Origin of the sequence: Myroides odoratimimus, assembly GCF_001485415.1 — a bacterium.
Taxonomy (GTDB): Bacteria; Bacteroidota; Bacteroidia; order Flavobacteriales; family Flavobacteriaceae; genus Flavobacterium; species Flavobacterium odoratimimum.
Genome location: NZ_BCMQ01000001.1, coordinates 346,029 through 461,371, shown reverse-complemented (window position 1 = coordinate 461,371; position 115,343 = coordinate 346,029). Strand labels below are relative to the sequence as shown.

Genomic DNA, 115,343 nt, shown 5'->3' with positions numbered 1-115,343 from the left:
TGTTGCGATATCAACTTCAGAGAACTCATTTGGTTGAGGCACTACACCTTCGTAATATTTATTAGTCAATACTACCACACGGTTAATAAAGTTACCGAAGATAGCTACTAACTCATTGTTATTTCTAGCTTGGAAGTCTTTCCAAGTAAAGTCGTTGTCTTTTGTCTCAGGAGCGTTAGAAGTCAAAGCATAACGCAATACATCTTGTTTACCAGGGAAATCTTCTAAGTACTCGTGTAACCATACTGCCCAGTTTTTAGACGTAGATAGTTTATTACCTTCTAAGTTTAAGAACTCATTAGCAGGTACGTTATCAGGTAAGATATAGCTTCCTTCTGCTTTTAACATCGCAGGGAATATCACACAGTGGAATACAATATTATCCTTACCGATGAAGTGTACTAACTTAGTATCATCAGACTTCCAATATGGTTCCCAGTCTTTACCTTCTCTCTGAGCCCATTCTTTAGTAGATGAGATGTATCCGATAGGAGCATCAAACCATACATACAGAACTTTTCCTTCAGCACCTTCTACAGGTACAGGGATACCCCAGTCTAAGTCACGCGTTACAGCACGAGGCTTTAGCCCATCCTCTAGCCAAGACTTAACTTGTCCATATACATTAGGTTTCCAGTCATTTTTATGACCTTCTAAGATCCACTCACGTAAGAATGTATCATATTGGTCTAATGGTAAGAACCAATGTTTAGTTGACTTTAAGATTGGTTTAGTCCCAGTGATAGTAGACTTAGGATTGATTAAATCTGTTGCGTTTAATGAAGTACCACATTTTTCACATTGGTCTCCATAGGCTTCTTCATTACCACATTTAGGACAAGTACCTGTTACGAAACGGTCAGCTAAGAACTGATCAGCTTTCTCATCGTATAATTGTTCTGTAACTTCTTCTATAAATTTACCTTCGTTGTATAACTTCTTGAAGAATTCAGAAGCTGTCTGATGGTGAATAGAAGATGAAGTACGAGAGTAATTGTCTAAAGAGATACCGAAGTCCATAAAAGATTGCTTGATAATACCATTGTATTTATCAATTACTTGTTGAGGAGTAATTCCCTCTTTTTTAGCTTTCATAGAAATAGCTACTCCGTGCTCATCACTTCCACATATAAACGCTACGTCCTTTCCTTGCAAACGCAAGAATCTTGCATAAATATCAGCAGGTACATATACACCAGCTAAGTGCCCGATATGGATAGGTCCATTCGTATAAGGCAATGCTGCTGTAATAGTATATCTTTTAGGTTCTTGTATCATATATCAATTACTGTTAATATCAAACGAATTTAATAAGAATGCAAAAATAAACAATAGTAACGGATTACGACTATTTATTTTTGAGCTTAATTCGCGATAGGTTATCTATTGTTGAATTTAAATTAAAAAGACCTTAGAACTAGTCAAATAATTCTAAGGCCTTACTAATTTATCAAATGAAGAAAGCTTTTTACTCCTGAGCTTTCTGTTCTTGAATATTTTTTTTCATACTCTCATCCATTTTGAAACTTCCATTAGTAGCAGAAGAACTATTCTCTCCAGTGCCGTGCATAGGTATAGCCATTGTACCATTGTCATCATTTGTTTTCGTAGTAGAAGACTTTATTGATGTTGATTCGGCAGGAGTAGTGGCTTTGTTTTCTTTGCAGCCTACAGTCATGATTGCCATAGCAGCCATTAGTATAATGTGTTTATTCATGGTGTGAGTAGTATTGTTGTTTTTATATAATCTAATCTATTTTGGGTTGAATGTCAGATTGATCTAATTCAGTTGTTGATAAAGGTAAAGCTTTTCTTTTACCTTTTAAACAAAAGAAGAATAGACAACTGAAGATCCAGTTAAACCAAAACATATAACCTCCTAGATGGAAGTAAAACTTCATGTGCTTGTGCGAAGTTCTCGTAAAGTCGATATACGTATAGTAAGCGCCTATAACTCCTATGATAAGTAAAACTACTGTAACGATATTAGCAATTGGTCTTGAAGAGAAATACTTAAATAGAGCTAAGATAATAATTAGCGCTACCTGAATACCAAATATAATTAATGCAGTCTTCCAAGGTGTTTTAAATACAGTGTATTGTTTATACATTAGCGAAATACCTACTCTTCCTAAGAAAGACATCTTAGAGATAAGTACAGCAGATATTATCGCTAGACTAAGTTGTATAAATACTAAAATAGTAATATTCTTTCCCATTATTTCTAGTTAATAGACCATCCGTTTTCTTCACTATAGCGAAGCTTGTACTTCTTAGTAATAAACTTGGTATTCGGGTTTTTATCTTTTGAGAACACGATAAAAGGAGTATACTGTTTTGATAGCATGACAGAGGCAGTAGCAGATTTCTTACTTCTGTTATTCAGTTGTAGATTATTGCTTTTATCTAATGTATATTCTATTGTTTTGACAGTTATCTTATCACTTTTTTGATTGATCACATAAGGGTGTGCTTTCTCAGTTAGCTTCACCGTTACATTCCAGATAGAGTCTTTAGACAACCATTTTTTCTTAGCAGACTCATTCTCAAATTCTATATAACCTTCTTTTTCCAATACTTTGTATTGATTGATCTGAAGGCTGTCTTTTTTCTTTCTAAATTTCTTAGTTCCTAGTTGAATTGTTGTACTCTCAAACTCAGGTTTGTCTTCTAAGTGAGCTTCTATAGTATCAAGAGCTTTAGAAGAAGTAATATCCTTATTGTTACAACTACTCAATAATATCACTAAAAATAGTGATAATGAAGTAAGTATTGTTCTTGTTTTCATAGCTTAAATTTTAACCAAAAGTACAAAAAAAGAGATTATATGGATAACTATTTTAAAAATGTTTGTCGTTTGAATATTAGGTGTTTAGGTGTAATGAAAGAGGTCGCTGTATAGCGACCTCTAGTTTATTTATGCTTAAGTAATATTTAGTTTCTTACCCAGATTTCAACATCTTTTTGAAGTTTCTTTCCATTAGAACTAACCTTCATATTCATTGATGTTTTTCCTGTTTTTTCATTTGTTTTGATGACTAATTCATCTCCTTCTATAGTAGCATAGCCAAACTCATTTTCTAAGTTCTTTACAGACTTTTCGATTAAGTTATATGGGCTATCTTGATCTACTACGATATCTTTAAGCGCTACTCTGAATTCTTTGTTTGGTTTTAATACTATTTGGTTCACTAAGATTTCTGGAGCATTATTATCTTGGAAGAAAGGTACAGAAGGGAACCAAAAATAACCATTAACGTCATTATAAGAAGAAGATTCTTGATTTCCACCTTCCATGAAGGCTTGACCTTTTAGAGCACCTGTATTAGATACTATTCTAGTCCAGTTATAACTTCCATTACTCCCCCATCCTGGTCTTTTTATTAATAATACTAAATCATCTTTGATAGGGTCTACTCTAAGTCCAGCAGCATAGAACTCTAGATTATTCCCCATATCATCTTGACCTAGTTCATAGAATTCACTGTTTAACTCGCCTGTTTTGGTATCGAATTTAGCTATCTTGTTTCCACCATTCCAAGCTCCGTCATTTGCTATCCAATAGATAGCATCTTCTTTCATACTTGGAGACATAGAACCAGGATTCCATGCCCCCCATTTACCTTGGATTGGAGCAGCTGCAATATTATAAGCTTTAGTGTCCTGTGTGTCTTTAGGGTTGATACGTTCTATTTCACTGCCTTTACCTGCCCATACGATACCATTTTTGTCTAAGGTTACTTGTGTATATCCACCTGCCTTTGTATCGATTACAGTATCCGTATCCGTATTGATGATTGTTAAGCCTTTACCTTGTACTACCGCATATACTTTACCATCTACATAGACCATATTACCCGTCATTGAGGTAACACCTGCTACATTACCACTAATCACCTTGTCATTGGTATTTAGAATAACGATTCCGTTAGTCGTAGCGATGTATGCTTTATGATCTGAAATTCCTACGAAAGAGTTCGCTTCAACACCAGGTATCTCTTTTATAGTTTTTACTTCCTTAAAGTCCTTATCTGTGATTACTAATTTATTTTCTTGTTTAGAGATAATGTAATAATTCTCACCGAACGCTACCCCCATTGTAGTTGTTGCTCCTAAAGTACTGCCATTATTAGCCTCTCTATATATTCTATATTTTCTATTTAAACCATAGTCTAAGAAATTCACACTTCCCTTATCTGTTCCAAACCAGTCTTCATTAGCGATATAGAAACCACTAGGTTGTATCAGAGGAGTAGGTACAGAAGGCGGGATGATTCTAAAGCCATCTTCATTTTGATTATTATCGTCAGAGCTACAAGCAAAGGTTAATGCCAGAAGCGAAAAAACTAGTGAGCGAGTCAAAATTTTTTTAGTCATAGTAGTTTAATTGTTTTTTATGTTATCTACAAAAATAAGGCTTCATCCATGCGAACAAAGACTTTTTGTTTTCTTTTTTTAAAGAACACCTATAAATAGGAGTATTTTACTATTTTAGAGGAATAAAGAATAGAGTAATATGAGAAAAATAGGAAGTTTGTTATTTGCGAGTGTATTGTTGTTTTCGTGTACAGAGAAACAACAGTCATCAAATAATCCAATCAATACAGAAGACCAACCAGCATTAACACTTACAGTAGCTGAGGCGAAGAAGATTATAGAGTTGCCTTTACATTGTATAGAATTAGAATATCCTAACCGATTAGGACAAACACTTGGCAGTAATGATGACCTAAAGAATCCTAAGGCATTGCGTCCTATATTTTATGGATGTTTTGACTGGCATTCTTCAGTACACGGCTTTTGGTCTATTGTTACTTTATTGCAGAAGTTTCCTGAGTTAGATGCAGATGGACAGATACGCACTAGATTAAATAATCTGATTACAGATGAGAATGTAGCAGTGGAGTTAGCTTTTTTCCATGACCCTAATAATAAGAACTTTGAACGTACGTATGGTTGGGCATGGCTGTTTCAGCTTCATGGAGCTTTAACCCAATGGCAAGATGCTGATGCGCAACGCTGGGCGAAGACGATAGAGCCATTAGCGAAGATTATGGAAGAGCGTTATGCGGAGTACTTACCTAAGCTATTATACCCAATACGCACAGGTACACATGACAATACTGCTTTCGGGCTATCACTATCACTAGATTATGCACGTCAGATGGGTAATAAAGCATTTGAACAATTAATAGTAGCCAATGCTAAACGCCTGTATGGTGAGGATAAGGGGTGTAATATTGCCTTCGAACCTAGTGGACATGACTTTTTATCACCATGTTTAGAGGAAGCTCGCCTGATGAGTAAAGTAATGAATCAAGATGAGTATCGCACTTGGACTAAGGCGTTCTTACCACAACTATTTGATCAGAATTTTACCATAGAAGTAGCTAAGGTATCTGATCGATCAGACGGACATTTAGTACATTTAGATGGATTGAACTTTAGTAGAGCCACTTGTTTTAAAGAAATAGGGAAGGCATTACCAGAGTTAGCGCCTAATCTGAATGCGTTGTCAGTTCAACACTTTAATAATTCGTTTGGCAATATTACAGGAGACGATTATATGGGTAGCCACTGGTTAGGTACTTTTGCCTTGTACACATTAATACACCAGTAACCTTAATAGTAGATAAATAAGAAAACACAATAGAAGTAGTATGACATTAAGAGAAATGTTTAGCATCGAGGATAAGGATAGAGACCTATCCGTAGAGGCAGTAAGGAATATATTCAGCTTATCTATTGTACAGAGTTTATATTATAATAGATGGCTTTTATTAAGAGATGATGAGAATGTAGAAGATTTTTTAGAAGCTTTTGATGTGATAGGTAAGGATAAGGAAACGAGTAATCAGTTTGCTATATATTTTCAAGAAGATGAGTTCAATACTCGTATCGTTATCTCTCGAGATTATATTAATGGGGAAGGAGAAAAGGATGCAGAGATGTATCACTACTTTATACGCAGAGTAGGGATGGATGTAAGTGATGTACTTGTATTCTACCAAGAGCACAATGCTTATAATGATCAGTTATCATTGCTTACTCCTAAAGATGAGATGCATAAGAGTAGAGCAGTAGATTGGTTTAGTAGTGTATGTGATCTATTGTATTCTGTTAATCACTTTTTTGAGTTCGATGACAAGATTGCTAATATGGTGGAGCACGCACAGATGTTTAGCATAGAGGCTATTAATCAAGAGCCAGAGATAGACTCCATATTCTACAATGGGATTATGTATCGCGTAGTCAGTATACGCAATGGACTAGATCTACTTAAAGGGCTAAAAGGAGTAAATGATCAAAACGAAGAGTTATTTACACTAGACAATTTAGTGTACGACTTAAGTGATGAGAACTCTTTCTTCTTAGTAGTGGATAATGATGCAGAACTAGAAGAACTAGAAGTACTTAACTTCATAGAAGACTATGAGATAGATATACAGGGATATATATTCTTAGGTGATCTAAAGGTAACAGATTCTTTGTTTTGTCAGGAACTAGACTTTTCTCCGATGTTGATTGTGATGGGAGATTTGGTTGTGAAGAACGCTTATTTCTGTGGGAACACACACTATATAGGAGGAAGTGTCTATGGTGAGGTAGTATATGCTAAGTATAACCATGGTGAACTGCATGTGAAGGGAACTTTAGACGTGAGATGTATTGTCTCTATAGATATGCCATGTTATATTAATAAGATTCGCATTACTAGTATTATTTCAGACAACTCTGTACATGCTCTAGATCAAGTAAAGGGCGAAGACGGATTACCCTTCTTTATGCTTAATATATATCCGACTACACACCGTACACGAGATGTGTTTATAGACGAGATCAAAGAAGAACATGCTTGGGGTGAATACTTTCCGGATGACGATGACATCATAGAAGCGATGCGCATGGGCAAAACGTTACTAAAAGAGAGTGTCTTCTCTGTCTATAAAGACTTCAACGATACTGTAGCAGAGCGCTTTAATAGACTATTTATAGAATTAATAGGGAGTAATGGGATGGCCTCAGAGCGTATAGATGGTGGATACGTAAGTGATTACTTCTTTAATGTATATATGTATAATGATCAGAAGTATAGAGAACTCGGTAGAAAAGATAAGACGAGTAACTATCAAGCACGTATTCTACATAATATAGATACAGGAGAATATACGGCTATAGTTGATTTTTTTAAAGAAGATGGTAAGACACAGTATAGCGCTTTTAGATCAAAGCTGACGGATAACTTTACCTCTACTCACTCAGCTATGTATGCTTTTAATCAAGCAGAAGAAGCCTTTTTAAAGAAATTAGGGATTTAGTTAATAGTTTACGGTTTACAGTTCACAGACTGTAAACCGTTATTTTTTATTGTTATAGGATTGAGGGATGCAAAACATTGATATCTCTGAAAAACCGCCAACTACCCATATTCAATATATGATATATCATAGGCAAACACTGTCAACAGCTAATCGTTAACCATAAACTGTCAACTATTTATCATCAATGTATTGTATGCAAATACTGTAAACTGTAAACGGTCAACCGTTAACTAAATCACCCTATTCTTAAGCCATTTTTAGTAGGCTTATCCATAGTCATTAACGTAACCTCTTTTCCTTCTACAGCTCCCATTACTAGGCATTCACTCATTAGAGTAGCTATCTGTTTAGGAGGGAAGTTTACTACAGCTACTACTTGTTTACCGATCAGCTCTTCAGGCGTATATAGTTTAGTAATCTGAGCAGAAGATTTTCTCTTTCCGATTTCTTCTCCGAAGTCCACTACTAATTTATAAGCAGGGTTTCTCACTTCAGCGAATACTTCCGCTTCAACGATAGTACCTACTCTCATTTCTACTTTAGAAAACTCATCCCAAGTCAATGTATTGTTGTTATTTTCCATGTTTTAGGTTTGTGATTAATTCCAAAAATAGGGAAAATAAAATAAAAACGATGAGCTCATTTGCTTTTAACAGGAATAGCTTTAAAACAACGACAACTGCTCTGGTTCATTAGAAGGCAAGCCTAAGAAAGGGAAAGTCGCTATGATATCGTATTGTCTTCTGTCAGGATTAAACTGGCGTAAGGCGATATGATTACACAGACAAGAGATAGCAGGTTTCTGAAAATAAACTAATGCACGCTCTAATCGCTCAGGGTCTAGCTTGCGCGCGATAGACATATGAGGTTCGTTACTCTTATAGATTTCGGGCAAAACGACTTTGCGCATTACCTTTTTTGCATAATCTTGAAGAATAGGTTTAGAGAACTCATCTACTGCTAAGAAGAACGCTCCGTTAGGATATTGTCCATAGTCGTTAAATAGTACTTGTACAGGAGTGAATGTACTACACTGTGCTCTGACTAATTCGGCTATTTTTTTGATACCATTCAGGTCAGTTTTAAACTTAGAGATAGTGATATGTGCTAAGGAATTCTTACTGTTATACCACCCTATCTCATCGGCTAGTTGTAGCTTCATTTGCTTTACCAGTTCGAGTGTAGCTTCATCAGGTTGAAAACAAAGGGAGTATTTAGAAATCATAGCATAAGTTTAAAAGAGTAAAAATAAACAATATCAAGCGTATTTATCTCTTTTTATGCTATGAATACTGCGTTATTTCACTGTTCATATTGCCTTATTCTGCCTCTATTTGGAGATATTGATCAGATATGCTTCTTTTGATTTAATATGGAGTGTCTTTTTGATTGTAAGTAATTGTGATCTAATTTATTGTGTTTTTTTGATTTGATTTTGTTCGGAAGCTATTCGGAAATAAGCTGTGTTTACTTGGGATTAGAGGTTGTTTTGCAAACGAGATTCAGATTGTATCCGAAGGATCTCTAATGAAGGATTGTATTGAGGGAGTAAGATGTATCTAATAAAATAAGGAGACCTTCTCTCGATAGGTCTCCTTGCTTTATAGAAGTATAAATAACATTCTAATTATCGTATAACCACTCTTCCTCTAAATGGGACATCAGTCGCTATATCTATATTATGAGCTTTAGAGATAAATATCTTACAAGGCTTTACTTGATAGACAAATTCATCTATAATCTCAGATACCTGTACAATAGGGTTCTCTATTTGGTGGTCTTTAAAGTCAACAACTAGTATGTCATTGTCAAAATCTAAGGCTGAAAATTCTTTTACGTATTTCATGATTGTGTTGTTTTTGAAATTATATATTAAGTTACGGATAATAAAGTAGATAGAAAAATAGAGTTGATAAAATATTTTATATCAGTGCTTTATTACTTTTAAGAAAACTATATTTGTTAAAATTTTCATTAACATTTAACGTTATTTAGAGGAGTAGAAAGTAAAGTTGCAATTGCAGTAAGTGTTTAGTAAAGTAGTTTGAGGATTTAGAAAAAGAATATGAGTATAGTCTTGCGTTATTTGTTTTTAACAGGTGCAGTCTTGATACTATTTTTTGGTATTGAAGGAGTTTAAGTTTAGAAGTTAAGTTGATAGAAATGTTAGTACTGATAGGTATTGTGATAATAGGATGGTTAATGTATAGAGTACCAACTATACATAAAAACAAAGGAGTATATGTTAAAGAAGGCGCCAGCGGGACACGTCTGTTTATTTTGTCTATTACCGTTATAGCACTTGGAATGATTAATTATGCTACTAAACAGTGGCAAATAAAAAGTGAAGAGTTCAGAAGTATGGATAGGTATACTGCTGTACTTACTGGATATAATACAGTGACAGAAGGGAGTGGTAAGATGAAAACTATAGCATATATTCCTGTTTATAAATTTGTGACTAAGTCAGGTGATAGTATTGAATATAAAGCCAAAAATTCATCAATAGGGAAACCTATTGAAGGAAGTCATTTTAGAATTTATTATAATCAAGTAGAAAAAGTAGCTTATGTAATAGATGTACAGATGATGATTAGTATAGCTTTGATAGCTATAATTTTAATAGGTGCTGTATACTTTCTTATAGGGTTACTTGCATATAGTGTATTGCCTAATCATATAAAGTATAAGTGGGTAGGAGTTGAGTTAGCTTATGCGGTTCTTACTATAGTATTCTTTAGTATTATACAGTTGTGTATATGTTTGATGTTTTTTAGTGGATATCGTTATTCTTGGGTGATGATTGTAGTGTATCTGATTATATCAACATATTTGACAATAAGAGCATTAAGGTCAACTATAAAACAGAGAATAGAAGAGTTTAAGTTGAGGTGATTAATATCTAGATAACAGAAAAATAGTTATGATAGAAGATGTGATTTATAATCAGTGGTCTATAATACTAGGATTATTATATACAGGCTGGTTAACGTCTAGAATAGTGAAACGTACTACGAAAGGGCGAAAAGAAAAAGCGGGTTGTGTAGATGTAATACGCGTATTCTTAATTATCGGAGGTTTGTTTGGATTGACTGTTTTCGGGAGTGTTGCTTTTGGAAGTATGTTTATTCGTACACTATCTAGCTTAATTAACGGAACTCTAGTATTCAGTATTGAGTTGTTTGCAGAGTTGATTTGTTATGGGACGATGGTAGCGGTGCTAGTATTCGCATTTATAGGTGTTATGCTCTATGGTATGGGAAGAGATATGCGCCGATATAATAGATTGGCTAGATTATTAGGACTAGGAGTATTAGTTCCTTTGATTATGCTTGTATTCGAAGGGGCTTTGATCTACGCACTTGTTATTAATATATACAATATTCCCCTTTCTGTATTATTAATGGTATTTATCTTGATCTTGTTAATCGGGATTATACTGTATGTGAAGATTATCAGGGAAGAGATAACAGACTTAATAGAAAAAGAAAAGAACGCTAGTAAAAGTAAGGAGAATAAGACAAAAGGAATAACACAAGATAAATCTGTGACAAGGTCTCAGACTGCTAATCACTCTAGACAAGAAAGCAATAGAAGTACTCAACGTACTAACAAGCCTGATCCTCATAATGACGAGTGGAAGCGCAGAAGTAATAGACGTAAAAAAAGATAGTAATGGACGAAATCAGAATTAATCAGTTGGCATTTGGGTTAGGGATATTGTATACAATATGGCTGACTTATAAAATAATAAAGCGTTCTTCTCATAATGGAACCAAAACAGGATGTCTGGGAATTGGGTATATCTATCTTATCGTGGCGTCTATTTCTTCATTGGCAATAGGTGGGACTGTAGCCTTGACGATGATGATCATTACGAAGACACAGACTGTATATAACGGGGATAAATATGAGGCGCGTGTGGTATCCTATACTAGCTATGAGAGTCGTAACTCTGATGATAATGGCTATACCACGATGTATACACCTACAGTACACTTCACTACCAGAGGAGGTGAAGTGGTAGAATATGAGCTTGACTATTCTAGTAGTGGTATGCCTACCGTAGGCGATCAGCACACAGTATATTATGATGAGACTAATGAGCGTGTAACTACCTTTGGGCTAGGGACAGTAGCGTTGATACTCGCTTTTGGGGTGATGATCGTTATACTTGTATATCTTTTTGTCGGTATGGTGATATATGCGATGAACTGGTCTATGGATAGATATAAAGAGATAGGGGCATTCTTAGGACTGGCTATAGTATTGCCATTGATTATGATTTTGTTTGATGGAGCTATGATATGGGCATTATTTGATGGTAAGGATAAACCGCTTTGGGTTAATATCATCTTAGTGTTTTTTAGTTTGGTACTGACATTGGCTATTTGGGGTTATCTCAAAAATATCTATGGAGATGGTCTAAAGAATATGGGGATGAATAGAAAGGGAATAAGAAGAGTAGATAACACTAGGTTTGGGAATACAACGAGAAGGGGATAAATACGGGAAGTATGGATATAATTAAGAGAGAATTAATGTTTTTATTACCTGTGATAATAGGGATAGTCATTAGTATAATATTAGGTAAATTAATTAATAGACGATGTCAGAGATATAACTCACTTCCTATGTTAAAGGACCTAGGTAAGGGGACTTATTTTATATTGTTGGGTATTATGTGGGTTACTTATAGTACTGGCTCATTATTGTACAATGTAGTGTCTAATAAAGTTAATATTATTAGTAATGGTGATAAGTACATGGCTAAGGTAGTGTCTTATACAACATATAAGACTGAGGGGAGTCGAAGTAAAAGAGGGAGTCGAAGTGGAAGTATCAATTATAAACCAATAGTTACATTTAAAACTAAGGATAAAGTGAGTATAACTCATACCCTTGATTCTTCTGTAGGGGATATGCCTATTAAAGGACAAGGCTATGTAATCTATTATAATCCTAAGACAGAAAAGATAACAACGTTAAATACAAGTGATGTGATTGTGATTACTGGATTTAGTATAGTATTTATTCTTATCGCTTTTGTATTTGTGACAATGTTTAGTTTTGCGATTGGTGCCCCTATGATGAAGTATAAAAAGGTAGGAACTTATCTTCTGTTTCTGTTTGTCATTCCTATAAGTATGTTGTCTTTAATGTTTGCTTTTATCTATACACTATTGTATAGTAATGCTGTATCAGCAGGAATGTCATTAGTATTAATCTTCGTTATTTTGCTTATGATCGCGGGAATATATGGTGTATTAAAAACTGTTATGTCTGAGAATGGTATTATTCAGAAGATAATAGCATGGAAACCAAATTAGTTGAATGATATAAACTGTCTTAGGAAATACTAAGACGGTTTTTTATTTCTTTTAGATTCAAAAATATAGTATATACCTAATATCAAAAACATAAATAGACTATACAACAAAGAACTAATAAAGTCTTTTCTGTCAATTAGCAAAGACCAAAGTAGGTTAATAACTAGTAAAACCCATAAAAAGTAATATATCTTTTTATTCATAATTATTTGTTTGTTACTAAGTTATGTTTTTTGTGCTATATAGAGTTATTAATTTCAAAGAGAATATAGGAATAAGTATAATTATCAAATAAATAGATTTACAACACCTTCTCAAAACACAGGCTACTCTCCACACCTTCATACTGACCATAGTTAGGGATAACAGTATAGTTATTCTTTCTGTATAATATCTCTGCTTGTGTCTGTAGCTTACCCATCTCTAAGATACAGCGTGTATAACCTAGCTCTAGACTCCACTTTTCTAGTTCAGCTAGTACAATAGAAGCGACACCCTTACCTCTAGCGATAGGAGCAGTGTACATACGCTTAACTTCCATAGTATGTGAGTCATATTCTTTGATAGCTCCACAGGCTATAGCCTGACTATCTTCATAGATAACAATAACATGGTTGATATGATCTACTTTATTGTACTGATCAAAGAAGTCATGTTCATCACCATCAGTTGTTTTGAGGTATTTATCTAGTTCTGTGATGAGGTTTAGAAAGTCTTTATTGTCAGAGTTAGTTCTTGTAATGGTTAGCATAGCTTGATGTTTTGTGGGTTAAAAATACTGTTTTTTAAAGTGCTATTTATTTCATTAGAGAAAAACTATTCGTTAAAGTTGCGTATCTTTATAGAACGTGATTATTAAAAGCAAGTGTAGATATGGACTTAGATTATGAAAGTAGATTTTATATGGTATGGATACTATCGAGTATTGTGATAGGTGTCTTCGGTGCTATATTGTATAAAGTAATACAGGATATTAAAAAGAAAGAAGTGACTAAAGTGCAGTATATCATTGCTTTTATAGGTAGCTTTATCATCGCATTAGCCTTTGAGTGGGTGCTGTTTTATCTTGCTTTATAGCTAATATTTGGTTTTAATGAATAGCTTATGAAGAAAGTCTTAATGGGTATAGTCTATATACACGGGTTGCTATTATGGGGAATCTATATCCTGATATATGCAGTGGCTAAGTTCTTTTTACACACCTGTAGATTAGGTAAAAAGAAGATTAGACAATGAGTCTTATAACTATGGTCAATGTATGGTTATTTAGTATAGTATATTAAAAAGGCCGTCTTCGTGAGACAGCCTTTGTGATATTATTCTTTAGTGACAATCTGCATTGTCTCTCTATTCACTTGTTTTAATAATAATGTTTTATCACCAAGTATCTTCTGTGCAGAGTGATCGTCGAAGTGTCTTATGGTATATAGAGACACATTCTCATTATAACTCACCTTAAACTTATCTGTAAGCAATAGTCTTACATCTTCGAAGTGATTAAACTTATCTTCTACACATACAGAGAAGCTAATAGCAGAGTTCTGTATTACATTCACCTTAATATTATACTCTCCGAAGAGTTTAAAAATATCACTGATATTCTGCTCCATGATAAAAGAGAAATCCTTAGAGGATAGTGATATTAATAATTGGTTCTTTTTCACAATAAAACAAGGAACATGAGGAGTCAATGGCGCTCCTTTAGATACATTCGTTCCTGGTAATAATGGATTTAAGAAGGACTTTACATATAATGGTATTTCTTTTTGACGCAATGGTTGTAAGGTCTTCGGATGGATGACTGACGCACCGTAGAACGCTAGTTCTATTGCTTCTTGATAAGAAATATGTTGTAGTAGAGTCGTATCTTCAAAATAACGTGGATCAGCATTCAGTACTCCTGGTACATCTTTCCATATCGTTACACTCTCAGCGTCTAAGGCATAAGCAAATATAGCTGCAGAGTAGTCAGACCCCTCTCTCCCTAATGTAGTAGAGAAACCGTTATAGTCAGATCCAATAAATCCTTGTACGATGAATAATTGTTTTGTACAAATCTCTTTTTTGATATTCTCTATCGTGATATCCCAGTTTACATCAGCGTCTCTATAGACTGTATCAGTTTTGATTAAGTTTCTTGAGTCTAGCCAAGTGTTGTCTATACCTGATTCTAGTAGGTAATAGTGTAAGATAGTCGTAGAGATAATCTCTCCATAGCTTACGATTTGATCATAAACGAAATTGTAATTAGGAGATTTATTGTTCAGTAAGAAGTAAGTAATAGAATCAAATAACTCTTTTAGCGATGCATAGATATCGTGATCTTCATTAGGGAATAATTCTCTAACGATCGTGTAGTGATAATCTTTAACTACATCAACAGACTCTGCTAAGTCAAATCTATTCTGAAAATAGTTGTGTACGACTACTTCTAAGGCATTCGTCGTTTTACCCATTGCAGAAGCAATGATTAGGCTATCTTCATAGCCCACTGTTTTTAATACGTTACAAACGTTTCTTACATTTTCTGCGTCTCTTACTGAGGCTCCTCCAAATTTGAATACTCTCATTTACTTAGATTGACTAAATTGTTCTATTCCGTTTTGATCCATTTGTACAGTATACCAATCTTCTAATACTGTCGCTCCGGATTTTTTATAAAAGTTAATAGCCGGTTCATTCCAGTTCAGAACTACCCATTCTACTCTTCGTACACCTTCTTTCTTCGCGATATTCATTATTTCTGCATACAGTGCATATCCCGCTCCTGTACCTCTAGCAGCTTCTGTGACGATAAGATCTTCTAAGTGAATCGTCTTACCCTTCCAGGTAGAATATCTATTGTAGAATAAAGCCATGCCGATGATTTTAGTGTCTAGCTCAGCAACAATAACATTAAATAAAGGATTTGCTCCAAAACCATCTCTGATTAGGTCTTCAGCAGTAACTACGACAGCATCAGGTTCTTTTTCAAAAGTTGCTAGTTCTTGTATTAATGCTAACACATCAGGCATGTCTTGAGGGGTTGCAGGTCTAATATTCATTTTAGTTATTGATTTAATGGTTAATGTCTTCGGTTAGACAACAAAATTAACGATATTTGCACTGTAAAATACACAACTTAAGAATCATTTTTGAAAATGACAACAGAAAGATCTCAAACTTTAGGAGAGTTTATCATTGAAAAACAAGAAGATTTTAAATATTCTTCTGGTGAGTTATCAAGATTAATTAACTCTCTTAGACTAGCTGCTAAAGTAGTAAGTCACCAAGTTAACCAAGCAGGTTTAGTTGACATCGTAGGTGCTTTTGGAAAACAAAATGTACAAGGTGAGCAACAGCAGAAACTTGATGTTTTTGCAAACGAAGTATTCATTAAAACACTTATCAATAGAGAAATCGTATGTGGTATCGCTTCTGAAGAAGAGGATGATTTTATTTCTATCCACGGTAGAGATAATAGCAACGAGAACAAGTATGTAGTGCTAATGGATCCACTAGACGGTTCGTCTAATATCGATGTGAATGTATCAGTAGGTACTATTTTCTCTATTTATAGACGTGTGACTCCTATCGGAACTCCTGTAACAAAAGAAGACTTCTTACAAAAAGGAGAGAATCAAGTAGCAGCAGGATATATTGTATACGGTTCTTCTACGATGTTAGTTTATACTACAGGTAATGGAGTACACGGGTTTACATTAAATCCAGCGATCGGTACATTCTTCTTGTCTCACCCGAATATGAAGATTAATGAGGATGGGCATATCTACTCTATCAATGAGGGGAACTATGTACACTTCCCACAAGGGGTAAAAGATTACTTAAAGTACTGTCAAGCAGAAGAGAATGATAGACCATATACTTCTAGATACATCGGTAGTTTAGTATCTGATATTCACCGTAATATTCTAAAAGGAGGTATCTACATTTACCCTACTAGTACTAAAGCTCCTAAAGGGAAACTAAGATTGTTATATGAGTGTAATCCTATTGCATTCATCATTGAGCAAGCTGGTGGTAGAGCATCTGATGGTTATACTCGTATCATGGAGATAGAGCCAACGGAGTTACACCAACGTGTTCCTTTCTTCTGTGGTAGTAAAAACATGGTAGAAAAAGCTGAAGAGTTTATGAAGAAATAAGAAGTATTTCTATAAAATAACAAGTGAGCTAATCTTTAGGATTAGCTCACTTTTTTTATTTTTTAAGGTTGTGAATTTCTTCTATGAAGGTATCTATATCCACATTTAAGACTAATAACGATAGAGATTTATCTACTAAGAAATCTATATTGTTAGTGAAACCTAAGGCAACAGCAAATTTCTTTAATATCTCTTTTTGTTTTGGTCCTAATACGTGATTTACATATACCATTCTTGCCAAATCGTATAATCTTTCGATACGATTGGTCTCTAGATAGGGAGGGTTGACAGGATAGCTCTCTGGGTTCTTTAATATATTCGCATAGTCCTCGTCGCTGATTTCTAGTCGAATAGCTAGTTCATCTAAGAAAGCTTTTTCCTCTGTACTACAATGTCCATTCGCTAACGCCACACGTACTATCGAAGCAAAGTGGCCTTTGTTTCTCTCTCTAAATCCTAAATCAAATAATTCTGAGTATGACATTTTTGTTTGTTTTTTGGTTAGTAAATTGGTTCAGTTTATTATATCTAATATAATGATAAATTATGGAGTCCATAGTTTTTTTATGATATTTTTATGCTTATCATAATTATGTATGTTTTTAGTAGTGAGTTTATAATAGATTGTTCGTTTGGATAGTAAATTAGATAAACGAAGTAAGTTCCTATTCTAAGATTGGTGAATTAACAAAAAGGTTTGTGTATTTTTGTTAGATCAAAGGGATAGAGAACTTTGTAAATATTTCTGATATGAATGAATCAAAAATAACTAAATATGATAAGGCTTATTTGCGTATGGCTCGCGAATGGGGACAACTATCGTATTGTAAACGAAAAAAGGTAGGAGCGATTATTGTAAAAGATAGAATGATTATTTCTGACGGATACAATGGGACACCTACTGGTTTTGAGAATTGTTGTGAAGACGAAAACGATACTACGCACTGGTATGTGCTACATGCTGAGGCTAACGCTATCTTGAAGGTAGCTAGTTCTACACAGAGTTGTCAAGGGGCTACACTTTATATCACGATGTCTCCATGTAGAGACTGTAGTAAACTTATCCATCAGGCAGGGATTACTAGAGTGGTGTACAGTGAAGGTTACCGTGATACAGAAGGGGTAGACTTTTTAGAAAAAGCAGGGGTGGATGTCGTATTTCTTCCTGACCTTGATTAATATCCACTGTAGATGAAAAAGTTTTTTTGGCCTCTGATTATATCGATTTCTTTATCCTTAGGTATTTTACTAGGAGGCTTTCTTGTATCTGCTTCTTATCGTGGAAAAACAGGTTTTTATACCAATCACAATAAGCTTAAATTAAATCGGCTAATTGATTTTATAGAGAAGGAGTATGTAGATAATGTAGATACTGACTCTATCGTCGATAGAACGGTGACTACTATTCTAGAACAACTAGATCCACACTCTATCTATATCGGCAAGAGTGAGCTACAGTCTGTGACAGAGTCTATGCAAGGTAGTTTCGTAGGGATAGGGGTGAACTACTATTACTATAAAGATAGTGTCGCTGTAATCAAAGATATCGTAGATGGCCCCGCTTTTAAATCTGGTATACAGCCGGGTGACCGTATCATAAGTGCTGACGGACAGCATCTGTATGGAAAGGAGATGACCTCTGATAGTATCGCTAAATACTTAAGAGGGGAAAGGGATACTGATGTAAAATTAGAAGTCTATCGTAAGACTGTAGGTAAGAAGCTAGACATTGTGGTCAATAGACAGCCTATTCCTATCAAGAGTGTAGATGCTGCATTTAAGTTATCAGACGGTAGAGGATATATTAAGCTCAATAGATTCTCTAGTACAACTTACGAGGAGTTTAAAAAGGCGCTAGAGGATCTGATTACGCAAGATATTTCTAGCCTAGTCCTAGATTTGAGAGATAATGGAGGAGGGTATATGGATCAAGCAGTGAATATGCTAAATGATTTATTAAAGAAAGATCAGGTAATCGTAAAGACTGTAAATAAAGGTGGTCAAGAGAGAGTCACAAAGTCTAAAGGAAGTGGTCTCTTTACAGATAAGCCTCTTTATGTATTGATTAATGAGAATTCTGCTTCTGCTAGTGAAATTATAGCTGGAGCGATACAGGATAATGATAGAGGTACTATCGTAGGGCGTAGAAGCTTCGGTAAAGGACTTGTACAACGAGAATTGATGCTCGGGGATGGTTCTGCTATTAGATTGACTACAGCTCGTTACTTCACTCCTTCTGGACGATCTATACAGAAGCCTTATACGATGGGGGTAGAAGAGTATAATAACGATTTTAGAACGAGATATGCACATGGAGAGTTATATGCTGCTGATAGTATAAAAGTAGCCGATAGCCTACAGTATAAAACCTTAAAAGGACGTGTAGTCTATGGAGGTGGTGGTATAGTACCAGATATCTTTGTTCCGATAGGTAATAAGCATGGAGATGACACTGTGGTACTTCTGATGAAATCGGGTATTGTAAGCTTCTTTGTATTCCAAGAGATCGATAAAGAAAGAGCGAAGTTTACTAATATGTCTAAAGAAGAGGTGATAGACTATGTGATGTCTTCTGATAAAGTATTTAAAGCTTATATTAAACATCTAGAAGGCAATAAACTATTCTTCAAATTAGATAAGCGAAAACAGATTGTGAAGCGATTCTTAGTCGGAGAGTTTTTAAGTCAATTATACACTAGTGAGGATTACTATCTATGGATGTTAGAAGTAGACCCTATGATTAAAAAGATAGACGAGAAAACCTTATAGTTAGGAAGAACTCAATATAATAATACTAAAGCATTGTGATTATCACAATGCTTTTTTGTTGGATAAAGTGTTACTTGTTTATTTCTTGTTGTCTATGATAGAACAGTCAAAGGATAACGATAACATAGTGGTCGCATACTTTTAGCTCTTTTTTATGCGAGCAGTATCCCATAACTATGCGACCACTATGCGATAAGTCCAATTAGGGTTGATATAGTGAAGCGCTGTTTTTGTATGTATGGTGTTGAAGTTGAGGTTGTTGTTTGGATTTTGTGTAGGCTTAGCCTTGTCGTATGTATAAAACAATAAAGGAGCCTCATTGAGACTCCTTTATCCTTATTTATTCTGTTCTGATTACCAGATTTTAACTCTTTCCTCAGGTTTGATGTATAATTTATCACCTTCTTTAATATCAAATGCTTTGTAGAAAGCATCTACGTTTTGAAGAGGTACATACGCTCTGTAGTGTCCAGGAGCGTGAGGGTCAGTTTTCACTTGGTTTTTAATTGCCTCATCACGAGCTTTAGTTCTCCAGATAGTTCCCCAAGAGATAAAGAAACGTTGCTCAGGTGTGAATCCGTCGATTAGACCTGGATCACCATTTTCTTTTAAATAGATTTGTAATCCGTCATAAGCAGCATTAACACCACCTAAGTCTCCGATATTCTCACCTAAAGTGAATTTACCGTCTACGAATACACCTGGTAGAGGCTCTAATGCGCTGTACTGAGCAGCTAAAGCATCACCTAATTTAGTAAAACTAGCTAAGTCAGCGTCAGTCCACCAGTTGTTTAAGTTTCCGTTTTTATCATAACGAGCTCCTGAGTCATCAAAACTGTGAGAGATCTCGTGTCCGATTACAGCTCCGATACCACCATAGTTAATCGCTTCGTCAGCTTTATAATCATAGAATGGAGGTTGTAAGATAGCAGCAGGGAATACTATTTCGTTATAGATAGGGTTGAAGTAAGCGTTCACTGTCTGTGGAGCCATTCCCCAACGAGATTTATCTACAGGTTTACCGAAGTCTTCCATGTTTTTAGCAAAATCCCATTTAGTAGCATTCTTCATGTTTTCGAAGTGATTACCACCGTCTTTAGGAGCTTTAATATCCATAGCAGAGTAATCTTCCCATTTGTCAGGGTAACCGATTTTCACTGTTGTAGTTGCTAATTTTTCTAAAGCACCTTTTTTAGTTTCTTCAGCCATCCATGGTAATGCTTTGATACGATCACCGAAAGCTGTAAGTACGTTTTTAATCATTGCTTGAGCTTTTGCTTTCGCTTCAGCAGGGAATTTTTTAGCAACGTATAATTGTCCTAAAGCTTCTCCTACAGTACCGTTAACTACAGCTAATGCTCTTTCGTCAACAGGTCTTTGTTCTTTAGCACCTTCTAATGTTTTAGAGTAGAACTCCCAGTTCGCTTTCTCCATCTCAGTAGATAAGAAGCTAGCATTTTTGTTCACTAAAGTCCATTTCATATACGCTTTGATATCTTCGATATTCTTAGCAGAAAGGATTTCGTTAAGTGCTTTCATGTATTTCGGTTGAGATACAATTAGCTTTTCAACGTTCTTTAATCCTGTAGCAGCGATATAAGCATTCCAATCAACAGCAGGTGTTAATTTTTGAAGCTCAGCTACTGTCATAGGGTTATAAGTAAGACGGCTATCTCTACGCTCTACTCTAGTAAGGCGAGGTTCAGCCATTTTAGTTTCGATCGCTAATACACGTTTAGAATCTGTAGTAGCCTCTTCTTTAGGTTCACCAGCTAATTCTAACATACGTGCTACGTGTGCTACGTATTGGTCACGTTTTTCAGTGATGTCTTTATCTTTTAATACATAATAATCACGATCAGGTAAACCTAAAGAACCTAAACTGATGTATACTGTATTTTCTTGAGAGCTTTTTGCATCTGCATATACGTAGATAGAATATAATCCTAACCCTCCTTCAGCTACTAATTCGTTGATTAGTTTAGTCGCATCTTCTGGAGTTTTGATTGCATTGATTTTATCTAAGTAAGGTTTAAGAGGAGCTACTCCTAACTCATTTCTTTTAGCTTCATCTAAGTAAGTTTGGAATACAGCTACAGCTTTAGCTTGATCAGATTTAGGATCAAGTTTAGAGTCTTCAGCAGCCTCTCTAAGGATAGCAAGGGCATCCTTATCTGTGTTTTGTCTTAATTCATCAAAACTTCCCCAACGTGTTCTGTCATTTGGAATTTCAGTTTTGTCATACCAAGCACCGTTTACATAACGGAAAAAGTCATCACCAGGCTTTACATTTTTATCCATGTATTCTAGGTTGATTCCATGAGCTACTTGATCTTCTTGCTCTGTCGTATTCTTAGCATCTTTACAAGCTACTAATGATACTACAGCGAAGGCAGAGGTTAATAAAACTCTTTTGTTCATAGTATATAATTAATTTTGTTCCTATTGATATTCTAACAAAAATAGAAAATATCTTTTATAATCGTATTTTTCTCTACTTTAAATAAGACATCTTGTATTTATCATGTCTTTAACCTTCAGGTTAAAAGGGATTTTGTAAGTTTGTCGAAACTCTATTTAAAATGTTACACTTTTTCAAGAAATATAAATACTTTTTTATTTTCTTCTTCCTTTTATGTGCAGGGATCATGGTGATGTTCTACAATGCACTGAAGTATAGAAAATCACTACCAGTATATACACCTGCTATGGTGAATCCTGAGATGGTAGATAGTTTAATCCAACATGAGGCCAATAAACAGAAGCACAAGATAGCTGCTTTTAAGTTCTTAAACCAGAATGGTGATACAATTACAAATAAAGATTATGAAGGACATATCTATGTAGCTGATTTCTTCTTTACCACTTGTACTACGATTTGTCCTATCATGAGTGATAATATGGTTTGGCTTCAAGATAAGATTAAGACTCTGCCAGGCGTTAAATTATTATCACACTCAGTAACTCCTGATATCGATAGTGTACCTGTGCTAAAAGAATATGCATTACACAAAGGCGCTGATGATAAGATATGGAACTTAGTAACAGGGGATAAAAGAGATATCTATTATATCGCTCGTAACTCTTACTTAGCTGTGAAGACGGGGTCTCCAGAAGAGATGTATGATATGGTACACACCGAAAACTTTATTCTAGTAGATGGCAATGGCCGTATCCGTGGGTTCTATGACGGTACTAATCTAGATACTCCTGATAAAGAAGCTAAGAATATGCAGCAGCTATGGGAAGACATCCAATGGCTGTATGAGCATGAAAATAGTAAGTCAAAGTAATTAAATAATTATACAGTATAATCCCTCTACATTTATTAGTTGATGTAGGGGGATTTTTTATATATGAATATTTCTGTTTCTAAGTTATGAATCAAAATAAGCTAATAATGAAAAGGTTGTGCGGTAATTATAGTAGTATTAATACTGATAATTATTAGGAATATAGTTCTATAATCTTTTTTATTGACTAAATTTGCAATATGAATTAAATCTAAATAAGGTGAGTACAACTTTAGACTTATTAAAAAGAAATGAAAAAGGAGTGATAGCAGACTTCGATATGCACAAGGTTCCTTTAAAACTATTAGAGATGGGATGTCTACCAGGTAATGCTGTGGAACTTCTAGAGGTAGCTCCTCTAGGTGACCCAATATATCTGTGTATTAATGATACGCATTTATCTATTCGAAAAGAATTAGCTAAGGAGATACAAGTAGAATTAATTGGCTAATTAGATTAAGATATTACATATAGTTGATGAAAAAAGATATAAAAGTTGCCCTAATAGGTAATCCTAATGTAGGGAAAACCTCTGTATTCAATGCCCTGACGGGTCTTAACCATAAGATAGGAAATTATCCTGGTATTACTGTAGATAAAAAATCTGGAGTAGCGAAGTTAGATGATAAAGTAAATGCTACTATTATCGACTTACCAGGAACATATAGTATTAATGCGAGTTCTGAAGATGAACGCATTGTATTAGACTTATTATTTGATCCTACTAATGATGACTTTCCAGATGTTACTGTTGTAGTAGCTGATATAGAAAATCTAAAGCGTAACTTATTACTATTTACTCAGGTTAAAGAACTTGGTGTTCCTACGATATTAGCTGTTAATATGGCTGATCATATGGACGAGAAGGGGATTAGTCTGAAGATAGCGGAGTTAGAAAAGAAATTAAATACAAAGATTGTTTTAATCAGTGCGAAGAAAAAACTTGGTATTCAAGAGTTAAAACAAGCAATATTAAATTATAGAACGTATTCTATAGAACCATGTGTGAATGCTACAGCAGTAGACACAGAGTTCTTTAGTAAACTTGCTTTGACATTCCCTAACCTTTCTGTATTCAAATTGTGGATGATCTATTCACAAGACATCAAGATCGGGAATATAGGGAAGAAAGAGATAGAGGCGAAGGGAGTTCAGTTGTCAGAAAGTGAAATCAAAAAGCTTCAACACAAAAAGACAATCAAGAGATATCAGTTTATCAACGACGTTTTAAAAGAAACGTATTCACGTGATGTCAATAAAGCTACAGATCTTCGTTCTAAAGTAGATAGAATACTTACCCATAAAGTGTATGGATACCTAATCTTCTTTGCGATTATGATGTTGGTCTTCCAGGCTATCTTTGAGTGGTCAAGTATTCCGATGGATTGGATTGATGAGCAGTTTGCTAATCTTAGTTCTTGGGTACACGATACGATGGAGCCAGGTAAGCTTACAGATTTGATAGCGGATGGTATCGTACCAGGTATCGGAGGGGTAATGCCTTTCATTCCTCAGATTGCTATTCTATTTATGTTTATTTCTATCTTAGAAGAGACAGGGTATATGAGTAGAGTGGTGTTCTTAATGGATAGATTAATGCGTCCATTCGGATTAAGTGGTAAATCAGTAGTGCCACTTATCTCTGGTAATGCATGTGCTATTCCAGCGATTATGTCAGCTCGTAATATCGAGAACCCTAAAGAAAGATTGATTACAATACTTGTAACACCGTTTACTACGTGTTCTGCTCGTATTCCAGTATATATTATCATTATTGCCTTAGTAATTCCTGATACACGTGTATTTGGATTCTTAAGTATACAAGGATTGACATTGACGTTATTCTATCTAGTAGGATTCTTAGCAGCTTTGTTATCATCTTGGGCATTGAGTAAATACATCAAAAGCGAGCGCAAGTCATACTTCGTAATCGAGATGCCAAACTACCGTACTCCGATTATTAAGAACGTAGTGGTGAATATGTATGAGAAGACTAAAGCATTCGTAGTAGGTGCGGGTAAGATTATATTCGTATTATCGATCATCATTTGGTTCTTAGGTGCTCATGGACCAGGAGAACGCTTTGAGAATGCTGAGAAACATATTACAGAAGTATATCAAGATAAAGAGGTAAGCGAAGAAGAATTAAGCGAGCATATCGCTAGTTATAGATTAGAGAATTCTTATATCGGTATTCTAGGTAAAACAATAGAGCCTGTAATCAAACCTCTAGGATATGACTGGAAAGTAGGTATCGCAGTATTGTCTTCTTTCGTAGGACGTGAAATCTTCGTAGGAGTACTTGGAACTATTTATAATGTAGGATCTGGGGATGAGAACGATGAAGATGGACGTATTAAACAAAAAATGGCAGCAGAGATATGGCCTGATACAGGACAACCAGTCTTCACGCTAGCCAGTGGGGTGTCACTAATGTTCTTTTATGCTTTTGCGATGCAGTGTACAGCTACAGTAGCAATCGTGAAAAGAGAGACTAAGTCTTGGAAATGGACTATCTACCAATTAGTGTTTATGACTGTTTTTGCGTATGTCGCAGCTTTAATAGCATATCAACTTTTAAAATAAAGTAATTATGGGTTACCAAGAAATAATTGCCTATGCAATTGTAATTATTGCATTGGGGTACATCATTAAAAAAGGCTTTTGGAAGAATAAAACGAATAAGAAAGGTTCTTGTGGCGGAGGTAGCTGCGGATGTTCTTAATCACCATTCTTTAAAATAACAAAATAGGCAACTCGCATGAGTTGCCTATTTTGTTTAGTATATATCGTTAAATCTTAAATGTGGCGAATTCGCCATAATTAGGGCTATACTTACCTAATGCTTTTGATGAAGTTATGGATACTCTCCTCACTAATGCCATGTTCATTAATATGCTTCATAAAGGCTGTTCCTATAATCGCCCCTGAGCTATATTGATTGGTCAGGTTATAGGTGTGTTTATCTCTTACTCCAAAGCCGATAAGAGCAGGATTTTTAAGCTTTAAATCTTGAATGTATTTATAGTATGCTTGTTGCTCTTCTAAAGACTTGTTAGAGCCTGTGGTTCCATTAGAAGAAACTAAATAGATAAAACCATTTGTCTGTTCATCTATATGGCGTACACGTTCTATCGAAGTATCATTACTTATCAACATGATATTACTGACGTTGTGTTGATCACAGTGTGTCTTGAAATGGGATAAGTAGTAGTCCATAGGTAAGTCTGGAAGGATAATACCATCTACACCTACTTCTGCGCATTTCGCTATGAATGCCTCTACACCATATCTTAGTACTGGATTTAGATACCCCATTAAGACAACAGGTATAGTAATGTGCTGTCTCATTTCTTTTAATTGTTCGAATAGCTTAGAGACTGTAATACCGTTTAGTAAAGCCTGCTCACTACTGTGCTGTATAACTGGCCCGTCTGCTAGTGGATCTGAGAAAGGCATGCCTATTTCTACTAAATCTACACCAGCGTTATCTAGATTCTTTAAGATGGTCATGGTGTCTTCTATAGCAGGATAACCAGCTGTGAAGTAGATCGAAAGTATATTGGATTTCTTCTCGGTGAAGAGTGTGTTGATTCTGTTATTCATGGTTAAAGTATTTAGAGTAAGTAATCATGTCTTTATCGCCTCGTCCTGATAAGTTTACCACTACGATATCGCTTTCTTTTAGCTCCATCTTATTTAGGTAAGCCAAGGCGTGTGCTGATTCTAGTGCAGGTATAATCCCATCTATACGCGTTAATTCAAAAGCAGCTTTGATCGCTTCATCATCTGTGATACTACCTACAGTGATCTTACCTGTATCACTCAGATAGGCATGTGCAGGTCCTATACCAGGATAATCTAATCCGGCTGAGATAGAATAAGGCTCTATAATCTGTCCATCCTCTGTCTGTATAAGGTAAGTCTTACTACCGTGGATAATACCTTGTTTTCCTAAGGCGATAGTAGCCGCAGTCTGTCCTGTTTCTACTCCTAGACCTGCCGCTTCTACTGCGATTAATTTTGTATGACCATTGTCTATAAAGTGGTAGAAAGCGCCCATCGCATTACTTCCCCCACCTACACATGCTACTACATAGTCTGGGTTAGGAGTATTCTCTTGCTCTATTAGCTGTGCTTTTATTTCTTTACTGATGATAGATTGGAACTTCGCTACCATATCAGGATAAGGATGAGGTCCTACTACAGAACCGATCACATAATAGGTCTCTTGTGGATTATTGATCCATTCGCGTATAGCTTCATTTGTAGCGTCTTTTAAAGTCTTGCTCCCACTCTCAGCAGCTACTACTTTTGCCCCTAGCATACGCATGCGTTCTACATTAGGCTTTTGACGTTCGATATCATGTGCCCCCATAAATACAGTGCACTCTAGATTTAACAGTGCGCAAGTAGTAGCAGTAGCTACACCGTGCTGTCCTGCACCTGTCTCAGCTATAATCCTCTTTTTGCCTAAGCGTTTAGCTAAGAGCACTTGTCCTATTGTATTATTGATTTTATGAGCTCCTGTGTGGTTTAAATCTTCTCTCTTTAGATAGATCTTCGCTTTATATTTAGCAGATAAGTTAGCAGAATAGAATAGAGGAGTAGGTCTCCCCACATAATCTTTAAGTAGCTTGTTTAGTTCTTGTTGAAAATCTTCTGTCTGTATGATATCTAGGTATCTCTCTTGTAAGTCTGATACATTCTTATACAGCATCTCAGGGATAAATGAACCTCCGTACTCTCCGTAATATCCTTGTTCGTTTGGGTTAAATTCTTTCATAGTCTCTTATTTCTTTTACTAGTTTTCTCACTAGTGTTATGTCTTTATGATGTTGATCGTTTTCTAATTTACTGTTGAGGTCAAAGCCCACTAATCTAGTATCTCGTAATAGCAAAGCGGACTGTATGTTGTGTAATCCTAATCCTCCGCTTAGTAGATAAGGGGTGCTAGCTTGATAATGCTGTAATACATCCCAATCAAATGATAATCCACTACCTCCATGCTGTGGAGTAGGCGTGTCAAATACAAATAAGTCACAATAGGATTCGTATTGTTCTAATTGACTTAAGTCCTCTGCTGTTCCTATAGAGAAAGCCTTGATTACTTTTACTCCTTGCTCTATATAATAAGCACAATCTTCTGGGCTTTCGTTACCGTGTAGCTGTACATAGTCAAGCTTATACTGCTTTATACGTTGTGCTATTTCTTGTCTTGTAGCATTGACGAATACACCTACTTTCTGAATATGATGAGGTAGGTTATCAACAGCCTTGTTAATATCTGTACTTACATATCGCTTTGATTTCGGATAAAAGATAAATCCCATCATATCAATGTGCTCTTGCCCAACAGAATTAATATTGTCTATATCAAACATCCCACAGATCTTTATCTTCTTCATCGCTGTTTATACTTTAATCTCTTGTTGTAATAGCCTTAATTGTTCAGTAGGATTAGCCATCTTCATAAAGTATTCTCCCATTAAGAACCCTGAGAATCCATTGTCAGCTAATTCTAATAACGTAGCGGCATTCTGTATACCACTTTCTGCTATCTTCACTGCCTGCTGAGGTAATAGATTAGCTAGAGCGATACTGTGCTGAATATTTACTTCAAAGGTGTTCAGATCTCTATTGTTTATCCCGATGAGGTCAAACTCAGTATGTAAATGGTCTCGTATTTCTTGTTCAGTATGTGTCTCTAATAATACTTGTAAACCAAGCTGATGTGCATAATCAGTCAATACTTTGACACGTTCGATAGGAAGCATTTTAGCGATCAATAGAATGGCGTCTGCACCTATCGCTTTAGCTTCTTCTATCTGGTACTCGTCTAGGATAAAGTCTTTCTGTAATAGAGGCAAGTCTACTGAAGCACGTGCGTTAGCAAAGTCAGTGGGTAGAGCACCGAAGAATTGACTGTCATTTAGAATAGATAAAGCCGCTGCTTCATTCGCTTCATATCCTTTTACTATCTCAGTGATATTCGCGTTGGGATGAATGATTCCTTTAGAAGGAGACTGTCTTTTAAACTCTGCGATGATGGCTCTGTTGTTTTTAGCCGTGATACAAGCTTTAAAATCAATCGGTGTTCTGTTGTATAATGGAGTATTTCTTAGTTCAGCAATACTCTTTATAGTCTTGCGTTGGGCTACTTCTATCCGTTTATGTGCCTTTATTTGTTCTAATATCTTCATCTCAATTCTTTTAGTATTTCAAACTTATCTTTTGCTTTTCCTCCTAGTAGAGACTCTTCTGCTCTTGCTTTTGCCTCTAAGATGCTTAGTTCAGGATAGTAGGTATTAATAGCTAAAGCGCTATTAGCAAGGACTACATTATTCTGAGCAGGAGTACCTTTACCTTTAAGTATTTGCCAGAAGATATACGCCGACTCTTCTACTGTTTTTCCTCCTTTGATATCTTCTTCACGGATGACAGGACTATTAAAGTAAGAAGCGTCTATTAGTTTCTCTTCTTTGTTATTGACTAGCTTAGCTGATTTAGTCAAGCTACATTCATCATAGCCGTCTAAGGCATGTATAATGCTGTACTGTGTATTCTCTGCCTGCAAGAAGTATTTATACATTCTCAACAGCTCAAGGTTAAACAGACCTACTAGTTGTACCTTAGGCTGAGCAGGATTAGTCAATGGGCCAAGCATATTAAAGAACGTCTTCACTCCAAGTGCTTTTCTCACAGGAGCGATTCTCTTCATGGCAGGGTGAAATAAAGGCGCGTGTAGAAAACAGATATTTGCTTCAGCTAATTGTTCTTTTAGCTCTGCTTCTGTGCTTTTAAAATGAATACCTAAGTTCTCCATCACACTAGAAGACCCTGAGATAGATGATACTCCATAGTTACCATGTTTAGCTACAGGTACACCTGCTCCAGCTGTCACAAAGGATGACAGTGTAGATATATTAAAAGTGTCTTTTCCGTCTCCTCCTGTACCACATAAGTCCATAGGGTTATAAGCTGACAGATCAACTTTATTAGCAAGCTGTAACATTCCTTCTCGGAAGCCTCTTAGCTCATCTAATATGATGGGTCTCATGATAAATGTAGTCAGTAGAGAAGCCATCTGAGCGTCTGTGTACTTATCATTAGCCATGTTGATAACTATCTCTTTGGCTTGTTCTGTAGTAAGTGTTTTATGTTGTATTAAGTGATTTAATATCTCTTTCATAGCATTAGTTTTTAATCCAATTTTTAATTATCTCTTTCCCATAAGTAGTCAATATCGATTCTGGGTGAAATTGTACTCCTCTAACATTAAGTGTTCGATGCTTCACCGCCATGATATTTTGTTGCTCGTCATAGGCTGTTATCGCTAGTTCACTATTACTTTCTTCTATTACCCATGAGTGATAGTGTGCGATAGGGGAGTGATCTGGCATAGACTGGAATATATCATCAGGTGCAGCTAGCTGTATAGGTGATGATATTCCGTGTAGTGGAGTCTCTAATCTCTTTAGTTGGTGACCATAGTACTCACCTATAGCCTGATGTCCTAAGCAGATACCTAATATGTCTTTATGGTCAGCAGCGTAGGCTATCACGTCCATTAGTTTTCCTGCTTCTGATGGAATACCTGGCCCTGGCGAAAGGATAATCTTATCGTACTGATCTATTTGCTCAAGTTCGATCTTATCATTCTTGATGATATCTATTGTTTCTACTCCTAGTTCTTTTAAGATGTGTATCACATTGTAGATAAAGGAATCATAGTTGTCGATTACTAATACTTTCATAACTTATATGTTTTGGGCTTCACGGATAGCTAGAGTGATAGCACTTAGTTTGTTTTCTATTTCTTTTAATTCTGATAAGTCATCTGACTTGGTCACAATACCACATCCTGCCTGATAGTGTAACTCATTCTGATAACTCAGAGCTGATCGGATAAAGATGGCATGGTTAATTTCTCCATCTAAGGTGATAAAGCCTATCGTACCTCCATAGAACCCTCGACTCTCTGGTTCGTATTGATCTATTAGTTCCATGGCTCTGTGCTTAGGCGCTCCTGATAGTGTCCCTGTAGGGAAGGTGTTGGCGAATACATTAAGGCTATCTTTTTGCATATCTATAGTAGCACTGACTTTAGACACTAGATGGATGACATGAGAGTATTGTTCTACCGTTTTATACTCTTCTACTGTGACCTCTGTTCCTGTGATACTTAGGTCATTTCTAGCCAAGTCTACTAGCATGATATGTTCTGCATTCTCTTTAGGGTCATTAAGTAACTGCTGTGTTAGTATCTCGTTCTGAGCCTTGTCTTCTGTTTTTCTAAATGTGCCTGCTATTGGATTGACATACGCTTTATTCTCCTTAACTACTACCTGGGCTTCAGGAGATGAACCGAATATCTTAAATGCTCCATAGTCAAAGTAGAATAGGTAAGGAGAAGGGTTAATAGAACGAAGAGCTCTATATACATTAAACTCATCTCCCGTAAACTGCTGCTTATACTTACGTGAGAGTACTAGCTGGAATACATCTCCTCTATAGCAGTGCTCTTTTCCTTTTTTTATAATCTCTAGAAACTCTTCATCTGTGTAAGGTGTCTTTGGAGCATCTACCGTTTTGAAAGGGTAGGGAGTAATGCTATTGGTGTTTAGATAGGCATGTATTTTATTCAATTGACTTTCTTCTCCTGTACGAGTGTATTCTACTAAGTGCATTTCATTTTTATAGTGATCATATACTATGACATATTTAAAGAAATGGTATTGCATTAAAGGAATGCTTGTATCAGTAGCCTTAAACTGTATATCATGTACTAATGGGATACTGTCATAGCTCGTATATCCATAGATACCTGCCTTTAAGTAATCATAGTGATTAGCGTTTTCTACCTTGATCTCTTTGATAAATAATTGTAACTGATCTAGTACATTGATATCAGCTGTAGTATGTGTAGTCGTGTTCTCTAAGGTCTGTACTGTAGTCGTATCTGCAGTAACGATATAAGACATCATCGGGTCAAAACAGATGTATGAACAACTGTTCTCTCTAGAGTGGTTACTAGAGTTTTCTAATAAGAAGCTATTAGAGAATTTATCTCTTAGTTTGAGGTATATTTCGATAGGAGTGTATAGGTCTCCAAGTATTTTTTTGTGATTGATGTGAAGTTTCATTTCTTGTAATTATTTGAGTTTAAAGCAAAAAAAAGCCTGCTAGGGGTTCCTAGCAGGCTTTATCTATATAATATGTGTATATAATTCTATCTATAACTAATCACAACTTAAATACATAGTACGACCAACCGAACCCTGATAGGATTTAGCTAGCCACCACCAATTAGTATTTAAAAATTGTGTATTCATTTTCGTCTTTTGTTATAGGTGCTAAATTATACTTTTTTTTAATATCAAAGTGTTTTTTTTCAAAAAAGCTCTTATTCTTTTATTTTTCAGGTGTTTTCAGGGCTTCTAAGATGTTTTTACTCGTAATTAATTCATCTTTAAAGATCGTTTCATAATAAAAAATGTCAAAATCTTCTCTTTCGTACTCCGGATTAGCACCTGTATGTGATGTAACAAAAGCACCTAGTGATGCTGCTGTTTTAATAATCTGAATAGGATCATGCCCGTTCAACTTAGCTGCTAAGAAACCTGCAAGATATGAATCTCCACTACCTACCGTATCTCTAATAACGATATCTACTGCAGGATAGCTATAAAGCATCTCTTTGTTTAAATAAAGTCCTCCCTTATCTCCTTTAGAAATGATAATCTCATCACAGTCAAAGTGTTTTTGAACAAACTTAATAGCATCTTCTTCTGATGTATAAGGTTCTTCTAAGTATTCTAAGATTTCTTTTAGTTCAAACTTATTCATCTTTAGTAGATCTGCTTTATGCATGAGCTCTACTACGAACTCTAATTCATAATGAGGAGGTCTAAGATTGACATCGTACACTTTATACTTCGCTACATCTAGCAGTTTATGCAGTGTCTCTCTAGTATGAGGAGTTCTACTCGCTAAAGTACCGAATACAAAGGCATCTGACTGCGCTACTAGATCACTATCTTCTTGCTTAAAGTCGATAAAGTCCCAAGCACTATCCTTTAAAAATTCATAACTCGCTTCATTGTGGTCATCGAATGTAGCGAATACTGTACCTGTCTTTTTGGTAGTATCTGTCTGTATGTAGGATGTGCATGCACCTACTTCTTTTAGTCTAGAAATAATTTTTTGACCAGCGTCATCTGTACCTAATTTGGTAATAATGTGTGAGTTTATTCCCATCTTATGTAGGTGATAAGCTACATTTAAGGGCGCTCCGCCGATCTTCTTATACGTTGGGAAGATGTCCCAAAGTATTTCACCAAAACAAACTACTATAGGAGAATGTGTATTATCTGACATAAAGGATAGTTCTTATATATAATTAGACTTTACTAAGGTACAAAAATCTTTGTTGAAGATAAATAACGCTATAAATATTCCGTTTAGTATTTGTTTAATATGGATGTTGTTGGACTTAAGTGAAAACAGTTGTTTTTAGAAGTTCTATTGATGAGGTTTTAGATAGTAGATGCTTCGGGTAGAGATAGGGTGTGCTTTTGAAAACAAGGATTGAACCCGTGTATATACTGGTTGTTTCCGAATGGCTTCCGAAGGATTTGTCTTGTTATTGTTTTAATAATCTGATAAGTAGTTGTTTAAGTGTTTTTAGATGGTGCATTTTTGGGCAAAAAGAGCAAAGGAGAGCAATAAGGGCATAAGGAGGCATTATAAGGCAAGTAATAGCGTAAGGGATATAAAAAAACACCTCTAGACGATGCTGAGGTGTTTTAAATGCTATTGATAATACATTTTCTTTACTTTGTTCTTAATGGCTTTCTTTTTATAAAACCTGTATTGAAACTTGATAGTCTCTAACCAAAGTTTTATAAACACATCACGTGAGCTCTTACCAATAAGCTCAGCATAATGGGTAGCCATCTTCTCGATATCTTGAATGTTTGTAGTCAAGTGTGACAAGTTTTTCATTCGATGTGAGAAACTCATTTCTTGATCAAACTTCATTCTGTTGATATCTACTAGATAAAATTCATGCGAACCATCTTCTCTTACTTTTATCAAAGTGTTACCTGGTGAATGGTCTAAGAAATTAATACCATTCTCGTGTAATTTAAAAGAGAATTCAACGAACTCCTCAAGGACTCTCTCCCTGTTAGGACAATCTTGGTTTTGTGCTAGATCTCTATAAGTGATATCTGTATCAATAAATTCTGATATGTAGTATGAGTTTCTTAATGCGCCTTTAGAGACGTATTCAAAATAAGCAATCGAATGTGGAGCATTGATTCCTAGATTGTGTAATCTTTCAGCGTTTTCAAATGATCTCAGACCTTTAGACTTACGTATATTTCGGTATACATATCTATTGATAAGATTAGGTTTCTTAAAGGATTTAATAGCAACCTTCTGACCAGTAGATAGCTCTCAAGCTTGATACTATTTCTAGTTCCTTTAGCGATATAAGTATCTATTTCGTCATAGGCTTCAATGATTTCCGTTAGTTCCTTTTTAAGGTTTTGATATTGAGTGTGTATTATCGCATTTACTTTCAACTTCTTCATATAAAAAGTAATTACAATTAAGCACTAAAGATAAAGAATGCTTAGGAAACGAAATTATTAAACTAAAGGAGTTAAATTGTTGTATTTCAGTGTGTTGATTTGTATTTATGTTTGTTTTATGAAGGATTTAGCATTTGTTTTTTTTGTGCTTTTTAACTATTTTAATGCTTATAATGAGATATTGCTAGTGATAAGTTTTATTAAGTCTAGATAATTGTCACAAGTGCTGATTTAGAATAAAATAAACGTGATAAAATGCGAGTTTTTTTAGTTTTTTGAAGTTATACGGAATTAGATAGAAATGTCTTAAAAAGATATGCTTTTTAAAATTAAATGTCTTTTAAATGAAAATTAAACAAAATAATGATCACTTATATTTTAGAGGTTTTCGGTTGTATCACACTGATTGTGATGTGGGTTATAAAAAAAGGTGGCGTTTTATTAATAAAACGCCACCTTTAGGGTAATCTATCGAGTTGTTATTTATTTTGTTCTAATTGAATAGGTTTAAAAGTATCGATGGACATAGACCAATAACGATGTTAATAACGATGGCTGTAACCCCAACGATCTTATAAGTTAACGGTACTTGGATGTGCTCTGTATCTTCTTCTGTAGAAGCGTACATACCAATGATTACTTTTAGATAGTAATAGATACTGATAAATGAGTTAATCACCCCGAAGATAACTAATGCTATAAATCCATTACTTATCGCCTGTGAGAATAAGAAGAACTTACCAAAGAATCCTGCAAAAATAGGTATACCTCCCATAGATAATAACGCTACAGAAAGGATAATAGCAAGAAGAGGATTCTTCTTCGCTAACCCATTGAAGTTAGATATTTGTTCGTTTTCTTTATTCTTTGTCACGATGATTAATACTGTGAATGCTGCTATACCTGCTACAGCATACGCTGATGCATAGTAGAATAGGTTAGCTGATGCTGTACCTAATGCTGTAAGTGCCATCATCATAAATCCAGCATGTGATATACCAGAGTATGCTAATAGACGCTTCATATTATCTTGACGGATAGCCATGATATTACCTACCGTCATCGTTAGAATAGCGATTACTACGATTACGTTGATATATTGACTTGGCATATCTACTAATAAGTACATGCTTAGTCTGTATAGCGTAGCTACAGCAGCTACTTTAACTAATGTACTCATCAGTGCTGTCGTAAGACTAGGTGCTCCTTGGTACACGTCTGGTGCCCAGAAGTGGAATGGAACAGCTGCTATCTTAAATAACATACCTATGATAATCATCGTAGTTCCTAGTGCATACCATATCGGTAATGATCCTGCTAGTGCTACTTCTTTTATTCTAACTACATCAAACGACCCTGTAGCCCCATAGATTAAAGCAATACCGAATAATACTACTCCTGAAGCGAATGATCCTAAAAGGAAATACTTCATCGCAGCTTCGTTACTCTTAATGTTCTTGCGATCTGTACCACATAAGATGTATAATGTGATAGAAAGGATCTCAAGTCCTAGGAAGAACATAGCCATATTACCAAAGCTTACCATACATATCGCTCCCATTAAAAGGAAAAGTTTTAATGAGATATAGTCTGATATCTTTGAGAATTCTGTTTTATAAAAATCTTTACTTAATGCTACTAAGAAAATAGTTAAGGCTATAAATAAAGATGAAAATGCGGTAGAAAATTTAGTGCTCACAAACATATTGTTATAATATGCTTGTACCACATCAATATTGCATACAGTATATCCCAAGATACCTAGTAATCCTAAAAGTGTCGCAGGAATGACTACTTTGCGCAAATTGATGATTTCTAGTACAAGTACTAAAACCGCTAATACTCCAATTGCTATTAATGTATTCATTTGTTTTATTTTGGAATTAAATTCATCAGTTATGTACTGACTCCTTACTATTTATTACTTAATATAAGACATTATTTCAACCAAACTAGGTGTGATCAAGTCAGATAATGGCTGTGGGAATATTCCGAAGAATATAACAGCTACTGCTAATACGCCTAAGATCACTACTTCTTTAGTATTTACATCAGCGAATACTTTAGTATTAGTTTCTCCTAACATCGACTTTTGGAACATTCTAAGCATATAGAATGCACCTAAGATAATAGAGGTACCCCCAATGATAGCATACCATATATTCACTTGTGATAATCCTAAAAGCAGGTTGAATTCTCCGATGAAACTGAATGTTCCTGGTAATCCTATTGAAGCAAACATTAAGATCATGAATAATGAAGCGAATTTAGGAGCTTGTTGTCTAATACCTCCCATTTCACCAATCATTCTAGTCTGGTAACGTTTGTAAATAATCTCTGCTACGTAGAATAAACCTACGATAACGAATCCGTGTGCTATCATTTGTAAAACAGCTCCTCTTAATCCGTCTAATGTCAATGAATATGCTCCTGCTGCAATAAGACCTACGTGAGCTAATGAAGAATATGCAAAGAATCTTTTGATATTCGACTGTTTTAATGCTACGATAGAACCATATACTACACCAATGATACAAAGTACTAAGATAGTAGGCATTACTTCTTTTGCTGCTATTGGAGAGATTGGTAATTGCCAACGGATGATAGAGTATAACCCCATCTTAAGCATGATACCAGCTAATAACATTGTTCCTACTGTAGGGGCTTTCTCATAAGTAGAAGCCTGCCATGTGTGGAATGGGAATACAGGAATCTTAATCGCATAAGCAATGAAGAATGCTAAGAAGATCCAGTACTGTTCTGTAGCTGATAGTTTAGCATTATACAGGTCAATTAGCATAAAGCTACCAGCACGTTGGTATAGATAGATAAAACCAACTAACATGAATAATGAACCTGCAAATGTGTAAATAAAGAACTTAAAGATTGCTTTCTTACGTGCTTCGAAACTGTCATTACCCCATAATAAAGCAATGAAGTAAATAGGTAGTAATGATAACTCCCAGAAGATGTAATATAAGAATCCATCAGATGCTAAGAATGTTCCTGTCATAGCGAATGACATAAACATTACTAATGCATAGAATGCATTAGATTTCTCTATGTGATCTCCTAATGATGATAATATAATCACAGGAGTTAATGCTGTCGTTAATAAAACTAAAGCTAATCCTAAACCATCTGCTTTAAAGGCTAAATGAATATTAGGGTTAGTCATCCATTGCGTTACATATCCTGTGTCAACCCCAGAATTATGTGAACAGATTAGAACTAAAGTTTCTACAAAAGCAACTAGTCCGAATAACAAGGCTACTTTAGCAGCTGATTGTTTACCTACGAAGTAGGTCGCTATAGCTCCGACTAATAACGTTAATAATAATATAGTTACGTTCATCTCTCTAAGTTATCTTGCAATGAATAAATAATATAAAATCAAACAGATTCCGAATACAAAAGCAAATAAGTACAATCCGATATTACCGTTTTGAGCTTTTTTACCTTGTAGAGATAATCCGTCTGCTATCTTTCCTAAACCAAATATAGTTCCTGATAAAGCTACTTCTACTACATCTCTTAAGAATGTAGCTAGTGTGTAGATAGGGTTTACAATTACTTTTTGATAGATTTCATCAATGTAGTATTTGTTGTAAAGTACTTTATGGAAACCAACGATTTGTTCGTCTTCTTGAGGTACTTCATTTTTACTAATATACTTAGAGTAAGCAAGACCTAGTCCGATTAAGAAACCAATAGTAGCAACTCCCATTAGGATGTATTCTAATGTACCTAATTCATGACTGTGTTTAGTCACTGTATTTACGATAACAGGTTTAAGATATTCGTTTAACCAAGAGTTTCCATTACCTGGTAAGCTGATAAGTCCTCCAACTACAGAAAGTATAGCTAATACTACTAATGGTGTAGTCATAGCAGCAGGGCTTTCGTGTAAATGATTCTTTTGTTCTTGAGTTCCTCTAAAGTTCTTTTTGAACGTCAAGAAGAATAGACGGAACATATAGAAAGCTGTCATAATAGACGCTAATGAACCAATAATGTATAATACAGTATTGTGTTTAAACGCTGTTAATAAGATCTCATCTTTAGAGAAGAAACCTGAGAAGAATGGAAATCCTGAGATAGCTAATGTAGCGATTAAGAACGTTAAGTAAGTCACTTTCATGAATGGTTGTAGACCACCCATTTTACGCATATCTTGTTCTCCACCCATAGCGTGTATAACTGATCCTGATCCAAGGAATAAACAAGCTTTAAAGAAAGCGTGTGTGATCACGTGGAATACTGCAATCTCATAAGCTCCAAAACCAATAGCCATAAACATTAATCCTAACTGAGATACTGTAGAGTAAGCAAGTACTTTTTTGATATCATTTTGTACAAGACCAATAGTTGCTGCGAATAAAGCAGTAAATGCTCCAACGATAGCGATTATGTTTTGAATATGAGGTACAAGATCAAATACAAAGTTTAATCTAGTGATTAAGAATATACCTGCAGTTACCATCGTAGCAGCGTGGATTAATGCTGATACAGGAGTTGGTCCTGCCATTGCATCTGGTAACCAAGTGTACAAAGGTATCTGTGCACTCTTACCAACTGCTCCAATGAAAAGAGCTAAAGCAGCATATCCAATCCAAGTATTTACTTGATGGTTAGTTCCGCTTAGAATAGCTTCTTTAATTGTCATATAATCTAACGACTGGAATAAGAATGCTAAAATGAATACCCCTACTAGGAAACCTAAATCTCCTATACGGTTCATGATAAATGCTTTCTTAGCTGCGTCGTTATATGATTGGTTCTTATGCCAGAATCCGATAAGTAAGTATGAACAAAGTCCTACACCTTCCCAACCAATAAATGTGATTAGTAAGTTGCTACCTGTAACTAATAAAATCATGAAGAAGATAAATAAGTTAAGGTAAGCAAAGAACTTTCCATAGTTCTCATCACCTTTCATATAGCTAGTAGAGTACCAGTGTATCAGTGTACCAATACCTGTAACAAATAATAACCATAACAATGAAAGCTGATCTAATAAGAATCCGAAAGAGATATCAAATCTCGTTGTTGACATCCAATTAAATAAGTCAACTTGTATTGGTTCACCTGTACCGTTTACTTGTACAAATGCTATTACTGTAATAATGAATGAAATTAAAACTGCAAGGGTAGCAATCATTCCAGCACTATTACCTAATTTCTTTCCGAAGAAAATATTAACTAGTGACCCTAATAAAGGAGCCAGTAATAAAAGTAAAATTACGTTCGTATCCATGCGGAATTATCCTTTTAAGTTTTTTAATTTATCAATATCAATTGATCCAATATTTCTGTATATCGTTACTAATATGGCTAACCCAACAGCAACTTCTGCTGCCGCTACCGCCATCGTAAAGAATACGAATACCTGTCCCTGTGCATCTTGATGATATGTAGAAAACGCTACTAATAGCATATTAGCAGAGTTCAACATAATCTCGATACACATAAACATTACAATTGCGTTACGTCTATATAGAATACCAAATACTCCGATGCAGAATAATATGATCGATAAGTAAATGTATCTGTCTATACCAATTATTTCAATTACATTCTCCATAATTATGCTTCTTTATCGGTTTTGTCCTTTTTAGAGATTAGTACTGCACCTATCATAGATAATAATAATAGAACAGCTACCATTTCGAAAGGCATTACGTATTCATTTAATAATACTTTACCTAGTACTTGTACTGATTGGAAGTCTTGTCCATGAGTTGCGTATTGCAATTCATAAGTTTGAGCTCCACGCATAGTAATAGAAAGCAATAATAAACCTACTAAACAGAAAGCTATTGTAGCAACAACTTTAGTGATAAAAGGTTTAGAGACTTCATGGCTTATATTTAAGTTCATTAACATGATTGTAAATAGCATTAAAATCATGATAGCACCAGAGTAAACCATAATATGTACCATTCCTAAGAACTGAGAGTTTAATAGGATGTAGTGACCAGCTATTGAAAAGAAACTTACCACTAACCACAAAGCACTATGGATAGGGTTTTTGCTCAATAGGGTAAGTACTGCACTTCCGAGTGTTATAGTCGAAAGAATATAAAATAATATTTCTACCATGATTAAGCTTGATTCTGTTGTTTAGTATTTTCGATTGCTACATCTAGTGGCATAACTAATTTGTCTTTTCCAAAGATGAAGTTCTCACGAGTAACATCTGCTTTAGCAATTTGTTTAGATGTAGTCAAGTAAATTGCTTGTTTTGGGCAAGCCTCTTCACATAAACCACAAAATATACAACGAAGCATATTAATCTCGTATATCTCAGCGTATTTCTCCTCGCGATAAAGATGTGCTTCTTCAGGTTTGCGTTCTGCTGCTTTCATTGAAATTGCTTCTGCAGGACATGATAATGCACATAAACCACAAGCTGTACAACGTTCTCTACCTTCGTCATCACGCATTAGCATATGTCTTCCGCGATATACATCACTGAAAGGTCGTTGTTGTTCTGGATAAGCGATAGTCACTTTTTTCTTAAACATGTGTTTTAAGGTAACCATCATTCCTTTGAAGATAGCTACTAAGTAGATCTTCTCTGTCCAAGTCAGCTTCTTATTAGAAACTTCCTTTTTTCTTCCTGATAATGAATAAGTATTTGTCGACATGCTTAACTTTTTACTAGTAAGATTACAATAGCTGTAATCACTAAATTCAACAATGCTAATGGAATTAATGATTTCCATCCTAAGTTCATCAATTGATCATAACGGAAACGTGGTAAAGTCCAACGAACCCACATATAAACAAATATGAAGAAACATATTTTAACGAATAGAGCGAAAATACCTATTACGTTTGCAATATTTACTCCCCAGTTTTCTACAGCCCATGACATACCTGGATAGTTATACGCTCCAAAGTATAGTACAGAGATGATAGCTGATGAGATAAATAAGTTTGCATATTCAGCGAAAAGGAAGAATCCCATCTTCATAGAAGAATATTCTGTGTGGAATCCTCCAATTAGTTCTTGTTCACATTCTGCTAAGTCAAAAGGCGCACGATTAGTTTCAGCAAATGAACAAATCAAGAAGATTAAAAAACCAACTGGTTGGTAGAATACGTTCCAGTTCATTCCTTGTTGTTGTAATGCTATTTCTCGCATGCTTAATGACTGAGTCATTAATAGTAATGATATTAGTGAAAGTCCCATTGCGATTTCATACGAAATCATTTGAGAAGCAGCACGAATACCACTCATTAAAGAGTATTTATTATTTGATGCCCAAGCTCCAATCATGATACCGTATACTCCTACAGAAAGTACTGCGATGATATATAGTAAGCCAACATTTAAGTCAGCAGCTTGTAATATAATATCTCTTCCAAATAAATGAAACTTATCTCCCCAAGGAATAACAGCACTAGTCATTAATGCTAATGTCATCGCCAGGAAAGGTCCAAACTTAAATAAGAATTTATTTGGTGTGTTTGGTTGTGTTTCTTCTTTAGCGAATAGTTTTAAACCATCTGCTAGGGGCTGTAATATACCTCCTTTACCAGCACGGTTAGGACCTAGACGGTCTTGTATCCAGGCAGCAATTTTACGTTCTGCTAACGTGGCATACATCGCCATAAGCATCGTAACTGCAAACACAACTACAATGATAACTGCCTTATCTATAATAATAGTTTTATCCATACTTATGCCGATTTATTCTTTTGATTCATTATCTGTAAAAGGAATTTCCTTCATACTAATTTTAACGCGGTCTTGGTCACGTCCTTCTAAGATATGTTTTTCTGTTTTCATTACTACTTTATCTAATTTCTTAGTGTAGTTGTTTTGATTGATAACAGAGAATTTCTCAAACTTACGTGGTCCTTCAATAACCCAGTCTTTTGTGTCTTTGTGGTCAAAACGACAACTGTTACAGATAAATTCTTCTACTTCGTGGAATTCATCTTTACGAGCTGTTACTCTTTGGATTTCTTCTCCGAACATCCATACTGTTACTTTACCAGAACATGTAGGACAATCTCTATGTGCGTTATAAGGTTTGTTAAACCAAACACGTGATTTAAAGCGGAATGTTTTATCTGTTAATGCTCCTACAGGGCATACATCTATCATGTTTCCAGAGAACTCATTATCAATTGCAGCTGATATATAAGTTGATATTTGTGCGTGATCACCACGTCCACATACACCGTGTACTCTTGCGTCTGTTAGTTGTTCTGCTGTCTTTACACATCTATAGCAAAGGATACAACGATTCATGTGAAGTTGAATATTGTCTCCTATATTTTCAGGAGCGAATGTTCTTTTTTCTTCTTTGAAGCGTTTCTGACCTTTACCATGGTCGAAAGCTAGGTTTTGTAAATCACATTCACCTGCTTGGTCACATACAGGACAGTCAAGAGGGTGGTTGATTAATAAGAATTCAGTAACTGCTTTACGTGCTTCTAGTACTCTTGGAGAAGAAATACTTTTTACCTCCATACCGTCCATAACTCCTGTTTTACAAGAAGCCATTAACTTAGGCATAGGACGTGGATCTGCTTCACTACCTTTAGATACTTCCACTAAACATGCTCTACATTTTCCTCCTGTACCTTCTAGTTTTGAATAATAGCACATTGCAGGAGGTACTGATTCGCCTCCTATCATTCTTGCTGCTTGTAGAATGGATGTCCCTGGTTCTACTTCTATTTCATGTCCGTCTATAGTAACTTTCATAAACTGTGCTTTGTTTAAGCTGAATATTTAGTCAGCGTATATTATTTATTGATCAAGTGTTTTACTGTTGAGAAAGGCTCATTCACATAGTGATTTCTATCTTTAACTTTCTCTGGATATAAAACGTGATATTCAAACTCTTCTCTAAAATGTCTTATGGCTGCAGCTACTGGCCATGCAGCAGCATCTCCTAAAGGACAAATAGTGTTTCCTTCAATATTGCTCTGGATGCTCCATAATAAATCGATGTCATCCATAGTTCCGTTACCCGTCTCTATACGGTGTAATACTTTTTCAAGCCACCCTGTACCTTCACGACATGGAGAACATTGTCCACAACTTTCATGAGCATAGAAACGAGCGAAGTTCCAGGTGTTTCTAACGATACAAGCTGTATCATTATAAACGATGAATCCTCCAGAACCCAACATAGATCCTGTTTCGAATCCTCCATCAGATAACGATTCATACGTCATTAGACGATCTTCACCATTAGCTGTTTTATAGATTAAATGCGCTGGTAAGATTGGTACTGAAGATCCCCCAGGGACTAATGCCTTGATAGGACGATCATCTATCATACCACCACAGTATTCTTCTGAGTTAATAAATTCATGAACAGTGATACCCATTTCGATTTCGTATACTCCAGGTTTTTTGATGTGTCCTGAAGCAGAAATAAGTTTTGTACCAGCTGATCTCCCTAATCCTAATTTAGAATACGCTTCTCCAGAGTTGTTTACAATCCATGGAACGTTAGCAATAGATTCTACGTTATTTACCACTGTAGGATTACCCCATAGTCCACTTACAGCAGGGAATGGTGGTTTGATACGAGGATTACCTCTTTTACCTTCTAGTGATTCGATAAGAGCAGTTTCTTCTCCACAGATATAGGCTCCTGCACCACAGTGTACGTGTAGATCTAATGAATAGTCTGACCCTAAGATATTTTTACCAAGCCATCCAGCAGCATAAGCTTCTTTTATAGCTCTTTCTAGTATTTTAAAAACCCACATATATTCTCCACGAATATAGATGTAAGATAGGTTAGCCCCTAAAGCGAAACTTGATGTAATCATTCCTTCTATTAATAAGTGAGGAATATGTTCCATTAAGTAACGGTCTTTAAAAGTACCTGGTTCAGATTCATCCGCATTACAAACTAAGTGTCTTGGTTTGCCTGACTTTTTATCGATGAAACTCCATTTTAATCCTACTGGGAATCCAGCACCTCCACGACCTCTTAAACCAGAAGCTTTTACTTCTTCCGTGATTTCATCAGGAGTCATAGATTTTATAGCTTTCTCTACAGAAGCATAACCACCATTTTGACGGTATACTTCATAAGACTTAATCCCTGGGATATTGATTTTATCTAATAATATTTTTGTTGCCATATTACTATTTGTCGTGAAGAATTACTTTACCAGCTTTACAATCTTCTATGATTTGATCTATTTTTTCTTTTGTCAAGTGCTCTTTATAGAAATCTCCTAATTGCATCATTGGAGCATATCCACAAGCACCTAAACATTGAACACCTGCTATAGAGAACATTCCATCAGGAGTTGTTTCTCCTGGTTTTATGCCTAGCTTTTCACAAGCGTATTCCATCATATCATCAGCACCTCTAATTCCACAACAAGATGTTAAGCAGAATTCGAACATATACTTACCTACTGGTTTTTGGTTGTACATTGTATAGAATGTAACTACCTCGTATACTTCGATAGGAGTTATGTTTAGCATTTCAGCGACTTTGTCCATTAGTTCTGCACTTAACCAGTTGTCATGAGCATCTTGTACCTCATGTAAGACTGGTAATAGCGCTGACTTTCTTTTATCAGCAGGGTAGTGGCTAATCAACTCATCAATGCGTTGTTGCAACTCTGGTGTGATATTTATGTTTTGTTTGTATTTTTTAACTTCCATAATCTTAAGCGTCTAATTCTCCTGCGATAATATTTAAACTTGACAGTGTAATAATAGCATCTGATAGCATACCACCTCTTACGATGTCATTATATGCTTGATAGATGATAAAACAAGGTCTTCTAAAGTGTAAACGATAAGGAGTTCTACTACCATCAGTGATTAAGTAGAAACCTAATTCTCCATTACCACCTTCTACAGGATTGTATAGTTCTGTAACTGGCACAGGTACTTCTCCCATGATTATTTTAAAGTGGTAGATAAGTGCTTCCATATTAGTATAAACATCTTCTTTTGGAGGAAGGTAATAATCTGGTACATCTGCATGGTATGGACCTTCAGGCATTTTGTCTAATGCTTGTCTGATGATTTTTAAACTTTCCCATACTTCAGCATTACGAACGCAGAATCTGTCGTAACAGTCACCACTTGTACCAACTGGAATATCAAAGTCAAAGTCTTCGTAAGAGCAATATGGTGAAGCAATACGTACGTCATAGTCAACTCCTGCCGCTCTTAAGTTAGGACCTGTGAATCCGAAGTTAATAGCTTCTTCAGCAGAGATTCCACCTACACCTATTGTTCTGTCCATAAAGATTCTGTTACGCGTAAGTAACCCTTCAAATTCAGACCAGATTGCAGGGAATTCTCTTAAGAATTCTTCGATTAGTTGGAATACCTTTGGAGACCACTCTCTCTCAAATCCTCCGATTCTTCCCATATTAGTAGTTAAACGTGCACCACTAATTTCTTCGAATATTTCGTATATTTTTTCTCTGTACTGGAATACATATAAGAACCCTGTAAGAGCTCCTGTATCTACCCCCATTACTGAGCTACAGATAATGTGGTCAGCTATACGAGCCAATTCCATTACGATAACTCTTAAATATTGAACTCTTTTAGGGATTTCAATACCTAATGCCTTTTCTACAGTTAACCACCAAGCAGTATTGTTGATTGGTGAAGAACAATAGTTTAGACGATCTGTTAATACGTTGATTTGATAAAAAGGTCTGTTCTCAGCTATTTTCTCAAATGCTCTATGTATATATCCTACTGTTCCTTCTCCATCTAGTACTTTCTCTCCATCTAGTAAGATGATATTCTGAAAGATACCGTGTGTAGCAGGGTGTGTAGGTCCTAAGTTTAATATCTGTAATTCTGTCCCGTCTTCTTGAAATTTCTCTTCAATAAGTTTAGCATATCGTTGCTCAGGAGGTAATAATAAATCTGACATAGTCTCGTTCCTTTAAGTATTAAGAATTATGAACCGTTCTACCAAAGAATCTATCATCTTTGTCTGTTCTACCTGCATCTTCCATTGGGAACTCTTTTCTTAATGGGAAAGATTCCATCTGGTCCATATTTAATATTCTCTTCAATTGAGGATGATTCTTAAAGATAATCCCATAAAAATCATATGTTTCTCTTTCTTGCCAGTTTGCACTTTTAAACAAATCTGTAGCAGACTCTACAACTGGGTTTTTGATATCTAAGAAGGTTTTAAAACGAACTCTAATATTATCTGTCCAGTTGTGCATGTGGTATACCACCGCTAATTGACGTTCCGAAGGTAAGTCAGCATAATGAACTCCGCAAATATCTGTAAGGAAGTTAAAGTTCATCTCACTATCTTCTTTTAAAAACTTAAGAACATCGTGCGAAGCATTAGTTGCAACTTCAAAAGACAACATTCCATGTTGTTCATGAAATTCACTAACTGACATACCAAATGTTTCAATTAGCCTTTTTTGTAATGTAGTATTATCTAATGCCATACTATTTGTTTATGTTGTAAGAATTTAATAATTCATCATATTCTTTCGTACCTCTGCGATTAACAGATTCAGATTTTACAATTTCTTGTAGTCTTAGTACACCATCTAGAATTTGTTCTGGTCTAGGAGGGCACCCTGGTACATAAACGTCTACTGGGATTACTTTATCTATTCCCTGTAGTACAGAGTAAGTATCAAAAATCCCGCCAGAACAAGCACAAGCTCCAACAGCAATAACCCATTTTGGTTCAGCCATCTGTTCATATACTTGTCTTAAGATAGGAGCCATTTTTTTAGAAATAGTTCCCATAACCATTAGCATATCTGCTTGTCTAGGAGAGAAACTCATACGCTCAGAACCAAAACGAGCTACGTCATACGTAGCTGCCATTGTTGCCATGAATTCAATTCCACAACAAGAAGTTGCGAAAGGTAGAGGCCACATTGAATTAGCACGTGCTAATCCAACTACTGAACTTAATTTAGTAGCAAAGAATCCTTCTCCTACATATCCTTCCGGAGCTTCTACTGTATTATATTTTTTATCGCTCATCTCTATCTATTTTATTAATCCCACTCTAGTCCTTTTTTCTTGAATTCATATAGTAATCCGATTATGATTAGGAATAAGAAAATTCCCATTTTCATTAAACCGTCCCAACCGAACTCTTGGAAGTTAACTGCCCAAGGGTATAAGAAGATTACCTCTACATCAAATAATACGAATAGTATTGCTACAAGGAAGTATTTTACATTGAATGGGATACGTGCACTACCTAGTGACTCTAATCCACATTCCCATGTACTGTCTTTAATTTTAGAAGATTTTTTGGGACCTAATTTACTAGAAACCCAAATTGTCATGGATACAAACCCAGCAGCTAGTGCTATTTGCATTAAGATTGGGATGAAATCAAGTTGACTTGCCTGCATATCTAAAGTATTTATATTAATACAACATACAAATATACATTTGAGTTCTCGTTTTACAAAGCTTTGGTACTCTAGGTGTTGCCTAGTTTGACTCTAATGGCTTAATATGTATTTGGATTAATTATAAATAGAATGCTAGGTAATAAAAAAAGCTATCCATTTTTGAAATGAATAGCTTCTTCGTAATTGAAAATTTATATTGTAAAAAATTAATTTCCTATCACTTCTACATCTACAGCGATTAAACCTTTTTTACCTTTTTCTTCAGTATAAGAAACGCGGTCACCTTGGTTAATGCTTTTAGTTTTTAAACCTGTGATGTGAACAAAAATGTCTTGTTTAGTAGCTTCATTTGTGATAAAGCCAAATCCTTTGTCTTCATTGAAGAACTTAATTACGCCTGTATGCATTGTATTGAAATAAATAAAATTATGTTCAAATATAATGTTTGTTTCGAACTAAGTTTAGTTTTTTTTGATTTTTTTTTAAAAATTAATGTTTATTTAATTGATGAGGAGATTTTTATTTTCAATTCTATAATATATTTCGAATAGTTTGTGTTACTTCTTGTAGTATTTGCTTTTTGTGGTGATGCGATAGGGCATAATTAAAAACAAAAAGGGCTATTCAGTTAAGAATAGCCCTTTGAGATATCTGATGTAGATTAATCCTCTAATGGTTTCATTGTGAAACTTTCCATAAATGCTGTTGTATAATTACCAGCGATATAGTTTGGATCATCCATTAATTGTCTATGGAATGGAATAGTCGTTTTGATTCCTTCGATTACGAACTCGTCTAATGCTCTTCTCATCTTGTTAATTGCTTCTTCTCTTGTTTGAGCAGTTGTAATTAACTTAGCAATCATTGAGTCATAATTAGGAGGAATAGAGTATCCAGAGTACACGTGAGTGTCTAGACGTACACCGTGTCCACCAGGTGTGTGAAGAGTTGTAATCTTCCCTGGAGATGGGCGGAAGTCATTGAATGGATCCTCTGCATTGATACGACATTCTATTGAGTGCATTTTAGGCAAGTAGTTTTTACCAGAAATTGGTGTACCTGCTGCAACTAAAATTTGCTCTCTGATTAAGTCATAATCGATTACTTGTTCAGTGATAGGGTGTTCTACTTGGATACGAGTATTCATTTCCATGAAGTAGAAGTTTCTGTCTCTGTCTACTAAGAATTCGATAGTACCAGCACCTTCGTATTTAATGAATTCAGCAGCTTTTACAGCAGCTTCACCCATTTTGTGTCTCAATTCATCTGTCATGAATGGAGAAGGTGTTTCTTCTGTTAGTTTTTGGTGACGTCTTTGGATAGAACAGTCACGCTCAGAAAGGTGACATGCTTTACCATAAGAGTCTCCTACTACTTGGATCTCGATGTGGCGTGGGTCAAGGATTAGTTTCTCCATGTACATACCATCGTTACCGAAAGCTGCAGAAGCTTCTTGACGAGCACTTTCCCATGCTCTGTCTAGCTCTTCTTCTTTGAAGATTTCACGCATACCTTTACCACCACCACCAGCAGTAGCTTTCATCATTACTGGGTAACCGATAGCTTTAGCTGTTTTTTTAGCGTGTTCTAATGATTCTAGTAATCCGTCAGAACCTGGTACAGTAGGTACTCCAGCTAATTTCATTGTTTCCTTAGCTGTAGCTTTATCTCCCATTTTTTCAATCATCTCTGGTCCAGCACCGATGAACTTCACACCGTGCTCTTGACAGATTTTAGAAAATTTAGCGTTTTCTGATAAGAAACCGTAACCAGGGTGTATAGCATCTGCGTTTGTAATTTCAGCAGCAGCTATTATGTTTGAAATCTTTAAATACGATAAGTTACTTGGAGCAGGTCCAATACAAACAGCTTCATCCGCAAAACGAACGTGTAAACTATCTGCATCCGCAGTAGAGTAAACTGCTACAGTTTTAATGCCCATTTCTTTACATGTTCTGATAACACGTAAGGCAATTTCACCTCTATTAGCGATTAATATTTTTTTAAACATCTCTTGAAACTTTAATTTAACTTTAGTGAGTTTACTTCGTTAGAAAGTAAAAATTGGTGTGTTATAAATTTCTTAAGATGGATCAACTAAGAATAATGGTTGATCAAATTCTACTGGAGAAGCATCGTCAACTAATACTTTAACGATTTTACCAGAAATTTCAGATTCGATTTCGTTGAATAATTTCATTGCTTCAATTACACATACTACATCTCCTGCTTTAATAGTTTTTCCTACTTCAGCAAATGGTTCTTTGTCTGGAGCTGGTTTTCTATAGAATGTTCCAATGATTGGAGATTTTACAGTGATGTATTTAGAATCTTCGTTAGCTGCAGTTTCAGTTGCAGCAGCAGCTGGTGCAGCTGGAGTTGCAGCTTGTTGAGCAACAGGAGTTTGAGATAAAGCAGAAGCTACTGGTACTTGTTGGATGTAAGTAGTTTCAGTATTACCTGTTTCAGTTGTTTTAATGGTGATTTTAAAATCATCCATTTCTAATTTTACTTCTGTAGCTCCTGATTTTGCTACAAATTTAATTAAGTTTTGAATCTCTTTAATGTCCATACCTAATGTATTGGTTAGTTGTTTTTATTTCGCTGTGTACGCCCACTTTAAGTACATTGCACCCCACGTGAAACCACCTCCAAAAGTAGCAAAAATAATATTATCACCCTTTTTAAGTTGTTTTTCATAATCGCAAAGTAGTAATGGTAAAGTGGCAGACGTTGTATTTCCGTATCTTTCGATATTCATTAATACCTTTGAGTCATCTAAGCCCATTCTGTGAGCTGTAGCATCAATGATTCGTTTGTTCGCTTGGTGTGCAGCTAACCAAGTCACATCTTCATGAGAAAGATTGTTTCGTTGCATAACTTTTTCACTTACATCAGCCATGTTTGATACAGCATATTTAAATACTGTTTTTCCATCTTGGAATACATAGTGTTGTTTGTTTGCAACAGTTTCTGCACTTGCAGGTAAGATAGATCCACCTGCTTCGATTTTTAAGAACTCACGGCCAACACCGTCGCTTCTTAAGTATTCATCTTGTACTCCATAGCCTTCTGTGTTAGGCTCGAATAATACTGCTCCAGCAGCATCTCCGAAGATAATACAAGTTGCACGATCTGTATAATCGATGATTGAAGACATCTTGTCTGATCCGATCAACAATACTTTTTTATATCTACCTGATTCGATATATGCAGAAGCTACTGACATACCATATAAAAAGCTAGAACAAGCTGCTTGTAAATCAAATGAAAATGCATTCGTTGCTCCAATTTTTGTTGCAACATAAACTCCTGTAGAAGCTACAGGCATATCAGGTGTCGCTGTTGATAAGATTATACAATCGATATCTTTAGGATCTGTGCCTGATTTGCGTAATAAATCTTCTGCGGCTTTGATAGCCATATAAGAAGCTCCTTCACCAGGTTCTTTAAGAATTCTTCTTTCTTTAATTCCTGTACGGCTAGTTATCCATTCGTCGTTTGTATCTACCATCGTCTCTAAGTCTGTATTGGTTAACTTAGTCTCTGGTAGGTAGCATCCGATCGCTGTAATGGCTGCGTGTATTTTTGTCATATGGTGTTGCTTTACTTTATAAAAACATTCCAAAAAGAAGCGAAAATTACAAAAAAAAAACGAATTAACGGTTCTTTGGAGGCGTAAAGTACGTTTTTTGGGCTATATACCAAAAAAAAACTCTCACACATTGTGAGAGTTAATTTGTACTTTGTCTAAAGTTATGCCTCTACTTCAGCTGTTTTGTCGATTACAACTTGCCCTCTGTAGTACATTTTTCCTTCATGCCAGTAAGCTCTGTGATATAAGTGAGCTTCTCCTGTTACAGGACATGTAGCGATTGTTGGAGCTACAGCTTTGTAATGAGTTCTTCTCTTATCTCTTCTTGTTTTCGAGGTTTTTCTCTTAGGATGTGCCATTTTACTATATTATTTATCCGTTAATAGTTTCTTTAATTCTGCCCATCTAGGGTCAATATCTTTATTTGTATTTTCTTCTTCCTCTTCTACATCATCATATTCTAGGTCGTCTATTAAGTCGAAGATTTCGTCATCTTCATCATCGAATAGACTGTCAAATTCGTCTTCATCCTCTTCATTAACGTAACCTAAGTAATCTAATGCTGCAGAATCTAATGTTCCATCTTTTACTCCAGGATGAACCCTTTTTTGTGGTATAGCTAGAACGATCATTTCATATATATATTGAGCTACATTTATTTGATGTTCAGTATATGGGATGATTAATATCTCGTCGTGATCATCATTAAATGAATCTCCAAATTTAACTACCAAATCAATTTCACTCTCTACTGGCATGTCAAAATCTTGGTTTGTCACATCACAAGGTACATTTGCTATACCTTTTGCAGTGAAGTGTAACTCAAATAGATTAATTTTCTTGTCTAAAAGAACGTTTATATCAGCATTAATATGATTGAAATCACTGTAGTTGTAGTTTTCGAAAAAACGGTCATCTACCTTAAAATCAAACGAATGCTTTCCGTTTTTTAATCCTGTAAAAGGTATTAAAAAGTCTTTTTCAATATTCATGGAATACATGATTTGAGCGTGCAAAGATAAAAAATTATTATAATTACAAGCTAGTTATCAAATTTTTTTGTGCTAAAATCTTTTTCTTGAGGCTGTAAAGGGTTTGCTGCTGCTTCGATATTTCTACTTCTATTGTTATAAATATCAATAGCTAGATATAGTGCTTCTTTAAAAGAAGTTTCGTCTGCAATGCCTTTTCCAGCTATTTCATAAGCAGTTCCGTGGTCAGGAGAAGTTCTAATCTTATCTAGACCAGCAGTATAGTTCACACCATGACCGAAAGAAAGTGCTTTGAAAGGGGCTAAACCTTGATCGTGGTAGCACGCTATCACTGCATCAAAGTGTTTGTGTGTTCCTGATCCGAAAAAACCATCTGCAGGAAATGGGCCTGAAATTAGAATACCTTCATCATTAAGTTTTTCTACTGTCGGTTTTATGATTGTTAATTCTTCATTACCTATAACACCGCCGTCACCAGCGTGTGGGTTTAATCCTAAGATAGCAATGCGTGGTTTAAATATATTGAAATCTTGAATTAAAGTATCGTTTATCGTTTTTACTTTTTGTTCGATTAATTCAGGAGTGATTGCTTTCGCTACATCTTGTATTGGTAAATGATCTGTTAGTAATCCTATTTTTAGATCTTCACTTACTAGTAGCATAAGAGCCTGACCTTCTAATTGCTCGTTTAGATAATCAGTGTGTCCAGGGTACTTAAACTCTTCGTCTACGCTATTATATTTATTGATAGGAGCTGTTATAAGTACATCTATCTCTCCATTTTTTAGAGCTTCAGTTGCTGCAACAAATGATTTGATAGCATATTTTCCAACGATGGGGTCATTTTTACCAAATGAAATATTAACGTTTTCTTTCCATAGATTTAGTACGTTTAATCTATTTGGGACAATTTGATTTAGATTGTCTATTCCTTGTATTGGTGTATTATTATCAATCGTTTTTTTTATATATGATAGAGGCTTTGAATTTCCGAATATAACAGGAGTGCAGATTTCTAGCATTCTACTGTCTTCGAAACATTTGAGTATAACTTCACTACCTATCCCATTTAGATCTCCGATAGAGATCCCTACTTTTATAATTTCTTCTTTGTGGCTCATAGTTTCGTCTAAATTATTCCTACTTTTGAAAGCAAATTTAATAAAATAAATGGAGTTATGTTTACAGGGATAGTTGAAAACATCGGAAATATCAAAAGAATAGAAAAAGAGCAAGAAAACTTACATATCACAGTAGAATCTGCATTTGCTAGTGAGTTACAGATCGATCAGAGCGTTTTACATAACGGTATCTGTTTGACAGTAGTAGCACTGGCAGATGTTGAATATACTGTTACTGCTATTAAAGAAACGATAGATGTGACAAGTATAGGACAGTGGCAAGTAGGGCAGGAGCTAAATCTAGAAAGAGCTATGCTGATGAATGGTCGCTTAGATGGGCATATCGTACAGGGACACGTAGATCATATCGCTACCTGTGTGAGTATTGAAGAAGTGGGAGGTAGTACATATTTTGGGTTTGAATATAAAAAGACGTCACAGCATGTGACGATAGAGAAAGGGTCTATTACTATAGATGGCACGAGTCTGACTGTTGTAGACTCTGGTATCAATACTTTTAAAGTTGCGATTATTCCATATACTTTAGAGCATACTATTTTTAAACATTATCAAGTCGGAACCGTGGTTAATCTTGAGTTTGATGTTGTTGGGAAGTATGTTGCTAAGTTGGTGCAATTGAGAAGTTTGTAGTAAATATTTAGTATTTTTATGGGACTATTGGTGTAAAAGACTTTACTTTGCACCTGAAAAAAAAGTATATGAAGTTTAATTCGCAAAATAGTAATTTTGCTGCGATGACGGATGAAGAGTTAGTACAATTCATTGTTCATAGTAGCAATACTAACTTATTTGGGATACTTTATGATCGGTACGCACAGAAAGTTTATGCGAAGTGTATTGGTTTTGCTGAGTCTAGGGATGTGGCAGAAGATCTTACACAAGATATTTTTGTGAAGTTGTATTTAAACCTAAAGAACTTTAGAGGTGATTCTAAATTTTCTACATGGTTGTATTCTTTTGCGTATAATCATTGTGTCAATTATTCTAGGTTAGTTCTTAAGAAGAAGAGAAATGAAGAAACATTGGATGATGAGAATCAATACGCATTATCTGTAGAAGACGAGATTTCGGATGAGGAGATATTCTCATTGAGTGTCGATAGGTTACAAGAGTCATTAGTAAGGTTGGATCCGGAGGACAAGATTGTTTTGTTGATGAAATATCAGGATGACAAGTCTATTAAGGAGATTTCCACCCTGTTGGATTTAGGAGAGAGTGCGGTGAAAATGCGACTCCACAGGGCTAAGAAAAAAATTGTTGAAATTTATAACTCGTTGTAATTATGGATAATCCGTTTAAAAAAATTCTTCAGGACGAAAAATTACCAGATTACTTAAAAGATAGGGTAATAGATAATCTCAACTTTATTAAGTTATCACTAGATGTGTCAGAACTTTATACTGTTAAGGTTCCTCAGGCATTAGGTAGCCTGATAGGAGAAAAAGATGTGAAAAAAGAAAATGAAATAATCAATAAAATTAAAAATAGTAAGGATGATGGAACGTTATAACTTTGAGTATCCTAGTCAAATGATTAACTCTGTAATGAGCTCGTTATTACAAGGATTGATAGGATTTGTTTTTTTAGTAGGCTATATTTTAATTTCTTGGTTAATAATTAAGGTATGTTCTTATGTCTTAAAGAAGCTGTTTAAGGTTATTCGCTTAGAGAAAATACAAAATCTATTAAGCGAAAATGACTTTTTGAATAAGGTGAATATCAAGATCAGTGTGTCTGATATCTTAATCTTCTTTGTAAAGGTGTTTTTAATCTTCTTAATGGTAGTAGTAGGAGCTGAGTTATTTGGTCTAGCTATTGTCTCTCGTGAGATTGGAAACCTGATGTTGTATATTCCTAAAGTGTTTGTAGCACTACTGATCTTCGTAGGAGGATTGTATTTTGCTACATGGGTAAAGAAAGCTATTGTGGAAGTGTTAAAGGCTGTTGACTTCAGTGGAGCACGTATGATAGGTAATATCTTATTCTATCTAATCTTGGTTTTTGTGTTTATTACTACATTGAATCAGATGGGTATAAACACAGATATTATTACTAATAATATCTCTATTATCGTAGGGGCTATCCTATTGACTGTAGCTTTATCATTAGGATTAGGGGCTAAAGATGTTGTGACTAGACTATTGTTCTCTTTTTACGCTCGTAAGAATCTAGAGTTAGGACAGCTAGTGCGTATCGATGGTCTAGAAGGATATGTGATCTCTATAGATAATATCTACCTATGTCTGTTAGTAGAAGGGAAGAAACACTATCTACCGATAGCTAAAGTATCAGAAAGTCATATCGAGATAATAAAATAGATTATTTATATAGCAGTAGCTATTAGCATATAATAAAAGGCGAATGTTCTCATGATATTCGCCTTTTTTAGTATTAGTATCTTGGATTAAGAGTTGTTCTCTAAGGTTACAGTTCTTGAATAAGGCTGTTTTTTTATTTTCTTTCCGCTCTTTTTGACTAGATATGGAGTTTATGACTTTGGTTGCTCTTTTTGTTTTATTATGAAGGACTGAGTTTTTTACAGAGTATTGATTTATAGAGGTATATTGTGTTTGGGCTTGGGGTTCTTCGGGTATTCTAGGGGTTTTCTTCGAGTTTGCTTGCCCAGAGAGGGGTTTTCTCGAAGAAATGTGCAAGGATAGTCGAAGGAATCTGCTAGGAACTAAAAGCAAAGAAGAGAGTAAATGAATAGAATAGGAGAAATAAAAAAGCTGATTGCGAATAGCAATCAGCTTTTTATATTATATAAGGATAGTACTTAGTCTATCTTGATAGTCAATACTGAGATAGGTGAGTGATTTACTAAATCTTCACTGATACTTCCGTTGAAGAAATGAGCTAACCCTGTACGTCCATGTGTAGCGATCGTGATTAGGTCTGCATTCGTTTTCTTAGAGAAGTTAAGGATTCCTTTTTCTACTGTTAGATCATTATAGATAGATAAGTCGTATTCTGTATCTGTGATGTCTTCTAAGAAGTCTTCTAATACTTGTTCTGCTACATGAGTAGGTTTAAAGCTATTAGGGGTGTTTACCATCAGTAGGTGTAATTTCGTGTCGAACATCTGGTGTAGACGTAGAATCTTTTTAAAAGGTTCTTTCATATTATCAGTAAAGTCAGAAGCGAATACAAGATCATTCACGTTGAAGTCATCCCCTTCTCCTTTAATTACTAATACAGGTGCGTCAGATGTTCTTACTACTTTCTGAGTATTAGAACCTACGAAGTATTCTTTCGCTCCGCTCGCTCCATGAGATCCCATTACGATAAGGTCTGCTTTATTCGTCTCTGCTGTCTTAGTCACGCCATAAGCCGTTCTGTCTAGGATAAGACTAGTAGATACCTTAATGCCTTCGAATAGGTCAGATAGGGCTAATTCTCTAAGTTTCTCTTCAGCAGCGTTCTTGAAGAACATTACTTCAGGAGCAGGAGTACCTTTATTGATACTATCATTTCCTTGTTGTGGCAAGTCCAAGATGTGTAATAGTAGTATTTCTGCATCTCCTTTTTTAGCTATACAAGCAGCTACCTTGATAGCGTTATAAGCTTGCGTAGAAAAATCTGTTGGGACTAGTATTTTTTTCATAGTGATATTTGTTGTTTAATTTCGATTTAATTACATGATTTAAAGTTAAGAATATAATTATCAATAGGCAAAAGTTTTATTTGTAATAAAAAAATTAATATCTTTGCACAGTTATTTATTAAAAAAGTTAAATAATGAGGGGACAAAGTAGTCCCCTCTTTTTATAGCATATGACATTAAAAAGTAAAGTACAAGAATTAATAGATAAGGCTTTAGAAGAGCATACATCTATATTTATTATAGATTTTACGGTGTCTGCTGACAATAAAATCACTCTAACTATAGATGGTGATGAAGGTGTGACATTACAAGATTGTATAAATTTTAGTAGAGCTATAGAGCATAATTTAGATAGAGAAGAGCAGGATTTCTCACTAGAGGTAGCATCAGCAGGTGCAACAGCACCTTTAAAATTACTTCGTCAATACCATAAGAACATTGGTAGAAAGCTAAAAGTGGTGACGCTAGATCAAGAGAAATACGAGGCTACTCTAGATAATGTGATCGATAATCAGATTGTCCTAAAGTGGAAGGCTAGAGAGCCTAAACCTGTAGGAAAAGGGAAGGTGACAGTAGAGAAAGAAGCTGTGATTCCTTTTGAGAATATTAAAGAAGCGAATGTTATAATTTCATTTTAAAATAAAAAAAGCACATGGAGAATAGAGATTTAGTAGATTCATTCTCAGAATTTAAAGACGAAAAAGATATTGAGCGTGTAACGCTGATGGCCATCTTAGAAGATGTATTTAGAAATGCATTGAAAAAAAGATTTGGTAATGATGATAACTTTGATATCATTGTTAACCCAGATAAAGGAGATTGCCAGATATTCAGAAACCGTGTAGTAGTAAATGATGGGGAAGTAGAGAATGATAACTATGAAATTTCATTATCTCAAGCACGCAAGATCGAACCAGATTTTGAAGTAGGAGAAGAAGTTTCAGAAGAGGTTAAATTAGAGGAGTTAGGAAGACGTGCTATTTTAGCATTGCGCCAAAACTTAAACTCTAAAGTGACTGAGCACGATAATACTACTTTATACAAACAGTTCAAAGATATTATTGGAGAAGTTTATTCAGCAGAAGTGCACCACATCCGCCCAAAAGTTGTAATTTTGATGGATGAGGAAGGAAATGAAATCGTTTTACCAAAAGATAAACAGATTCCATCTGACTTCTTTAGAAAAGGTGATACTGTAAAAGGAATCATCGAAGCAGTAGAATTAAAAGGATCTAAACCTCAAATCATCATGTCTAGAACTGCTACTGAGTTCTTAGAAAGATTATTCGAGCAAGAAATTCCTGAGATCGCTGATGGACATATCACGATTAAGAAAGTGGTACGTATCCCTGGAGAAAAAGCAAAAGTGGCAGTAGATACTTTTGATGATCGTATCGATCCAGTAGGAGCGTGTGTAGGTATGAAAGGATCTCGTATCCATGGTATCGTTCGCGAATTAGGAAATGAGAATATAGATGTAATTAATTTTACTAATAATACAGAATTATTCGTTAAGCGTGCTTTAGCACCTGCTAACGTAAATAAGGTAGTTCTGAATGAAGAGACTAAAAAAGCAAATGTTTATTTAGCTCTAGAAGAGGTATCACGTGCGATAGGACGTGGTGGACAAAACATCAAATTAGCTGGTATGTTGACTGGATATGATATTGATGTTATGCGTGAATTAAACCCAGAAGACGATGACGTAGAATTAAAAGAGTTCAAAGACGAAATCGACGAGTGGGTAATTGAAGAATTTGCAAGAATCGGTTTAGATACGGCTAAGAGCGTTTTAAGCCTAAGTGTTGAAGAGTTAATGAAACGTACTGATCTTGAAGATGAAACAATTGAGAATGTACTTAGAATCTTGAAAGAAGAATTCGAGGATTAATTACAAGTTAACAACACAACACATTTAATACACTAAAAGGATAATATGTCTGAAGAAAGAGCAATAAGAATTAATAAAGTTTTAAGGGAATTGAATATTTCTCTCGATAGAGCCGTTGACTTTTTAAAAGGAAAAGGTTTCGATATCGACGCAACACCTAATGCTAAAATTTCTGATCAAGAATATAGTGTTTTGTGTAAACAATTTTCTGCTGATAAAGGTAAGAAAGAGGCATCTATTGAAGTAAGTGAAGAGAAAAAGAAAGAGAAAGAGGCCTTGAAAATTGAGCGTGATAAAGAATTAGAGGAGAAGAAAAAACAAGAGGAAGCACGTATTAAGCGTGAACAAGAAATTATCCGAGCTAAAGCTGAAGAAATTGCAGCTATCAAAACTGTGGGTAAAATCGATCTTGAGCCTAAAAAAACTAAAGCTTCTTCAGACGATTCTAATAAAGAAAATAAATCTTTTGAAAAAGATGCCAAAGCTCCTGCTAAAGAGAGTAAGCAAAAACAAGCTAATGAGGTTATAGAGGATAAGAAAGAGACTGTCGCTAAACCTGTAGTTGATAAGGAAGCATCTAAAGTAACGAACTCAAATAAACAAGTGGAAGCTAAAAAAGAGGTGGAAAAACCAAAACAGAAAGAATCTGTAGCAGGAAGTAAGGATGCTTCATCTAACAAAGTGGATTCTAAAAAAGCAGAGTCTAACAAAGCGGAAGAGGCTGCTAAGACAGAAGAAAACGCAGGAGAGGAGATGATTAAAACTAATTATCAAAAACTTTCTGGTACTACTTTTACTGGACAGACTATCGATTTATCTCAATTCGATAAGCCTAAAAAGAAAAAAGAAGAGCCTAAAAAAGGTGGTAACAACGCTGGTAACAATGCGAAACCAGGTGCTGGTAATGCCGCTAATAAGAATAAGAGAAAACGTATAGCTAAACCAGGTACTGCTGAAGGTGGTAATACTACTAATAACAATAGCAATAATGCTAATGGTGGTAATAACAACAACAATAACAGAAACCAAGGTGGCGGGCAAAGAAATAACAACAATAATAACAATGCTGGTGGAAACAAATTTGGTAATAGAAACCAAAGACGTAACCAACAAGCTCCTGTAGTTAAGGCTGAGCCAACAGAAGAAGAAGTTAAAAACCAAATCAAGGAGACGCTAGAACGTCTTCAAGGTAAAGGTAATAAGTCTAAATCTGCTAAATACCGTCGTGATAAACGTGATGTACACCGTAAGAAAACGGATGACGAACAAAAAGCATTAGAAGCTGGAAGTAAAATATTAAAAGTTACTGAGTTCGTTACTGTAGGTGAGATCGCTACTATGATGGATGTGCCTATTACTAAAGTTATCGGTACATGTATGTCATTAGGTATCATGGTAACAATGAATCAACGTCTAGATGCTGAGACATTGACTATCGTGGCTGATGAGTTCGGATACGAAGTAGACTTTACTACTGCAGCTATTGAAGAGGCTATCGAAGAGGCTCCAGATAGACCAGAAGATTTAAAATCTCGTGCTCCTATCGTTACTGTAATGGGACACGTTGACCACGGTAAGACATCGTTACTTGACTACGTTCGTAAAGCTAACGTTATCGCTGGTGAGTCAGGAGGTATTACGCAGCACATCGGTGCGTATGGGGTAACTTTAGAAAATGGTCAAAAGATTACTTTCTTAGATACACCAGGTCACGAGGCGTTTACTGCGATGCGTGCACGTGGTGCGCAAGTAACGGATATCGTTATTATCGTAATCGCTGCGGATGATGACATCATGCCACAAACGAAAGAGGCTATTAGCCACGCTCAGGCGGCAGGTGTACCTATTATCTTCGCGATCAATAAGGTAGATAAGCCAACGGCTAACCCTGATAAGATTAAAGAAAAGTTAGCATCAATGAACTTGCTAGTAGAAGAATGGGGTGGTACTTACCAATCTCAAGATATCTCTGCTAAACAAGGTATTGGTATGACTGAATTACTTGAAAAAGTATTATTAGAAGCTGAAATGTTAGAACTGAAAGCTAACCCAGATAAGTTAGCAGTAGGTACTGTAGTAGAGGCATTCTTAGATAAAGGTAGAGGATATGTATCTACTGTATTAGTACAAGCTGGTACTCTTCGTGTAGGAGATTATTTATTAGCAGGATGTAACCATGGTAAAGTACGTGCTATGCACGATGAACGTGGTAAGTCTATTAAAGTAGCTGGTCCTTCAACTCCAATCTCTGTATTAGGTCTTGATGGTGCGCCAACTGCGGGTGATAAATTCAACGTATTCGAAGAAGAAAAAGAAGCAAAACAAATTGCATCTAAACGTACTCAGCTGATCCGTGAACAATCTGTACGTGCTCAACGTCACATTACGTTAGCAGAGATTGGACGTCGTATCGCATTAGGAGATTTCAAAGAATTGAACATTATCTTAAAAGGGGACGTGGATGGTTCTGTTGAGGCATTATCTGATTCATTCTCTAAATTATCTACAGAAGAAATTCAAATCAACATTATCCATAAAGGAGTTGGTGCGATTACAGAATCTGACGTATTGTTAGCATCTGCTTCTGACGCGATCATTATCGGATTTAACGTTCGTCCTATGGCATCTGCTAAAGTATTAGCTGATAAAGAAGAGATTGATATCCGTAACTACTCTATCATCTATGCTGCTATCGATGACCTTAAAGATGCAATGGAAGGTATGTTATCTCCAGAGCTTAAAGAAGAGGTTACTGGTACTGCTGAGATCCGTGAGTTGTTCAAAATTTCTAAAGTGGGAACTATCGCTGGATGTATGGTTACAGATGGTAAGATATTCCGTAGCTCTAGAATCCGCTTAATCCGTGAAGGTGTAGTAATCTACACTGGAGAGTTAACTGCTCTTAAACGTTTCAAAGATGACGTTAAAGAAGTTTCTAAAGGATATGATTGTGGTATTCAGATTAAAAACTACAACGACATTAAGGAGTATGACGTAATCGAAGCTTTCCAAGAAGTAGAGGTTAAAAAGAAACTTAAATAGTATAAAATATAGTTAATAAGAGAGGGTTACAGTGATGTAACCCTTTTTTTATGTCAAAATGTCTTATTTTTAGTTTGGCTTATAATTTGTAGATTTAATTAAAAAAGAAAAACGTCTAAGTATGATTTGGATTTTTATGATTGCGATAATGGGTGCTAGTTGGTTAGTAGGTTATCGCTTAAAAAGTAAATTTGAGAAATATTCTAAAGTACAACTTCAGAATGGGATGAGTGGTGCGGAGATAGCACAGAAGATGTTGTTTGATCATGGGATCAGAGACGTAAGAGTTATTTCTACTCCAGGTAGGCTAACCGATCACTATAACCCAATGGATAAAACAGTCAACTTAAGTGAGGCTGTGTATAATGAGCGCAATGCTGCTGCGGCTGCTGTTGCTGCCCATGAGGTAGGACACGCTGTACAGCATGCTGAGGCATATCACTGGCTGACTATGCGCTCTAAGTTAGTTCCTATTGTTAGCTTTTCGTCTAATATAGTGACGTGGGTATTATTAGGAGGTGTGTTAATGATTAATACATTTCCGCAGTTGTTATTAATCGGGATTATTTTGTTTGCGATGACGACGATATTCTCTTTTGTAACGTTACCTGTAGAGTACGATGCGAGTAATCGTGCGTTAAAGTGGTTACAAGCGAAGAATATAGTGACTCAAGGAGAATATGCAGGAGCTAAAGATTCGTTGAAATGGGCAGCTCGTACGTATGTAGTGGCTGCGATAAGTTCACTAGGTACGCTACTGTACTATGTAATGATCTATATGAATAGAAGATAATAAAAAAGACCTCTGCTAAAGAGGTCTTTTGGGTTATAATATATTCAACGTGATGAGTAATGGGATGTGATCAGATACTTTTCTTGCTATGCTAATTTCTTCAAAGTCTTCAAAGAAGTAGATAGGCTTAGCACTGATAAGTTCATTCTTATCAGGGTGATAAAAGATATTATCATACTCTGATGCTAGACAGTCACCTTTAAGGCATTTCTGTCTAAGGCTCGTCTTCTGTGTAGAGAAGCTAGGTAGATACCCTTGTTTCTTTAAGGGATTAAATACGCTGTGGCTTTCACTTAAGTTAAAATCACCTAAGAAGATAAGGTTGTGTTCAGGATAGTGTTCGGGAAAGAATTTGAGGTACTTGATTTCTTTCTCAGGCTGATGTTTAGTTGGTAGTGCGTGTAAACTACTTATCGTTATTTCTTTTCCTTTATAAATAAATGTAGCCATATAAGGCTCTCTTTCTATTTCCTCTTGATAAGTAGGTTCAAGAAAAGGTTTGCCTTTCAGCTTGACTTTACTAGTTCTCCATAGGTAAGCATAGCGTTCTGAGCGATATGGTGAACTAACAGTAGGATCGCTTATCGCATAGTCCCATTTGGCTCCTGATGATCTGTTTAGTTCTTCGTGTATCTTAGCAATAGCCTGTGCGCCTGTAGGGTTAGTAACAACCTCTTGTATAGCTATGATGTCTGTTTGTTTAATCGTTTTGGCGATGTATTCTATATTCTCTTGTGATTTACTCTTTCCTACATTAAGTAAATTCCAAGTCATTATTTTCACTTGGGCATTAACCGAAAAAGAAACAATAAGAGTGATAATAAATAAAGTTAAGGCTTTTAAAAATCTAGTGTTAGGCATATTGAATTTTGTTAAAAGGCGTTAGATTATAGTCATTTTATAAAGAGGCATTTATAAAAATGACGTATTTTTACGCAGTTTTGTTCTCTACCCAGTCATTGGGAATAAAGGGGCACAAAAATAGTAATGTAACTGATATAAACTTTAAAAATTGAAAACATTTTCTTCTATAGCTGATTTTAATTGCGATAAAAAAGTAGTTGCTACATTAGGTACTTTTGATGGAGTACACGTAGGACATCAGATGATTATCAAAAAGCTTGTTGATTCTGCTAAAGCTAATGGTGGCGAGAGTTTGGTGTTGACCTTCTTTCCTCATCCTCGCATGGTTTTAAAGCAGGATAACAGTATTCGATTACTGAATACTATAGAAGAGAAGAAAGAGCTTTTAAAAGGATTAGAATTAGATAATCTAGTCATTCAAAAGTTTGACTTAGAGTTCGCTCAGTTATCAGCAGAAGAGTTCGTAAAGCTGGTATTAGTAGATAAATTTAATATCTCTAAAATAATTATAGGCTATGATCATCGCTTCGGAAAAAATAGAACTGCTGATATTCATGATTTAAAGGCATTCGGTGAGAAATATGGCTTTGAAGTAGAGGAGATCTCTGCTCAAGAAATAGATCATGTCTCTATTAGTTCTACTAAGATACGCGTTGCTCTAGAAGAAGACGGTAATATGATGTTGGCGAATGAGTTCTTAGGGTATGAGTACTATTTCTCTGGTACAGTAGTACACGGTAAGAAATTAGGCCGTAAGTTAGGTTTTCCTACAGCGAATATTGTTGTGGACGAAGATTATAAATTGATTCCTGAGAACGGTGTGTATGTGGTAGAATCTGAGTTAAATGGAGCGAAAGTGATGGGAATGATGAGTGTGGGTATTAACCCTACCTTTGCAGACCATCCTTATACGATAGAAGTAAATTATTTAGATTGGGATGGTGATTTATACGACCAAAAGTTAAAAGTTCGTATCTTAGACAGAATAAGAGATGAATTAAAATTTAGTGGACTTGATGAGTTAATCGCGAAGTTAAAAGATGACGAACGCGTGACTCGAGAGTTCTTCAGTCGTTATGAAGGAAAAACTGTACCGTCAGATAGATAATTCTCCGTTAATTATCTTTCGAATATTCTTTGGTTTCTTATTCGCTTGTGAGTCATTCGGTGCGATTGCTACAGGTTGGGTAAGAGATAACCTAGTCGATGTAAAGATTACATTCTCCCATATCTATATGGACTTTCTGCAGGTGCTAGTAGGACCTCAGATGTATGCCTACTTTTTTGTGATGGGCTGTGTGTCAGTGGCTGTTATGCTTGGGTATCGATATAAGTGGACTATGCCACTACTAACGATATTATGGGCAGGTGCTTATTTTATACAGAAGACATCTTATAATAATCACTACTATATGCTATTAGTGATTTGTGTGTATATGTGCTTCGTACCCGCTAATCGATATGCTTCTCTTGATGTAAAAAGCAATAGAGTAACAGAAGAATACTCCATGCCTTATTACATCTCTTGGCTATTTATCTTTCAGGTATTCATGCTTTATATCTATGGTACTGTGGCTAAGTTCTATCCAGATTGGTTAGATGGTACGTTTACAAAGTTGATGTATCAAGGAGCTAATATTCCTGATGTGTTTAAGCAAGTATTTACACAGGATTGGTTCTATGTCTCTATTGCTTATTTAGGGATTATATTTGATGGACTAGTAGTGTTCTTATTGTTGTATAAACGCACGCGTACTTTAGCTGTGATAGCCTCATTGGTATTTCACTTGTTTAATTCTATCACCTTACATATCGGTATATTCCCTTATTTTGCATTGAGTTTTGCTGTGTTCTTCTATGAACCAGAGCAAGTAAGAAGTTGGTTCTTTAAGAAGAAAACTCCTTTAGATGAGGATACTTTAAAAGAGGAACAAGTTGTAGCTAGACACTTCTCACCTCAAGTGAAGTATTTCTTATTGGCATTTATGTTTGTACAATTAGTGCTTCCTCTAAGACATTATTTTATCAAGGGAGATGTGTTATGGACTGATGAAGCTCATCGCCTTAGCTGGCGTATGATGCTTAGGTCAAGGAGTGGTTATACGAATTATATAGTAGAAAATAAAAAGACAGGGGATAGAAAGTATTACGATATAGAAGATGTGCTAACTAATAAACAGATGGCTCGCCTATCTTCTCCAGATATGATCTGGCAGATGGCACAATATATCAAAAAAGAATATGAAGTAAAAGGAGAGGACGTGGCAGTATATGCTGAAAGTTATGTATCAATTAATCAACGTGATTTAAGCCAATTCGTAGATCCTAAAGTAGACTTAGGAGCTGTAGGTTGGAATTACTTTACGCACTGTGAGTGGATATTAGAGAAGCCTTTTTAGAATAAAAGAGATAACAAAAAACGCATACTGATCAGTATGCGTTTTTTGTTATTGTTTAGCTTCAGCAAGCTCTTTCTTATATTCTATTAGATGTAGACTAGTATCGTATTTACCATAGGTGAAGTAGTTAATCCAATCTCCTAGGTTGATGTACTTAGACTTATCATTTAGATCTATAATCATTGGTAAATGACGGTGCCCAAAAACGAAGTAGTCATAGTGAGTGGTTTCTAATTTGCGTTTAGCATATAGGATTAACCATTCGTTGTCTTCTCCTAAGAATTTAATGTCTTCATCACCTGATATCAGTTTATTCTTAACAGATAGGTAAGAACCAAGTCTAACGCCGATGTCTGGATGCAACCATCTGAACAGCCATTTAGAGAAAGGATTGGTAAAGACTTTCTTCATTCTCTTATAGCCCATATCTCCAGGTCCTAGTCCATCTCCATGTCCGATAAAGAACTTCTTACCATTAATGTCAAACACTTTAGGCTCGTGATATACTGGTATTCCTAGTTCTGTCTGGAAATAGTCATCCATCCATAAGTCGTGGTTTCCTACAAAGAAGAAAACAGGAATGCCTCTATCTTTGATTTCAGCCAACTTACCAAGTATTCTTACAAAACCTTTAGGTACTACAGTCTTGTACTCAAACCAGAAGTCAAATAAATCTCCTAGTATGAATAAGGCGCCCATATCATCTTCTTTCTCGCGTAGCCACTGTAAGAATAACTCTTCTCTAGGAAGACTTTTCTCTCGAGTAGGAGCTCCGAAGTGCTGATCAGAAGCGAAGTATATACTCTTATCTGTATTAATTGTAAAACTCAAGTCCTATAAATTATCTGATTGATGCCATTCAGCGTATGATGATTCTGTCTCTTGTAATCTTAATGAGTATAGTTCTATCCCTTCAGGTAATTTGCTTTTTATCTTCTGAGCGAAGTCAATAACCATGTTTTCACTAGTTGGTTGATAATCGACAAGAATAACGTGGTGTCCGCGTTCTTCTAGTTCTTTTGCTAATTCTATATGAGGGGTATTTTTATTGAAAACAGTAGCGTGATCGAATACATCTACGATATCTCCTTTCACTATTTTTTTTAAGTCTCCAAAATCTATAACCATACCATACTTCACATTATTAGTATCCTCTATCGGAGTTCCAATAACTGTAACAGCTAGCTTATAACTATGACCGTGTACGTTACGACATTTACCATCATAACCATATAAGGCATGTCCTGTTTCAAATGTGAATTGCTTTGTAATTCTAATCTTAGGCATAACTAAAAATTTTGGCAAAGGTACACAAAAATATAGTTGACCTCCTATATTTAGCGTAGCCTTTTCTCTTTATCCTTAAAGAGATGACTGAGTTTAGAATAATCTATATCTAACTTGGACGGATACTTTAGGCCACCATTTAATACGATTTAACCATTTCTCTCCTTTTTCGTTGTATTCAAAGTCGTTATCAAGATCGAAGTGAACTTTACTTCCATCTTGTTTTAGTTCATAGTCCCCTTGGTACATAATCCCCAGTTCAAATGAAAAACCTAGTTTTTTATTCGTTACCACTCTTCCTATTCCTATCCCTAGATAAGGCTTGATGATACTACCGAGTGTAACATCAGCTTTCATATTCCCTTCATTTAACTTGATTTGGTTTCCTTGAAAGTCTAAATCAGGCCATTCGGCATATTGTTTTTTTAATTCTGCTCTATTACCATAGACGTCAATTAAATACCCGTCTAAGGCTGTTTTGTTTTGCCCAAAGTAGAAACCCCCACTAAGAAAGAATAAACCATCTGGGACAGGGTAAAAGTCAACTAAGGTGTGAGCATGTATCATGTGATTTTTACCTTTAATTCTTAAGTTAGGTTTACCTTTTTCTAGATATTGCCCTATGTTATTAGGGTCATCAATACCAACTTCATAATGCTTAGAATTATAGAAGAATAAGTCTATACCTCCTCTAAGTTTTAAATAGCTGTTAATAGGAGTCAATGCCTCTAGTGTTAGCCCCATCGTAGATACTCCTGCACTTAATGTCCATTCATAGAAGCGTTGGTCAGAGTAGTGCTTCGCTATATTATCTCTCACGAATTCGTCTTCACCTACATGTAGTAAGTAAGCTGTAGAATTATTGGGAGGTAAGGTAGGAGGTCCTGACTTCTTTTTCTTCTTTTTGTCTTGCTTAGGTTGTTGTTCATCTATTGTTTTCTCTTGACTTACTTCTTCTACAAGATTAACTGCTGTATTCTCAGTGGGTTCTTCTTGTGCATAAGAGTTTGTAGAGTAGATGAATAAGCAAGATAAGATGACTGTTGTGATATGCTTTAATTTCATGATATTTTAGAATATTCGGTAATTAATTTGAAAGTTTACCATTGGCCATAGTTTTAGCCATTTGGTTACTTTATCTGCATCTTCTATTGAAGCATTAAGGTCGCTTGTAGAAGCAACTGTTCTACCGTTTTGTTTTAAAGTATAGTCTCCTTGGTATAATACTCCTAGTTCAAACTTAACTCCTAAACGTTTTTTAGAAACAGCTCTTCCTAATCCAATACCTATATATGGTTTGATTATTTGACCTAATGTTAGCTCTGCGTTTATCTTACCATCTATTACTGCTAGTTCTTTGCCATCGAACTCTATTATAGGCCAGTCATGACCAGGTTTTAGTTCAGCTGGGGTACCATTACCATCTGTTAATAGTCCATCCGCTTCAAGTTTAGTACTTCCTAAATAGAAACCCGCAGTAAGATGAAATATTCCTTTTCTAAAAGGGTAATAATCTACTAGTGCGTGTCCATGAATAGCTTTTATACTACCATGCATTTCATAAGTAGGTGTATAACCAAAGGCTTCGTGTAGTATTCCTTCTTGATCATCAAAGTTTACATCGTACTTTTTAGAATTGAACTCAAAATAATCTAATCCTGCTCTAAGTTTTAAACTTGAATTAATAGGAGTCGCTGCTTCTATGGTAAATCCTAATGTAGAAACTCCGGCAGCAATATTTAAATGACTTAGAAAACCTCCTTCATAATGTGAGGTACTGTACCTCCCTTTATCTCTGTAATCATCTAGCTTTAGCGGTTCTGAAGCAACAGCTTTGCAAGCGATTAAAAGTATTGGAAGTAAGTACTTTAGTGATTTCATAGTTTTATATTTTTTAGCAAATATAGTACAATGAGTTAATTAAAATTAACATTATTGATAAAGAGATGATTATTGTAAGTAAAAAGATTTTATATTGACATGTTTTTATTTAATCTTGATGTATTGTGTTTTGTTTTTAAGAATAATGGTGTTTATATATAAAAAATCCTTCTAGAGATATTGTTCTAGAAGGATGAGATATGTTATTTAGCTTTAAATTGGTTAAGCGCATTTATTGTAAATTCTGATAATACTAGTCTACCTGATATTTCAGCACGTTGATGTAATAATTCTGTCCAATGGTCTGTTCCTTCCCAGAATATTTTCTTCATTTCGCATAGCGCTTCTGGGTTATATGAACTTATCTTAGTAGCGAAAGTCTCTACTTCTAAGTCAAGTCTGTCTACAGTATCATATACCTCGCTATACAATCCGTGATTTTGTGCCCAAGTAGCCGTTTTCCATTCGTGTGCTGCAAGAGACATTTCTGTGAAGGCTGTTTTACCTATTTTACGTGAGACCGCAGGCTCGATTACGAAAGGACCTATCCCAATGGCTAGTTCTGATAGTTTAATAGAAGCATTCGTTGTTGCAAAACAGTAATCACATGCAGCAGCTAGTCCTACTCCTCCTCCTACAGTTTTGCCATGGACACGACCGATAAATATCTTCGGACTTTTGCGCATTGCATTGATTACATTAGCAAAGCCAGAGAAGAAAGTCTGTCCTGTAGTAGTGTCTTTAATAGAAAGTAGTTCATCAAAGGAAGCCCCTGCACAGAAGGCTCCTGTTCCTTCACTTTTTAGAATGATTGTATTAATATGAGTATTGCTACTAAGTTTGGTAATAATACTAGTTAGCTTTTCTAATTGTGAACTTGGAAATGAGTTACTAGCTGGACTATAAAATGATATAGTTGCTACTTTATCTTGAATAGATTCTGTTATAAAAGGTGTATTATGGTCTTGGTTCATGGTTAATAATTTTATTTTAAAAATAGTAAATAAAGATTAGAATGCCTTATTTTTCTGAGTTTCCTTTCTTTGATATAAATTTAACAGTCACATAATGTGAATATTAGGTGTTTTAATTTAGCAGTAAAAAGAGCTTATGGATAATGATACCTTGTTCACTTTCTTATAATTTAATTATTAAATCATATTTTATCAAAAAATAATAATTTTTCACTTGCTTTTAAGGAATTGTATTCTGCTTTGTGTTGTAATAAAGGTTAGGATGATGAACTGTTTTGAGTAAATTTGCACAAAAATAGAGTGTTTTTTGTAATATGTAATAAGCATTATTACAGGTAGTTATGAGTTGTTGAGGAAAGTAATGTATCACAATAGGTGATTTTTTTTCATAAAAAACAATTATGGCTTAATATTTGTTTTTAACTATAGTGACGGTTAGTAATATTTGTTTTTTATATTATTAATTTAAGATTTAAATAATTGATTTGAGTATGTATTCTCAAATAAAAAGAGTAGAAAAGGAAAAAGAATAATAGTATCATAAAAACAACAACTATTTCTCAGTTGTAAATCACAATCAAGTTTAATGGGATTTTAAACACTTTGTATAAGGTGTGGACTTCTATTTTCTAAATATCTGATGTCATGTAGAGTATCAGCAAGGAAATCTTTGTCTGAAAAAAATAGTGTTTTGTTTATTATGTTATTGTAAATGTGATTGTTATTGGTAATATGTTAGAGAAGTATAGATATGTTTTAGCGTTTGTACTATGTGTTTTATTAGGGCAGTTATCTCCTTTATATGCACAGTTTACAATACAAGAAAGTTTTACTCATCAAACAGTGAATAGCAAAGTAGTATTAGGGGATCATGCTATATTAACAGCTTCACAAGGGTTAGATCGTTCTGGAGAAGGATGGCTAAGACTTACTTCTGATGGAATGAATCAAAAGGGGTATGCTATTATAGAAGAGAGTTTTCCTTCTGATAGAGGAGTATTGATTGATTTTGAATATAAATCATGGCGTAGAAGAGACGGAAATACAAAAGGTGGAGCAGATGGTATCTCTGTATTTCTATACGATGGGAGTATTCCTAAGGGAAAATTTAGATTAGGTAGTTATGGAGGTTCATTAGGATATGGACCAGGTAATGGTGTTTCTGGTGTGACAGGTGGTTATATTGCTGTAGGACTTGATGAGTATGGTAATTTTACACAAGAAGCTGTTGGAAGGCCAAATACGAATGGCTCGTTTGCCCAAAGTGTTGTATTAAGAGGAAAGGTTACAAATGACCTCAGAACAACAGCTAGATATCTGACACATATAAAGAAACCAGGAGGTAAAAATATTGATTATTCTGAATTTATATACACTAGACCTGATGATAATAATTTTTATAGAAGAGTGCAGATCGAGATGAAACCTATCTTAGAAGAAGATAGAAGTAAGAAGAAACCTGATGGAAGTTACGCTCTTAAAAAGAAATTCCATATCAAAGTACGCATACAGTCAGAACATAAAGGGGGATTTGTAGAAGTATTAGATTATAAATATGATGAGTTGCCTTACGAAACACTCAAGATTGGTTTTGCTGCTTCTACAGGTTCGGCTGTCAATATTCACGAGATTAAAGATTTAAATGTTACAACTCCTGAAGGGTTAATGATTAATAAATCTGTCACCTTACTAGAAGCAAAAAAAGGAGATAAATTAAGCTACACATTAGAGATGTCTAACCACTCATCTGACTTGTACAAAGACTTTATATTGAATGATTATTTATCCACTATAAAAGAATTCTTTCGAGTAGACGAGATTTTTTTTGATAATAGAGGTAATTATAAAAACACCTTGACACCTCCTTCTAATATTCCTAGTATATATAGTGCGAAGAGTATTGAGAATTGGAAAGTGAACCTAGACGCTCACTCTTCATCTAGAGTCATTATTAATGGAACAGTGATTGGCTACCCAGGATTAGGAGTGTTATCTAATGAAGCCTATTTAGATGTTAGTAGCCTAAAACTGCCGTATGTAGATCCTACGAAGATTCGTTCTATAGCGCATACGAATATTGTAGGCAAACCACATCCTAAGCCTTCTATCTCATCAGACGTAAGCGTAATCTGTGAAGGAGATGAAGCGATATTAACTGCTAAAAAGCCATTGACTACTATTGGTACTGTAGAGTCTTACCGCTGGTTTAAAGACGGTAATTTATTTAAGGTACGCGAAGTAGGAGATGACTTAGAAGATAGAATAATCGAGGAGTTATTGCCTATAGAGAGCATTAGAGTTACAGAGTCTGGAGAGTACAGTGTAGTATATGTTATCAAGGGTGTGAGCTCAGAAGAATCTGCTAAAGTGAAGATTAATGTAAATCCTATACCTAAGTTAAAACTGAAGAATAATTCTGATGCTCTAAGCTATACTTTGAATGTAGGAGATTCTTTTGTATTGCCAATTTTAATAACTGATAATGCTAGAGATATAATCACTTGGTATGACACAAATGGAGAAGAGATTATAGATAGAACGAGCCCTAAGGTGTTTAATCAAGCAGGAGTATATAACTATACGGTAGTTGCTGAGAGTGCTAATGGATGTTCGGATATCAAGAATATTCAAGTCAATGTATTTAATAACGAAGACTGTCCACCGACTTACGAGAGATACTGGGCAACAGATTATACAGCGTGGTATTCTGCTCTGACGGGAGGAGTATCTAATAAGAGTAATGCTATTGATGGACGACCAGATACTTATTCTACAATCACGGTAGGACTAGGACTATTAGGATTAGGTACTACATGGCAGAATATTTACTTCAAAGAAGATCAAGCCGCAGGAACTCCTGTGACAGTGAAGCTAGGTAAAGAATACAGTGGTTTAGTTGCCCTAGGCGGTATTACAGTAGTAGGACTTGATGCAAATGGGAAGAAGATAGGAACGTTACAAGGAGTAGATGGAGGACTAGTAGATCTATTAGCAGCAGATAATGTGTTGGAATATACATTCGTACCATCGAATAAGAAAGGACCGCAGAAATATAGAGGAGTACAAGTTGTCTTAGGGTCTACAGTAGGTGTTGCTCAGAACGCTAAGGTGTATGGGGCTTATGTGACGAAGCAAGTAGAGAGTCCTAGTTGTGCAGCTGTATTACCTAATATTAATCCCAATGTATTAGACGTACTCCACGGAGTAGAAGATATAGGATTAGGAGTAGCGAGTGCCACAGCTTCTGTTAGCCATCCTTGGAATGCTGTTGATGATGATCCTAACAGTTATGCAGTAATAGCAAGAGGAGTAGCAGTAGCGAATATGGCGAGTCTAACAGTCGTGTTTAAACAGACTGCTCTACCAGGAGATGAGTTGCATATTACAGCAGAGAATAAGAACCCTGGAGTACTGAGTTTAGAACTAGTCAAGGGCTTTAAGATTCAACGCTATTTAGGAGATAAGAAAGTGGGCGAACCACTTACAGAGTCTAATGGAGCGCTTCGCTTGAGATTACTAGGTATAGGAGGTAGAGATAGATACAGAATTATAGTAGCTCCTTCTACAGAACCTTTTGATAGAGTGAAGATATCGTATGGCTCAGTTGTAGGAGTATTAGGAGATTTTACTCATATCTATAATGTAGATCTAGTTCCTAGGGTAGAAGTAGGTATGGAGATAGAGACAGATCAGTACGGTTATGAATTAGAACAGATTCTCCAGTTATGTGAAGGAGAACCGTTGAGAATACAACCACAGAATAGTCACTGTACGAGTTATGAAGTGTACACTTCTGAGAAAGGGACGACTAGGTTGCCAGCATTAGGAGATATGTTCACGATAGACCTGTCTAAGCATTATAAAGTAGGTGATGAGTTTATAGTATATGTGCAGGCTGTTCGAAATGGCTGTACCATTGGCTCTAGAACTCCGATTAAGATTAAGATAAACAGTCTGCCTTCTATAGAACGTGTAGTCGCTAAGGATCACAAAGGGAAACAGACTACAGTAGTAGATCAAGTAAACATTAAAGGGGGACAGCCATTACAGCTTAGCCCTGTAGTGACAGGAGAGATACAGCGATATGACTGGGAGTATCTATTAGATACAGAGAATGAGTGGAAGGCGTTTCCTTTTGCTACAGTAGATAATCCAGAAGTAGAGGTTAGATCAACAATATTAGAAAGAGATAAGGATAACAAGGTAATATTCGATCAGAACGATAGGCCTATTATTAAACAGCAGGGAGGAGTATTTATTACCAAACATGGAACAGGTGTGTTAACAATAGCCTTTCCTAAAGATGCCAAAGTTAATGGAGAGAACTGGCATAATAAAAAAGGAAAAGTGAGATTAACCATAACTAATTTGACGGGGTGTAGTACATCTGTGATCTATGATCTTACTTTTCTTAGAGGATTTAGAGAAGGAATATTCTCTAACCCGATGTTACCAAGTAAAAAGACAAAATAACAAAACAATACAGATATTAAATAGAATTTATAATCATGAAGAAAATTATCATTTTAGCCGCTTTCTTAGGAACGTTTTATACAGCATCAGCACAGGTAGGTATTGGTACACCAGATCCTGAAACATCAGCTGAACTTGAAATTCTTTCTAGCCACAGAGGGGTATTGATTCCACGTGTAAGTTTATCAGACTTAAAAGTTTTTGCACCGATAGATGGAACCCAAGTAGAGAGTTTATTGATTTATAACCTTAATGAAGATACTTCTAAAGATATATTAAAAGGATTCTATTACTGGACAACAGAAGATGGAGGACAGTGGAATAGAATAGTGAGTAAAGCGGAACTAACTACAGTTATCAATGGATTAGATAATAATGTGACAAAATTAGAAGGAGACGTTAAGAACATCCAGAATGTAATTAACTATATCGTACCGACTAATCCTGACAATAAAGATGCTGCTAAAGAAGGGCATTCTACTATTGTGTTTGACCCAGTGAAGAATGAGTTTAAATATGTGGTTTATAACACAGTTGATAATAAGTATGAGACAGCGAATGTAGACTTCGAAGATCTAGTATTAAAAGAAGAGACTAAAACATTCTTCCGTGAAGTAGCAGTATCTGATACTGATAAAACAAAGAAATTCCTTTTCTTCTCAGAGACAACTATTCAGAATTGGTTAGCTCAGAAAGGAAATGAAGGAAAGACTGAGAACGATGTGCCTAATGACGCAGATGGAGTAGTTACAATAGATGTAGTAGGAGAAATCGCTTCTAATGTATCGAACTTCTTTAATAGTAAAACGACTGTCCTAAAAGAAGGAAGCACTAGTGAGTATTATACAATCGAAGAGTTAATTAAGAGTATCTCTACGAAGGTAGATGGTAACGTAATCTACAAGAATACTGGGGATGGTACGAATGCTAATTGGGAGTTCCAATTTTATAACAATGGCAAGTATGAGACTATTAACCTTAAAGATTTAGTAGCAGATACAGAGACGACTACAGTAGTAGTACCAGTAGTGAAAAATGGAAAGACTGTAGGGTATAAATATTTCAATGAAGAAGCAGTAAAGGTATTCTTGGCTAGTAATGCAGGTAAGACTGTTGCTGATATTACCGGAGATACTACAGGAGGTACAGAAGTAAATGTAGTAGGTGATATCGTAAATAACTTTAGTGATATTCTAAACCAAGAGGTAAAAGAGGGTGATGTTACTTATAAGGTAGGGGATCTAATCTCTAAGTTTATTAATAAAGGGGGGAATGTGTACTACGGAAAGATAGCAGACGATAAAGAAGAAGTATTCTATACGATAGAAGATAACGGAGCGAAGAAAGAAATCAGCTTTGACTTTATCACGAACTATATTACGAATAATGTGGATAAGATCAAGAATATCTTAGGAGATCATATCGATGTTCATAATAGTAAAGTAATCTTCACTGGGAATACGATTAATAATAAGAAGGTTTACAAGTTCATTGGGACTACTAATATCGCTAAAGCTAACTCAGCTAGAACATCAGGTGTGGCTATTCCTGCAGGGGCTACAGTAGGGTCAGTAGTAAGCATCCAAGTATTACAAGGAGAGATGCTGAAGACCACAGCGACTACAGATATTAAAGTGAGTGGTAGTACCTTAAACTTTAATATCGGATCTGGTAACCAGTATATCATGATTGGAGAAGGGAACTATTCTGTAATCGTAGAGTTTACAGAATAGTTATATACAATATAGACAAGCAAACAAACAATAATCAAACAACTCACACCACACTGTGCGAGTCTTGTATTGAGACTCGCACTTTTTTTTTTTCAATTACTTAAAGATAAATGATGAAGCAATTATATTTCGCAATGCTTGCTGTGCTATTCAGCGCTCTAAGTTTTGCACAAACTAAGATTGGTACATCACCAGATATAAATAAGGATGCCATGCTAGAAGTAGAGTCTGTTGATAAGGGGTTATTACTACCCAGAGTAGAGCTTACATCCACTATACTAGCGAATCCTTTAAGTGCTCACGTAGCAGGTATGACTGTGTATAATACGAAGGCAGTTAATGATGTAGTCGTGGGGTTCTATTATAATGATGGAACGAAATGGCAACAGATGGTAACCAAAGATTATAAGGCAGTGAAGTTCTTCTATATGCCTTCTATTGTATTTGATACTTCAGAAGATAGAGTAGAACAAACGATGAACTTATTTGAAGAATATAAGAAGCAATTCTCTTTACAGAACAGTAATCACTTTGTCAGTGAAGGAGCTCCTACTACAGGTATCCCTTATTTTGAGAAGCCGACAGACTTATACTATTATGTGACGAGTTATGATACAGATGTGTTTACGATAAAGTCAATATCTAAAGAAGGTGTGATGACTTATGATGTAAAGGCAGCAGCTACAGACTGTACGATTATGAATATCATATTCGTAGTGAAAGACTAATACTAGCGATAGAAGGAATGAAGATATATTTGAGATTACTACTGTGTATGGTGATGCTACCGACTATAATTTATAGTCAGGCAGTGAATAAAGGTATGTTTTATATTAAACCAGGTTCTACGGTCTCTGTATATTATACGCTAGAGAACCAAGGAGAAGGAGATTTTAAAAATAACGGTGAGCTTTACTTACATCGTGACCTTGTGAATAACGGTAAAATATTTGACTATAAAGGAAATACCCCTCAGGGGAAGACCTTTCTTATCGGAACTGCGAAACAAACTATAGAAGGACATACAGGAACTCATTTTAATACTTTGATTCTAAATAATCCTATAAAGGAAAGAGCTTTTGATATCAAGACATCTGTGAGTATTGCGGGTGGAGTAGAGTTCACTCAGGGTATCGCTAAGGTAGATTCTCTTCAAGGAGCTTTTACCTTCTTAAATAAGTCTAAGGTTCTTCATGTCAGTGATGCCTCTCATATCGAAGGAGAAGTAGAGAAAGAAGGAAATGAAGAGTTCATCTATCCTAAAGGGGATAAAGGATTCTATAGACAAGCAATAATATCTGCTCCTAAGCATCAAAAAGATATCTTCGTGGGAAAATATAGCTTAGACGATAAGCAGTTCTTCAAAGTCCGTAAGGCAGGTTCTGGTATAGTTGATAAGATTAATACGAGAGAATATTGGCTGATAGAACATTCACAGACCACAACGAGTAATATTGTGCTTACGCTGACTTGGGATGAGCGTACCACCCCTAAAGAGATTTATGAGCACGCCTCAGATAATCTACATATTTTGAGATGGGATGCCATAGAGCAGTTATGGGTAGATGAAGGGGGGATAGTAGACTTAGAGAATAAGACTGTGACTACACCAACGTCATTAGAGAAGTACGGTTTCTTTACACTAGGGACAGTGAGAACAGATAAGATGTTGAAGGGAGATGTAGTGATCTATAACTTCGTCAGTGCGAATGGTGATGGAGACAATGATTACTTCAGAATAGACAATATTCAACGATACCCAAATAATCGTGTCGAAATATTTAATAGATGGGGAGTTAAAGTGTATGAGACTGCTAATTATAACAGTAGTGGTAATGCCTTTAGAGGATACTCTGATGGTAGAGTGACGATAAAGAAGAATGAATTATTACCGACAGGCACCTATTTCTATATTGTCTCTTATGAGTATACAGATGATAGAGGATCTAGTATGATTAAGAAAACAGGATACCTACATTTAGAAACAAACTAGCTCAATGAAGAGAACTTTTTGTTGAGATTTTTTATATTACCTTACCGTAGTTAGAGAGAGCTAAGACATTGTGTTTTGGCTCTTTTTTTTGTTGTAGAATACAGAAGAATGCGATAATGTAGTAAAACAAATAATATCAGAAAGGATACTGTATGTTAAATATTTGATTATTATACTAAATTGTTAAGAAAAAGTATCTTTTTAATCTATGTGCCTAAGCTTATCTTTGTATAGTATATAATAGAAATGTGGTCGTTATATAAGAATAAAGAACACTATACTATAGGAGGAGGATCTACTAAGGGTATATATGGTGTTGAATGGATGACATGTTTATAATAGAAGGGACTGTAGTGATAAGTAACTTTTTGTTTTGTATAGACTGCTAATTCTAATTGATTAATAAAGAAAGTTTCGCAGGCTATTGTAGTTACTTTATGTGTATCAGTATCCTTCGTATCAGGATTAGATGAGTGTGATGTGTTTTTATACACAGTGTACACATACATATTAGCAGTAGGACAGTACATTAATTTTTTGTCACAAGTCTGCTCCACAGCGAAGTTTATCTTCTCTGCGCCGAATAAGGCAAAAATGATAATGAGTAGCCAGGCTATATGTCTGTTATAAAGATTCATCTGGTCACAAATATATTTGTTTCTATAGAACTTTATAGAGCAGTTGTTAAATAAGAAAGGTTTTTTAACATATTTTGAATAATGAAAGAGAAAGTTTTATTTTTTGAAGTCTTAACACAAGAGGAGGCAGTAGAAATAGCTTATAATTGGAAGTATGAGGGAATATTGAGCTTTTATAATATGACCTCAGATTTAGAGGACTTACACGATTTTTTAGACGAGAATGTAAGAGGACAGAATACCTTCAGTGTACGTACTCCACGAGAGAAGGATATTATAGCCTACTTTTATTATGACTTAGTAGATCATAATACAGCAGAAGTCATATTAGGTATCAACCCGATCCACCTTCATAAAGGATATGGAAGGGAGATTATACAGTATGCAGAAGAAGCTCTACACAAGCGAAAAGCTGTGGAGAAAATAACTGTTGCTGTAGCGAAGTTTAATACCTTAGGAGTTGACTTCTATCAAAACCTTGGATACGCTAGCGTAGGTAAATTTGAGAATTATACTAATGGTGGGCTGTATACATTCTTAAAAATGGAGAAGAAACTATAATGTTTATTCTTCAGCCATTTTTTTGACAGAATAGTTTAGCCCTAGAGCAGCTATGATTACTAATGCAGCTGTACCTAACCATAAGACATCATACCCTAGAGTAGAAGCTACCTTTGTTCCTAGGATGGGTGAAATAATAAATCCGATAGCGAAGGTCAACCCATTCACGCCCATATAAGCACCTTTATTCTTACTACCAGCACGCATCGCTGTCACCGTAGAGGTAAATGGCATTGCTAGCATCTCAGAGACACATAAGATCGTCATCGATATATAGATAGAGATATAACTGTGGTCAAAAGCTAACATTCCGTATCCTAAGGCACTAATCATAACCCCGTAGAAGATAGTCTGTCTGATCGTAAAGAATTTTTCTGCGACATGCACTAATAACATCTCTGTTAAGAAGATTAGTAGACCACTGTACCCTAAGATAAGCCCTATTTCTACTTCATCTAGCCCCACAGCTTTCTCATAGAATATAGGTAGTGTACTTAATAGTTGTAAGAAGGCAATAGAGTATAACGTACAAAATACACTGTATATTAAGAACATCTTATCCTTATATGGAGATTTATTAGAGACATCTTCTATCTCAGTCAGCTCAGTGATATCTTCTTGTTCTAATAATAATTCTTTGTTCGTCTTTCTATTTCTAAAGAAATAAATAAATACGACAGCTGCTAGAAACGCCGCAGTAGCATTCACATAGAATAATAGCGCATACGATATCGCAGCTAGAATACCTCCCATAGCAGGCCCTATAGAGAACCCTAAGTTCACTGCCATTCTATTTAGAGAGAAGGCACGGGTGATATTCTCAGGTTTAGCATACATGGTGATGGCTACAGAGTTCGCCGGTCTAAACATTTCACTGACTGCACTCTGTAATAACATCATCAGTGCTAGACTGACTACAGACGTGAAGTGTGGTAACATGATAAATACTGGAATACTACCTATTAAGCTCAAGTACTGTACTTTATAGTTACCTATTTTATCAGTTACCCATCCGCCTACTGTAGTTCCTATAATAGAACCTACCCCAAAACAAGCTAATACATATCCTGTCTGTTCTTGACTAAAGTGAAGTTCTTTCGTCATATATACACCTAAGAATGGCAATACCATGGACCCCGATCTATTGATTAACATTACAATTGCTAGCATCCATGATGCTGATGATAAACCTTTGTAAGAGTCGATATAGATTTGAGCTATTTTTTTCATAGGTGTAGTGGTGGTTTAAATATTATTCTATTTGTTCTGGCGGTATTGTATTTTGTTTTTCTGATTTTGATATATCTACACCTCTCAGTGCATTGAAAAAAGCAGCTCTACTCAGCGGCTCGTATTCTTGTGTTTCTCCTAGCATGACGATATCCTCACTAGCAGCCTTTCTGAAGCTATAATTAGCTAGATTTCCTGATCTAGTACAGATAGCATGTACTTTAGTTACATACTCTGCAGTAGCCATAAGATAAGGCATTGGCCCAAAAGGATTTCCTTTGAAGTCCATATCTAGTCCAGCTACGATCACTCTGATGCCTGAGTTAGCAAGGTCATTACATACTCTTACGATCTCTTCATCGAAGAATTGGGCTTCATCTATTCCTACCACATCACATCCATCAGCTAATAATCTGATATGTGCTGCAGAGGGTACAGGTGTAGACCTAATCTCATTAGAATCATGAGATACGACGAATTCATCGTGATATCTTGTATCGATAGCGGGTTTAAAAATTTCGACTTTTTGTTTGGCAAATTTGGCTCTTTTCAGTCTGCGAATCAGTTCTTCAGTCTTACCAGAGAACATAGAACCACAGATAACTTCGATCCAACCAAATTGTTCTTTGTTATTAACGGGATTTTCGAGAAACATTTTGTAAATTTCAAGCTGAAACCAGCGGTTTTTTCTGTTATTTTTGTATGGAGCAAATTTATCAAAAAAAGCTCGTCAATTTACTAATGCAAAATAAAAGTTATGAAGAAAGTCTTAGAAGGAGAGTTGTTAAGTCTGGCTCATCGTGTATTACAATTGAAAGACAAGGAAGTAGATAGTTTATATAGAGAAGCTAAAGAATTATATGAGAAGCTTACCATCCTAAAATTCTATCAAGATCATTTTGAAGCAGGATTAATCAAAGAAGTTTCTCCTGAGCAATTGGACGATGCGCTAAAAGCCATTGCGATTAATGATTCGAATTCAAATACTGTAGATGAGGTAGTACGTCACCAGATGCCTATAGATCTAGTGGAAGAAGAATACCCTATCGTTGCAGAAACTGAAAAAGAGGCAATTAATACTATAGATGATAGCCTTCTTGCGGATAAAGTGAATAAAATAGCACCTGAAGTGGTAGAAGAATCTTCTATTATTCAGAAAGCTGTAGTCTATGACGAACCATTCATTACAGAGGTATATATAGATGATAGTGCAAATGAAGCGGATGATGCTCAACTTCACCATTATCTAGATCAACACGAAGCGATGCTAAAACAATTAGACGAACGTGAAGTAATCGCTAATATCGAGGTAGAAAATCCTGTAGTAGAACAAGAAGTAGTAGCAAATAGCACGACAGAGGCTCCTGCAGTAGAGCAAGAAGTAAAAGTAGAGGTAGAAGAAGACAACGATGATATAGAAGTAACTACTTTCTATGAAGAAGAAGTTGTGGTACATGAGGAGGTGATAGAAGAGCCAATACCTTCTATTGTGGAAGCGAATAAAAAGGAGAGCATTGAGGAGGCATTAGTAAATATAAACGAACAATTCGCTCCTGCTAAAATAGAAGAAACAATAGAGGAAACTACGATTACTTCTACTTACAAAGTAGAAGAAGAAGTAAAAACAGTAACAGAGAATAAACCAAATACGGATGATCCTTTCTTTGGATTCGACTTCAGCGATGTAGAATTTGTAAGAGTAGAGGATGTAGATAAGCAAGAGGTACAGAAGTTCAATACAGATTTTGTACCTAAAGAGCCAGTAGTAGAAAGTACTTTCGTACAGCCAGAACCTATCGCTCCTGTAGAACAACACATCGAACCAACTGTAGAAACTCCTGTACCGCAGAGTACGCTATTTAATGTAGAGCACACTTCTGTACGCGAACCAAAGATCAATAAGCCTAAATCTATTAATGATATATATAGTTCTACTATCGTAGTAGGCTTGAATGACCGTATTGCTTTCGAGAGACATTTATTTAATGGAAGTGCAGAAGACTTTAATAGAGTATTGTCACAATTAAATACAGTGAGTTCTTTTGACGAAGCGAATAGTCTAATAGATCATTTAGTAAAACCAGAATATAATAACTGGGAAGGAAAAGAAGAATACGAAGAACGCTTTATGACGTTAGTAGAAAAACGTTTTATATAATTATGGGGAAACTTTACTTGGTACCTACACCAATTGGAAATTTAGAAGATATGACGTATCGCGCAATAAAAGTATTGCAAGAAGTAGATTATATCTTAGCAGAAGACACACGTAATAGTGGAAAACTATTAAAACATTTTGAAATCTCTACACCGATGTTTAGTCATCACATGCATAATGAGCATAAAACTGTAGAAGGATTAGTAAAGAGAATGCAAGCAGGAGAGACCTTCGCACTGATATCAGATGCAGGTACACCAGCTATCTCTGATCCAGGATTTTTATTGACACGTGCGTGTGTAGAGCAGGGTGTAGGAGTAGAGTGTCTACCAGGGGCTACAGCATTCGTACCTGCATTAGTGAATAGTGGTTTGCCGAATGATAAGTTTGTCTTTGAAGGGTTTTTACCTGACAAGAAAGGAAGACAGACGAGATATCTAATCCTAGCAGAAGAGACCAGAACGATGATCCTTTATGTATCTCCTCATAAGTTAGTAAAGACCTTAGGAGAATTTAAAGAATACTTCGGTGAAGATAGACAAGTATCTGTCTCTAGAGAATTGTCAAAACTACACGAAGAGACTGTAAGAGGTACAGTGATAGAAGTGTTAGCTCATTTCGAAGCGAAACCTCCTAAAGGAGAGATAGTAGTGATCGTAGCTGGAAAAAGTAAATAAGAAATTGCCACCTGCCTTAGCAGATAGGTTATTACAGTATAGAGAATTGCCCGTAGCAGATTGCTATGGGCATTTTTTTTGTTTAAAAACGAGTGATGTGTTTTGTGGTGAACTTAGTCTAATAGTCTAGTTTCTGATAAGAAAGAGCAACCTCTTCAATACCGCTACAAGATTTCTTCAACAGTTCTTCAAGAAAGAGGCTTCTAACTAGAGCAATCTTGGGGAAATGTTGAAGAAGTGTTGAAGAGAATGCTAGTAATACTTGTATTCAGTTACTTGAAGAGTAATAGACGCTAGATTGTTTTATAATCTGATTATTTGTTAATGTATTGATTGTTAGGTTGATATTTGATTTTGTTCACAGTATGAGGTGTAAAAAAGTGAGCCTTTTTTTATGTTTTTTTGCTAGGATACGGTTTTTTAGTTAGTATTTTGATTTAAAATTACCCATAAAAGACATTCTATTAAGTAAAAGAGCTTCTTTTGAGGTAATAAAAGAGGATATTTAGCCAAATAAAGAGTTTTAGACTAAAAAAAGGGATATGCATATAAAGGACTGTTTATAGCGTTGTACTTTATCTTGTTATGTACATATTGTCTTGTATAGAGTGAAGTGCAGTATAGAGCTTGTCTGTTTAGCGAATAATTTTGTTACAAGGATAAATAGTTAGGCTATATAAGATAGTGAGAGCAGGGTTGAGCATTAGATTCTCTTTTTGCGTCTTCTTTAACTAGTGAACATTGATTTTTTTTTGATACATTTGATAAAAACAGAACATTATGTCACATAAAGTAACTACAAGTTGGATAGAAAACATGCAATTCGAATCAACTAATCCAAGTGGAGGAACGATTAGAATAGATGCAGGCCCTGAAAATGGAGGAGATAATAAAGGTCTAAGACCTAAAGCATTAATGCTATCTGCTCTAGCAGGATGTTCAGGATTAGACGTAGCATCACTGATTAAGAAAATGAGATTAGATGTTGCTGATTTTAAAATAGAGACAGAAGGATTACTTACAGATGCAGACCCAGCTACTTATCATACTGTGATAGTAGAGTATCACTTCTATGGTGCTAATCTAGATGAGGCAAAGCTAAAAAAAGCAGTTGATTTATCTATCGAGAAGTATTGTGGTGTAATGGATATGTTTAAAGAATTTGCTGAAGTTAAAACTAGTATTCATTATCATAAAGAGTAATTAATGCGCTGGTATTTAAAACAAGATCCAGATGAAAAAATAGTTGCTCATTTACAAGAAGTTTTAGGTGTAGATCCTATAGTAGGGAGGTTATTAGCACAGCGTGGGATAGAGACCTTCGAAGCTGCTAAGAAATTCTTTAGACCTTCTTTAGAAGATTTGCACGACCCCTTTCTGATGGCAGATATGACAGAGGCTGTCCATCGCATTCTAAACGCGATTAAGAATCGAGAATCTATCTTGGTTTTCGGTGATTACGATGTGGATGGAACTACGTCTGTTGCCTTAATGTATTCCTATTTAAAGAGCCTAGGTGCTCAGGTAGATACGTATATTCCAGATCGATATAATGAAGGATATGGTATATCGTATCAAGGGATAGATTATGCTATAACGCAAGGTATCCATCTAATCATAGCTCTAGACTGTGGTATAAAGTCTATAGAGCACATACAGTATGCTAAAGAGAAAGGTGTTGATTTTATAATATGTGATCATCACTTACCTGGAGAGATTATTCCTGATGCAGTAGCCGTGTTAGATCCTAAACGCGTAGACTGCTTATATCCCTATAAGGAGTTATGTGGATGTGGTGTAGGATTTAAGTTGATTCAGGCATTAAATACGATTCAGGGACTTCCTTTCGCCTCTATAGAACACTATCTAGATCTAGTAGCTACTGCTATCGCAGCGGATGTAGTGCCGATCACAGGAGAGAATAGAGTATTGGCGTACTATGGACTTAAGGTGATTAATGAAAGCCCACGTCCTGGTATAAAAGCATTGATGAAGTTATATGACTTAGCTACATATACGATGACAGATATTGTGTTTAAGTTAGCTCCTAAAATCAATGCGGCTGGAAGAATAGAACACGGTAACTTTACTGTAGATCTATTGACAGAAGCTACTGAAGAAGGGGCAAATATGACTGTCGAGAAAATCGTAAATATCAATGAAGAGCGCAAGTCGCTAGACCAAGGTATAACGGAAGAAGCGCTTAAACAGATAATCGATCAGAAATTAATTAACTCAAAGAGTACCGTGGTGTATAGCCCATCTTGGCATAAGGGGGTGATCGGTATCGTGGCTTCTCGTCTTATCGATACGTATTATAGACCGACTATTGTGTTTACAGATAGTGGGGATTACCTAGCTGCATCAGCGCGCTCTGTTAAGAACTTTGATATCTATCAGGCTCTTGAGAAGTGCTCTGAACATCTTATTCAGTTCGGGGGGCATATGTATGCTGCTGGGTTGACAATAAAGAAAGAGAATCTAGAGGCTTTTAGACAAAAGTTTGAAGAAGTAGTAGCAAGTACGATTGAGGAGACTGACCTTATACCTGAGATCGAAATAGATGCTAAGATTCAGTTCTCAGAGATTACAGATAAATTTCTGCGTATTTTAAAGCAGTTTGAACCTTTTGGCCCTGGTAATCCTAGTCCTTGTTTCTTGACGAAAGAGGTCTTCGATACAGGATATGCAAAATTAGCAGGAGCAAGAGGAGAACATCTAAAAGTAAGCTTTAAGCAGAGAAGAAATCCTGGATATAAGTTTAGTGCAATAGGTTTTAACCTAGGTGCTCAGTATGAGAATGTGAAGGATAAGCAGCACGTAGACATCATTTATTCTATCGAGGAGAACAACTGGAGAAATAAAACTACTATTCAATTGCAAATAAAAGACCTACAGTTGTCTTGGTAATTGAATAAAGTGTTATTTTTATCCTTGATTAAAACTATTTATCAATCCTAATTTTATAAAAAATGAAAATCGCAGTAGTAGGCGCTACCGGTATGGTAGGTGAAATCATGCTAAAAGTATTAGCGGAGAGAAATTTTCCTGTAACAGAATTAATTCCTGTGGCTTCTGAGAAGTCTGTAGGTAAGGAAGTGGAATTTAAGGGTAAGAAGTATACCATAAAGTCCATGGAAGAAGCTGTTATGATGAAGCCGGATATTGCTTTATTTTCAGCAGGAGGAAGTATTTCTCTAGAGTATGCACCGAAGTTCGCTGAGGTAGGTACTACAGTTATAGATAATTCGTCGGCATGGAGAATGGATCCAACGAAGAAGTTAATCGTACCAGAGATTAATGCTGATTCTTTGACTAAAGAAGATAAAATTATTGCTAACCCTAACTGTTCTACTATTCAGTTAGTGATGGCATTATCTCCTTTACACAAACAATACGGGATTAAGAGAGTGGTAGTATCAACGTATCAGTCTATTACTGGTACAGGTGTGAAAGCTGTAAAACAGTTAGAGAATGAGTATAAGGATGTAAAAGGGGATATGGCTTATAATTATCCTATTCACCGCAATGCTATTCCTCACTGTGATGTGTTCGAAGATAATGGATACACTAAAGAGGAGATGAAGTTAGTGAAAGAAACGAAGAAGATTCTTAGAGATGATACTGTATTAGTAACGGCTACAGCTGTGCGTATCCCTGTAGTGGGAGGCCATAGTGAGACTGTGAATATAGAGTTTGAAAAAGATTTTGACTTAGGAGATATTAGACAGATTCTTCACCAGACTCCTGGTATCACTGTACAAGATAATACAGATACAAATACATACCCAATGCCACTATATGCAGAGGGGAAAGACGATGTGTTCGTAGGGCGTATCAGAAGAGATGAGAGCCAAAAAAACACTGTGAATATGTGGATCGTAGCAGATAACCTTAGAAAAGGAGCTGCAACAAATACAGTACAGATTGCGGAGTACCTAGTGGCTAATAAGCTTGTATAATCTATTAAAATAAAGATATATAAAGCATCAAGTGTATTACTTGGTGCTTTTTTTGTATATTGAATCTTATCATTTTGTACTTTTATGTAGATTGTTGATATTTTGTGTATAAAAAGTTGTAACTTATCACAAATAAGTATTTTTATACTAGTTTAATGTTTAAATTTGTAGTATGATTCTCAAAACTCGATTATTATGTGCAGAATACTGTTAGTAGATGACCATCCTCTTATCGTAGAAGGATATGTATTGGCTCTCTCTAAAGATAAATTAGGACTCGGAGAGGTTGTCTTTGAAAAGTCATTTGACTGTTTGACTGCTAAAGAAACAATAGATGCTGCCGTTGAACGTCAGGTTTTATTTGATCTTGCTATTGTTGACTTTTCTTTACCAAGTAAGGAAGGAGCACTACTAAGAGATGGAGGAGATATAGTAGCCTATATAAAGAAAGAAATGCCTTACTGTAAGACCATTATCTTGACTGGTCATACAGAAGTGATAACGATCTATAATATCGTTAAAAACATTAGGCCTGATGGATTAGTAAGTAAGCATGAGATTACACCTGATAACTTATTAGATATCGTTAAACGCGTATTAACAGGCGATCGTTATCAGAGTGATATCGTGAAGCACTGCTTAAATGAAATAGTAAGAAAGGAAGTGATGTATGATGATTACAATAGAGAGATTCTAGTATTGTTATCTAAAGGATATAAATTACAAGAATTAGAAAATCATATTCCTCTCTCTAATCCTGCTATCAAAAAAAGATTAGCAAAGATGAAGCATGTATTCGAAGTGTCAGATACCGCTAATCTAATACAACTGGTACTAAAAGAAGGTTTCGTATAAGAAATAAAAAAGCACTCTGTATGGAGTGCTTTTTGTTTATTAAAGGGTATCGTTCTTTTATTTTTAACTGTAATTATTTGGATCTATGATATTTGTCATTTTTTTACTAAGTGATCAATAGTACTTTTAATCTCGAAAAAAAAAGTAAGATATGAAAATAGAACAGATATATACAGGCTGTATTGCACATGCTGCTTATTATGTAGAGAGTAATGGTGAGGCGGCTATATTTGACCCTCTTCGAGATGTAGAGCCTTATCTAGAAAGAGCTAAAAGTGATAATGCAGTAATTAAGTATGTATTCGAAACACACTTTCATGCAGACTTTGTGAGTGGACACCTTGATATTATGGAGAAGACAGGAGCTAAGATTGTCTTCGGACCTACTGCAGCTCCTAGTTATGAGGCTGTTATAGCAGAAGATAATCAAGTGTTTAAGCTTGGGAACATTCAGATAAAAGTATTGCATACTCCTGGACATACGATGGAGAGTAGTACTTATCTTATTATAGATGAAGAGGGTAAAGAGCATGCTATCATTAGTGGAGATACACTATTCATCGGAGATGTAGGTCGTCCTGACTTAGTACAATTAGTCAAATCTGAGATTACAGAAGAAATTTTGGCTAGGCATTTATTCCAATCACTTCGCAATAAAATCATGGTACTACCAGATGAGGTAATCGTGTATCCTAATCATGGTGCGGGGTCTGCCTGTGGTAAGAATATGAGTAAGGAAACTGTAGATACCTTAGGTAATCAGAAGAAGACTAACTATGCGCTACGTGCTGATATGACAGAAGATGAGTTCGTAGTAGAGTTATTAACAGGATTAGCAACGCCACCTCAGTATTTTCCTAAAAATGTGTTGATGAATATCACAGGGTACGAGCAGCTAGATACAATCTTAGATAGAGGTAAAACACCGATGAGTATAGAGGCTGTGAAGGAACAGATGAAGAAGAAAGAAGTGATTCTGTTAGATACACGTATGCCACAGGCGTTCTCAGAGGGCTTTGTACCTAGTAGTATTAATATCGGATTAAACGGTCAGTTCGCTGTTTGGGTAGGTGAGTTGATAAAAGATATAAAAGCACCTATTGTTTTAATCACGGAGCCAGGGAAAGAAGAGGAGAGTATGATTCGTCTATCACGTGTGGGATATGATAATACAATAGGATATCTAGAAGGTGGAATAGAAGCTTGGAAGAATGCTGGTGAGCCTATTCATACTATTACTCGTATAACGCCTCAGGAGATGGATAGGCTCTATCTAGAGGATAAAGGAGTATTGTTAGACGTACGTAAGATAAATGAGTTTAGATCAGAGCATTTAGAAGATTCGGTGAGTCTTCCTCTGAATGAATTAGAAGATAAAATAGATGTGATGTCAAAAGAGAAGAAATATATCATCTACTGTGCTGGAGGGTATAGAAGTATGATGGCTGCATCGATATTATATAAGTATGGAATTACGAATCTAGTGGATGTGTTAGGGGGATACAACGCAATAAGTAAGGAGAGTACACTAGACCATACAGACTTTGTGTGTCCTACATCTATGTTATAACTGTAGTAACATTGTTCTCAATATAGAGTTATAAAGGTTAGTTAGTTTAGGTGTTGATCAAACACAAACGAGAACAAAAGTTAGAAAAGTTAAAAAAAAGAGAAGAAATTATGCTGAAACAAAGTAGGTATTTATAGCTTTGTTTATCATAATAGACGTAATATGGCAAAAATAGTAGGATTAGTAGGTGTAGGACTAATCGGAGGATCTATTGTTTTAGATCTAAAAGAAAAAGGGTTTGTAACGAAGGTATTGGCTTCAGATTTATCTGAGCGCAATGCTAGTAAGGCATTAGAACTACGTATCGCAGATGAGATCGTAGAACTAGATACATTAATAGAGAAATCAGATATTATCATTATAGCGACACCTGTGAACGCGAGTGTAAAACTGGTGTCATATGTGTTAGACAGAGTAGGAGATGGGCAGTATGTAATGGACGTGGGATCTACGAAGTCTTTATTAGAAAAGGAGATAGAAGGACATAACAGAAGAGGACAATTCGTAGCTACGCATCCGATGGCAGGTACAGAGTTTAGTGGGCCTGAAGCTGCGTTTAAAGGATTGTTTAAAGATAGGGTAGCGATTATTTGTAATCCAGAGAAGTCTAATCCTAAGGCATTAAATGCAATCTCTGAACTGTATTATCACCTAGAGATGCGTATGATCTTAATGGATGCTGACTCGCACGATGAACATGTGGGGTATGTGTCTCATCTATCTCATGCGATATCTTATGCGTTAGCAGTAGCGGTCTTAGACAAAGAGAAAGATGATACAGCTATCTTTAATTTAGCAGCAGGAGGATTTGCTTCTACAGTTAGATTAGCGAAGAGTTCTGTAGATATGTGGTTGCCTATCTTTGAACAGAATGCAGAACATGTGTTACCGATTTTAGATACGTATCTAGAGAAGTTAACTCAGTTCAAGACATATTTAGAAGCAGGTGATACTAAAGGATTAGCTGGTTTTATAGCTGAGGCTAATCGAATAAAGGATAAATTGAAAAAATAAGTGGAGCGTGCTAAAGATAAGGCAGTTTTGATTAACTTGTTAGTTCAATAAAAAATAGACATTATGATTACACATATAGTAATGTGGAGGCTGAAAGATGAAAATAAAGAAGCCAATAAATTAGAAATAAAACGACTATTAGAAGATTTAAAAGGGAAGATAGAAGTACTAGAATCTATCGCTGTATCATTTAATGATCCTCAAGCAAACCCTAAAAACTTTGAAGTGATTTTACATACAACATTTAAGAACCTTCAAGACTTAGATATTTATGCAAAACACCCTGAGCATCTAAAAGTAGTTGATTTTATTAAATCAGTAGTAACAGAGAGAGTAGCCATAGACTACTAGTAATGTATAATAGTACAGCTTTTTTTGTATAAAAAGTTAGTTATTTAGTTATCGATTTTAGTTTAAAAGCAGTTTGTCCAATGTGATAAGCTGCTTTTTTTATTGGAGTAAATAATAGGGTTTAAGACTTAATGCGTTTGTTTTTAGTTTTATATTGATATTTTATGTTTAAATTTAACTTAAAATAGTAATTAATTAAAATGTTATATGAAAAGAATAGCTCTGTCATTATTGTGTTTAATGTTGCCTATACTAACGGTTACAGCACAGACTAAAATAGATTTTACAGATATAGAAATTGTCAATCTAGGAGATGGACAACGCTATATAAAAGAAGTTAAGTCATCTACTCCTCTTAATGGAAAGAAACGAATCATAAACGGAGTAACCGAACAGTATATAGATGTGGACTTAAAGGATGGTTTGTTAAACGGTAAATGGGAGTACTACGATAAAAGTAAGTTGAAAGAATTACTTAATTTTAAAAATGGGTACATGGATGGCAAGCAACAGGCTTTCTTTGTTGCAACAGGTAAGCCGGAATATGAAGGAAATATGAAGATGGGGAAGAAACACGGAGAGTGGATATACTTCAGTAGTAATGGAAATAAACGTGAGATGGAGATATATGCAGATAATAGTATGACAAAGCGTGTTACTTACTATACTAGTGGTCAGGTAGAGCAAGAGCGAAACTTTAAACAAGGTAAAGAAGATGGTGTGTCTAAGGCATTCACTAATGAAGGAAAGATGAAGTATGAACGTACATTCGTCAACGGAAAACAGATTGGTAAGGAGCGTTCATTGATCTCTTCTAACAATGGTGATTTCTTTATTACCTGTAATTATAATGACAAAGGGAATAAGGATGGTGACTATAGTGAAGAATGGGCTGATTCTAAAAAGCCAAAAGCTAAAGGAAAATATCTCAATGGACAGAAGGATGGTAAATGGACTGAATGGACTTCTAGAGGAGATGTGAAAAAGGAAGAAACATATAAGAATGGTGTGAGACAGTAATCTAATCAACAATTAATTAATGAAAAAGATAATATATCTCTTAGTAGGGATGACTTTAATGTTAGGTAGTTGTAAGAAAGGTCGTTCAAGTAGTGAGATTAGTCTTTATTTTGATAGTATCCACAAAGCTAAAGAGGAGTACTTTAGCCATAAAATAACTATGGACTCTGCTGCTATAGGTGAAAGATTAGATCTTTTATTACCAACTACCCCAATTCTTATTAATGGTGTAGAGAAGCGGATACCCTTTATGTATACTTTTGATATATGGGAGCAAGGTGAAAATAGGTCTATGCAATTGATGGTAGGTGATTTAAAAGTAATTGATAGTGAACTAAATATTCGATTCAGTCATATATTCTCATTTAAAGAGGAAAGCGATATGCGAGCTGGAGATTTGTTTTTTATTCGTAGTAAAGATCCTCAAGCTATAACTGTAAATGATTTACTAGATGGTATTGAAGATCGGGTGTTATATTTTGATAATGAATGCGTTATTTATCAAATAGGTGAAAATATATATGCGCAATTTTTTAAGTATTTTGCTAGCGAAGGTATATATGCTGTATTTTATACGGATACTTTTTTTAAATTGAGAGGTGAGTTCTTACCTGTTAAACTTGATTTTATTATAGACGACCTTAGGGTGATTAAGACTTTCTTTAGTCAGAATAAATTAACTTCTTTTAAAACATGGAACGAATATACTAGAGTTTTTAGTCCTGGTATGTTACTTATAGTTGAGAAACAAAGACAGTATTTATCCAAGGTATTGTCTGATATTGCAGATGAAGATGTAGTAATTAATGGAGAACAGTATATTTCATTACCTTTAGATAAGGATATTAATAAGGTGTGGGATAGATTAAATAAACAAGCTTTAAATAAAGAATTTGTTTTAGATAATGATACTTATAAGTTTGATTTTAAGGATATTAATTATTGGTATAATGGACAAAAAACTGTTTCTGTATTTTATAAAGATAAGAATACAATCATATTGAAGTGTAATACATTAAATGGTTCTACTTATAGCTATATTAAGAAAATTGTACTTAGAGGTAAAGAGTTTCTTATTGTAGATTATAAGCTAATAGAATCACCTAATTTTTGGGAAAATGAACCGATGCTAATGTATAGGTTACGTATGTTAGAAAGTCTTACTGATGTCAAACAACAATAGTAAAAGCTCTTAGAGTAGTTCCAAGAGCTTTTACTATATTTTAATCTTCTTCCATTTCTCCACAGATAGGAGTCTCGAAAGCAGTTTTAAAGTCTGTTAAGTCTTTCTGTTTGAGTAAGAACATCAGCTTAGTGATGGCAGCCTCTGTCGTAATATCTTTACCAGAGATAACACCTATTTCTTTTAGCTCTGTACTTGTCTCATATTTACCCATATGTACACTACCACTAGAACATTGAGTAACATTGATTACTTTAAGTCCCTTTTTAATAGCTTGTCCTAATGTTGTTAAGAACCATGCTTCAGTAGGCGCATTGCCAGCTCCATAAGTCTCAAGTACGATTCCTTCTAGATCTTTAATGTTTAGAATTGCCTCTAAGACATTCTGCTGTATGCCAGGGAATATCTTTAGAATCATCACATTACTAGACATTTCTTTGTGTACAAGTAATGGTTCTTGAGTATGTGTATAGTTGAGTAAAGGTTTATTGATACGCAGATTTACTCCTGATTCTGCTAAATGAGCAATATTAGGAGAGGTAAACGCATTAAATAATTCAGCACTTACCTTAGAAGTTCTATTTCCTCTGTATAATTTGTATTCAAAGTATAAACACACCTCTTGAATAACAGGAGTATTGTTTTCTTGTACAGCAGCTACTTGAATAGCCGTGATAAGGTTTTCTTTAGCATCTGTACGCAAGTCTCCAATAGGAAGCTGAGAACCTGTTAATATAACAGGTTTGCGCAAGTTTTGAAGCATAAAGCTTAGTGCAGATGCTGAGTATGACATCGTATCCGAACCGTGTAGAATAACGAATCCGTCAAATTTATCATAGTTCTCTTCTACTACACTTGCCATCTTTACCCATAAGGCAGGGCTCATATCAGAAGAGTCTATCGGTGTTTCGAATGAATAGGTCTCTATCGAACACTCTAGCATGTGTAACTCAGGTATACGCTCTACTAACTGATCAAAATTGAACGCACGTAAAGCACCTGTTTTAAAGTCTTTTACCATACCGATAGTTCCACCAGTATAGATTAAAAGAATAGCAGGACTATTGTTCATCACTCAATTTAAGTTTATTAATAACAGGATTAGCATACATAGCTAAGAAGCCATCTACGATTATTTTGTTCTCTTTATCTACACGTAGTTCAAGACGTCTTTCGAATAATTGCCTCTCCTTTTCTGTATATTTATCAGCGAACTTATTGCTGTTATGCATGATATCATAAGCAATATAGTTAGTAGGCCATAAGAAATAGTTAGCAATAATAGACTTATCTATTTCTGTAGCTACAGCTTGCATTTGCTTATTAGTCTTATCTACAGTGTTTTTAATATTCTCTAATTCTTGGTCTAGAACATCTCCTACATGGATATGAATACCACGTTTTTGACCGATGATACCACTATATAAGTTGATAAAGTCTTCATTCTTATCTTTGATATATACTTCATCATTCGCTTTAGCTAATAACTGAGGCATCTTAAGTGCATCCGTAGGATCATACTCATACGAGATAGATACAGGTACTATCTTCACTTTTTTGAAGTAGTCCATTAAGTTAGCCTCATCAGAAGCCATTCCTATCATCTTCAGCACTCCCTGATGAGTTGCATCATTTCCATCTTTAGTACGTCCTTCTCTCTGTGCTATCCACACAGATCTGTTCTCTTCGAATAAAAGATGTTGTATATATTCAGACATTAGTTTAGAACTTTCTAATAGTTCTCTAGGTGGTAATCCACGTTTAACTAAGAAGTTTCTATTTACTTTAGCTAGCGCTAGTAAAAATGATTTCTGCACTAGGTTATCCCCTATAGCAGAGGCTGTCATAACTAATTTATTGTCTTTAAGAGCAACGTTGAGAAGAGAAGTATCCATAAGGATATCTCTATGGTTAGATACGTATAGATAAGCTGTGTCTTTATCTAATTTGTCAAACCCCGAAGTGGTCAAACCATTAGAGCTTTTCTCTAGGATTCGTTGAATAGAGTGGTAAGCAAAATCATCTTGAAATTGTTGAATAGACTTTACTTCCTTTAAGGCATTCATCCATTCCTCTTCCGTTTTATTAGGAAAAGTATATCCCATTAACGCTTTTATCATTGGGTGTTTAGAAATCTGTTGTAAGACTTCGTGTACCTCGTGATCGTGGTAGTGGCGTATAGAATCAAACTTAGACATTAGTGTAATGTATTATTATAAACAAGTTATGTTGTTTTCGTGTTTTAAATTCCAAACACAGCTATTGAATTTGCTGTAGTTTGTTTTGCTATCTCTTCTAGAGGCAGCGCGTAAATATCGGCTAATTTTTCTGCAATATTCACGATATATGCACTTTCATTTCTTTTTCCTCTAAAAGGAACAGGTGCAAGGTACGGAGAATCAGTTTCTAATACGATATGCTCCAGTGGTATTTTGTTTAAAAACTGATCTATTTTACCATTTTTAAACGTTGCTACCCCACCTATACCTAGCTTTAGGTTATAAGAAATAGCTTTTAGCGCTTGTTCTTCTGTACCTGTGAAGCAGTGGAATATCCCTCTAAGGCCTTCTCCTTTTTCTCGTTCTAGTACTTCGAACACTTCGTCAAAAGCATCTCGACAGTGTATATTAATAGGCAATTTATATTTCTTTGCCAATTGAATTTGATATTGAAAGGCTTCTTGCTGTATGGCTAAAGTACTTTTATCCCAATACAGGTCAATGCCTATCTCTCCTACAGCGTAATAAGTACGTCGTTCGAGTTCACGCTCTACATAAGCCAACTCTTCTTTATACGTCTCTGGTTTTACATCAGTAGGATGTAGTCCCATCATAAGAAATACATTATTAGGGAACTCTTGCTCTAGTTCAAACATTGCATTGCTATAGCTTGAATCTATCGCTGGTATAAAAAAACGCGTAACTCCACTAGATATTGCACGATTTATTGTTTCTTTACGATCTTCTGCAAAAGCATCTGAGTATAAATGTGTATGCGTGTCAGTAAATATCATTCTAATATTGTATTTTTCTATAATGTTAGATTAATGCTACAAAAGTACCTTTTAAAAAGAATTTAAACTACATTTGATTGATGGAAAACATGAAAGATATATTAAAAAAGGGAGGATATAAGAAAATTAAGTTTAAAATATCTAAAACGAACCACCTTTTTGTCAAAGCTAAAATCAATGGTGTCCTAGGAGACTTTATCCTAGATACAGGAGCATCTAATAGCTGTATTGATTTTAGTCATATAGACCATTTTAATATTATTCCTGAGAACTCGTCTACTAAAGCCTCAGGAGCAGGGGCTAATGGAATGCATACCCAAGTAGCCTATCATAATCATTTACAAATGAGCCGTTGGCATAACAAGAGTTTTAACCTAGTAATTATAGATTTAACTCATGTCAATGTTGCCTTAGTAGAGTATAAAGTAAAGACTGTACACGGTATTATAGGCTCAGATGTATTACTACAAGGGAATGCAATTATTGATTATAAAGAGCAAGTGCTCTATATACAATAAATCTATTGTCTTGATTTGCTCCACTCTTCTGCTACTAGTTCCAATTCTTTATACCAATCTTCACCATATTTTCTGATTAGAGGGGTTTTTAAGAATTTATATACAGGTACGCTTAACTCTTGACCTAGGGTACAAGCATCACTACATATATGCCATTTGTGATAGTTCACAGCAGAGAAAGAAGAGAACTCTTTGATACGTATAGGATATAAGTGACATGAGATTGGCTTTTTCCAGTCGATTAGACCTTCGTTATACGCTTTCTCTATTCCACATAGTGCCATTTCATTTTCGTAGATTACATAAGCACATTCTCCCCCTTCTATTAGAGGAGTTTCATACTCATCATCATCACCATATACAGATGTACCTTGTTCTTCTATTGCCTTAATACCTTCAGGACGTAAGAAAGGTTTTACTTTATCATATACAGCTCTAAGTATCTCTACTTCATCATCTTCTACAGGCGCTCCTGCATCTCCGTCTATACAGCATTCCCCTTTACAAGCCGAAAGGTTACATACGAATTCTTTTTCTAGAACTTCTTCTGATACGATTGTTTTTCCTATTTGAAACATCTGAATATAATAATTAATTGGCTGCAAAATTACAAATCTTTATGTAATAAAGAGTAACACCCTTTAGATTAACCTTTTTCACTAAGTAATTTAGGATGAATATAAAGTTCATAATATAAGATAGTTGTACCAGATCAGTAGAATAGTGTTAATTACGCTATTATTTTACATGTTAATGTTTTTTAGATTATTTCATTGTAGCGCTTATATCTATGATGTGTGATTCAAGAATAGTGATGAGTTCTTGATAAAAATAGTGAAAAACCACGTTTTATGACTTTTATATCTCGTTGTTAAAATATATAGTGGTAATGTTAAAGGATTGTCCGAGTGGTGGTTTTTTTGTACTTTCGGATGGTAAAATCAAATTCTTTATCATTCGAAATGAAAATTTTTAGTTACATAGTTATAGCATTTGTTGCGGCATTGATTGTATTAAATATCACAATGTTAGATTTTAATAACCTATTCCAAGGGGATAGTCTAATCGCATTAATTGGTATTGTAGCATTGCTTTGTGCAGTATGCATCTTATTGATTTACCGTACATCTAAAATGATAAACGATAAAACAAAATAAGACCTATGGAAGTATTCGATGTACTAATCATAGGGGGAGGTGTATCAGGAGTTTCTTGTGCGCAAGTTATTGGTAGTGCTGTAAAGAAACCTTTTGTAACAGATAAGAAAGTAGGTATTATTATGCATCAGAAGAGCTCAATGCTTCAAGATGCTATCTTCTATAATGCTTATGGTATAAAACAAGGGACTTTAGGAAAAGACCTATTAGAACAGTCTATAGAAGACTTAAAATACTACAACCACATTGACCAGATCGCAGGTGAGAAGGTTATTTCTGTACAGAAGAAAGATGGAGTATTTGAAGTCAAGACGAATAAGGAAGTATACTATACTTCACTTGTTGTAGTAGCTATTAATTCTAGTCCTACCTTTGAAGTAGAAGGATTAATGGAATATGTGATACCACATAAGAAGTCACTAGCTGCTAAGAATAGAATCCAGTTGAGAAACGAAGATCACTTAGTAACAGAAGGAGTTTATGTGGCAGGAACATTAGCAGGACATAGGAGTCAGTTAGCGATAGCTGCTGGTAGTGGAGCTGCTGTAGCTACAGACATTCTGACTTTGTGGAACGGAGGAATAGAAACTCATAGCCACGATAGTACTAGAGTGAAGTAATAAGATAAAAAAAAGAGGTAGTTTAATCCAGATTAAACTACCTCTTTTTTTGTATTGATATTTTTTAATAAACCAATCCTACGTTATCTATCCATAAACGACTATCCGTATTACCGATATACGCACCACCATTACTAGAAGAGAATTGTACGATTAGGTGAGTTACCTCGTCATCTGCAGTACCCCAACCTTCTTCTATGATCGGCACCATCTTACCTTTGCTATTTCGAGTGTAGTATGCATTGCTACCTGTTCTAAGTGCCATATGTGCACCATAGTAACTCTGCTTCGTGATATCGCCATAGTTTACAGTCAGGCGGTGTTTGTTTTGCCACGTTTTTACAGATTTATCCATCAGTTCCCATCCCGTACCTATACGTTTAGCATATACATTACCATCTTTGTCTTCCCATCTCTTTTGTAGTAGAATCTGTATCTCGGCCTTGTCATTTCGCTTAGCATCAGTTCCGCTTCCCATACCATTCACACGTTTAGAAGGACCACCAGTAGTTACTTTATAGTCGAACTGTAGTGCTTTAGGCTTTTTAGTAAAAGGAATACCTGTTACTAGTTTACTTTGAGGGTTTTTAGTATCTGTGATAGGTTCTATCATTTCCCCTAAGAAGATTGTTCCACTAGCAAGTACATTGATATTAATTACTCCTAACACTTTCACCTTTTCTATACGTGTCTCTAGACGAGCCGCATATCCATTATCTCTTTTTTCTGGGAATACAGTTACACTCCCTTTCGTTATACCACTTACAGTAGCTAGTACAGATGAGGTAGCCCAAGGAGACTTTTTATTCTTATAAGGCGTATTGTCCTTTAGTGTATCTTTTGTTTCAGTGATTTCGTATAGGTATTGTGTATTACCCCCGATGATAAACGATTCTTTAACTTCGCGTACCATCCAGTGATCCATATTACCTAGTTTTATAAGTTCTACTTTTTCGCTTTGCGCCGTAGCTAGCAGCGGCATAGCACACATGGCTAGTGCTAGTATCTTATGTTTAGTTTTGTGTATCATTGTTTTGTTGTTTATTCTTTAATATTATTCTTTTTCAGCATTTCGAAATCTTCTTTCTTCAAGTTCATTTTAGTATAAGGAACAGCGATATCGTGGTCATTTAAGTACATACGAGCTTCTGCATTAAAAGCTCTATTGACTAACGATAAGTCCTTTTCTAGATAAGAAGTGCGAATATGTGCTGCATTAATCATCGTATGGAATACTGCATTCGTAGAGATAGGCTTATTTTTATTCTCTTGTACCGCAGTGATTCTCTTTTCATTGTTATCAATATACTCATCTGAGAACCACATTAAAAATGGTATTCTTAGCTGATAGTAGGTTGGGCTTGGCGAAGCGTGTAAGAACCTGTTTCTATCATCGTCGAATAAGTCCTCGCCATGATCGGAAGTATATAGCATAGCTACTTCCTCATTCGTCTGTTTCAGGGCTTCTATCGTTTTAGATAAGAAGTGATCTGTGTATAAGATAGAGTTGTCATACGCATTGACTAGGTGTTCTTTCTCAGACTTCTTTACACCACCTATCTCATCAGGAGTGAACTGTCTGAAGTTCTCAGGGTAGCGCTCCATATACTTAAAGTGTGACCCATAGGTATGTAATAAGATGAATAGATCTCCAGTAGTCTCCTGTATGTGTTTTTGCATTAAGTCTACCAACTCTTCATCATAGTGATTCTCCGTCATACGGGTATGGCTATCAGTAGTACGTATCGTCTTATAGATATCTGCTTCTTTAGTGAAGTATTCTATAAACGAAGAGTTCTCTGCCTGATTAGACAGCGATATCGTGGTAAAGCCAGCTTCTTTAAACGCGTGTACAATACCTTTTTTGACATAGATAGAATTATAGTTTTCTGCCTCTGCTTCTGATAAGATGATCGAGACACTCTTATGTGTCGTATTTGATTGCGTTAACGCATCTTTGAACACGACTAAGTTCTTTTCATTCTTTAGCTTCGGATTGGTCTCGCGATTATATCCATACAGAGACCAGTTATCAGCTCTACTCGTCTCACCTATGATCAGTACATATATTTGTCTTTTATCAGTAGAGATGCTGTCTCTAGTAGCTTTAAAGGTAAAGCCTTTAGAGGTCTCAGGGTATCGATTGACCTTATCCCATTTATTCACTGCGAACCCTAAGTTGTGTAACGCATTGATAGGATACACATCTTGGTTAAAGGCAAATGTACCAGTGTTCTTATTCGCACTGAAGAATGATAATACTAGTGATGCTATTAATAACAGTACTGCAGGTAATAGAGTCTGTCTTCTAAAGCTCCAGTCTAAGAAGTTCTTTCTCTTCCACTGAAGTATAGCGAATACGATAGGTGGAATGTATAAGAAACACACAAAGGCGATAGAAGGCAATAGACTACCTAGTAGTTCATTTATTTCTGAAGTATTCGTAGTTGCTACGTTTAGAAACATATCTGCGGCTATCACATCTTCTCCGAATAGGTAGAATAACACGATCTGGAAAGCGTGCAAAAACAGGAATGGAAAACATAGTAATAACCAGGCTCCCGAATTTTTAAACGCAGAGAATATTGTCATGAATAACCCTAAAGGAAACAGTATGACTACGATTTTTCCAATTAGATTCACGGGTTGTGTAAAGACAAAATAAATGCTCGGAACCATATTGACAGCAATATAGAACCAAAACAAGGCGATCGGGTTATTTATGATTCTACTAAAGAATCCTTTTTTATTTAATTGTTCAGTCATTTTATCCCTTAAAACGATTCATAGATATTAAAATAGAATCCACTCTGTCCTTTACCAAAACCATAGTCAAGACGTACGTTCACTCTATTTTTAAACTCCCATCTATATCCTATACCATAGGTTGGTAAGGTGTGGCTCCAGTCAAACTTGTCCATATTCTCGAACACATTACCTGCACCACCCCATACTGCTACACCATGTCGGTTATGTATTTTTTGTCTTAGCTCTACCTGTGTATTGATCTGTTTTCTATCTCGATATTGCCCACTGTAGTACCCTCTCATCTGTCTAGCTCCTCCTAGCTTAGAAAGCATTGTCCATGGCACTTCACCATTGTTAAACTCTCCGTTTAGGTCGAAGGCTATTAGACCATCTTTCCACACCTGCTGGTATGCACGTGCTGTAAAGTTAATTTTTCCGAAGTGCTTATTACTTCCCAGTGTTTTCGGGAAAAAAGTCTGTTCATATTGGATAAAGATTCCTTTACTCGGGTTAGGGATAAAGTCTCTACTGTCATATGACGCGATAAATCCTCCTCCGATAGCCGTGTCTTTAGAGTCTGTATCAGGTCTCACCTCCATATCTCTGAAGTTTCTACTCTGAATATTCTGAGCAGAAAAGACTAATCCTACATACGTATTCGGCAACACTTTTCTCAATACATCAAATTTCAAGCCTAAGTGATATTCATCGTATTTTACATAGTCTCCTTGGCTACCTGCCTCGTATCCTATACCATAGTATTTACTAGGCATATATTTAAATGCCATATCGTAGTGAAATCGGTAATCATCATTAGGAAATATCGTTGTGTTCTCTACTCCGATAGCGAAGAATCCACTTGTAGTAAAGTTAGTATAAATAGCGAGATCAGATGGGGGTAAGTCTAGGTTCTCTTTATCTACTCTGTATAGTCCAGAAGCGACTATCCCTAGTCCTAGTTTAGTATCTACAGAGTAGCTCGGCCCACCTATGAATGAAAGGTCAAATTTGCTCTGTGATTTATCTTTCTTAGCTTCTTCAAAATAAGAAACTACACGTTCAAAAAATTTCTGTTTTGCTGCCGTGCTATCCCGTTGCTCTTCATTAGAGATGACTTCTGCACTTTGTTGTGCAAAAGATACGGTGTTCGTTATCAGTGTGATAACGAATATTGTTGTTAGTAAGTATTTGTTTATCATATAATAATTTAAGCTTGCAAATTTACGCAATTTCTAGGTCTTAGAATCTGGTAAATTCCTAAATTAAAATGATACAAAACGTTTCTTAACTAACTTTTAGAAAGTTTATAAAACATTTAGGTTTTAGCTTTTGCTAACGACTAATAGTTGTGCAAATACTATTACTAAAGAAAGTATTAATATAAAACTGATAATGAAATATTGTAACAACGAAATTTTGATTTTGTGAAATCTCATTGCCTTTAAATACAGCACCACAGGAATAACTAATGCTAATATAACACCTGCTATCGCTGCATATCCTAATGCCAAGATAAAACCTTCTGGATAGAAGAGTGCAAATAGTAGTGGCGGTATGAATGTACAGATAGCAGCTAGAGGCTTGATTAATTTTTTTGACTTATTTTTAAACAAATCTTTATAGTAATCTAATAATCCAATACTTACTCCTAAGAAAGAGGTACCTAATGCTGCTGCTGCAAAGAAACTAAATAAAGTCTCTATATACGTAGAGTGCGACAACTCTCGTATACTAAGTAATAACCCTTTTACCTCAGAGTGTTCTTGCAATATCTGCATAAAGACAGTTTGATCTAAAGTTCCTAATATAACGATCTGCCAAACTAAATAAATCACTAAGGGTAGTAAGCTTCCTAGTATAAAAGCTCTTTTTAATAGTTTCTTATTCCCCTCTAGATAATCAACGATACTAGGGATACTTCCATGAAAACCAAAAGAGGTGAATATCGCAGGGATAGACATAATCACTAGACCTTGTGATAAGGGCATGTGAAGTAGATTTGCTCCTTCTATCAGAGGAGTCATAACGATCACTAATAGTGCTAAGAAGATAAGCTTACCTGTAAAAAGAATACGAGTAAACCAATCTACCCATCTCGTCCCAATAATCACAATAGTACTGAATATAGCTGAGAAGATAAGCACAGCTAAGCGGTCGTCTAGATTAGTGTCTAGTAGAAGGTCTATATTCGTCTTTAGGATTGTCCCTCCGCCAGACATATATGCAGCTGTTAGCCCATAGATTAGGAACATAAGACTTAGCCCTGCTATTCTGTTCACAGTGAATCCTGCATACTTTCTAGTCAAGGTATCAAAGCCATCTTTAGGACTATTAAAATCATAAATACGAACCATCAACAATGCTGTATAACACATCGCAAACCAAATGATAAATAACAGTAAAGTAGCCCCTATAAAGCCTACTCCTGCTGATGTGATAGGCATAGCTAACATTCCTCCACCGATAGAAGAACCCGCTATAATTAATATACTACCTAATAGTCTGCTATTCATTATTAATGATTTTTTATGAAAAACAAAGGTAACAAAACACAAACAATAATTTTTGCTTTAAGCTGAACACATTTGCACAGTTAGAGATATGGGGTAAACAATAACTGTACAGCTATAGTAGGACGAGACAAACCCTAATTGGACTTATCGCATAGTGGTCGCATAGTTATCGGATACTGCTCGCATAAAAAAGGGCTAAAAGTATGCGATCACTATGGAATCAGTATACTAGTGTTACCTTATTATACTATCGAAGGACTGAAGTGGTTTAATATTGATTACAGTGTTTTAGGAAGGAGGTTGTTTTATTGTTGTTAGAATATTTGATTTTAGTTTATGATTCTGATTTAAAATATGTTATGTATTGAGAAAGCTAGAATTGTAAGAAGTATTGTTTTAGAGTAGGAAAATGAATAAATACCTTGTTTATAAAAGAGATTAATCGAATAAGAATTAGAAAGAGGGTGACTCTCAATATGAACTAATTATTAAATATTATCATTCATATTGTCTATTTCTAGCATTCTTGTCTATATTTGCAGTATGCAAGCAAAGAAAAACATATCAAGAATATTGTTGGTGGTAGCCATTATGTTTACCATCGTTTTTCAGTTTATGCATAGTTTTGAACATATTGTTTCTTCAGTAGAGTACGAAAAAGAACACAGTACACATGCTCATTTTAATGAAAGTAGAGGAGATCTATCGGATCAACTTACTTTTAAGGAAGCACATAGTCAGCTAGACAAGTGTTTTGTCTGTGATACTATACTTAACCCTGCTATCACTTCAGATGTATTGTCTGTAGAGTTCATTACTTATGATGTAGCCAGATCAGTTCAGGATATTGTATCACTATCTATTATACCTCTTTCACAGGTATTCTTTTCCCTTAGGGCACCCCCTGTATTAGCATAAATTATTGTTTAAGTCTCTTGCAATCTTTGCAAAGGGATAGATTATTTATGTACAATTAAATTATTAGCGATTAAATGAGAATATCTATTCTTATGCTTTCACTAGTGGCTTCTATTGGTACTTACGCACAACAATATGTTGTAAAGGGTAAGGTATCAGACATATATGGAGAAGCATTAGTAGGGAGTAATATAACTTTTTCGGGATTACAGTCTGGAACTGACCTGAAGGGACAATTTATATCTACACCTGTATCTGCAGGTCAACACCGTTTATTAGTTGAATATCTTGGTTATAAGACTGTTGATACCTTGCTTACAGTGAAGTCTGATATGTATTTAGATTTGCACCTTAAGGAGGACAATACACTGCTAGACCAAGTAGTTGTATCGACACATGGGCTAAAGACGATTGCGAATACTGAGGTAGTTAGTAATAAGCAACTAGTAGAGAGTTTTTCAGGCTCATTTGCTAAAACCTTGACATCAGTACCAGGGGTTAATGCTATGGAGATAGGGGCAGGAGCTTCTAAACCTATTATTCGAGGACTTGGATTTAACCGTGTAGCTGTCGCTGAGAATGGGGCCAAACAAGAAGGTCAACAGTGGGGAGCAGACCATGGATTAGAGATAGATGCCTTCAGTACTGAAGAAGTAGAAGTGATAAAGGGTGTAGGTACTATTGAGTATGGGAGTGATGCAATCGGAGGTGTGATCAAGATTAATAATGAGAAGGTACCAGAAGTACACTCATTTAGTGGAAGTGCTACTATGTTTGGCAAGACAGTTAACGATTCGTATGGTGCTTCTGTACAGGTAAAGGGAAGAGATGAGAAGTTCTTCTATAAGTTTAAAGCAACAGGTCAAGATGCTGGTGACTATCGTGTACCTGTGTCTGAGATAAACTATTTAAACACTGTGATTCCTATCTATGGCAATAGAATGAAGAATACTGCTTCTAAGAACTTTGCACTATATGGACAAATAGGATATGTGGATAATAACTTTAAAAATATCCTGAGCATTAGTAATGTTTATGACAAGAGTGGATTCTTTCCAGGATCTCACGGATTGCCTAATGTGGCATCTGTAGCAGATGACGGGAATCACCGCAATATAGAATACCCACGTCAGAACGTCAATCACTTTAAGGTAGTGAATACAACTACATGGGATAGTTCATTACAAGATAAGTGGACTTTTATGGTCGCTTATCAAAATAATAGAAGACAAGAGCACAGCTTGTTTCACTCTCACTTTGATGATCAAACACCACCAAGTTCTAACCCTAATCTAGAGTTACAGTTTGTATTAAATACAGTAGATGCTTCTGTGAAGTATGAACATCTATTTAATAACAACCATAAGTTGACATTAGGAGTACAACAGAATTTTCAGAACAATACCATTGACGGATACGGATTCTTATTACCCAAGTTTAATAGACAGAGTACAGGTGTATTCGGGATGTATGAGTATTTCGTGAATGATAAATTGACTTTAGAAGGAGGAGCACGCTTTGACTATGCAAGTGTACATGTTAAGCCGTTTTATGATCAATTCTTATTTGACTATTTAAAAGAACAGGGCTATGCAGATCAGCTAGCTAATAAATATGCACAGAGAAGTACGACTACAGATAGAGACTTCAATAGTGTGAATGGAATGGTAGGTGCAAAGTATACGCTAAACGACAACTTTAATTTTGGAGCTACCGTGGGTACTAACTTTAGATTCCCCACTGCTATTGAGTTAGCATCTAATGGTGTTCACCACGGAGCTTTTAGACATGAGAAAGGGAATCCTGATCTTAATCCAGAGAAGGGGATTGCATTAGACTTTAGAGCAGAGTTTAAGACTCCTACGTTTAATACGACGTTTAGCCCTTATTTATATTATTTTTCTAATTATATCTACCTAAAGCCATCAGGTAAGTTCTCTATACTACCAGATAGTGGGCAGATTTATGAATATACCCAGTCAGAAGCTATCATTAGCGGTTTTGAATGGAAAGTAGAGAAACGTTTTTTTGATCGTCTAAATATATCAGCAGTACTTGAGTATATCTATAATCAGCAAGTGTCTAATGGGCAGAACGGAGCTTATCCATTGCCATTCACTCCTCCGATGAATGTATTCGGAGAGGTTAGATATAGCTTTAGAGATACGGATCTGTTTAAAGAGTCAGAAGTGTACTTTAACGGGAAGTGGTATGCTGAGCAAGAACGTATTGCACAGGGAGAAGAAGTGACACCTAGTAGTCAGAGCTTCGGTGCTGGAGTGTCTTCTACAGTACAGTTTGGTAAGTTTAAGGCGCGTACTACACTGTCTATCTCAAATATGTTCGATACGAAGATATTAAATCATACGAGCTTCTACAGACCATTAGGTATACCTGAGTTAGGACGTTCAATACAATTGATGATACAAGTACCATTCTGATATGACAGATAAGAACATACGTGCTATAGTATGTTCGCTATGGTGTACTTTATTCTTAGTACCTATACTGAACAATACTCTTCACTATGTCATCATTGATCATCACTTTGGGCAGAAGTCAGCTAAATTAGAATATGTAGATAGTAATACGATTCACTACTGTGAGCAGTATATATGTAAGCTCTCACCTGCTATAGAACACATAGTCTCCACACTAGTGTTATGGGTCGAGAGAGTACACGATGAATTAGTAATCGAGGTAGTAGTCAGCTATAAAGAGTGTCTGTTTCCTTTTTATTGGTTAAGAGGACCACCTGCAGAAGAGTTAACTCATTTTGCACTAGGTAAGAACAAAGACATTTAACTCATTCTCCAGATTGTGCTAGGCTAAGTATAAAGTCACAATCTGGATTTTTAAACATTAAAAAAATGAAACAATTAAAATATATAGCAAGCGTAACTTTATTAAGTAGTATATTATTTACATCATGTCTGAAGAGTGATTCAGATGTAGATACTCAAAAACCTGTGATCGTGTTAAACGCACCAGAAGAAGGAGCTAAATTAGAAGCAGGAGAGACTATCCACTTTGATATGGATGTATCAGATAATATCGCCTTAGGGTCTTATGATATTGACATTCACTCAGCTGAGGGGCATACGCATACACACAGTGTATCTGTACGACATGCTGACCACGATCATGACCATGATCACGATGATGAAGAGAACGCACACCGCAAATCGTTTAAATATAAAAATAGCTGGGATGATATCTATGGACAGCGAAATGCACATATACATCACCACGAAATCTTAATAGACAAAGAGGCAAAGAGAGGTGAATACCACTTTGTAGTAAAAGTATTAGATAAGGCAGGTAACCAAGCTATGGAATTTAGAACTGTGAATATTGTAAACCCAGGAGAGGGAGATCATGATCACGACCATGAACACAAGCATTAATAATAGGAAATAATGTTAATATATAGAGAGTAAGGAGGATTCTCCTTGCTCTTTATATATTTATGGATATATTTACTAACTTATTATTTAAGAAAACAATAACTAACTTAAACATTTATGAGAAAAACACTTATGACTTTACTAGTTGCTACAATCATAGTTTCTTGTAAGCAAGGAGCTACGGAAGAAGCAAATGTAGAACTAAAGTACCCAGACACGAAAAAAGGTGAGGTAGTAGATACTTACTTCGGTGTAGAAGTAGCTGACCCATATAGATGGTTAGAAGATGATAGATCAGAAGAAACTGCTGCTTGGGTAAAAGCAGAGAACCAAGTTACTTTTGATTATTTAGCTCAGATTCCTTTTAGAGATGACCTAAAGAAACAAATGGAAGAGGCATGGAACTACGAGAAGATCGGTGCTCCATTTAAAGAAGGTAAATACACTTATTTCTTTAAAAATGACGGGTTACAGAATCAGTCTATTTTATACCGCAAAGATGAAGCTGGTAAAGAAGAAGTATTCTTAGATCCTAACACATTCTCTAAAGATGGTACTACATCATTAGGAAGTATTGATTTCTCTGAGGATGGTTCTAAAGTAGCTTACGCTATCTCTGAAGGTGGAAGTGACTGGAGAAAGATTATCGTTCTAGATGCAGAAACAAAACAAGTGATAGGTGATACATTAGTAGATGTGAAGTTTAGTGGTGTTTCTTGGTTTGGTAATGAAGGGTTCTATTACTCTAGTTATGATAAACCAACAGGTAGTGAATTATCTGCGAAGACAGATCAACATAAATTATATTACCACAAATTAGGTACAGCTCAGAAAGAGGATGCTCTAATCTTCGGAAAAGATCAGAAGAGACGTTACGTAGGTGGAGGAGTGACTAGTGATAATAAATATTTAATTATTACAGCTGCTAATTCTACTTATGGAAACGAGCTTTATGTGAAAGATCTAACTGTAGCGAATAGTCCTATTGTTACTGTAGTAAATAACTTCGATAGCAGTAATGGAGTATTAGATAGTAAAGATGGTAAATTATATATCGTAACAGATTATAAAGCACCTAACACAAGAGTAGTAACTGTAGATGCTAAGAACCCAGGACAAGCGAATTGGGTTGACTTTATCGCAGAAACGAAGAATGTATTGACACCTTCAACAGGAGCTGGATATATCTTCGCTAACTACCTAAAAGATGCTGTAGCGTATGTAGAGCAGTATGACTATACAGGTAAAAAAGTGAGAGTAGTAGAATTACCAGGAGTTGGAACTGTTGGTGGTTTTGGTGGTAAAAAATCAGACACTACATTGTACTATTCTTTCACGAACTATATCACTGCAGGAAGTATCTATGCTTTCAATCCAGTAGATGGTACGTCTAAAGTATATGAGCAACCTAAAGTGAAGTTTGACTCTTCTCAATATGAGTCTAAACAAGTATTCTATACTTCTAAAGACGGAACTAAAGTACCGATGATCATTACACATAAAAAAGGTCTTAAGTTAGATGGTAAGAATCCTACTATGCTATATGCTTACGGAGGGTTTAATATTAGCTTGACTCCTTCATTTAGCATTGCTAATGCTATTTGGTTAGAGAATGGTGGTGTATATGCTGTACCAAACCTTAGAGGTGGTGGAGAGTATGGTAAAGAGTGGCACGTAGCAGGTACTCAATTACAAAAACAAAATGTATTTGATGACTTTATCGCTGCAGGTCAGTACTTAATTGACAATAAATATACTTCATCTGATTTCTTAGCTATTAAAGGTGGATCTAATGGAGGGTTATTAGTAGGAGCTACTATGACTCAACGTCCTGATCTTATGAAAGTAGCTTTACCAGCAGTAGGAGTATTAGATATGTTGCGTTACCACACATTCACAGCAGGTGCAGGATGGGCGTATGACTATGGTACTTCAGAAGATAGCAAAGAGATGTTCGAGTACTTAAAAGGATATTCTCCTCTACACAATGTGAAAGCTGTAGCATACCCTGCTACAATGGTAACTACTGGAGACCATGATGATAGAGTAGTACCAGCGCACAGCTTTAAGTTTGCAGCTGAGTTACAAGCTAAAAATACAGGTAATAACCCTATGTTAATTCGTATTGAAACGAATGCAGGACATGGTGCTGGTAAATCTATTGCTCAACAAATACAAGAGCACGTAGACTTACAAGCATTTACATTATACAATATGGGTATCAAGAAACTGAAATAGGAAACAACAGTTTTTAAATCCAATAAAGGCGAGTCAATATTTTGACTCGCCTTTTGTTTTTTTAAGAGACCTATTTTTATTCGTTTAGTTATAGTTCAGTCCAGTATGTTATTGATTCAGTTTCTCTATTAGATTAATAATGATTCTAGAAAATATAGATGTCACTAGTATCACAATATCAGATGCATACCTATAATTTATATTGCTCTCACTTTACCAATTTTGCTTTCTTAAGATTAAAAGTGAAATAGAAATTCTCAATTTGTAACAAACAAGACATATCTTGACATATATTTTAGACTTTTAAAATGTATGTTTGTGGAAATTATAAACAAAAACATGAAAAAATTATTAGCTATATTTATAGTATTAATGTGTGTTATGAGTTTTAATTCTTGTTCAAAAGACGAAGAGTTGAACCCTATTAGTACTTACAGATTAAAAGTAACAACAAATCCTAAAGAGACATATTTAATATTAACTTATGAAGGTGTGGGAGGTAATAATAGATATGAAATAGAAGGTAATAGTGAAATAGAAATTAAACAAAGAAAACACCACTCTACACAAATAAAGGTTTTAGTTTCCAATAATCCTGATAACAAAGTTAAATCACCATATATAAAATTAGAGTTATTTAAAGGAAAGAAATTAATAGCTTCGAAAGAAGGTTCTTATTTTGTTCAATTATCTCATTAATTTTTTTCTTGTTTTTTACAAAGTCTATATAAGTACTTTCACTTTAAAGAAATAAAAGTGCAAAAAAGTCTTTGGACTGACTTTAAAAAGTTGGACAAATTGATGCAACTTTTTCAATACAAGTGAATGAGACTTACAAGCATTTACACTATACAATATGGGTATCAAGAAACAGAAATAGGAAACAACAGTTTTTAAATAAAATAGAGGCGAGTCAATATTTTGACTCGCCTTTTTAATTTATCGCCTTTTTCTTTATGATGTTTTTATCTTTGGAAAGCCTCCATCTACACTTAGCTCTGTACCTACTATGTATGAAGCGGCATCAGAAGCTAAGAACATGACTGCTTCTGCTACTTCAGACGCTTGACCGAAGCGCTGTATAGGCACCTGTGGTGCAAAGGAAGTCGTGAAAGATTCGACCTGTTCTTTGGATAAGTTTGATCGGTCGAAGTAATTCGTTTGGATAGGACCAGGAGATATAGCATTAACGCGTATTCCTCTACTGATTAATTCAGAGGCAAAGGTCTTAGTGAACGATTGTACAGCTGCCTTAGCAGCAGAATAGACACTAGAGTTTTGCATCCCTACTTCTGTGACAATAGAAGTGTTTAGCACAATAGCGCTATCACTAGACATAAGAGGTAAGACCTGCTGTACAGTGAATAGAGTCCCCTTAACGATAGTATTGAACATCTCTTCATAGTGCGTCTCGTCTATTAGTTCTAGTGGAGCATATTTGCCAAAACCAGCATTGACAAACACAATGTCTAAACGAGTAGTATAGTGTCGTAACTGTTCACCTAGACGCATAAGGTCTACCATATTACCTGCGTCAGAGACGATACCTATAGCCTGATGACCTAGTTCTGCTACTGTACTGTCGATAGTATGTTTATTTCTACCTGTGATGATGACCTGTGCACCGTGTTGGATAAATAGGAGTGCCGTTGCTTTACCGATACCACTAGTTCCACCAGTGATAAGCGCTATTTTACCTTTTAGTTTCATTTTACTGTATTTAGAAACCCAAAAGTATATTGACTCTTACTCACTCACAATCCGTTTCTTGCTACTCTGCTTATTCGTATTTATAATTTTTTACACCAGCATTTATTTCTACTTCTATGAAGTTTTGTTCAGGTGGTATAGGGCATGAGTACTTAGGGTTATACACACAGAATGGATTATAAGCCTGATTAAAGTTTAGAGTGATAAGGTCTCCTTCTGGTATCTCTAAATCTATATATCTACCTCCACCATAAGTAGTCACCCCAGAAGTAAGATCTGTAAAGGGTAAGAATAGATGATTAGCATAGTCTTCTTTCTTTAGGATATCTAGATCCTGAAAGACATCTACTTTATGTTCTTTTTTATCTAATGTAAAGTGTAGTTCTCCGTATTTGACATAATTCAGCTTATTCGAAGTCGTTGTAGGCATCGTAAAAGGCTTTTCGTCTGGTGTGCGAACTAGTTTAGCTTCTACAACATAATCTTCTGTTATAGGGAAGAAATCAAGTCCTTTAAACTTCTTTAGGGCATCCTTAGGTAATGGAGATGTTTTAGAGTCGCTAAACTCTTTGTTGAGTTCTTTTTGGAATACCTCTGCTCTTTCTATATCTGTTTTAGGTTGAGAACACGATACTAGTAGGGATAATACTGCTCCCAACATAAATAGCTTTTTCATATTGGTTATTGTTGTTTGAGGTAAAAGTAACAAAAAAGGTTTGCCCAAAAAAGGCAAACCTTGATATAATGTTGTTTCACTGATTATCCTAAGTGAGAACGTAGCATCCAAGCTGTTTTCTCATGCGCTTCCATTAAGCCGATTAAGAAGTCAGCAGTACTCTTATCATTAGACTCTTCAATAGCATCTATATTCTGTCTGATGAATGATACGATTACCTCATAGTCTATTAATAACTCAGCTATCCAAGACTTACTATCTGTATCTGTAGTTTTTCTCTCTTCTGTTAAGTGAGTTAGTTTTAAGTAATCTTTTAAAGAAGAAGGAGCATAGTGTCCTAGAGTTTTAATACGTTCTGCTACAGCATCTACATTCACTGCTAGTTCTGTATATAGTTCTTCGAAGTATACGTGTTTAGAATGGAAGTCTACCCCCGTTACGTTATAATGAGCATTTCTCGCTTTAGTGTAAAGGATAAACTCATCTGCTAATAATTTAGATAGTACTTCTGCATTGAATTGACGTGCGTTGTCTGTAAGACCGATATTTGTTTTCATAGTGTTTTGATTTTTTATTACTATGTAAATGTACGAAATATATTAGGCAATGTCATTGATACGTAATTGTTTATATTTATGAAGATATTAAAAATATCTATAAAATTTATAGTATCCTTATAAGAGTAAACAAAAAAAGGAGCTCGTCATGAGCTCCTTTCCGTATTCTATAAATACTATTTTTTTAGTTTGTCAGCTGCGTCTTTCATCGCACCTTTTACTTCATCAGCTTTCTTTTCAGTAGCTTCTTTCACTTCTTCTACTTTTTTCTCAGTAGCGTCTTTTACTTCTTCTACTTTTTCTTCAGTAGCATCTTTAGCGTTTTCTACTGCATCACCAGCTTTTTTGCTTACTTCTTCGAATTTAGCTTTAGCATCATCCCAAGTTTTTTGTGCAGCTTCTAAAGCTTTGTTAGCTTCTTCTTGAGCTTTTTTGTCTCCTTTTTTAACAGCTTCTTCTACTGCTTTCTTAGCATCAGCTAATTTTGTTTCAGCTTCAGTTTTAGCTTTTTCAAATTCTGATACAGCAGCTGATTCTTCTGTTGTAGCTTCTGTGTTTTCTACAGCTGGAGTTGTTTCTTCAGCTTTTGTGTCTTTACATGAAGTAGCGAATAATAATCCAACTACTGCGAATGATAACAATACTTTTTTCATAGGAATTTATTTTAGTTCCTAACAAAGTTATAAAAAAACTATGTTAATACTGTAATTTAAATAGTTAAAATAGGATTACTTCTTTTTATTCTCTGTTTTATTAGCTCCTTTCTTATTAAAATCGAGAGGACCGAAGTTGTTCACATAACGTGTGATTGTATTCTTTCTTTTCGCGATATATGGTCCAGAGTTATTGGCTTTATATCGTCTCGGACTCGGTAGGATGACCGCAATACCTGCTGCTTGATTAGCAGTTAAGCTCTTTGCATCTTTATTATACCAATGCTTTGCCGCAGCCTGTGCTCCATAGACACCATCACCCATCTCTATACTATTTAGATAGACTTCTAGGATTCTCTCCTTAGGCCATAAGAACTCTATCAGTACAGTGAAGTACGCTTCAAAGCCTTTGCGGATATAACTACGCCCTGGCCATAAGAACACATTCTTAGCAGTCTGTTGTGAGATGGTGCTACCGCCTTTGATCTTTTTGCCTTTTTCATTGTTCTTCATTGCTTTCTCTATGGCTTTAAAATCAAAACCATTATGCGTCAAGAAGTGTCCATCCTCACTAGCGATCACTGCCTTCTGTAGATTGACATTGATGTCGTCTAGAGGTACCCATTTATGTTGTAGTGTCATTGGTTTGCCGTCTTTGACCTGTTCATACAGTCTGATAAACATCAGTGGGGTATAAGGTACAGGGACAAAACGAAAGACTAGTACTGAGAAAATACTCAGTCCAAAAAAGAGAAGTGCTAGCTTTAAAAAGAAGCGTATTATTTTTCGTATCATGACGAAATAATGTATATAAATCGGCGCAAAAGTAAATAAAAAAACGGTTGCTAAATAAAAAATTAATACAATAAAAAACTCGCCAAAATAGCGAGTTTAGGT

The 115,343-nt window shown here is 35.4% G+C and carries 116 protein-coding genes (1 of these 116 only partly in view); 49 read left to right on the top strand and 67 right to left on the bottom strand.

Translation table 11 applies throughout. The annotated features are described in order from the left end of the window. From metG to MODO_RS02070, 5 genes are all read right to left on the bottom strand, one after another. A protein-coding gene (gene metG, locus MODO_RS02090; protein ID WP_006257745.1) for a methionine--tRNA ligase crosses the window boundary here: on the bottom strand, window positions 1–1,278 show its 5' portion. The gene continues 783 nt to the left of window position 1, outside the view; 1,278 of the gene's 2,061 nt are visible here — the first part of the coding sequence; the start codon lies at window positions 1,276–1,278; its stop codon lies beyond the left edge, outside the window. A gap of 190 nt (window positions 1,279–1,468) precedes the next feature. Next, window positions 1,469–1,717, bottom strand: a complete 249-nt coding sequence (locus MODO_RS02085; RefSeq protein ID WP_006257743.1) for a hypothetical protein — start codon at window positions 1,715–1,717, stop codon at window positions 1,469–1,471. Window positions 1,718–1,748: 31 nt separating this feature from the next. Beyond that, a complete protein-coding gene (locus tag MODO_RS02080) occupies window positions 1,749–2,219 on the bottom strand; it encodes a hypothetical protein (protein ID WP_006257742.1) in 471 nt (156 codons plus the stop codon). 5 nt (window positions 2,220–2,224) lie between these two features. Continuing rightward, window positions 2,225–2,788, bottom strand: coding sequence for a hypothetical protein (locus MODO_RS02075; protein ID WP_006257741.1), 564 nt, complete (start codon window positions 2,786–2,788; stop codon window positions 2,225–2,227). Between the two features lie 146 nt (window positions 2,789–2,934). Further along, window positions 2,935–4,377 (bottom strand): DUF5074 domain-containing protein, encoded by a 1,443-nt coding sequence (locus MODO_RS02070; RefSeq protein WP_006257740.1) that lies wholly within the window; start codon window positions 4,375–4,377, stop codon window positions 2,935–2,937. 139 nt (window positions 4,378–4,516) lie between these two features. On the opposite strand from MODO_RS02070, the gene MODO_RS02065 reads away from it, so the two are divergent. Together MODO_RS02065 and MODO_RS02060 are read left to right on the top strand one after the other, a co-directional pair. Continuing rightward, complete coding sequence (locus MODO_RS02065; RefSeq protein ID WP_006257739.1) at window positions 4,517–5,620, top strand: DUF2891 domain-containing protein; 1,104 nt, start codon at window positions 4,517–4,519, stop codon at window positions 5,618–5,620. 40 nt (window positions 5,621–5,660) lie between these two features. Continuing rightward, on the top strand, window positions 5,661–7,319 hold the full coding sequence (locus MODO_RS02060) for a hypothetical protein (RefSeq protein WP_006257737.1): 1,659 nt from the start codon (window positions 5,661–5,663) through the stop codon (window positions 7,317–7,319). A 238-nt stretch (window positions 7,320–7,557) separates the two neighbouring features. Here MODO_RS02060 and MODO_RS02055 read toward each other — a convergent pair whose 3' ends face one another. From MODO_RS02055 to MODO_RS02045, 3 genes are all read right to left on the bottom strand, one after another. After that, window positions 7,558–7,905, bottom strand: coding sequence for a tRNA-binding protein (locus MODO_RS02055; RefSeq protein WP_006257736.1), 348 nt, complete (start codon window positions 7,903–7,905; stop codon window positions 7,558–7,560). An 81-nt stretch (window positions 7,906–7,986) separates the two neighbouring features. Continuing rightward, entirely contained in the window at window positions 7,987–8,547 is a 561-nt protein-coding gene (locus tag MODO_RS02050; protein ID WP_006257735.1) for a 2'-5' RNA ligase family protein, read from the bottom strand. 402 nt (window positions 8,548–8,949) lie between these two features. Continuing rightward, window positions 8,950–9,168, bottom strand: coding sequence for a hypothetical protein (locus MODO_RS02045; protein WP_006257734.1), 219 nt, complete (start codon window positions 9,166–9,168; stop codon window positions 8,950–8,952). A gap of 317 nt (window positions 9,169–9,485) precedes the next feature. Between MODO_RS02045 and MODO_RS02040 the strand changes: the two genes are divergently transcribed. From MODO_RS02040 to MODO_RS02025, 4 genes are read left to right on the top strand one after another with little or no spacing between them, the layout of a single operon-like run. Continuing rightward, entirely contained in the window at window positions 9,486–10,217 is a 732-nt protein-coding gene (locus MODO_RS02040; RefSeq protein ID WP_006257733.1) for a hypothetical protein, read from the top strand. A gap of 28 nt (window positions 10,218–10,245) precedes the next feature. Next, a complete protein-coding gene (locus MODO_RS02035; protein WP_006257732.1) occupies window positions 10,246–10,995 on the top strand; it encodes a hypothetical protein in 750 nt (249 codons plus the stop codon). 2 nt (window positions 10,996–10,997) lie between these two features. Next, window positions 10,998–11,828, top strand: coding sequence for a DUF3592 domain-containing protein (locus tag MODO_RS02030; RefSeq protein WP_006257731.1), 831 nt, complete (start codon window positions 10,998–11,000; stop codon window positions 11,826–11,828). 11 nt (window positions 11,829–11,839) lie between these two features. After that, the gene (locus MODO_RS02025) at window positions 11,840–12,652 is read left to right on the top strand and encodes a DUF3592 domain-containing protein (RefSeq protein ID WP_006257730.1); all 813 of its coding nucleotides are present in this window, start codon (window positions 11,840–11,842) and stop codon (window positions 12,650–12,652) included. 301 nt (window positions 12,653–12,953) lie between these two features. Here the strand turns inward: MODO_RS02025 and MODO_RS02020 are convergent, their stop codons facing one another. After that, window positions 12,954–13,403: a GNAT family N-acetyltransferase gene (locus MODO_RS02020; RefSeq protein WP_006257729.1), complete on the bottom strand. Its 450-nt coding sequence runs from the start codon at window positions 13,401–13,403 to the stop codon at window positions 12,954–12,956. Window positions 13,404–13,525: 122 nt separating this feature from the next. Here MODO_RS02020 and MODO_RS02015 point away from each other — a divergent pair, with 122 nt between their 5' ends. Then, entirely contained in the window at window positions 13,526–13,729 is a 204-nt protein-coding gene (locus tag MODO_RS02015; protein WP_006257728.1) for a hypothetical protein, read from the top strand. 239 nt (window positions 13,730–13,968) lie between these two features. Here MODO_RS02015 and MODO_RS02010 read toward each other — a convergent pair whose 3' ends face one another. Together MODO_RS02010 and MODO_RS02005 are read right to left on the bottom strand one after the other, a co-directional pair. Continuing rightward, window positions 13,969–15,222 (bottom strand): aspartate kinase, encoded by a 1,254-nt coding sequence (locus tag MODO_RS02010; protein WP_006257727.1) that lies wholly within the window; start codon window positions 15,220–15,222, stop codon window positions 13,969–13,971. Then, a complete protein-coding gene (locus MODO_RS02005) occupies window positions 15,223–15,696 on the bottom strand; it encodes a GNAT family N-acetyltransferase (RefSeq protein ID WP_006257726.1) in 474 nt (157 codons plus the stop codon). It abuts the gene before it with no gap. 96 nt (window positions 15,697–15,792) lie between these two features. Between MODO_RS02005 and fbp the strand changes: the two genes are divergently transcribed. Continuing rightward, on the top strand, window positions 15,793–16,797 hold the full coding sequence (fbp, locus tag MODO_RS02000) for a class 1 fructose-bisphosphatase (RefSeq protein ID WP_006257725.1): 1,005 nt from the start codon (window positions 15,793–15,795) through the stop codon (window positions 16,795–16,797). 55 nt (window positions 16,798–16,852) lie between these two features. On the opposite strand, the gene MODO_RS01995 is transcribed toward fbp, so the two are convergent. Next, on the bottom strand, window positions 16,853–17,281 hold the full coding sequence (locus MODO_RS01995; protein ID WP_006257724.1) for a fructose 1,6-bisphosphatase: 429 nt from the start codon (window positions 17,279–17,281) through the stop codon (window positions 16,853–16,855). 266 nt (window positions 17,282–17,547) lie between these two features. Here MODO_RS01995 and MODO_RS01990 point away from each other — a divergent pair, with 266 nt between their 5' ends. Both MODO_RS01990 and MODO_RS01985 read left to right on the top strand, forming a co-directional pair. Next, entirely contained in the window at window positions 17,548–17,976 is a 429-nt protein-coding gene (locus MODO_RS01990) for a deoxycytidylate deaminase (RefSeq protein WP_006257722.1), read from the top strand. A gap of 12 nt (window positions 17,977–17,988) precedes the next feature. After that, the gene (locus MODO_RS01985; protein WP_006257721.1) at window positions 17,989–19,566 is read left to right on the top strand and encodes a S41 family peptidase; all 1,578 of its coding nucleotides are present in this window, start codon (window positions 17,989–17,991) and stop codon (window positions 19,564–19,566) included. 354 nt (window positions 19,567–19,920) lie between these two features. Here the strand turns inward: MODO_RS01985 and MODO_RS01980 are convergent, their stop codons facing one another. Then, complete coding sequence (locus MODO_RS01980; protein ID WP_006257720.1) at window positions 19,921–21,987, bottom strand: M13 family metallopeptidase; 2,067 nt, start codon at window positions 21,985–21,987, stop codon at window positions 19,921–19,923. Between the two features lie 161 nt (window positions 21,988–22,148). On the opposite strand from MODO_RS01980, the gene MODO_RS01975 reads away from it, so the two are divergent. The 4 genes from MODO_RS01975 (at window position 22,149) to MODO_RS18930 (ending at window position 25,584) form a co-directional block, all read left to right on the top strand. Further along, complete coding sequence (locus MODO_RS01975) at window positions 22,149–22,859, top strand: SCO family protein (RefSeq protein ID WP_006257719.1); 711 nt, start codon at window positions 22,149–22,151, stop codon at window positions 22,857–22,859. A 220-nt stretch (window positions 22,860–23,079) separates the two neighbouring features. Next, on the top strand, window positions 23,080–23,310 hold the full coding sequence (locus tag MODO_RS01970; RefSeq protein ID WP_006260493.1) for a FeoA family protein: 231 nt from the start codon (window positions 23,080–23,082) through the stop codon (window positions 23,308–23,310). Between the two features lie 26 nt (window positions 23,311–23,336). Beyond that, on the top strand, window positions 23,337–25,445 hold the full coding sequence (gene feoB, locus MODO_RS01965; RefSeq protein ID WP_006257717.1) for a ferrous iron transport protein B: 2,109 nt from the start codon (window positions 23,337–23,339) through the stop codon (window positions 25,443–25,445). A gap of 7 nt (window positions 25,446–25,452) precedes the next feature. Beyond that, on the top strand, window positions 25,453–25,584 hold the full coding sequence (locus MODO_RS18930; protein WP_006257716.1) for a FeoB-associated Cys-rich membrane protein: 132 nt from the start codon (window positions 25,453–25,455) through the stop codon (window positions 25,582–25,584). A gap of 110 nt (window positions 25,585–25,694) precedes the next feature. Here MODO_RS18930 and trpA read toward each other — a convergent pair whose 3' ends face one another. The 31 genes from trpA to pdxA all read right to left on the bottom strand — a co-directional run bounded on the left by trpA (window position 25,695) and on the right by pdxA (window position 53,544). Continuing rightward, window positions 25,695–26,465, bottom strand: coding sequence for a tryptophan synthase subunit alpha (trpA, locus tag MODO_RS01960; RefSeq protein ID WP_006257715.1), 771 nt, complete (start codon window positions 26,463–26,465; stop codon window positions 25,695–25,697). After that, window positions 26,458–27,645, bottom strand: coding sequence for a tryptophan synthase subunit beta (gene trpB, locus MODO_RS01955; protein WP_006257714.1), 1,188 nt, complete (start codon window positions 27,643–27,645; stop codon window positions 26,458–26,460). Before trpB ends, trpA begins: the two co-directional genes overlap by 8 nt. Then, window positions 27,632–28,267, bottom strand: coding sequence for a phosphoribosylanthranilate isomerase (locus tag MODO_RS01950; RefSeq protein ID WP_006257713.1), 636 nt, complete (start codon window positions 28,265–28,267; stop codon window positions 27,632–27,634). Before MODO_RS01950 ends, trpB begins: the two co-directional genes overlap by 14 nt. Before the next feature lie 6 nt (window positions 28,268–28,273). Next, window positions 28,274–29,062, bottom strand: a complete 789-nt coding sequence (gene trpC / locus MODO_RS01945; RefSeq protein ID WP_006257712.1) for an indole-3-glycerol phosphate synthase TrpC — start codon at window positions 29,060–29,062, stop codon at window positions 28,274–28,276. Then, window positions 29,059–30,051: an anthranilate phosphoribosyltransferase gene (gene trpD / locus MODO_RS01940; protein ID WP_006257711.1), complete on the bottom strand. Its 993-nt coding sequence runs from the start codon at window positions 30,049–30,051 to the stop codon at window positions 29,059–29,061. Before trpD ends, trpC begins: the two co-directional genes overlap by 4 nt. 4 nt (window positions 30,052–30,055) lie before the next feature. After that, window positions 30,056–30,616: an anthranilate synthase component II gene (locus MODO_RS01935; RefSeq protein WP_006257710.1), complete on the bottom strand. Its 561-nt coding sequence runs from the start codon at window positions 30,614–30,616 to the stop codon at window positions 30,056–30,058. 3 nt (window positions 30,617–30,619) lie between these two features. Next, complete coding sequence (locus tag MODO_RS01930) at window positions 30,620–32,005, bottom strand: anthranilate synthase component I family protein (RefSeq protein WP_006257709.1); 1,386 nt, start codon at window positions 32,003–32,005, stop codon at window positions 30,620–30,622. 268 nt (window positions 32,006–32,273) lie between these two features. After that, the gene (locus tag MODO_RS01925) at window positions 32,274–33,239 is read right to left on the bottom strand and encodes a carbohydrate kinase family protein (protein ID WP_006257707.1); all 966 of its coding nucleotides are present in this window, start codon (window positions 33,237–33,239) and stop codon (window positions 32,274–32,276) included. Window positions 33,240–33,674: 435 nt separating this feature from the next. Next, entirely contained in the window at window positions 33,675–34,226 is a 552-nt protein-coding gene (locus MODO_RS01920) for a lipopolysaccharide kinase InaA family protein (RefSeq protein WP_235811646.1), read from the bottom strand. Then, window positions 34,223–34,459 carry a hypothetical protein gene (locus MODO_RS19535; protein WP_235811645.1) on the bottom strand — a complete coding sequence of 79 codons (237 nt, stop codon included), beginning with the start codon at window positions 34,457–34,459 and terminating at the stop codon, window positions 34,223–34,225. The genes MODO_RS01920 and MODO_RS19535 overlap by 4 nt, the downstream gene beginning before the upstream one ends. Before the next feature lie 493 nt (window positions 34,460–34,952). Beyond that, complete coding sequence (locus MODO_RS01915) at window positions 34,953–36,326, bottom strand: NADH-quinone oxidoreductase subunit N (RefSeq protein ID WP_006257704.1); 1,374 nt, start codon at window positions 36,324–36,326, stop codon at window positions 34,953–34,955. Window positions 36,327–36,380: 54 nt separating this feature from the next. Then, the gene (locus tag MODO_RS01910; protein WP_006257703.1) at window positions 36,381–37,814 is read right to left on the bottom strand and encodes a complex I subunit 4 family protein; all 1,434 of its coding nucleotides are present in this window, start codon (window positions 37,812–37,814) and stop codon (window positions 36,381–36,383) included. Between the two features lie 9 nt (window positions 37,815–37,823). Continuing rightward, window positions 37,824–39,716: an NADH-quinone oxidoreductase subunit L gene (gene nuoL, locus MODO_RS01905; RefSeq protein WP_006257702.1), complete on the bottom strand. Its 1,893-nt coding sequence runs from the start codon at window positions 39,714–39,716 to the stop codon at window positions 37,824–37,826. 6 nt (window positions 39,717–39,722) lie between these two features. Then, window positions 39,723–40,043 (bottom strand): NADH-quinone oxidoreductase subunit NuoK, encoded by a 321-nt coding sequence (gene nuoK, locus MODO_RS01900; RefSeq protein ID WP_006257701.1) that lies wholly within the window; start codon window positions 40,041–40,043, stop codon window positions 39,723–39,725. A gap of 2 nt (window positions 40,044–40,045) precedes the next feature. Beyond that, window positions 40,046–40,561: an NADH-quinone oxidoreductase subunit J family protein gene (locus MODO_RS01895; RefSeq protein ID WP_006257700.1), complete on the bottom strand. Its 516-nt coding sequence runs from the start codon at window positions 40,559–40,561 to the stop codon at window positions 40,046–40,048. Between the two features lie 2 nt (window positions 40,562–40,563). Further along, the gene (locus MODO_RS01890) at window positions 40,564–41,109 is read right to left on the bottom strand and encodes a NuoI/complex I 23 kDa subunit family protein (protein WP_006257699.1); all 546 of its coding nucleotides are present in this window, start codon (window positions 41,107–41,109) and stop codon (window positions 40,564–40,566) included. 2 nt (window positions 41,110–41,111) lie between these two features. Beyond that, a complete protein-coding gene (gene nuoH / locus MODO_RS01885; protein ID WP_006257697.1) occupies window positions 41,112–42,146 on the bottom strand; it encodes an NADH-quinone oxidoreductase subunit NuoH in 1,035 nt (344 codons plus the stop codon). A 12-nt stretch (window positions 42,147–42,158) separates the two neighbouring features. Then, window positions 42,159–43,184 (bottom strand): NADH-quinone oxidoreductase subunit G, encoded by a 1,026-nt coding sequence (locus tag MODO_RS01880; protein WP_006257696.1) that lies wholly within the window; start codon window positions 43,182–43,184, stop codon window positions 42,159–42,161. 41 nt (window positions 43,185–43,225) lie between these two features. Continuing rightward, window positions 43,226–44,584 carry an NADH-quinone oxidoreductase subunit NuoF gene (nuoF, locus tag MODO_RS01875; protein WP_006257695.1) on the bottom strand — a complete coding sequence of 453 codons (1,359 nt, stop codon included), beginning with the start codon at window positions 44,582–44,584 and terminating at the stop codon, window positions 43,226–43,228. 4 nt (window positions 44,585–44,588) lie between these two features. Beyond that, on the bottom strand, window positions 44,589–45,119 hold the full coding sequence (locus MODO_RS01870; RefSeq protein ID WP_006257694.1) for an NADH-quinone oxidoreductase subunit NuoE family protein: 531 nt from the start codon (window positions 45,117–45,119) through the stop codon (window positions 44,589–44,591). A 4-nt stretch (window positions 45,120–45,123) separates the two neighbouring features. Further along, window positions 45,124–46,359: an NADH-quinone oxidoreductase subunit D gene (locus tag MODO_RS01865; RefSeq protein ID WP_006257693.1), complete on the bottom strand. Its 1,236-nt coding sequence runs from the start codon at window positions 46,357–46,359 to the stop codon at window positions 45,124–45,126. Between the two features lie 19 nt (window positions 46,360–46,378). Then, entirely contained in the window at window positions 46,379–46,900 is a 522-nt protein-coding gene (locus tag MODO_RS01860; protein ID WP_006257692.1) for an NADH-quinone oxidoreductase subunit C, read from the bottom strand. 1 nt (window position 46,901) lies between these two features. Then, window positions 46,902–47,453 carry an NADH-quinone oxidoreductase subunit B gene (locus tag MODO_RS01855; RefSeq protein WP_006257691.1) on the bottom strand — a complete coding sequence of 184 codons (552 nt, stop codon included), beginning with the start codon at window positions 47,451–47,453 and terminating at the stop codon, window positions 46,902–46,904. Window positions 47,454–47,467: 14 nt separating this feature from the next. Continuing rightward, window positions 47,468–47,833 carry an NADH-quinone oxidoreductase subunit A gene (locus MODO_RS01850; protein ID WP_006257690.1) on the bottom strand — a complete coding sequence of 122 codons (366 nt, stop codon included), beginning with the start codon at window positions 47,831–47,833 and terminating at the stop codon, window positions 47,468–47,470. 209 nt (window positions 47,834–48,042) lie between these two features. Further along, the gene (locus tag MODO_RS01845) at window positions 48,043–48,243 is read right to left on the bottom strand and encodes a cold-shock protein (RefSeq protein WP_006257689.1); all 201 of its coding nucleotides are present in this window, start codon (window positions 48,241–48,243) and stop codon (window positions 48,043–48,045) included. Window positions 48,244–48,497: 254 nt separating this feature from the next. After that, window positions 48,498–49,847 carry an acetyl-CoA carboxylase biotin carboxylase subunit gene (accC, locus tag MODO_RS01840; RefSeq protein WP_006257687.1) on the bottom strand — a complete coding sequence of 450 codons (1,350 nt, stop codon included), beginning with the start codon at window positions 49,845–49,847 and terminating at the stop codon, window positions 48,498–48,500. 72 nt (window positions 49,848–49,919) lie between these two features. Beyond that, entirely contained in the window at window positions 49,920–50,408 is a 489-nt protein-coding gene (accB, locus tag MODO_RS01835; RefSeq protein WP_006257686.1) for an acetyl-CoA carboxylase biotin carboxyl carrier protein, read from the bottom strand. 24 nt (window positions 50,409–50,432) lie between these two features. Beyond that, complete coding sequence (locus MODO_RS01830) at window positions 50,433–51,431, bottom strand: beta-ketoacyl-ACP synthase III (RefSeq protein WP_006257685.1); 999 nt, start codon at window positions 51,429–51,431, stop codon at window positions 50,433–50,435. A gap of 161 nt (window positions 51,432–51,592) precedes the next feature. Continuing rightward, window positions 51,593–51,790: a 50S ribosomal protein L32 gene (gene rpmF / locus MODO_RS01825; protein ID WP_006257684.1), complete on the bottom strand. Its 198-nt coding sequence runs from the start codon at window positions 51,788–51,790 to the stop codon at window positions 51,593–51,595. 9 nt (window positions 51,791–51,799) lie between these two features. Further along, entirely contained in the window at window positions 51,800–52,423 is a 624-nt protein-coding gene (locus MODO_RS01820; protein WP_016361602.1) for a YceD family protein, read from the bottom strand. Window positions 52,424–52,473: 50 nt separating this feature from the next. Further along, window positions 52,474–53,544 carry a 4-hydroxythreonine-4-phosphate dehydrogenase PdxA gene (gene pdxA / locus MODO_RS01815; RefSeq protein WP_006257682.1) on the bottom strand — a complete coding sequence of 357 codons (1,071 nt, stop codon included), beginning with the start codon at window positions 53,542–53,544 and terminating at the stop codon, window positions 52,474–52,476. A gap of 57 nt (window positions 53,545–53,601) precedes the next feature. On the opposite strand from pdxA, the gene MODO_RS01810 reads away from it, so the two are divergent. The 4 genes from MODO_RS01810 (at window position 53,602) to MODO_RS01795 (ending at window position 55,883) form a co-directional block, all read left to right on the top strand. After that, a complete protein-coding gene (locus tag MODO_RS01810; protein WP_006257681.1) occupies window positions 53,602–54,195 on the top strand; it encodes a riboflavin synthase in 594 nt (197 codons plus the stop codon). Between the two features lie 68 nt (window positions 54,196–54,263). Continuing rightward, complete coding sequence (locus MODO_RS01805; RefSeq protein WP_006257678.1) at window positions 54,264–54,845, top strand: RNA polymerase sigma factor; 582 nt, start codon at window positions 54,264–54,266, stop codon at window positions 54,843–54,845. A 2-nt stretch (window positions 54,846–54,847) separates the two neighbouring features. Next, window positions 54,848–55,075 carry a hypothetical protein gene (locus MODO_RS01800; protein WP_006257677.1) on the top strand — a complete coding sequence of 76 codons (228 nt, stop codon included), beginning with the start codon at window positions 54,848–54,850 and terminating at the stop codon, window positions 55,073–55,075. Next, a complete protein-coding gene (locus MODO_RS01795; RefSeq protein WP_006260495.1) occupies window positions 55,059–55,883 on the top strand; it encodes a mechanosensitive ion channel family protein in 825 nt (274 codons plus the stop codon). Before MODO_RS01800 ends, MODO_RS01795 begins: the two co-directional genes overlap by 17 nt. Window positions 55,884–56,341: 458 nt before the next feature. Here the strand turns inward: MODO_RS01795 and MODO_RS01785 are convergent, their stop codons facing one another. Then, complete coding sequence (locus tag MODO_RS01785) at window positions 56,342–57,169, bottom strand: universal stress protein (RefSeq protein ID WP_006257674.1); 828 nt, start codon at window positions 57,167–57,169, stop codon at window positions 56,342–56,344. A 170-nt stretch (window positions 57,170–57,339) separates the two neighbouring features. Between MODO_RS01785 and rimP the strand changes: the two genes are divergently transcribed. From rimP to MODO_RS01765, 4 genes are all read left to right on the top strand, one after another. Continuing rightward, window positions 57,340–57,807, top strand: coding sequence for a ribosome assembly cofactor RimP (rimP, locus tag MODO_RS01780; RefSeq protein ID WP_006257673.1), 468 nt, complete (start codon window positions 57,340–57,342; stop codon window positions 57,805–57,807). Window positions 57,808–57,821: 14 nt separating this feature from the next. Further along, entirely contained in the window at window positions 57,822–59,060 is a 1,239-nt protein-coding gene (nusA, locus tag MODO_RS01775) for a transcription termination factor NusA (protein ID WP_006257671.1), read from the top strand. 45 nt (window positions 59,061–59,105) lie between these two features. Further along, window positions 59,106–62,102, top strand: coding sequence for a translation initiation factor IF-2 (gene infB / locus MODO_RS01770; RefSeq protein WP_006257670.1), 2,997 nt, complete (start codon window positions 59,106–59,108; stop codon window positions 62,100–62,102). A 121-nt stretch (window positions 62,103–62,223) separates the two neighbouring features. Beyond that, window positions 62,224–62,895, top strand: a complete 672-nt coding sequence (locus MODO_RS01765) for a zinc metallopeptidase (protein ID WP_006257669.1) — start codon at window positions 62,224–62,226, stop codon at window positions 62,893–62,895. A gap of 33 nt (window positions 62,896–62,928) precedes the next feature. Here MODO_RS01765 and MODO_RS01760 read toward each other — a convergent pair whose 3' ends face one another. Next, window positions 62,929–63,756, bottom strand: coding sequence for an endonuclease/exonuclease/phosphatase family protein (locus MODO_RS01760; RefSeq protein ID WP_006260496.1), 828 nt, complete (start codon window positions 63,754–63,756; stop codon window positions 62,929–62,931). Between the two features lie 151 nt (window positions 63,757–63,907). Here MODO_RS01760 and MODO_RS01755 point away from each other — a divergent pair, with 151 nt between their 5' ends. Both MODO_RS01755 and MODO_RS01750 read left to right on the top strand, forming a co-directional pair. Continuing rightward, on the top strand, window positions 63,908–64,867 hold the full coding sequence (locus tag MODO_RS01755; protein WP_006257667.1) for a bifunctional riboflavin kinase/FAD synthetase: 960 nt from the start codon (window positions 63,908–63,910) through the stop codon (window positions 64,865–64,867). Further along, on the top strand, window positions 64,836–66,158 hold the full coding sequence (locus MODO_RS01750) for an HTTM domain-containing protein (protein WP_006257666.1): 1,323 nt from the start codon (window positions 64,836–64,838) through the stop codon (window positions 66,156–66,158). Before MODO_RS01755 ends, MODO_RS01750 begins: the two co-directional genes overlap by 32 nt. Window positions 66,159–66,206: 48 nt before the next feature. Here the strand turns inward: MODO_RS01750 and MODO_RS01745 are convergent, their stop codons facing one another. The 5 genes from MODO_RS01745 to MODO_RS01725 form a co-directional block, all read right to left on the bottom strand. Continuing rightward, window positions 66,207–66,989 (bottom strand): UDP-2,3-diacylglucosamine diphosphatase, encoded by a 783-nt coding sequence (locus MODO_RS01745; RefSeq protein ID WP_006257665.1) that lies wholly within the window; start codon window positions 66,987–66,989, stop codon window positions 66,207–66,209. 3 nt (window positions 66,990–66,992) lie between these two features. After that, window positions 66,993–67,445 carry a 6-pyruvoyl trahydropterin synthase family protein gene (locus MODO_RS01740; protein ID WP_006257664.1) on the bottom strand — a complete coding sequence of 151 codons (453 nt, stop codon included), beginning with the start codon at window positions 67,443–67,445 and terminating at the stop codon, window positions 66,993–66,995. A 93-nt stretch (window positions 67,446–67,538) separates the two neighbouring features. Then, complete coding sequence (locus MODO_RS01735) at window positions 67,539–68,510, bottom strand: hypothetical protein (RefSeq protein ID WP_006257663.1); 972 nt, start codon at window positions 68,508–68,510, stop codon at window positions 67,539–67,541. A 6-nt stretch (window positions 68,511–68,516) separates the two neighbouring features. Next, a complete protein-coding gene (locus MODO_RS01730; protein WP_006257662.1) occupies window positions 68,517–69,326 on the bottom strand; it encodes a hypothetical protein in 810 nt (269 codons plus the stop codon). A 203-nt stretch (window positions 69,327–69,529) separates the two neighbouring features. Further along, window positions 69,530–70,300 (bottom strand): enoyl-CoA hydratase/isomerase family protein, encoded by a 771-nt coding sequence (locus tag MODO_RS01725; protein ID WP_006257661.1) that lies wholly within the window; start codon window positions 70,298–70,300, stop codon window positions 69,530–69,532. A gap of 732 nt (window positions 70,301–71,032) precedes the next feature. Between MODO_RS01725 and MODO_RS01720 the strand changes: the two genes are divergently transcribed. The 4 genes from MODO_RS01720 to MODO_RS01705 all read left to right on the top strand — a co-directional run bounded on the left by MODO_RS01720 (window position 71,033) and on the right by MODO_RS01705 (window position 78,499). Then, window positions 71,033–74,773 (top strand): L-type lectin family protein, encoded by a 3,741-nt coding sequence (locus MODO_RS01720; protein WP_006257660.1) that lies wholly within the window; start codon window positions 71,033–71,035, stop codon window positions 74,771–74,773. A 35-nt stretch (window positions 74,774–74,808) separates the two neighbouring features. After that, the gene (locus tag MODO_RS01715; protein WP_006257659.1) at window positions 74,809–76,506 is read left to right on the top strand and encodes a phage tail-like protein; all 1,698 of its coding nucleotides are present in this window, start codon (window positions 74,809–74,811) and stop codon (window positions 76,504–76,506) included. A 110-nt stretch (window positions 76,507–76,616) separates the two neighbouring features. After that, window positions 76,617–77,234: a phage tail-like protein gene (locus MODO_RS01710; RefSeq protein WP_006257658.1), complete on the top strand. Its 618-nt coding sequence runs from the start codon at window positions 76,617–76,619 to the stop codon at window positions 77,232–77,234. Window positions 77,235–77,251: 17 nt separating this feature from the next. Beyond that, window positions 77,252–78,499: a T9SS type B sorting domain-containing protein gene (locus MODO_RS01705; RefSeq protein ID WP_006260498.1), complete on the top strand. Its 1,248-nt coding sequence runs from the start codon at window positions 77,252–77,254 to the stop codon at window positions 78,497–78,499. A 275-nt stretch (window positions 78,500–78,774) separates the two neighbouring features. Here MODO_RS01705 and MODO_RS01700 read toward each other — a convergent pair whose 3' ends face one another. Continuing rightward, a complete protein-coding gene (locus MODO_RS01700) occupies window positions 78,775–79,137 on the bottom strand; it encodes a hypothetical protein (RefSeq protein ID WP_006257656.1) in 363 nt (120 codons plus the stop codon). Between the two features lie 81 nt (window positions 79,138–79,218). Between MODO_RS01700 and MODO_RS01695 the strand changes: the two genes are divergently transcribed. Then, entirely contained in the window at window positions 79,219–79,698 is a 480-nt protein-coding gene (locus tag MODO_RS01695) for a GNAT family N-acetyltransferase (RefSeq protein ID WP_006257655.1), read from the top strand. A gap of 3 nt (window positions 79,699–79,701) precedes the next feature. On the opposite strand, the gene MODO_RS01690 is transcribed toward MODO_RS01695, so the two are convergent. Together MODO_RS01690 and MODO_RS01685 are read right to left on the bottom strand one after the other, a co-directional pair. Further along, window positions 79,702–80,928 carry an MFS transporter gene (locus tag MODO_RS01690; protein WP_006257653.1) on the bottom strand — a complete coding sequence of 409 codons (1,227 nt, stop codon included), beginning with the start codon at window positions 80,926–80,928 and terminating at the stop codon, window positions 79,702–79,704. Between the two features lie 22 nt (window positions 80,929–80,950). Next, entirely contained in the window at window positions 80,951–81,583 is a 633-nt protein-coding gene (locus tag MODO_RS01685) for a thymidine kinase (protein ID WP_006257652.1), read from the bottom strand. A 102-nt stretch (window positions 81,584–81,685) separates the two neighbouring features. On the opposite strand from MODO_RS01685, the gene MODO_RS01680 reads away from it, so the two are divergent. From MODO_RS01680 to MODO_RS01630, 11 genes are all read left to right on the top strand, one after another. Then, on the top strand, window positions 81,686–83,086 hold the full coding sequence (locus tag MODO_RS01680; RefSeq protein ID WP_006257651.1) for a DUF8457 domain-containing protein: 1,401 nt from the start codon (window positions 81,686–81,688) through the stop codon (window positions 83,084–83,086). A 2-nt stretch (window positions 83,087–83,088) separates the two neighbouring features. Then, entirely contained in the window at window positions 83,089–83,763 is a 675-nt protein-coding gene (rsmI, locus tag MODO_RS01675) for a 16S rRNA (cytidine(1402)-2'-O)-methyltransferase (protein WP_006257650.1), read from the top strand. A gap of 780 nt (window positions 83,764–84,543) precedes the next feature. Then, window positions 84,544–84,966, top strand: a complete 423-nt coding sequence (locus tag MODO_RS01670; RefSeq protein WP_006257649.1) for an OsmC family protein — start codon at window positions 84,544–84,546, stop codon at window positions 84,964–84,966. Window positions 84,967–84,969: 3 nt separating this feature from the next. Further along, entirely contained in the window at window positions 84,970–86,673 is a 1,704-nt protein-coding gene (gene recJ / locus MODO_RS01665) for a single-stranded-DNA-specific exonuclease RecJ (RefSeq protein WP_006257648.1), read from the top strand. Between the two features lie 62 nt (window positions 86,674–86,735). Further along, a complete protein-coding gene (locus tag MODO_RS01660; RefSeq protein WP_059050628.1) occupies window positions 86,736–87,725 on the top strand; it encodes an aspartate-semialdehyde dehydrogenase in 990 nt (329 codons plus the stop codon). A gap of 195 nt (window positions 87,726–87,920) precedes the next feature. Then, window positions 87,921–88,580, top strand: a complete 660-nt coding sequence (locus tag MODO_RS01655) for a response regulator (protein WP_006257646.1) — start codon at window positions 87,921–87,923, stop codon at window positions 88,578–88,580. 151 nt (window positions 88,581–88,731) lie between these two features. Further along, a complete protein-coding gene (locus MODO_RS01650; RefSeq protein ID WP_006257645.1) occupies window positions 88,732–90,150 on the top strand; it encodes an MBL fold metallo-hydrolase in 1,419 nt (472 codons plus the stop codon). A gap of 162 nt (window positions 90,151–90,312) precedes the next feature. Beyond that, complete coding sequence (locus MODO_RS01645) at window positions 90,313–91,164, top strand: prephenate dehydrogenase (protein ID WP_006257644.1); 852 nt, start codon at window positions 90,313–90,315, stop codon at window positions 91,162–91,164. Window positions 91,165–91,227: 63 nt separating this feature from the next. Beyond that, entirely contained in the window at window positions 91,228–91,515 is a 288-nt protein-coding gene (locus tag MODO_RS01640) for a Dabb family protein (protein WP_006257643.1), read from the top strand. 207 nt (window positions 91,516–91,722) lie between these two features. Continuing rightward, entirely contained in the window at window positions 91,723–92,535 is an 813-nt protein-coding gene (locus tag MODO_RS01635) for a toxin-antitoxin system YwqK family antitoxin (RefSeq protein ID WP_006257642.1), read from the top strand. A gap of 19 nt (window positions 92,536–92,554) precedes the next feature. Continuing rightward, a complete protein-coding gene (locus MODO_RS01630; RefSeq protein ID WP_006257641.1) occupies window positions 92,555–93,718 on the top strand; it encodes a hypothetical protein in 1,164 nt (387 codons plus the stop codon). A 40-nt stretch (window positions 93,719–93,758) separates the two neighbouring features. On the opposite strand, the gene MODO_RS01625 is transcribed toward MODO_RS01630, so the two are convergent. The 3 genes from MODO_RS01625 to MODO_RS01615 are packed head-to-tail and all read right to left on the bottom strand — an operon-like array spanning window position 93,759 to window position 96,731. Continuing rightward, window positions 93,759–94,790: an asparaginase gene (locus MODO_RS01625; protein ID WP_006257640.1), complete on the bottom strand. Its 1,032-nt coding sequence runs from the start codon at window positions 94,788–94,790 to the stop codon at window positions 93,759–93,761. After that, complete coding sequence (locus tag MODO_RS01620) at window positions 94,780–95,916, bottom strand: 1-acyl-sn-glycerol-3-phosphate acyltransferase (RefSeq protein WP_006257639.1); 1,137 nt, start codon at window positions 95,914–95,916, stop codon at window positions 94,780–94,782. Before MODO_RS01620 ends, MODO_RS01625 begins: the two co-directional genes overlap by 11 nt. A 44-nt stretch (window positions 95,917–95,960) precedes the next feature. Next, window positions 95,961–96,731, bottom strand: coding sequence for a TatD family hydrolase (locus tag MODO_RS01615; RefSeq protein WP_006257638.1), 771 nt, complete (start codon window positions 96,729–96,731; stop codon window positions 95,961–95,963). Window positions 96,732–96,811: 80 nt separating this feature from the next. On the opposite strand from MODO_RS01615, the gene MODO_RS01610 reads away from it, so the two are divergent. Continuing rightward, a complete protein-coding gene (locus MODO_RS01610; protein WP_006257637.1) occupies window positions 96,812–97,249 on the top strand; it encodes a retropepsin-like aspartic protease in 438 nt (145 codons plus the stop codon). Window positions 97,250–97,251: 2 nt separating this feature from the next. Here MODO_RS01610 and MODO_RS01605 read toward each other — a convergent pair whose 3' ends face one another. After that, window positions 97,252–97,827, bottom strand: a complete 576-nt coding sequence (locus tag MODO_RS01605) for a DUF3109 family protein (RefSeq protein ID WP_006260499.1) — start codon at window positions 97,825–97,827, stop codon at window positions 97,252–97,254. Between the two features lie 384 nt (window positions 97,828–98,211). Between MODO_RS01605 and MODO_RS19530 the strand changes: the two genes are divergently transcribed. Together MODO_RS19530 and MODO_RS01595 are read left to right on the top strand one after the other, a co-directional pair. After that, complete coding sequence (locus MODO_RS19530; protein ID WP_006260500.1) at window positions 98,212–98,406, top strand: hypothetical protein; 195 nt, start codon at window positions 98,212–98,214, stop codon at window positions 98,404–98,406. A 5-nt stretch (window positions 98,407–98,411) separates the two neighbouring features. Beyond that, the gene (locus tag MODO_RS01595) at window positions 98,412–99,026 is read left to right on the top strand and encodes an FAD-dependent oxidoreductase (RefSeq protein WP_006257635.1); all 615 of its coding nucleotides are present in this window, start codon (window positions 98,412–98,414) and stop codon (window positions 99,024–99,026) included. 64 nt (window positions 99,027–99,090) lie between these two features. Here the strand turns inward: MODO_RS01595 and MODO_RS01590 are convergent, their stop codons facing one another. The 4 genes from MODO_RS01590 to MODO_RS01575 all read right to left on the bottom strand — a co-directional run bounded on the left by MODO_RS01590 (window position 99,091) and on the right by MODO_RS01575 (window position 104,287). After that, a complete protein-coding gene (locus tag MODO_RS01590) occupies window positions 99,091–100,056 on the bottom strand; it encodes a PCMD domain-containing protein (protein WP_006257634.1) in 966 nt (321 codons plus the stop codon). Between the two features lie 11 nt (window positions 100,057–100,067). After that, entirely contained in the window at window positions 100,068–101,792 is a 1,725-nt protein-coding gene (locus MODO_RS01585) for a phosphoethanolamine transferase family protein (protein WP_006257633.1), read from the bottom strand. Window positions 101,793–101,800: 8 nt separating this feature from the next. Beyond that, entirely contained in the window at window positions 101,801–102,973 is a 1,173-nt protein-coding gene (locus MODO_RS01580; protein ID WP_006257632.1) for a BamA/TamA family outer membrane protein, read from the bottom strand. A gap of 123 nt (window positions 102,974–103,096) precedes the next feature. After that, window positions 103,097–104,287 carry an aromatic amino acid transporter gene (locus tag MODO_RS01575; protein ID WP_006257631.1) on the bottom strand — a complete coding sequence of 397 codons (1,191 nt, stop codon included), beginning with the start codon at window positions 104,285–104,287 and terminating at the stop codon, window positions 103,097–103,099. A gap of 543 nt (window positions 104,288–104,830) precedes the next feature. On the opposite strand from MODO_RS01575, the gene MODO_RS01570 reads away from it, so the two are divergent. From MODO_RS01570 to MODO_RS01545, 6 genes are all read left to right on the top strand, one after another. Continuing rightward, complete coding sequence (locus MODO_RS01570; RefSeq protein ID WP_006257630.1) at window positions 104,831–105,205, top strand: hypothetical protein; 375 nt, start codon at window positions 104,831–104,833, stop codon at window positions 105,203–105,205. Window positions 105,206–105,279: 74 nt separating this feature from the next. Next, window positions 105,280–107,646, top strand: coding sequence for a TonB-dependent receptor (locus MODO_RS01565; RefSeq protein WP_006257629.1), 2,367 nt, complete (start codon window positions 105,280–105,282; stop codon window positions 107,644–107,646). 1 nt (window position 107,647) lies between these two features. Then, a complete protein-coding gene (locus MODO_RS01560; RefSeq protein ID WP_006257628.1) occupies window positions 107,648–108,010 on the top strand; it encodes a hypothetical protein in 363 nt (120 codons plus the stop codon). 65 nt (window positions 108,011–108,075) lie between these two features. Further along, window positions 108,076–108,612 carry a DUF4625 domain-containing protein gene (locus MODO_RS01555; protein WP_006257627.1) on the top strand — a complete coding sequence of 179 codons (537 nt, stop codon included), beginning with the start codon at window positions 108,076–108,078 and terminating at the stop codon, window positions 108,610–108,612. 132 nt (window positions 108,613–108,744) lie between these two features. Then, window positions 108,745–110,850: a prolyl oligopeptidase family serine peptidase gene (locus MODO_RS01550; RefSeq protein ID WP_006257626.1), complete on the top strand. Its 2,106-nt coding sequence runs from the start codon at window positions 108,745–108,747 to the stop codon at window positions 110,848–110,850. A gap of 339 nt (window positions 110,851–111,189) precedes the next feature. Next, on the top strand, window positions 111,190–111,549 hold the full coding sequence (locus MODO_RS01545; protein ID WP_225581463.1) for a hypothetical protein: 360 nt from the start codon (window positions 111,190–111,192) through the stop codon (window positions 111,547–111,549). A 255-nt stretch (window positions 111,550–111,804) separates the two neighbouring features. Here the strand turns inward: MODO_RS01545 and MODO_RS01540 are convergent, their stop codons facing one another. From MODO_RS01540 to mtgA, 5 genes are all read right to left on the bottom strand, one after another. After that, window positions 111,805–112,560 carry an SDR family oxidoreductase gene (locus MODO_RS01540; RefSeq protein ID WP_006257624.1) on the bottom strand — a complete coding sequence of 252 codons (756 nt, stop codon included), beginning with the start codon at window positions 112,558–112,560 and terminating at the stop codon, window positions 111,805–111,807. Window positions 112,561–112,630: 70 nt separating this feature from the next. Next, window positions 112,631–113,221: a DUF1684 domain-containing protein gene (locus MODO_RS01535; RefSeq protein WP_006257623.1), complete on the bottom strand. Its 591-nt coding sequence runs from the start codon at window positions 113,219–113,221 to the stop codon at window positions 112,631–112,633. Window positions 113,222–113,319: 98 nt separating this feature from the next. Continuing rightward, the gene (locus MODO_RS01530) at window positions 113,320–113,793 is read right to left on the bottom strand and encodes a Dps family protein (protein WP_006257622.1); all 474 of its coding nucleotides are present in this window, start codon (window positions 113,791–113,793) and stop codon (window positions 113,320–113,322) included. Between the two features lie 176 nt (window positions 113,794–113,969). Then, entirely contained in the window at window positions 113,970–114,446 is a 477-nt protein-coding gene (locus MODO_RS01525) for a hypothetical protein (RefSeq protein ID WP_006257621.1), read from the bottom strand. Between the two features lie 75 nt (window positions 114,447–114,521). Beyond that, window positions 114,522–115,241, bottom strand: a complete 720-nt coding sequence (gene mtgA, locus MODO_RS01520) for a monofunctional biosynthetic peptidoglycan transglycosylase (protein WP_006257620.1) — start codon at window positions 115,239–115,241, stop codon at window positions 114,522–114,524. Window positions 115,242–115,343: the final 102 nt, after the last annotated feature.

Bases quoted from the DNA above. Each gene is read 5' to 3' on its own strand.
- nuoL (WP_006257702.1), bottom strand. From the start codon at position 39,716: ATGGATACGAACGTAATTTTACTTTTATTACTGGCTCCTTTATTAGGG.
- MODO_RS01850 (WP_006257690.1), bottom strand. From the start codon at position 47,833: ATGCAGGCAAGTCAACTTGATTTCATCCCAATCTTAATGCAAATAGCA.
- MODO_RS01785 (WP_006257674.1), bottom strand. From the start codon at position 57,169: ATGAAAAAAATACTAGTCCCAACAGATTTTTCTACGCAAGCTTATAAC.
- rimP (WP_006257673.1), top strand. From the start codon at position 57,340: ATGACATTAAAAAGTAAAGTACAAGAATTAATAGATAAGGCTTTAGAA.
- infB (WP_006257670.1), top strand. From the start codon at position 59,106: ATGTCTGAAGAAAGAGCAATAAGAATTAATAAAGTTTTAAGGGAATTG.
- MODO_RS02085 (WP_006257743.1), bottom strand. From the start codon at position 1,717: ATGAATAAACACATTATACTAATGGCTGCTATGGCAATCATGACTGTA.
- MODO_RS01695 (WP_006257655.1), top strand. From the start codon at position 79,219: ATGAAAGAGAAAGTTTTATTTTTTGAAGTCTTAACACAAGAGGAGGCA.
- MODO_RS01705 (WP_006260498.1), top strand. From the start codon at position 77,252: ATGAAGATATATTTGAGATTACTACTGTGTATGGTGATGCTACCGACT.
- MODO_RS01760 (WP_006260496.1), bottom strand. From the start codon at position 63,756: ATGCCTAACACTAGATTTTTAAAAGCCTTAACTTTATTTATTATCACT.
- nuoK (WP_006257701.1), bottom strand. From the start codon at position 40,043: ATGGAGAATGTAATTGAAATAATTGGTATAGACAGATACATTTACTTA.
- MODO_RS18930 (WP_006257716.1), top strand. From the start codon at position 25,453: ATGGGTTACCAAGAAATAATTGCCTATGCAATTGTAATTATTGCATTG.
- MODO_RS01635 (WP_006257642.1), top strand. From the start codon at position 91,723: ATGAAAAGAATAGCTCTGTCATTATTGTGTTTAATGTTGCCTATACTA.
- MODO_RS02030 (WP_006257731.1), top strand. From the start codon at position 10,998: ATGGACGAAATCAGAATTAATCAGTTGGCATTTGGGTTAGGGATATTG.
- MODO_RS01595 (WP_006257635.1), top strand. From the start codon at position 98,412: ATGGAAGTATTCGATGTACTAATCATAGGGGGAGGTGTATCAGGAGTT.
- MODO_RS01555 (WP_006257627.1), top strand. From the start codon at position 108,076: ATGAAACAATTAAAATATATAGCAAGCGTAACTTTATTAAGTAGTATA.
- MODO_RS01605 (WP_006260499.1), bottom strand. From the start codon at position 97,827: ATGTTTCAAATAGGAAAAACAATCGTATCAGAAGAAGTTCTAGAAAAA.
- MODO_RS01625 (WP_006257640.1), bottom strand. From the start codon at position 94,790: ATGAACAATAGTCCTGCTATTCTTTTAATCTATACTGGTGGAACTATC.
- MODO_RS01725 (WP_006257661.1), bottom strand. From the start codon at position 70,300: ATGAACCAAGACCATAATACACCTTTTATAACAGAATCTATTCAAGAT.
- MODO_RS02040 (WP_006257733.1), top strand. From the start codon at position 9,486: ATGTTAGTACTGATAGGTATTGTGATAATAGGATGGTTAATGTATAGA.
- MODO_RS01880 (WP_006257696.1), bottom strand. From the start codon at position 43,184: ATGAAAGTTACTATAGACGGACATGAAATAGAAGTAGAACCAGGGACA.
- MODO_RS01640 (WP_006257643.1), top strand. From the start codon at position 91,228: ATGATTACACATATAGTAATGTGGAGGCTGAAAGATGAAAATAAAGAA.
- MODO_RS02010 (WP_006257727.1), bottom strand. From the start codon at position 15,222: ATGAGAGTATTCAAATTTGGAGGAGCCTCAGTAAGAGACGCAGAAAAT.
- MODO_RS01535 (WP_006257623.1), bottom strand. From the start codon at position 113,221: ATGTTGGGAGCAGTATTATCCCTACTAGTATCGTGTTCTCAACCTAAA.
- MODO_RS02055 (WP_006257736.1), bottom strand. From the start codon at position 7,905: ATGGAAAATAACAACAATACATTGACTTGGGATGAGTTTTCTAAAGTA.
- MODO_RS01980 (WP_006257720.1), bottom strand. From the start codon at position 21,987: ATGAACAAAAGAGTTTTATTAACCTCTGCCTTCGCTGTAGTATCATTA.
- MODO_RS01750 (WP_006257666.1), top strand. From the start codon at position 64,836: ATGAAGGAAAAACTGTACCGTCAGATAGATAATTCTCCGTTAATTATC.
- MODO_RS01670 (WP_006257649.1), top strand. From the start codon at position 84,544: ATGTCACATAAAGTAACTACAAGTTGGATAGAAAACATGCAATTCGAA.
- MODO_RS01910 (WP_006257703.1), bottom strand. From the start codon at position 37,814: ATGAACGTAACTATATTATTATTAACGTTATTAGTCGGAGCTATAGCG.
- MODO_RS01845 (WP_006257689.1), bottom strand. From the start codon at position 48,243: ATGCATACAGGCGTAATTAAGTTCTTCAATGAAGACAAAGGATTTGGC.
- MODO_RS01915 (WP_006257704.1), bottom strand. From the start codon at position 36,326: ATGAATACATTAATAGCAATTGGAGTATTAGCGGTTTTAGTACTTGTA.
- MODO_RS01715 (WP_006257659.1), top strand. From the start codon at position 74,809: ATGAAGAAAATTATCATTTTAGCCGCTTTCTTAGGAACGTTTTATACA.
- trpB (WP_006257714.1), bottom strand. From the start codon at position 27,645: ATGAAAGAATTTAACCCAAACGAACAAGGATATTACGGAGAGTACGGA.
- MODO_RS01735 (WP_006257663.1), bottom strand. From the start codon at position 68,510: ATGAAATTAAAGCATATCACAACAGTCATCTTATCTTGCTTATTCATC.
- MODO_RS01655 (WP_006257646.1), top strand. From the start codon at position 87,921: ATGTGCAGAATACTGTTAGTAGATGACCATCCTCTTATCGTAGAAGGA.
- MODO_RS01530 (WP_006257622.1), bottom strand. From the start codon at position 113,793: ATGAAAACAAATATCGGTCTTACAGACAACGCACGTCAATTCAATGCA.
- MODO_RS01560 (WP_006257628.1), top strand. From the start codon at position 107,648: ATGACAGATAAGAACATACGTGCTATAGTATGTTCGCTATGGTGTACT.
- trpC (WP_006257712.1), bottom strand. From the start codon at position 29,062: ATGAAGATATTAGAACAAATAAAGGCACATAAACGGATAGAAGTAGCC.
- feoB (WP_006257717.1), top strand. From the start codon at position 23,337: ATGAAAAAAGATATAAAAGTTGCCCTAATAGGTAATCCTAATGTAGGG.
- MODO_RS01700 (WP_006257656.1), bottom strand. From the start codon at position 79,137: ATGAATCTTTATAACAGACATATAGCCTGGCTACTCATTATCATTTTT.
- nuoH (WP_006257697.1), bottom strand. From the start codon at position 42,146: ATGGATAAAACTATTATTATAGATAAGGCAGTTATCATTGTAGTTGTG.
- pdxA (WP_006257682.1), bottom strand. From the start codon at position 53,544: ATGAGCCACAAAGAAGAAATTATAAAAGTAGGGATCTCTATCGGAGAT.
- MODO_RS01860 (WP_006257692.1), bottom strand. From the start codon at position 46,900: ATGGCATTAGATAATACTACATTACAAAAAAGGCTAATTGAAACATTT.
- MODO_RS01650 (WP_006257645.1), top strand. From the start codon at position 88,732: ATGAAAATAGAACAGATATATACAGGCTGTATTGCACATGCTGCTTAT.
- MODO_RS02045 (WP_006257734.1), bottom strand. From the start codon at position 9,168: ATGAAATACGTAAAAGAATTTTCAGCCTTAGATTTTGACAATGACATA.
- MODO_RS01795 (WP_006260495.1), top strand. From the start codon at position 55,059: ATGATGGAACGTTATAACTTTGAGTATCCTAGTCAAATGATTAACTCT.
- MODO_RS01620 (WP_006257639.1), bottom strand. From the start codon at position 95,916: ATGTCTAAGTTTGATTCTATACGCCACTACCACGATCACGAGGTACAC.
- MODO_RS01585 (WP_006257633.1), bottom strand. From the start codon at position 101,792: ATGACTGAACAATTAAATAAAAAAGGATTCTTTAGTAGAATCATAAAT.
- MODO_RS01730 (WP_006257662.1), bottom strand. From the start codon at position 69,326: ATGAAATCACTAAAGTACTTACTTCCAATACTTTTAATCGCTTGCAAA.
- MODO_RS01545 (WP_225581463.1), top strand. From the start codon at position 111,190: ATGAAAAAATTATTAGCTATATTTATAGTATTAATGTGTGTTATGAGT.
- MODO_RS01690 (WP_006257653.1), bottom strand. From the start codon at position 80,928: ATGAAAAAAATAGCTCAAATCTATATCGACTCTTACAAAGGTTTATCA.
- MODO_RS02080 (WP_006257742.1), bottom strand. From the start codon at position 2,219: ATGGGAAAGAATATTACTATTTTAGTATTTATACAACTTAGTCTAGCG.
- nuoF (WP_006257695.1), bottom strand. From the start codon at position 44,584: ATGGCAACAAAAATATTATTAGATAAAATCAATATCCCAGGGATTAAG.
- MODO_RS01575 (WP_006257631.1), bottom strand. From the start codon at position 104,287: ATGAATAGCAGACTATTAGGTAGTATATTAATTATAGCGGGTTCTTCT.
- MODO_RS01820 (WP_016361602.1), bottom strand. From the start codon at position 52,423: ATGAATATTGAAAAAGACTTTTTAATACCTTTTACAGGATTAAAAAAC.
- MODO_RS01865 (WP_006257693.1), bottom strand. From the start codon at position 46,359: ATGTCAGATTTATTATTACCTCCTGAGCAACGATATGCTAAACTTATT.
- MODO_RS02035 (WP_006257732.1), top strand. From the start codon at position 10,246: ATGATAGAAGATGTGATTTATAATCAGTGGTCTATAATACTAGGATTA.
- MODO_RS01890 (WP_006257699.1), bottom strand. From the start codon at position 41,109: ATGTCGACAAATACTTATTCATTATCAGGAAGAAAAAAGGAAGTTTCT.
- rsmI (WP_006257650.1), top strand. From the start codon at position 83,089: ATGGGGAAACTTTACTTGGTACCTACACCAATTGGAAATTTAGAAGAT.
- recJ (WP_006257648.1), top strand. From the start codon at position 84,970: ATGCGCTGGTATTTAAAACAAGATCCAGATGAAAAAATAGTTGCTCAT.
- MODO_RS02020 (WP_006257729.1), bottom strand. From the start codon at position 13,403: ATGCTAACCATTACAAGAACTAACTCTGACAATAAAGACTTTCTAAAC.
- nusA (WP_006257671.1), top strand. From the start codon at position 57,822: ATGGAGAATAGAGATTTAGTAGATTCATTCTCAGAATTTAAAGACGAA.
- trpD (WP_006257711.1), bottom strand. From the start codon at position 30,051: ATGAAAGAGATATTAAATCACTTAATACAACATAAAACACTTACTACA.
- MODO_RS01610 (WP_006257637.1), top strand. From the start codon at position 96,812: ATGGAAAACATGAAAGATATATTAAAAAAGGGAGGATATAAGAAAATT.
- MODO_RS01950 (WP_006257713.1), bottom strand. From the start codon at position 28,267: ATGAAGAAGATAAAGATCTGTGGGATGTTTGATATAGACAATATTAAT.
- MODO_RS01615 (WP_006257638.1), bottom strand. From the start codon at position 96,731: ATGATATTTACTGACACGCATACACATTTATACTCAGATGCTTTTGCA.
- MODO_RS01800 (WP_006257677.1), top strand. From the start codon at position 54,848: ATGGATAATCCGTTTAAAAAAATTCTTCAGGACGAAAAATTACCAGAT.
- MODO_RS01995 (WP_006257724.1), bottom strand. From the start codon at position 17,281: ATGTCATACTCAGAATTATTTGATTTAGGATTTAGAGAGAGAAACAAA.
- MODO_RS01740 (WP_006257664.1), bottom strand. From the start codon at position 67,445: ATGCCTAAGATTAGAATTACAAAGCAATTCACATTTGAAACAGGACAT.
- MODO_RS01810 (WP_006257681.1), top strand. From the start codon at position 53,602: ATGTTTACAGGGATAGTTGAAAACATCGGAAATATCAAAAGAATAGAA.
- MODO_RS02070 (WP_006257740.1), bottom strand. From the start codon at position 4,377: ATGACTAAAAAAATTTTGACTCGCTCACTAGTTTTTTCGCTTCTGGCA.
- MODO_RS01680 (WP_006257651.1), top strand. From the start codon at position 81,686: ATGAAGAAAGTCTTAGAAGGAGAGTTGTTAAGTCTGGCTCATCGTGTA.
- MODO_RS02050 (WP_006257735.1), bottom strand. From the start codon at position 8,547: ATGATTTCTAAATACTCCCTTTGTTTTCAACCTGATGAAGCTACACTC.
- MODO_RS01590 (WP_006257634.1), bottom strand. From the start codon at position 100,056: ATGATACACAAAACTAAACATAAGATACTAGCACTAGCCATGTGTGCT.
- MODO_RS02060 (WP_006257737.1), top strand. From the start codon at position 5,661: ATGACATTAAGAGAAATGTTTAGCATCGAGGATAAGGATAGAGACCTA.
- MODO_RS01550 (WP_006257626.1), top strand. From the start codon at position 108,745: ATGACTTTACTAGTTGCTACAATCATAGTTTCTTGTAAGCAAGGAGCT.
- MODO_RS01830 (WP_006257685.1), bottom strand. From the start codon at position 51,431: ATGACAAAAATACACGCAGCCATTACAGCGATCGGATGCTACCTACCA.
- MODO_RS02075 (WP_006257741.1), bottom strand. From the start codon at position 2,788: ATGAAAACAAGAACAATACTTACTTCATTATCACTATTTTTAGTGATA.
- MODO_RS01855 (WP_006257691.1), bottom strand. From the start codon at position 47,453: ATGAGCGATAAAAAATATAATACAGTAGAAGCTCCGGAAGGATATGTA.
- MODO_RS01540 (WP_006257624.1), bottom strand. From the start codon at position 112,560: ATGAAACTAAAAGGTAAAATAGCGCTTATCACTGGTGGAACTAGTGGT.
- MODO_RS01765 (WP_006257669.1), top strand. From the start codon at position 62,224: ATGATTTGGATTTTTATGATTGCGATAATGGGTGCTAGTTGGTTAGTA.
- MODO_RS01710 (WP_006257658.1), top strand. From the start codon at position 76,617: ATGATGAAGCAATTATATTTCGCAATGCTTGCTGTGCTATTCAGCGCT.
- MODO_RS01565 (WP_006257629.1), top strand. From the start codon at position 105,280: ATGAGAATATCTATTCTTATGCTTTCACTAGTGGCTTCTATTGGTACT.
- MODO_RS01925 (WP_006257707.1), bottom strand. From the start codon at position 33,239: ATGTCAGATAATACACATTCTCCTATAGTAGTTTGTTTTGGTGAAATA.
- MODO_RS01525 (WP_006257621.1), bottom strand. From the start codon at position 114,446: ATGAAAAAAGTATTGTTATCATTCGCAGTAGTTGGATTATTATTCGCT.
- MODO_RS01895 (WP_006257700.1), bottom strand. From the start codon at position 40,561: ATGGTAGAAATATTATTTTATATTCTTTCGACTATAACACTCGGAAGT.
- MODO_RS01580 (WP_006257632.1), bottom strand. From the start codon at position 102,973: ATGATAAACAAATACTTACTAACAACAATATTCGTTATCACACTGATA.
- MODO_RS01935 (WP_006257710.1), bottom strand. From the start codon at position 30,616: ATGAAAGTATTAGTAATCGACAACTATGATTCCTTTATCTACAATGTG.
- MODO_RS19535 (WP_235811645.1), bottom strand. From the start codon at position 34,459: ATGAAGAAGTTGAAAGTAAATGCGATAATACACACTCAATATCAAAAC.
- MODO_RS02015 (WP_006257728.1), top strand. From the start codon at position 13,526: ATGGACTTAGATTATGAAAGTAGATTTTATATGGTATGGATACTATCG.
- mtgA (WP_006257620.1), bottom strand. From the start codon at position 115,241: ATGATACGAAAAATAATACGCTTCTTTTTAAAGCTAGCACTTCTCTTT.
- MODO_RS01570 (WP_006257630.1), top strand. From the start codon at position 104,831: ATGCAAGCAAAGAAAAACATATCAAGAATATTGTTGGTGGTAGCCATT.
- MODO_RS01660 (WP_059050628.1), top strand. From the start codon at position 86,736: ATGAAAATCGCAGTAGTAGGCGCTACCGGTATGGTAGGTGAAATCATG.
- MODO_RS01990 (WP_006257722.1), top strand. From the start codon at position 17,548: ATGAATGAATCAAAAATAACTAAATATGATAAGGCTTATTTGCGTATG.
- trpA (WP_006257715.1), bottom strand. From the start codon at position 26,465: ATGAATAACAGAATCAACACACTCTTCACCGAGAAGAAATCCAATATA.
- MODO_RS01720 (WP_006257660.1), top strand. From the start codon at position 71,033: ATGTTAGAGAAGTATAGATATGTTTTAGCGTTTGTACTATGTGTTTTA.
- accC (WP_006257687.1), bottom strand. From the start codon at position 49,847: ATGTTTAAAAAAATATTAATCGCTAATAGAGGTGAAATTGCCTTACGT.
- MODO_RS19530 (WP_006260500.1), top strand. From the start codon at position 98,212: ATGAAAATTTTTAGTTACATAGTTATAGCATTTGTTGCGGCATTGATT.
- MODO_RS01805 (WP_006257678.1), top strand. From the start codon at position 54,264: ATGAAGTTTAATTCGCAAAATAGTAATTTTGCTGCGATGACGGATGAA.
- MODO_RS01975 (WP_006257719.1), top strand. From the start codon at position 22,149: ATGTTACACTTTTTCAAGAAATATAAATACTTTTTTATTTTCTTCTTC.
- MODO_RS02025 (WP_006257730.1), top strand. From the start codon at position 11,840: ATGGATATAATTAAGAGAGAATTAATGTTTTTATTACCTGTGATAATA.
- rpmF (WP_006257684.1), bottom strand. From the start codon at position 51,790: ATGGCACATCCTAAGAGAAAAACCTCGAAAACAAGAAGAGATAAGAGA.
- MODO_RS02065 (WP_006257739.1), top strand. From the start codon at position 4,517: ATGAGAAAAATAGGAAGTTTGTTATTTGCGAGTGTATTGTTGTTTTCG.
- MODO_RS02005 (WP_006257726.1), bottom strand. From the start codon at position 15,696: ATGAATATTAGACCTGCAACCCCTCAAGACATGCCTGATGTGTTAGCA.
- MODO_RS01630 (WP_006257641.1), top strand. From the start codon at position 92,555: ATGAAAAAGATAATATATCTCTTAGTAGGGATGACTTTAATGTTAGGT.
- MODO_RS01645 (WP_006257644.1), top strand. From the start codon at position 90,313: ATGGCAAAAATAGTAGGATTAGTAGGTGTAGGACTAATCGGAGGATCT.
- MODO_RS01870 (WP_006257694.1), bottom strand. From the start codon at position 45,119: ATGGAAGTTAAAAAATACAAACAAAACATAAATATCACACCAGAGTTG.
- accB (WP_006257686.1), bottom strand. From the start codon at position 50,408: ATGGACATTAAAGAGATTCAAAACTTAATTAAATTTGTAGCAAAATCA.
- fbp (WP_006257725.1), top strand. From the start codon at position 15,793: ATGACAACAGAAAGATCTCAAACTTTAGGAGAGTTTATCATTGAAAAA.
- MODO_RS01985 (WP_006257721.1), top strand. From the start codon at position 17,989: ATGAAAAAGTTTTTTTGGCCTCTGATTATATCGATTTCTTTATCCTTA.
- MODO_RS01685 (WP_006257652.1), bottom strand. From the start codon at position 81,583: ATGTTTCTCGAAAATCCCGTTAATAACAAAGAACAATTTGGTTGGATC.
- MODO_RS01930 (WP_006257709.1), bottom strand. From the start codon at position 32,005: ATGAAACTTCACATCAATCACAAAAAAATACTTGGAGACCTATACACT.